The 113,245-nt window shown below is 67.5% G+C and carries 100 protein-coding genes, 1 tRNA gene and 1 pseudogene (1 of these 102 cut by a window edge); 60 read left to right on the top strand and 42 right to left on the bottom strand.

The features are described from left to right. The 7 genes from GWI72_RS00515 to GWI72_RS00485 all read left to right on the top strand — a co-directional run. Positions 1 to 191: the 3' end of a FecCD family ABC transporter permease gene (locus GWI72_RS00515; RefSeq protein WP_161707455.1), read on the top strand. It extends 817 nt beyond the left edge of the window; the window shows 191 of its 1,008 coding nt (coding positions 818-1,008); its start codon lies off the left edge, out of view; its stop codon occupies positions 189 to 191. Then, complete coding sequence (locus tag GWI72_RS00510; protein ID WP_161707453.1) at positions 188 to 988, top strand: ABC transporter ATP-binding protein; 801 nt, start codon at positions 188 to 190, stop codon at positions 986 to 988. The genes GWI72_RS00515 and GWI72_RS00510 overlap by 4 nt, the downstream gene beginning before the upstream one ends. Before the next feature lie 129 nt (positions 989 to 1,117). Continuing rightward, the gene (locus GWI72_RS00505; protein ID WP_161707451.1) at positions 1,118 to 2,047 is read left to right on the top strand and encodes a transketolase; all 930 of its coding nucleotides are present in this window, start codon (positions 1,118 to 1,120) and stop codon (positions 2,045 to 2,047) included. A gap of 1 nt (position 2,048) precedes the next feature. Next, positions 2,049 to 3,050 (top strand): transketolase family protein, encoded by a 1,002-nt coding sequence (locus tag GWI72_RS00500; protein WP_161707449.1) that lies wholly within the window; start codon positions 2,049 to 2,051, stop codon positions 3,048 to 3,050. Further along, a complete protein-coding gene (locus GWI72_RS00495; RefSeq protein ID WP_161707447.1) occupies positions 3,050 to 4,177 on the top strand; it encodes a RuBisCO large subunit C-terminal-like domain-containing protein in 1,128 nt (375 codons plus the stop codon). The genes GWI72_RS00500 and GWI72_RS00495 overlap by 1 nt, the downstream gene beginning before the upstream one ends. 42 nt (positions 4,178 to 4,219) lie before the next feature. Then, positions 4,220 to 4,540: a DUF4258 domain-containing protein gene (locus GWI72_RS20265; RefSeq protein ID WP_161707445.1), complete on the top strand. Its 321-nt coding sequence runs from the start codon at positions 4,220 to 4,222 to the stop codon at positions 4,538 to 4,540. A 29-nt stretch (positions 4,541 to 4,569) separates the two neighbouring features. Then, positions 4,570 to 5,022, top strand: a complete 453-nt coding sequence (locus GWI72_RS00485) for a helix-turn-helix domain-containing protein (protein ID WP_161674878.1) — start codon at positions 4,570 to 4,572, stop codon at positions 5,020 to 5,022. 373 nt (positions 5,023 to 5,395) lie between these two features. Here GWI72_RS00485 and GWI72_RS00480 read toward each other — a convergent pair whose 3' ends face one another. Genes GWI72_RS00480 through GWI72_RS00470 form a run of 3 tightly spaced genes read right to left on the bottom strand, consistent with a single transcriptional unit; the run spans position 5,396 to position 8,998 of the window. Beyond that, positions 5,396 to 6,433, bottom strand: a complete 1,038-nt coding sequence (locus GWI72_RS00480) for a substrate-binding domain-containing protein (protein WP_161674876.1) — start codon at positions 6,431 to 6,433, stop codon at positions 5,396 to 5,398. Between the two features lie 32 nt (positions 6,434 to 6,465). Continuing rightward, positions 6,466 to 7,485: an ABC transporter permease gene (locus GWI72_RS00475; RefSeq protein WP_161707443.1), complete on the bottom strand. Its 1,020-nt coding sequence runs from the start codon at positions 7,483 to 7,485 to the stop codon at positions 6,466 to 6,468. 1 nt (position 7,486) lies between these two features. Beyond that, the gene (locus GWI72_RS00470) at positions 7,487 to 8,998 is read right to left on the bottom strand and encodes an ATP-binding cassette domain-containing protein (protein WP_161707441.1); all 1,512 of its coding nucleotides are present in this window, start codon (positions 8,996 to 8,998) and stop codon (positions 7,487 to 7,489) included. Between the two features lie 162 nt (positions 8,999 to 9,160). Here GWI72_RS00470 and mtnK point away from each other — a divergent pair, with 162 nt between their 5' ends. Both mtnK and mtnA read left to right on the top strand, forming a co-directional pair. Continuing rightward, the gene (gene mtnK / locus GWI72_RS00465; RefSeq protein ID WP_161707440.1) at positions 9,161 to 10,426 is read left to right on the top strand and encodes an S-methyl-5-thioribose kinase; all 1,266 of its coding nucleotides are present in this window, start codon (positions 9,161 to 9,163) and stop codon (positions 10,424 to 10,426) included. Further along, positions 10,423 to 11,520: an S-methyl-5-thioribose-1-phosphate isomerase gene (mtnA, locus tag GWI72_RS00460; protein WP_161707438.1), complete on the top strand. Its 1,098-nt coding sequence runs from the start codon at positions 10,423 to 10,425 to the stop codon at positions 11,518 to 11,520. Before mtnK ends, mtnA begins: the two co-directional genes overlap by 4 nt. A 461-nt stretch (positions 11,521 to 11,981) precedes the next feature. Here mtnA and GWI72_RS00455 read toward each other — a convergent pair whose 3' ends face one another. Further along, positions 11,982 to 12,947 carry a sugar-binding transcriptional regulator gene (locus GWI72_RS00455; protein ID WP_161707436.1) on the bottom strand — a complete coding sequence of 322 codons (966 nt, stop codon included), beginning with the start codon at positions 12,945 to 12,947 and terminating at the stop codon, positions 11,982 to 11,984. Positions 12,948 to 13,080: 133 nt separating this feature from the next. Between GWI72_RS00455 and GWI72_RS00450 the strand changes: the two genes are divergently transcribed. Then, on the top strand, positions 13,081 to 15,120 hold the full coding sequence (locus GWI72_RS00450; protein ID WP_390806586.1) for a bifunctional aldolase/short-chain dehydrogenase: 2,040 nt from the start codon (positions 13,081 to 13,083) through the stop codon (positions 15,118 to 15,120). A 92-nt stretch (positions 15,121 to 15,212) separates the two neighbouring features. Here GWI72_RS00450 and GWI72_RS00445 read toward each other — a convergent pair whose 3' ends face one another. From GWI72_RS00445 to GWI72_RS00405, 9 genes are all read right to left on the bottom strand, one after another. After that, positions 15,213 to 16,601 (bottom strand): HD-GYP domain-containing protein, encoded by a 1,389-nt coding sequence (locus GWI72_RS00445; RefSeq protein ID WP_161707432.1) that lies wholly within the window; start codon positions 16,599 to 16,601, stop codon positions 15,213 to 15,215. Positions 16,602 to 16,863: 262 nt separating this feature from the next. After that, positions 16,864 to 18,876, bottom strand: coding sequence for a putative 2-aminoethylphosphonate ABC transporter permease subunit (locus GWI72_RS00440; RefSeq protein ID WP_390806584.1), 2,013 nt, complete (start codon positions 18,874 to 18,876; stop codon positions 16,864 to 16,866). After that, the gene (locus GWI72_RS00435) at positions 18,876 to 20,009 is read right to left on the bottom strand and encodes a putative 2-aminoethylphosphonate ABC transporter ATP-binding protein (protein ID WP_161707430.1); all 1,134 of its coding nucleotides are present in this window, start codon (positions 20,007 to 20,009) and stop codon (positions 18,876 to 18,878) included. Before GWI72_RS00435 ends, GWI72_RS00440 begins: the two co-directional genes overlap by 1 nt. Positions 20,010 to 20,076: 67 nt before the next feature. Further along, complete coding sequence (locus GWI72_RS00430; protein ID WP_161674857.1) at positions 20,077 to 21,093, bottom strand: putative 2-aminoethylphosphonate ABC transporter substrate-binding protein; 1,017 nt, start codon at positions 21,091 to 21,093, stop codon at positions 20,077 to 20,079. Positions 21,094 to 21,407: 314 nt separating this feature from the next. Next, positions 21,408 to 22,238, bottom strand: a complete 831-nt coding sequence (locus GWI72_RS00425) for an EamA family transporter (protein WP_161707428.1) — start codon at positions 22,236 to 22,238, stop codon at positions 21,408 to 21,410. Positions 22,239 to 22,344: 106 nt separating this feature from the next. Further along, positions 22,345 to 23,802 (bottom strand): phosphonoacetaldehyde dehydrogenase, encoded by a 1,458-nt coding sequence (phnY, locus tag GWI72_RS00420; RefSeq protein ID WP_161707426.1) that lies wholly within the window; start codon positions 23,800 to 23,802, stop codon positions 22,345 to 22,347. Continuing rightward, positions 23,796 to 25,052, bottom strand: a complete 1,257-nt coding sequence (phnA, locus tag GWI72_RS00415; protein ID WP_161707424.1) for a phosphonoacetate hydrolase — start codon at positions 25,050 to 25,052, stop codon at positions 23,796 to 23,798. Before phnA ends, phnY begins: the two co-directional genes overlap by 7 nt. A 29-nt stretch (positions 25,053 to 25,081) precedes the next feature. Further along, positions 25,082 to 26,269, bottom strand: coding sequence for a 2-aminoethylphosphonate--pyruvate transaminase (locus GWI72_RS00410; RefSeq protein ID WP_244314179.1), 1,188 nt, complete (start codon positions 26,267 to 26,269; stop codon positions 25,082 to 25,084). A gap of 103 nt (positions 26,270 to 26,372) precedes the next feature. Beyond that, positions 26,373 to 28,031, bottom strand: coding sequence for a Na/Pi cotransporter family protein (locus GWI72_RS00405; RefSeq protein WP_161707422.1), 1,659 nt, complete (start codon positions 28,029 to 28,031; stop codon positions 26,373 to 26,375). Positions 28,032 to 28,127: 96 nt separating this feature from the next. Here GWI72_RS00405 and GWI72_RS00400 point away from each other — a divergent pair, with 96 nt between their 5' ends. After that, positions 28,128 to 29,003 carry a LysR substrate-binding domain-containing protein gene (locus GWI72_RS00400; protein ID WP_161707420.1) on the top strand — a complete coding sequence of 292 codons (876 nt, stop codon included), beginning with the start codon at positions 28,128 to 28,130 and terminating at the stop codon, positions 29,001 to 29,003. A 20-nt stretch (positions 29,004 to 29,023) separates the two neighbouring features. Here the strand turns inward: GWI72_RS00400 and GWI72_RS00395 are convergent, their stop codons facing one another. Then, positions 29,024 to 30,694, bottom strand: coding sequence for an alkaline phosphatase family protein (locus GWI72_RS00395; RefSeq protein ID WP_244314178.1), 1,671 nt, complete (start codon positions 30,692 to 30,694; stop codon positions 29,024 to 29,026). Between the two features lie 47 nt (positions 30,695 to 30,741). Between GWI72_RS00395 and GWI72_RS00390 the strand changes: the two genes are divergently transcribed. After that, positions 30,742 to 31,758 carry a lysylphosphatidylglycerol synthase transmembrane domain-containing protein gene (locus GWI72_RS00390; protein ID WP_161707419.1) on the top strand — a complete coding sequence of 339 codons (1,017 nt, stop codon included), beginning with the start codon at positions 30,742 to 30,744 and terminating at the stop codon, positions 31,756 to 31,758. A gap of 23 nt (positions 31,759 to 31,781) precedes the next feature. On the opposite strand, the gene GWI72_RS00385 is transcribed toward GWI72_RS00390, so the two are convergent. After that, complete coding sequence (locus GWI72_RS00385; RefSeq protein WP_161707417.1) at positions 31,782 to 32,561, bottom strand: FkbM family methyltransferase; 780 nt, start codon at positions 32,559 to 32,561, stop codon at positions 31,782 to 31,784. Then, complete coding sequence (locus GWI72_RS00380) at positions 32,558 to 33,331, bottom strand: CDP-alcohol phosphatidyltransferase family protein (protein ID WP_161707415.1); 774 nt, start codon at positions 33,329 to 33,331, stop codon at positions 32,558 to 32,560. Before GWI72_RS00380 ends, GWI72_RS00385 begins: the two co-directional genes overlap by 4 nt. A gap of 350 nt (positions 33,332 to 33,681) precedes the next feature. Here GWI72_RS00380 and GWI72_RS00375 point away from each other — a divergent pair, with 350 nt between their 5' ends. The 4 genes from GWI72_RS00375 to GWI72_RS00360 all read left to right on the top strand — a co-directional run bounded on the left by GWI72_RS00375 (position 33,682) and on the right by GWI72_RS00360 (position 37,031). Next, positions 33,682 to 34,689 (top strand): MDR/zinc-dependent alcohol dehydrogenase-like family protein, encoded by a 1,008-nt coding sequence (locus tag GWI72_RS00375; RefSeq protein ID WP_161707413.1) that lies wholly within the window; start codon positions 33,682 to 33,684, stop codon positions 34,687 to 34,689. Between the two features lie 88 nt (positions 34,690 to 34,777). Further along, entirely contained in the window at positions 34,778 to 35,176 is a 399-nt protein-coding gene (locus GWI72_RS00370; RefSeq protein ID WP_161674838.1) for a 6-pyruvoyl trahydropterin synthase family protein, read from the top strand. After that, complete coding sequence (locus GWI72_RS00365) at positions 35,173 to 36,234, top strand: glycosyltransferase family 4 protein (RefSeq protein ID WP_161707411.1); 1,062 nt, start codon at positions 35,173 to 35,175, stop codon at positions 36,232 to 36,234. The genes GWI72_RS00370 and GWI72_RS00365 overlap by 4 nt, the downstream gene beginning before the upstream one ends. After that, on the top strand, positions 36,231 to 37,031 hold the full coding sequence (locus GWI72_RS00360; protein WP_161674834.1) for a class I SAM-dependent methyltransferase: 801 nt from the start codon (positions 36,231 to 36,233) through the stop codon (positions 37,029 to 37,031). Before GWI72_RS00365 ends, GWI72_RS00360 begins: the two co-directional genes overlap by 4 nt. On the opposite strand, the gene GWI72_RS00355 is transcribed toward GWI72_RS00360, so the two are convergent. The 3 genes from GWI72_RS00355 to GWI72_RS00345 form a co-directional block, all read right to left on the bottom strand. Beyond that, complete coding sequence (locus tag GWI72_RS00355; RefSeq protein WP_161674833.1) at positions 36,987 to 37,802, bottom strand: RibD family protein; 816 nt, start codon at positions 37,800 to 37,802, stop codon at positions 36,987 to 36,989. The two genes, GWI72_RS00360 and GWI72_RS00355, sit on opposite strands and share 45 nt — an antisense overlap. Positions 37,803 to 37,810: 8 nt before the next feature. Then, positions 37,811 to 38,386 carry a cytochrome b gene (locus GWI72_RS00350; protein ID WP_161674831.1) on the bottom strand — a complete coding sequence of 192 codons (576 nt, stop codon included), beginning with the start codon at positions 38,384 to 38,386 and terminating at the stop codon, positions 37,811 to 37,813. A 350-nt stretch (positions 38,387 to 38,736) separates the two neighbouring features. Continuing rightward, on the bottom strand, positions 38,737 to 39,654 hold the full coding sequence (locus tag GWI72_RS00345; RefSeq protein WP_161707409.1) for a MurR/RpiR family transcriptional regulator: 918 nt from the start codon (positions 39,652 to 39,654) through the stop codon (positions 38,737 to 38,739). Between the two features lie 66 nt (positions 39,655 to 39,720). Between GWI72_RS00345 and GWI72_RS00340 the strand changes: the two genes are divergently transcribed. The 11 genes from GWI72_RS00340 to GWI72_RS00290 all read left to right on the top strand — a co-directional run bounded on the left by GWI72_RS00340 (position 39,721) and on the right by GWI72_RS00290 (position 51,315). Beyond that, positions 39,721 to 40,500 (top strand): transporter substrate-binding domain-containing protein, encoded by a 780-nt coding sequence (locus tag GWI72_RS00340; RefSeq protein ID WP_161707407.1) that lies wholly within the window; start codon positions 39,721 to 39,723, stop codon positions 40,498 to 40,500. Positions 40,501 to 40,738: 238 nt separating this feature from the next. Then, positions 40,739 to 41,428: an ABC transporter permease gene (locus tag GWI72_RS00335; protein ID WP_161674825.1), complete on the top strand. Its 690-nt coding sequence runs from the start codon at positions 40,739 to 40,741 to the stop codon at positions 41,426 to 41,428. After that, positions 41,425 to 42,162 carry an ABC transporter permease gene (locus GWI72_RS00330; RefSeq protein ID WP_161707406.1) on the top strand — a complete coding sequence of 246 codons (738 nt, stop codon included), beginning with the start codon at positions 41,425 to 41,427 and terminating at the stop codon, positions 42,160 to 42,162. Before GWI72_RS00335 ends, GWI72_RS00330 begins: the two co-directional genes overlap by 4 nt. Continuing rightward, positions 42,155 to 43,267: a succinylglutamate desuccinylase/aspartoacylase family protein gene (locus tag GWI72_RS00325; protein WP_161707404.1), complete on the top strand. Its 1,113-nt coding sequence runs from the start codon at positions 42,155 to 42,157 to the stop codon at positions 43,265 to 43,267. The genes GWI72_RS00330 and GWI72_RS00325 overlap by 8 nt, the downstream gene beginning before the upstream one ends. 17 nt (positions 43,268 to 43,284) lie before the next feature. Continuing rightward, positions 43,285 to 44,043, top strand: coding sequence for an ABC transporter ATP-binding protein (locus GWI72_RS00320; RefSeq protein ID WP_161707402.1), 759 nt, complete (start codon positions 43,285 to 43,287; stop codon positions 44,041 to 44,043). A 187-nt stretch (positions 44,044 to 44,230) separates the two neighbouring features. Further along, positions 44,231 to 45,274, top strand: coding sequence for a magnesium chelatase ATPase subunit I (bchI, locus tag GWI72_RS00315; protein WP_161707399.1), 1,044 nt, complete (start codon positions 44,231 to 44,233; stop codon positions 45,272 to 45,274). Beyond that, positions 45,267 to 47,240 (top strand): VWA domain-containing protein, encoded by a 1,974-nt coding sequence (locus tag GWI72_RS00310; protein WP_161707397.1) that lies wholly within the window; start codon positions 45,267 to 45,269, stop codon positions 47,238 to 47,240. Before bchI ends, GWI72_RS00310 begins: the two co-directional genes overlap by 8 nt. Continuing rightward, entirely contained in the window at positions 47,237 to 48,163 is a 927-nt protein-coding gene (gene bchO, locus GWI72_RS00305; RefSeq protein ID WP_161707395.1) for an alpha/beta fold hydrolase BchO, read from the top strand. The genes GWI72_RS00310 and bchO overlap by 4 nt, the downstream gene beginning before the upstream one ends. After that, the gene (locus tag GWI72_RS00300) at positions 48,160 to 49,743 is read left to right on the top strand and encodes a phytoene desaturase (RefSeq protein WP_161707393.1); all 1,584 of its coding nucleotides are present in this window, start codon (positions 48,160 to 48,162) and stop codon (positions 49,741 to 49,743) included. The genes bchO and GWI72_RS00300 overlap by 4 nt, the downstream gene beginning before the upstream one ends. Continuing rightward, on the top strand, positions 49,740 to 51,044 hold the full coding sequence (locus GWI72_RS00295) for a phytoene/squalene synthase family protein (RefSeq protein ID WP_161707391.1): 1,305 nt from the start codon (positions 49,740 to 49,742) through the stop codon (positions 51,042 to 51,044). The genes GWI72_RS00300 and GWI72_RS00295 overlap by 4 nt, the downstream gene beginning before the upstream one ends. Beyond that, positions 51,037 to 51,315: a hypothetical protein gene (locus GWI72_RS00290; RefSeq protein ID WP_161707389.1), complete on the top strand. Its 279-nt coding sequence runs from the start codon at positions 51,037 to 51,039 to the stop codon at positions 51,313 to 51,315. The genes GWI72_RS00295 and GWI72_RS00290 overlap by 8 nt, the downstream gene beginning before the upstream one ends. Before the next feature lie 113 nt (positions 51,316 to 51,428). On the opposite strand, the gene GWI72_RS00285 is transcribed toward GWI72_RS00290, so the two are convergent. Continuing rightward, the gene (locus GWI72_RS00285; RefSeq protein ID WP_161707387.1) at positions 51,429 to 52,304 is read right to left on the bottom strand and encodes a carotenoid 1,2-hydratase; all 876 of its coding nucleotides are present in this window, start codon (positions 52,302 to 52,304) and stop codon (positions 51,429 to 51,431) included. Next, complete coding sequence (locus tag GWI72_RS00280) at positions 52,301 to 54,037, bottom strand: phytoene desaturase family protein (RefSeq protein ID WP_161707385.1); 1,737 nt, start codon at positions 54,035 to 54,037, stop codon at positions 52,301 to 52,303. Before GWI72_RS00280 ends, GWI72_RS00285 begins: the two co-directional genes overlap by 4 nt. A 50-nt stretch (positions 54,038 to 54,087) precedes the next feature. On the opposite strand from GWI72_RS00280, the gene GWI72_RS00275 reads away from it, so the two are divergent. The 12 genes from GWI72_RS00275 (at position 54,088) to pufC (ending at position 65,150) form a co-directional block, all read left to right on the top strand. Continuing rightward, positions 54,088 to 54,957 (top strand): polyprenyl synthetase family protein, encoded by an 870-nt coding sequence (locus GWI72_RS00275; RefSeq protein ID WP_161674800.1) that lies wholly within the window; start codon positions 54,088 to 54,090, stop codon positions 54,955 to 54,957. After that, complete coding sequence (locus GWI72_RS00270) at positions 54,954 to 56,129, top strand: methyltransferase (protein ID WP_161707383.1); 1,176 nt, start codon at positions 54,954 to 54,956, stop codon at positions 56,127 to 56,129. Before GWI72_RS00275 ends, GWI72_RS00270 begins: the two co-directional genes overlap by 4 nt. Before the next feature lie 106 nt (positions 56,130 to 56,235). Further along, positions 56,236 to 57,177 (top strand): chlorophyll synthesis pathway protein BchC, encoded by a 942-nt coding sequence (gene bchC / locus GWI72_RS00265; protein WP_161707381.1) that lies wholly within the window; start codon positions 56,236 to 56,238, stop codon positions 57,175 to 57,177. Then, positions 57,174 to 58,181: a chlorophyllide a reductase iron protein subunit X gene (locus GWI72_RS00260; RefSeq protein ID WP_179955995.1), complete on the top strand. Its 1,008-nt coding sequence runs from the start codon at positions 57,174 to 57,176 to the stop codon at positions 58,179 to 58,181. Before bchC ends, GWI72_RS00260 begins: the two co-directional genes overlap by 4 nt. Before the next feature lie 16 nt (positions 58,182 to 58,197). After that, positions 58,198 to 59,793, top strand: a complete 1,596-nt coding sequence (gene bchY, locus GWI72_RS00255; protein WP_161707379.1) for a chlorophyllide a reductase subunit Y — start codon at positions 58,198 to 58,200, stop codon at positions 59,791 to 59,793. Beyond that, positions 59,787 to 61,232, top strand: coding sequence for a chlorophyllide a reductase subunit Z (gene bchZ, locus GWI72_RS00250; protein ID WP_161707377.1), 1,446 nt, complete (start codon positions 59,787 to 59,789; stop codon positions 61,230 to 61,232). Before bchY ends, bchZ begins: the two co-directional genes overlap by 7 nt. 43 nt (positions 61,233 to 61,275) lie before the next feature. Further along, positions 61,276 to 61,509, top strand: a complete 234-nt coding sequence (locus GWI72_RS00245) for a hypothetical protein (RefSeq protein WP_161674790.1) — start codon at positions 61,276 to 61,278, stop codon at positions 61,507 to 61,509. 116 nt (positions 61,510 to 61,625) lie between these two features. Beyond that, positions 61,626 to 61,847 carry a light-harvesting antenna LH1, beta subunit gene (pufB, locus tag GWI72_RS00240; RefSeq protein ID WP_161674788.1) on the top strand — a complete coding sequence of 74 codons (222 nt, stop codon included), beginning with the start codon at positions 61,626 to 61,628 and terminating at the stop codon, positions 61,845 to 61,847. A 13-nt stretch (positions 61,848 to 61,860) separates the two neighbouring features. Continuing rightward, the gene (gene pufA, locus GWI72_RS00235; RefSeq protein ID WP_161674786.1) at positions 61,861 to 62,058 is read left to right on the top strand and encodes a light-harvesting antenna LH1, alpha subunit; all 198 of its coding nucleotides are present in this window, start codon (positions 61,861 to 61,863) and stop codon (positions 62,056 to 62,058) included. 100 nt (positions 62,059 to 62,158) lie between these two features. After that, positions 62,159 to 63,004 carry a photosynthetic reaction center subunit L gene (gene pufL / locus GWI72_RS00230; RefSeq protein ID WP_161674784.1) on the top strand — a complete coding sequence of 282 codons (846 nt, stop codon included), beginning with the start codon at positions 62,159 to 62,161 and terminating at the stop codon, positions 63,002 to 63,004. An 11-nt stretch (positions 63,005 to 63,015) separates the two neighbouring features. Continuing rightward, positions 63,016 to 63,981 carry a photosynthetic reaction center subunit M gene (gene pufM, locus GWI72_RS00225; RefSeq protein ID WP_161674782.1) on the top strand — a complete coding sequence of 322 codons (966 nt, stop codon included), beginning with the start codon at positions 63,016 to 63,018 and terminating at the stop codon, positions 63,979 to 63,981. A gap of 11 nt (positions 63,982 to 63,992) precedes the next feature. After that, positions 63,993 to 65,150 carry a photosynthetic reaction center cytochrome PufC gene (gene pufC / locus GWI72_RS00220; protein WP_161674780.1) on the top strand — a complete coding sequence of 386 codons (1,158 nt, stop codon included), beginning with the start codon at positions 63,993 to 63,995 and terminating at the stop codon, positions 65,148 to 65,150. Between the two features lie 963 nt (positions 65,151 to 66,113). On the opposite strand, the gene idi is transcribed toward pufC, so the two are convergent. Genes idi through bchF form a run of 15 tightly spaced genes read right to left on the bottom strand, consistent with a single transcriptional unit; the run spans position 66,114 to position 82,524 of the window. Then, positions 66,114 to 66,638: an isopentenyl-diphosphate Delta-isomerase gene (idi, locus tag GWI72_RS00215; protein WP_161674778.1), complete on the bottom strand. Its 525-nt coding sequence runs from the start codon at positions 66,636 to 66,638 to the stop codon at positions 66,114 to 66,116. Between the two features lie 25 nt (positions 66,639 to 66,663). Continuing rightward, a complete protein-coding gene (hemA, locus tag GWI72_RS00210; protein ID WP_161707375.1) occupies positions 66,664 to 67,881 on the bottom strand; it encodes a 5-aminolevulinate synthase in 1,218 nt (405 codons plus the stop codon). Positions 67,882 to 67,910: 29 nt separating this feature from the next. Continuing rightward, on the bottom strand, positions 67,911 to 68,753 hold the full coding sequence (locus tag GWI72_RS00205; RefSeq protein WP_161707373.1) for a DUF3623 family protein: 843 nt from the start codon (positions 68,751 to 68,753) through the stop codon (positions 67,911 to 67,913). Between the two features lie 10 nt (positions 68,754 to 68,763). Next, positions 68,764 to 69,870: a magnesium-protoporphyrin IX monomethyl ester (oxidative) cyclase gene (gene acsF / locus GWI72_RS00200; RefSeq protein WP_161707371.1), complete on the bottom strand. Its 1,107-nt coding sequence runs from the start codon at positions 69,868 to 69,870 to the stop codon at positions 68,764 to 68,766. Further along, positions 69,867 to 70,172 (bottom strand): hypothetical protein, encoded by a 306-nt coding sequence (locus tag GWI72_RS00195; protein ID WP_161674771.1) that lies wholly within the window; start codon positions 70,170 to 70,172, stop codon positions 69,867 to 69,869. Before GWI72_RS00195 ends, acsF begins: the two co-directional genes overlap by 4 nt. Continuing rightward, complete coding sequence (gene puhC, locus GWI72_RS00190) at positions 70,169 to 70,663, bottom strand: photosynthetic complex assembly protein PuhC (protein WP_161707369.1); 495 nt, start codon at positions 70,661 to 70,663, stop codon at positions 70,169 to 70,171. Before puhC ends, GWI72_RS00195 begins: the two co-directional genes overlap by 4 nt. 15 nt (positions 70,664 to 70,678) lie before the next feature. Further along, entirely contained in the window at positions 70,679 to 71,353 is a 675-nt protein-coding gene (gene puhB / locus GWI72_RS20260; RefSeq protein WP_161707367.1) for a photosynthetic complex putative assembly protein PuhB, read from the bottom strand. Further along, positions 71,350 to 72,129, bottom strand: a complete 780-nt coding sequence (gene puhA / locus GWI72_RS00180) for a photosynthetic reaction center subunit H (RefSeq protein WP_161707366.1) — start codon at positions 72,127 to 72,129, stop codon at positions 71,350 to 71,352. The genes puhB and puhA overlap by 4 nt, the downstream gene beginning before the upstream one ends. A gap of 32 nt (positions 72,130 to 72,161) precedes the next feature. Next, on the bottom strand, positions 72,162 to 73,601 hold the full coding sequence (locus GWI72_RS00175; RefSeq protein WP_161707364.1) for a BCD family MFS transporter: 1,440 nt from the start codon (positions 73,599 to 73,601) through the stop codon (positions 72,162 to 72,164). After that, positions 73,598 to 74,314 carry a magnesium protoporphyrin IX methyltransferase gene (bchM, locus tag GWI72_RS00170; protein ID WP_161674762.1) on the bottom strand — a complete coding sequence of 239 codons (717 nt, stop codon included), beginning with the start codon at positions 74,312 to 74,314 and terminating at the stop codon, positions 73,598 to 73,600. Before bchM ends, GWI72_RS00175 begins: the two co-directional genes overlap by 4 nt. Before the next feature lie 13 nt (positions 74,315 to 74,327). After that, positions 74,328 to 75,257: a ferredoxin:protochlorophyllide reductase (ATP-dependent) iron-sulfur ATP-binding protein gene (gene bchL / locus GWI72_RS00165; protein WP_161674760.1), complete on the bottom strand. Its 930-nt coding sequence runs from the start codon at positions 75,255 to 75,257 to the stop codon at positions 74,328 to 74,330. Next, entirely contained in the window at positions 75,254 to 79,024 is a 3,771-nt protein-coding gene (locus tag GWI72_RS00160; protein ID WP_161707362.1) for a magnesium chelatase subunit H, read from the bottom strand. Before GWI72_RS00160 ends, bchL begins: the two co-directional genes overlap by 4 nt. After that, positions 78,999 to 80,648, bottom strand: coding sequence for a ferredoxin:protochlorophyllide reductase (ATP-dependent) subunit B (gene bchB, locus GWI72_RS00155; protein ID WP_161707360.1), 1,650 nt, complete (start codon positions 80,646 to 80,648; stop codon positions 78,999 to 79,001). The genes GWI72_RS00160 and bchB overlap by 26 nt, the downstream gene beginning before the upstream one ends. Beyond that, positions 80,639 to 81,958: a ferredoxin:protochlorophyllide reductase (ATP-dependent) subunit N gene (locus GWI72_RS00150; RefSeq protein ID WP_161707358.1), complete on the bottom strand. Its 1,320-nt coding sequence runs from the start codon at positions 81,956 to 81,958 to the stop codon at positions 80,639 to 80,641. Before GWI72_RS00150 ends, bchB begins: the two co-directional genes overlap by 10 nt. Then, on the bottom strand, positions 81,955 to 82,524 hold the full coding sequence (gene bchF / locus GWI72_RS00145) for a 2-vinyl bacteriochlorophyllide hydratase (protein ID WP_161707356.1): 570 nt from the start codon (positions 82,522 to 82,524) through the stop codon (positions 81,955 to 81,957). Before bchF ends, GWI72_RS00150 begins: the two co-directional genes overlap by 4 nt. 861 nt (positions 82,525 to 83,385) lie before the next feature. Between bchF and ppsR the strand changes: the two genes are divergently transcribed. The 5 genes and pseudogenes from ppsR (at position 83,386) to GWI72_RS00115 (ending at position 89,497) form a co-directional block, all read left to right on the top strand. Beyond that, positions 83,386 to 84,810: a transcriptional regulator PpsR gene (gene ppsR, locus GWI72_RS00140; protein WP_161674750.1), complete on the top strand. Its 1,425-nt coding sequence runs from the start codon at positions 83,386 to 83,388 to the stop codon at positions 84,808 to 84,810. Between the two features lie 478 nt (positions 84,811 to 85,288). Beyond that, positions 85,289 to 86,128, top strand: a pseudogene (gene chlG, locus GWI72_RS00135) (chlorophyll synthase ChlG); the annotation flags it as partial. 271 nt (positions 86,129 to 86,399) lie between these two features. Continuing rightward, positions 86,400 to 87,827, top strand: coding sequence for a BCD family MFS transporter (locus GWI72_RS00130; RefSeq protein ID WP_161707354.1), 1,428 nt, complete (start codon positions 86,400 to 86,402; stop codon positions 87,825 to 87,827). A gap of 12 nt (positions 87,828 to 87,839) precedes the next feature. Beyond that, positions 87,840 to 89,165 (top strand): FAD-dependent monooxygenase, encoded by a 1,326-nt coding sequence (locus GWI72_RS20045; protein ID WP_244314177.1) that lies wholly within the window; start codon positions 87,840 to 87,842, stop codon positions 89,163 to 89,165. Next, positions 89,162 to 89,497: a hypothetical protein gene (locus GWI72_RS00115; RefSeq protein WP_161674742.1), complete on the top strand. Its 336-nt coding sequence runs from the start codon at positions 89,162 to 89,164 to the stop codon at positions 89,495 to 89,497. The genes GWI72_RS20045 and GWI72_RS00115 overlap by 4 nt, the downstream gene beginning before the upstream one ends. On the opposite strand, the gene GWI72_RS00110 is transcribed toward GWI72_RS00115, so the two are convergent. Then, the gene (locus GWI72_RS00110) at positions 89,428 to 89,874 is read right to left on the bottom strand and encodes a TspO/MBR family protein (protein WP_161707351.1); all 447 of its coding nucleotides are present in this window, start codon (positions 89,872 to 89,874) and stop codon (positions 89,428 to 89,430) included. The genes GWI72_RS00115 and GWI72_RS00110 overlap by 70 nt on opposite strands. Before the next feature lie 124 nt (positions 89,875 to 89,998). On the opposite strand from GWI72_RS00110, the gene GWI72_RS00105 reads away from it, so the two are divergent. From GWI72_RS00105 to GWI72_RS00090, 4 genes are all read left to right on the top strand, one after another. Then, a complete protein-coding gene (locus GWI72_RS00105) occupies positions 89,999 to 90,463 on the top strand; it encodes a c-type cytochrome (RefSeq protein ID WP_348272627.1) in 465 nt (154 codons plus the stop codon). A gap of 218 nt (positions 90,464 to 90,681) precedes the next feature. Beyond that, entirely contained in the window at positions 90,682 to 92,598 is a 1,917-nt protein-coding gene (locus GWI72_RS00100) for a 1-deoxy-D-xylulose-5-phosphate synthase (RefSeq protein WP_161707349.1), read from the top strand. 312 nt (positions 92,599 to 92,910) lie between these two features. Continuing rightward, positions 92,911 to 93,192, top strand: a complete 282-nt coding sequence (locus GWI72_RS00095) for a hypothetical protein (RefSeq protein ID WP_161707347.1) — start codon at positions 92,911 to 92,913, stop codon at positions 93,190 to 93,192. Positions 93,193 to 93,253: 61 nt separating this feature from the next. Then, on the top strand, positions 93,254 to 94,180 hold the full coding sequence (locus GWI72_RS00090) for a cobalamin B12-binding domain-containing protein (protein WP_161707346.1): 927 nt from the start codon (positions 93,254 to 93,256) through the stop codon (positions 94,178 to 94,180). Positions 94,181 to 95,273: 1,093 nt separating this feature from the next. On the opposite strand, the gene GWI72_RS00085 is transcribed toward GWI72_RS00090, so the two are convergent. Both GWI72_RS00085 and GWI72_RS00080 read right to left on the bottom strand, forming a co-directional pair. Next, on the bottom strand, positions 95,274 to 95,774 hold the full coding sequence (locus tag GWI72_RS00085) for a hypothetical protein (RefSeq protein ID WP_161707345.1): 501 nt from the start codon (positions 95,772 to 95,774) through the stop codon (positions 95,274 to 95,276). Between the two features lie 46 nt (positions 95,775 to 95,820). Further along, the gene (locus tag GWI72_RS00080; protein WP_161707343.1) at positions 95,821 to 96,924 is read right to left on the bottom strand and encodes a site-specific integrase; all 1,104 of its coding nucleotides are present in this window, start codon (positions 96,922 to 96,924) and stop codon (positions 95,821 to 95,823) included. 134 nt (positions 96,925 to 97,058) lie between these two features. Here GWI72_RS00080 and GWI72_RS00075 point away from each other — a divergent pair, with 134 nt between their 5' ends. From GWI72_RS00075 to GWI72_RS00045, 7 genes are all read left to right on the top strand, one after another. Then, positions 97,059 to 97,775, top strand: a complete 717-nt coding sequence (locus GWI72_RS00075; RefSeq protein WP_161707341.1) for a hypothetical protein — start codon at positions 97,059 to 97,061, stop codon at positions 97,773 to 97,775. Positions 97,776 to 97,790: 15 nt separating this feature from the next. Further along, a complete protein-coding gene (locus tag GWI72_RS00070) occupies positions 97,791 to 98,051 on the top strand; it encodes a hypothetical protein (RefSeq protein WP_161707339.1) in 261 nt (86 codons plus the stop codon). Positions 98,052 to 98,127: 76 nt separating this feature from the next. Further along, positions 98,128 to 100,572 carry a DUF7146 domain-containing protein gene (locus tag GWI72_RS00065; protein ID WP_161707337.1) on the top strand — a complete coding sequence of 815 codons (2,445 nt, stop codon included), beginning with the start codon at positions 98,128 to 98,130 and terminating at the stop codon, positions 100,570 to 100,572. Positions 100,573 to 100,911: 339 nt separating this feature from the next. Beyond that, entirely contained in the window at positions 100,912 to 101,424 is a 513-nt protein-coding gene (locus tag GWI72_RS00060) for a hypothetical protein (RefSeq protein ID WP_161707335.1), read from the top strand. Beyond that, positions 101,414 to 103,207 carry a phage terminase large subunit family protein gene (locus tag GWI72_RS00055; protein ID WP_161707333.1) on the top strand — a complete coding sequence of 598 codons (1,794 nt, stop codon included), beginning with the start codon at positions 101,414 to 101,416 and terminating at the stop codon, positions 103,205 to 103,207. Before GWI72_RS00060 ends, GWI72_RS00055 begins: the two co-directional genes overlap by 11 nt. A 172-nt stretch (positions 103,208 to 103,379) precedes the next feature. Beyond that, positions 103,380 to 105,566, top strand: coding sequence for a DUF1156 domain-containing protein (locus GWI72_RS00050; RefSeq protein ID WP_161707330.1), 2,187 nt, complete (start codon positions 103,380 to 103,382; stop codon positions 105,564 to 105,566). Beyond that, positions 105,550 to 106,575, top strand: coding sequence for a hypothetical protein (locus tag GWI72_RS00045; protein ID WP_161707328.1), 1,026 nt, complete (start codon positions 105,550 to 105,552; stop codon positions 106,573 to 106,575). The genes GWI72_RS00050 and GWI72_RS00045 overlap by 17 nt, the downstream gene beginning before the upstream one ends. On the opposite strand, the gene GWI72_RS00040 is transcribed toward GWI72_RS00045, so the two are convergent. After that, on the bottom strand, positions 106,572 to 108,278 hold the full coding sequence (locus tag GWI72_RS00040) for a DUF262 domain-containing protein (protein ID WP_161707326.1): 1,707 nt from the start codon (positions 108,276 to 108,278) through the stop codon (positions 106,572 to 106,574). The two genes, GWI72_RS00045 and GWI72_RS00040, sit on opposite strands and share 4 nt — an antisense overlap. Positions 108,279 to 108,581: 303 nt before the next feature. On the opposite strand from GWI72_RS00040, the gene GWI72_RS00035 reads away from it, so the two are divergent. Genes GWI72_RS00035 through GWI72_RS00015 form a run of 5 tightly spaced genes read left to right on the top strand, consistent with a single transcriptional unit; the run spans position 108,582 to position 112,655 of the window. Beyond that, entirely contained in the window at positions 108,582 to 109,991 is a 1,410-nt protein-coding gene (locus GWI72_RS00035) for a phage portal protein (RefSeq protein ID WP_161707324.1), read from the top strand. Continuing rightward, entirely contained in the window at positions 109,984 to 111,786 is a 1,803-nt protein-coding gene (locus tag GWI72_RS00030; RefSeq protein ID WP_161707322.1) for a prohead protease/major capsid protein fusion protein, read from the top strand. Before GWI72_RS00035 ends, GWI72_RS00030 begins: the two co-directional genes overlap by 8 nt. Position 111,787: 1 nt before the next feature. Next, positions 111,788 to 111,997: a phage head-tail joining protein gene (locus tag GWI72_RS00025; protein ID WP_161707320.1), complete on the top strand. Its 210-nt coding sequence runs from the start codon at positions 111,788 to 111,790 to the stop codon at positions 111,995 to 111,997. A gap of 2 nt (positions 111,998 to 111,999) precedes the next feature. Further along, entirely contained in the window at positions 112,000 to 112,344 is a 345-nt protein-coding gene (locus tag GWI72_RS00020) for a DUF2190 family protein (RefSeq protein ID WP_161707318.1), read from the top strand. Beyond that, the gene (locus GWI72_RS00015; RefSeq protein ID WP_161707316.1) at positions 112,341 to 112,655 is read left to right on the top strand and encodes a hypothetical protein; all 315 of its coding nucleotides are present in this window, start codon (positions 112,341 to 112,343) and stop codon (positions 112,653 to 112,655) included. Before GWI72_RS00020 ends, GWI72_RS00015 begins: the two co-directional genes overlap by 4 nt. A gap of 14 nt (positions 112,656 to 112,669) precedes the next feature. Here the strand turns inward: GWI72_RS00015 and GWI72_RS00010 are convergent, their stop codons facing one another. Both GWI72_RS00010 and GWI72_RS00005 read right to left on the bottom strand, forming a co-directional pair. Beyond that, the gene (locus GWI72_RS00010; protein ID WP_161707314.1) at positions 112,670 to 112,885 is read right to left on the bottom strand and encodes a hypothetical protein; all 216 of its coding nucleotides are present in this window, start codon (positions 112,883 to 112,885) and stop codon (positions 112,670 to 112,672) included. Positions 112,886 to 113,131: 246 nt separating this feature from the next. After that, a tRNA-Met gene (locus GWI72_RS00005) sits at positions 113,132 to 113,208 on the bottom strand. Positions 113,209 to 113,245 lie beyond the last annotated feature (37 nt).

Genomic DNA, 113,245 nt, shown 5'->3' with positions numbered 1-113,245 from the left:
TTGTCGATCACCGGCCGGGGGGGTTGCTGTGGGCAAGCGCCCTCGGCGGGGCGGCCTTCCTGCTGGCCGCAGACTGCGTGGCGCGGGTGATCCTGCCGGACAGGGACCTGAAGCTCGGCGTCATTACGGCAACGCTCGGAGCTCCCTTTTTCCTCTGGCTGCTGGTCCGCCTCAGAAAGGATACCGAATGAACAGCCATGCCTTCCCCGGGCTCCTGGTCCAGAACCTGACTTTGAAGCGCGGGGACAAGACAGTCGTCGAGAACGTCAGCTTTACCCTGCCCCGCGCGGAACTGGTCGGTCTCATCGGACCGAATGGTGCGGGCAAGTCGAGCCTTCTCAAGGCTATGGCCGGGCTTGGCCCGCGCGGCAGCGACATCCTGTGGCAAGGGCGGCCATTGGCACAGATGACCTCCGCCGAACGCGGGCGCACACTGGCCTTCCTGCCGCAAGAGCGCAGCGTTGTCTGGCCGCTGCGCTGCCGCGATGTTGTCGCGCTCGGCCGCATGCCGCATCAGGCCGGAGGGCTTGGCTTCATTCGTCCGGCACCGTCTTTTGAGGACCTCAGAAGTGTCGAAGACGCCATGCGCCGGATGGACGTTCAGGCCTTCGCCGACCGGCCCTTTGACCGCCTTTCGGGCGGCGAACAGGCGCGCGTCCTGATTGCACGGCTGCTTGCACAGGACCCGCGCCTGATCCTTGCCGACGAGCCTTGCAACGGTCTCGATCCGGAGCATCAGCTCGCCCTCATGCAGTGCTTCCGTGACCTGGTCGCCGACGGTGTCAGCGTCGTGGTCTCGCTGCATGACCTGACGCTGGCCAGCGCCTGGTGCGACCGTCTCCTGTTGCTCGACACGGGAAAACTCGTTGCTGATGGCAGCCCGGCGGCGGTGCTGACTGCGGACCGGATGGCCGCGACCTACAACATCCGCATCGGACATCTGCAGAGCGATCACCGCCAGCTGGTCGTGCCGATCGCGCGGCTCTGACAGCCAGAGTGTTGAGCCGCAAGCCAAGCCGACGATGTCACTTCATCAAAAGTCAAATGCATTTGACAATTGTGTCATTGACCCGGCATAACCTCGGGGAACCAACTTCCAGAGGGGACGGAGACGGCTGTGAAGAACGTCAAGACGACCGAGGAGATCGCGCTCGGCATCCGCAGGCGGGTGTTCGAGCATTGCATGCGCAACAATGGCGGCTACCTGAGCCAGGCTTGCTCGGCAGCTGAACAGCTCGCCTTTCTCTACAACGAGGCGCTGAAGCTCGGCGATCCGACCCTGCCGATGATCCCGCCCCCGTTCGGCGGCGTCCCTTCGGCCGAGAACACGACCTACGTGACGGGCGCGGGCTACAACGGCCCCTTCGAGCCGCAGTTTGACCGGCTGTTCATCGCCCCGGCGCATTACGCGCTGGTTGCCTATGCCACGCTGATCGAGGTCGGCCGCATGGCCCCCGAAGGCCTCGAGATGTTCAACAAGGACGGCTCCTCGGTCGAGATGATCGGCGCCGAGCACAGCCCCGGCATGGAGGTGCACAACGGCACGCTGGGCATCGGCCTGTCGACCGGCGCGGGCCTTGCCTGGGGCCGCAAGCGCCGCGGTGAAAGCGGCGAGGTCTGCGTCTTCATGTCGGACGGCGAAGTGCAGGAAGGCCAGACCTGGGAAGCCGTGCAGGCCGCCGCCCACCATGGCATCGACAATCTCTGGGCGATCATGGACGTGAACCGGCAGCAGTGCGACGGCGCCATGGACAGCGTCATGACCGTCGGCGACATCGCCACCAAGCTGCGCAACTTCGGCGCGGTCGTGGCCGAGATCGACGCCCATGACCTCGCCGCCATGCGCCAGGCCAGGGCGACCCCGCATGACGGTCAGCCGCTGATTATCCTGGCCAACTCCTCGCCCACCAAGGGCATGGAGTTCCTGATGCGCCGCTTCCCGCGCCTGCACTACGTCCGCTTCAAGTCGGACGCCGAGCGCGCGGAGATGAACATCGCGATTGCCGCCGAACTGGGCATCGAGCCGATCAAGCTGGGGGAACACTGAGATGGAAATGGTCAACCGCCCCTACGCGGCCGCCTTCGAGAGCTACGCGGTCAAGAACCCGGAGGTGCTGTGCCTCTCCGCCGACCTGACCTCGAGCTGCGAGATCGACGGCTTCCGTGACCGGCATCCCGAACAGTTCCTGTCCATGGGCATGGCCGAGCAGAACATGCTGTCCTTCGCCGGCGGCCTTGGCCTCGCCGGCTTCCGGCCGTTCATCCATACGTTCGGCGTGTTTCTCTACCGCCGTCCCTATGACCAGCTGATGGCCTCCATCGCCTATCCGCGCCGCAAGGTGCGCCTGATGGGCTTCCTGCCGGGCATCACCACGCCGGGCGGCATGACGCACCAGGCCATCGAGGACATCTCGGTGATGCGCACCATCCCGAACATGACGGTGCTTGAAACCGGCGATGCCACGGAAGTGGAAGGCATCGTCGAGGCCGCCGACAGCATCGACGGCCCGGTCTATGCCCGCGTGCTGCGCGGCTCGGTGCCGCGCCTGTTCAAGGATCCGATGAAGGTCGGCGAGCTGCGCGTCCTGTCCGAGGGCAGCGACGTGCTGGTGATCACCGCCGGCATCACCACGGAAGAGGCGATGCGCGCCGGTGGGGCGCTGGCCAAGGTCGGCGTCTCCGTCCGCCACCTGCATCTCAACACGCTGAAGCCGTTCGATGCCAGGGCGATCCTCGACCACGCCGCCAGCGTGCGCTACGGCGTGATCACGCTGGAAAACCACCTGATTGCCGGTGGCATCGGCTCGATGACGGCGGAAGCCATGGCAGACGCGGGCATGGGCCGCCGCCTGATCCGGCTGGGTCTCAAGGACACCTATGCCCATGGCGGCTCCAAGCCCTATCTGATGCGCTACTACGGTCTCGACGCCATGGCCCTGGTCAAGGCCATCGAGGACCTGACCGGCCAGCAGACAGGCATCGACGAGGACGCCCTCGACAGCGTGCGCGTCGACGCCGTGCATTCGGCCGTCAAGGCGGAGGCGCTGTGATGCGCTTTGCCGTCACCTACCGCATCTTCGCCGCGACCGAGGCCGAGGCGCGCCAGCGCGCGGCCGAGATCGCCCTGGAACAGACCGTCGAGGTGCCCCGCGATGTGGTGCCCGACGGCTACATTGCCGACGAGATCATCGGTCGCATCGAGGAGGTCGGACGCGAGAGCGAGGCGACGTTCCGGGCCGTCATCAGCTACAGCCCGGACAGCGCCGGTTTCGAGATCGCCCAGTTCTTCAACGTGATCTTCGGCAATTCCTCCATCCAGCGCGGGCTGAAGGTGATCGACATTGCCCTTGGCGCAACGATGCAGGCCCGCCATCCCGGGCCGCGCTTCGGCATCGAGGGCATCCGCCGGCTCGCCGGGCGACCGACGGGCGGCATGATCGCCCCCGTGCTGAAGCCGCAGGGCCTCGGGGCCGACGCGCTGGCCCGCATCGCCTATCTCTGCGCCAAGGGCGGGGCCGACATCGTCAAGGAAGACCACGGCATCATGAACCAGCCGATGGCGCCCTTCCGCGAACGTGTCGAGAAGACCGCTGCCGCCCTGGCGCGGGCAGAACGGGAGACCGGCCGCAGGGCGCTCTATTTCCCCTCGCTTCCCGGCGACCCGCAGGACATGGACGCCAATGTCCGCTTTGCCCGGGACGCCGGCGCCGACGGCATCCTGATCATGCCGGGCCTGCTCGGCTTCGGCATCGTTGCCCGGATTGCCGCCGACGAGCGGCTCGCCATGCCGGTCATGACCCATCCGAGCTTCCTCGGACCTTATGTCCTCTCGCCCGACACCGGCTTCACCCATGCCATGATGTTCGGCACGCTGCAGCGCATCGCCGGCTCGGACATTTCCGTGTTCCCCAATGTCGGCGGCCGTTTCGGCTTCACCGTGGCCGAATGCCAGTCGATCGCCGATGCCTGCCGCTCCACATCCGGCCCCGGCCGGGCGATGCTGCCGAGCCCCGGCGGCGGCATGAGCGTGGAGCGCGCCGGTGACATGGCCCGGATGTACGGCAGCGACGTGGTCTATCTCCTCGGCGGCAGCCTCCTGCGCCTCGGCGACGACATCGGCACCGGCATCACCGCCATGCGCCAGGCGCTGGACGAGGTCGAGCGGGAACAGGGTTGAACCCGGCCGCAGAATGACCTATATTTTTTATAGGTTATTCATGTGAAGGTTACGTTGACAGCCTCCGGCACAACCCTGCCGCGACGCCTGTCGCGGCAGCAGGCCAAGAACGAGACCAGACGGCTTGCCGAGGCAGGGCATGTTTCCTTTACGCGGCATGTTTTAGAGCGGGGCGTCGAGCGAAACATCTCGACATCCCAGATGCTCGCATGCCTGATCAAGGGAGATGTGGTGACTGATCCCTGGCTCTCGGACAAAGGTCATTTCAGGTTTGACATGGCCCGACACCGACGGGGTGAAGAGTTGACCCTGGCCGTCGCGCTCGATGTCGAGCGGGACGTCGTCGTGATCACCGCCTACTGAGTGCGACCCTGGACTGCGGAGCGCAGGCAATGAGCTATCATTACAAGGCCAGCGGGCTCGACAACATCGTTCTGGTGAACGGCTATCGGATCGAGCAAGATCCCGACTACGGCGAGCTGGTGCACATCGAGGACATTCACGGTCTGCATCGCGCGATCGCCCGGCGCCTGATCTCCATGCCCCGCCCGCTGACGGGCGCCGAGTTTCGGTTCCTTCGGACATGTCTCGACATGTCCCAGCCGGCCCTCGCCCTCTCGCTGGGTTCGACCGAGCAGAACATTCGCAACTGGGAAGTGAAGGGGCGGACAGTTCCGGTCGCCAACCAGCCGGCTGACAGGCTCCTGCGCGTCCTGGTCCTCGCCCGTCTGTTCGCTGACGAGAGCGTGGGGGAATTCCTGGACCAGCTTGCCGGAGGAAACACCGGCCCTGACGAGCCGCTGGAGCTACAGCATGCGCGTGACGTCTGGCTATCGGCCGCCTGATCGCACATGGCACAAACCGTCATGCGGGGCCGGGGTGGGTAACCATTCCGGCTTTCGTGTGTCTGTGGGGGCGCTGGCGCCGTCTCGCGACGTCATTCCGGACAAGGGGAGCGAAGCGCACCGCAGATCCGGAATCCAGCGCTTCTGTGCGAGCGGAAGCGAGCCCGGAAGCAGATCAACACCAGCCCCACGCACAAGGTGGTTTTGTCGCGCTGCGCGCGGCTGATGTCTGGATCCCGGATCCAGTCCGGGACAGGCCCCGGCTCGGCGCTTCGCTGACGCTCAGCTGGGCCAGGATGACGGCACAGCGAGCGCAGCAAAAAGCCGGAGCAGTTGCCCGCTCCGGCTTACTGTTTACCCGTCTCACGAACACTCAGCGCTTCGGCAGGGGCATCCAGGCCGGGACGGCGACGTCGGCATGGGCGAAGGCGGGCATTTTCTGGCCGAGTTCTTCCATGTTCTTGATGTCGAGCTCGTTCAGCATCTTCTGGGTGATGAGCGTCGGCGGCACGATGACGCTGCGGCCCGGATCTTCACCGGCCAGAAGCTGTGCGAGCGCGCGGACGGAAACTTCGCCCACGACGGCCGGGTTGGTGGCGGCCGTGGCCTTCCAGGCAGAGCCGGCTTCACGCATGGCGGCGATGTCCGAGGTGGACACGTCCGCCGAGTAGATCGACACCTGACCGGACATGCCGGCCTCATCGACGGCGATCTTCACGCCCTTGGCGAATTCGTCGTAAGGGGCGAAGACCACGGTGATGTTCGGGTTGGCCGACAGCACCGAACGGGCCTGATTGGCGACCGAGTTGGCAATCGGATTGTCGAGCGTGCCGAATTCGGCCACCTGCTTGATGCCCGGATTGGCAGCCTTGACGGCCTTCCAGGTCTCGTCGCGGCGGTCGAGCGGGGCGATGCCCGGGACATAGACGTAGCCGGCGGTCCAGGTCGTGCCGTTGTCGGCAATTGCCTGCTCCAGGGCGAGGCGGGCGAGGTCACGGTCGGACTGCTCGATCTGCGGGATCTTCGGGTTCTCGACATTCACATCGAAGGCGACAACCTTGATGCCGGCATCGACCGCGCGCTGTGCGGCGGCCTGCATGGATTCGGTGAGGCCGTGCTGGATGATGATGCCGTCAACGCCGAGGGCAATCGCCTGATCGACCATGTCGGCCTGCAGCGCGGCATCCTGGCGGCTGTCGAAGACGCGCAGGTCAACGCCAAGCGCGGCAGCCTGCTTCTCGACGCCGGACAGATAGGCCTGGAAGAAGTCGCCGGTGGAGAGATAGCGCACCAGCGCGATCTTGACCTCGGCCGGCTTGTCGAAGGGCTTCGGCATCTCGGCGGCAAAGGCGAGACCCGGGACCATCGCCGCCGTGGCGGCAAGGGCCGTGAAGAGACGTCTGGTAATCATGATTCCTCCCGTTGCTGTTTATGTGGTTCGCATCAGCCGCGTGCCCGTCCCCCTCGGCCGGACAGCGCGAAAGTGAAGACAAGGGCAATGACGAGCACGCCGCCCTTGATGAAGTCCTGGGTGTAATAGGGCGCATTCATCATCGTCAGGCCCTGCAAGAGGATGCCGACAAAGAGCGCGCCGATGGCGGTGCCGAAGGCATTCGGCTTGGAGGCGCCGAGCACGGCAAAGCCGATGAGGGCGGCCGCGACGGAATCGAGCAGCAGGTTGTTGCCCGAGGCCACGTCACCACGCCCGAGACGGGCCGCCAGCAGGACGCCGCCGAAGGAGGCGAGCGTGCCGGAGATCATGTAGGCCGCCACCTTGTAGCCGTTGACATTGGCCCCGGCGAGACCGGCAGCCTTGGCGTTGGAGCCGATGGCATACATGAGCCGGCCGTGACGGGTCAGTTCCAGGAACACCCAGACGCCGATGGCGATGAGCACGAGGAACACCACCGACAGCGGCACGAGATTGGGCAGGATGAAATCCAGCCGGTGCCGGCCGAGCATCAGGAAGCCTTCCGAGAAGACGCCGCTGGCTGTCGAGCCGTCCGGCAGGGTCATGCCGGTGGAGATGGAACGGCCTTCGGTCGGGATGCGCTGCAGGCCGACGAGCAGGAACATCATGCCGAGCGTCGCCAGCAGGTCCGGCACCTTCATCTTGACGATGAGAAGGCCGTTCACGAGACCGACGAGCAGGCCCATGGCGAGGCAGAGCGCCACGGCAGACACGGCATCCAGCTGCCAGACGACCATGGCATAGGACGACAGCATCAGGGCGGAGGTCGCGACCGCGCCGATCGACAGGTCGAAGCCGCCGACGACCAGCGTGGCGGTGACGCCGAGCGCCAGGATGCCCGTGATCGCCACCGACTGCAGGATGAAGACGGCGCTGTGCGGCGACAGGAAGCCTTCCGCCATGACGCCGAAGAAGACGATCAGCCCGGCCATCAGCACCAGGAAGCCATATTTGATGGCCAGATCGATCGCGTTCGGGGAACCACTCTGCATCTTACTGTCCTGCTGCGCTCGGAAGCGATGCATCGACCACCTGGGCCATGATCGCGGAGACGTCGATGTTTTCGTTGCGGTGCTCGCCAACGATGGAATGTTCGCTCATCACCAGCACCCGGTCGGCAATCTCCAGCGCCTCGTCCAGTTCAGCGACGAAAACGATGGTGGCGCGGGTGGCGGCGGTTTCGCGGATCTTGTGGCCGATGTCGCGCCTTGCCTGGATGTCGACGCCCTGGAACGGTTCATCGAGCAACAGGAGCCGCGAGGCCTCGGCCATCCAGCGGGCAACCATCACCTTCTGCTGGTTGCCGCCCGACAGGGTGCCGATGCCGTCGGTGGGCGACTGGCAGACGACGCCCATCTCGGAAATCATCCGCCGGGTCGTGGCGAGCTCCGACGCGCCGCGCACGAACTGCGCCGTGCTGTGGCGCTTCAGGAACGGCAGCGTCAGGTTGCGCAGGATGTCGAAGTCGGCAACGACGGCGTTGACCGGCCGGTCCTTGGGCGACAGGAACACGCCGGCATCAATGGCCGCGCGAGGACTGGCCGGGCGATGCGGCTTGCCATCAAGCCGGACCTCGCCGGAGACGGCCTCCCCGGTGCCGAACAGGACGGAGGCAAACTCCGACTTGCCGGCGCCGACCAGACCCGTGATCGCCACGACCTCATTGGCATGGCAGGTCAGGGAGAACGGCCGCGCCCCCGGCCGCAGCACCAGATCGCGCACCTCGAGCACGGGCAGACCGGGCTGAGGGATGGTGATGTCGACCTCGGTGATCTCGTGACCGAGCATTGCCCGCACGGCGCCGGAATAGTCGAGTTCCGGGCCTTCAAAGACACCGGAAATGCGGCCATCGCGCATCGACACGATCCGGTCGGCAAGACGGCGAATGTCGGACATGCGGTGCGAGATGTAGAGAATGGCGACACCCCGGGCGCGCAGGCTGTCGATGAGATCGAACAGCCGCGAGGCCTCGGCGGCGGACAGCGACGAGGTCGGCTCGTCCAGGATCAGAAGGCGCGGCTGATGTGCCATGGCGCGGGCGATGGAGACCAGCTGCCGGTCCGCCAGTGACAGGCCGGCGACCGGACGGCTGACGTCAATGGTGAGACCGACGGCTGCCGCGATCTCGCGCGCCCGGGCCCGCATCTTGCGGCCATTCAGGAAGACACCGCCACCGCTGGCCAGACCGTCCAGCAGCAGGTTGGAGGCCACATCCAGATCCGGCACGACGCCGTCATTGATGTTCTGGTGGACCGTGACGATGCCGGCCCTGAGCGCCTCGGACGGCGTCGCAGGCTTGAAGGGCTGGCCAGCCAGGGTCACGCTGCCGCTGTCGGCCGCATGCACCCCGCACAAGATCTTCACGAGCGTCGATTTTCCGGCCCCGTTCGCTCCCATCAGAACGGTCACCTGCCCGGCGGACAGGTCCAGATCAACGCCGCGCAACACCTGGTTCCGGCCAAATGCCTTGCATAGGCCAGCCAGGCGGACTGCCTGCTCACTCACGGTGTAATCTCCTCCACTGGAAACAGGCTACGTCCGGAAGCTTTCATATGTCAATACTGTTTGACAAATGCCTTGGAAGCCGATTTCCTGCATCGCATCAAACACTCACGCGGCCCCGAACGCCGCATCCTGAGACCGCACGTCGCACAAGGGAGGAGACCTGTGACCGACAGCCCCTACAAGGCCCTGGAGCCGGCGACCCTTGCCGACCGGCTGGGCAGCATTTCCGCCATTCGCGAGCGCACCGGCGATCCGGCACGGTGGTCCGTGCGGGAGGTCGGCGACGGCAACCTGAACCTTGTCTTCATCATCGACGGGCCCGACGGCAGCGTCATCGTCAAGCAGGCGCTGCCTTACGTGCGCCTCGTCGGGGAAAGCTGGCCGCTGCCGCTGAGGCGCGCCTTCTTCGAGTACAACGCCCTGATCCGGCAGGCGGAACGTGACCCGGGCAGCGTTCCGGAGGTCTATCATTTCGACGAGACGCAGGCGCTGATCGTGATGGAGTTCCTGACCCCGCACGTCATCCTGCGCAAGAGCCTGATGGAAGGGCGGATGCATCCCGATCTCGGCAAGGTGCTCGGCGAATTCTGCGCCCGCACCCTGTTCCGCGGCTCGGACCTGTCGATGCCGACCGCCCGGCGCAAGGCGGATCTGGCGCTGTTTGCCGGCAATGTCGAGCTGTGCGACATCACCGAGAACCTCGTCTTCTCCGATCCCTATTTCGCCGCCCCGCTCAACCGCCACACCCCGGCGCTGGATCCGGTGGTGGCCAAGCTCAGGGCCGACACGGACCTGAAGATCACCGCCCAGCATCTCAAGATGGCCTTTGCCAACAACGCCGAGACGCTGCTGCATGGTGACCTGCACACCGGCTCGGTGATGGTGTCGGACAGCCAGACCCGGGTGATCGATCCGGAGTTTGCCACCTATGGCCCGATGGGCTTCGACATCGGCATGCTGATCGCCAACTTCCTGATGGCCTATTTCGCCCAGGACGGCCACGCCGAGGCCCCCGGGGCCCGCGCGCAGTACAAGGAATGGATCCTGTCCGTCGTCGACGCGATCTGGAGCCATTTCAGCGCCGAGTTCACCCGGCTGTGGCGGACGGAGCGCAGCGGCATCCTCTATCAGGCGAGCCTGTTCGAGGATCAGGGCCACGGGCTTGCCGCCGAGAAGGCGCGTCTGGAGCGGCTGGCCGCCATCTGGCGCGACACGCTGGGCTTCTGCGGCATCGAGATGCACCGCCGCACGCTGGGGCTCGCCCACATCGCCGAATATGACCGCATCGAGGACGAGGCGCTGCGCGCCGCCTGCGAGGCCAGGGGCCTGATGCTTGGCCGCGTGCTGGCCGTCGGCCGGGCAGAGATCACCTCCATGGCCGAGGTGCTGGATCTGGCGCGCAAGATCAACGGAGAGGATTACCTATGAAAATCGACGGCACCCATTACCGCTCGATCTGGCGCGAGCCGTCGGGCGAGGTCCGCATCATCGACCAGCGCTGGCTGCCGCATGACCTCAGGATCGTGCCGCTGACCAACCGGGCGGAATTCGCCGTTGCCATCCGCGACATGTGGGTGCGCGGCGCCCCGCTGATCGGCGCAACGGCGGCCTATGGCGTGGCGGTACAGATGGCGGCGGATCCATCCGACGCGTCGCTTGCCGAGACCTATGACATTCTCAACGAGACCCGCCCCACCGCCATCAACCTGCGCTGGGCGCTGGACGAGATGATGAAGGTGCTGAAGCCGCTGAGCCCGGCGGACCGTGCTGCGGCCGCCTTTGCCCGCGCGGCCGCAATCAGCGACGAGGACGTGGAGATGAACCGGCAGATCGGCCTCAACGGGCTCGAGATCATCCGCGACATCTCGCGCCGGAAAGGCGGCAAGCGCGTCAACGTGCTCACCCACTGCAACGCCGGCTGGCCGGCGACCGTGGACTGGGGCACCGCCACCTCGCCGATCTATCACGCGGTCGAGGACGGCATCGACATCCATGTCTTCGTGGACGAGACGCGGCCGCGCAACCAGGGCGCCCAGCTGACCAGCTGGGAACTGAACAGCCATGGCGTGTCGCATGACCTCATCGTCGACAACGCCGGCGGCCATCTGATGCAGCATGGCGAGGTTGATCTCGTCATCGTCGGCACCGACCGCACCACGGCGCGCGGCGATGTCTGCAACAAGATCGGCACCTATCTGAAGGCGCTGGCCGCCAAGGCCAATGGCGTGCCCTTCTATGTCGCCCTGCCCTCCCCGACCATCGACTGGACTGTCGTCGACGGCGTGAAGGAGATCCCGATCGAGGAGCGCAGCGGCGTGGAAGTGACCCACGTGCAGGGCCGCAGCGAGGACGGGCGCATCCTGTCGGTGCAGATCTCGCCGACCGGCACACCGGCCCGCAACCCGGCCTTCGACGTGACGCCGGCCGAACTCGTCACCGGCCTCATCACCGAACGCGGCATCTGCCCGGCAACGACGGAAGGCCTCGCGGCCATGTTCCCGGACCGGGCGGGCCGGCGCTGACGCAGTTTGCGAAAAGGAAAGCCCCGGCCAGACGGCCGGGGTCCAGATAACCGAGACATATCCCGATTGGTGCTGGGGTCTCTCCGTGTCACCCCGGCCAAGCGCAGCGCGAGCCGGGGCCTACTCGCTTGCAGAGCTTTGGTCGGCTCGCAAAGCAGAAGAACAGTCGGACGAAGTTCGCCGAGCCGGGAGCGGCAACAAATCACCGCTCTGCGAACGAGTAGGCCCCGGATCTCCGCTTCGCTGCGTCCGGGGTGACAGCTGAGGGTACAGTGGCAACTTGAACCCCGCCCAGATGGTCGGGGCTCGGACCGCTGACATATCCCGACTGGTGCGAAGGACGCTCCGTGTCACCCCGGCCAAGCGCAGCGCGAGCCGGGCTGACATCTGAGGGCACGTTTTGTCAATCGCGCGTCAGCCTGGTCGAGCAGCATGACCGGACTGACGCAGGCAGGCTTCCCCTACTCCGCCAGCAACGCCTCGGCGACGCCGACGCTGGTGACGATGTGGGTGGCGTAGCCGCCGCGGATGGCGGCGCGGGTGGCGTCGACCTTGTCGAGGCCGGGGGTGACCAGGATGCCCATGTCCAGTCCCGCCAGCCGGTCGACGGGAATGCCGATCACGCGGGCGTCGAGCGGCCCCGGGATGGGCTTGCCGTCCGCATCGATAAAGCGGCCGCACAGGACCGCTGTCGCCCCTTGTGCGATGTACCAGTCCAGCTCGGTCAGTGTCGCAACGCCGGAGCCGACGATGTGGCTGGACGGCAGGCAGGTGCCAACCGAATAGAGGAACTTGTTGCAGGTGAGCAGGCGCGCGAGCTGGTCGCGGATGATCGGCTCGGCCCGCAGCTGCGCCGCGATGTCGCCATTGGTGAGGACGGCCGGCGCATGCAGGTTGAGGCAGAGCGCGCCAAGACGCTGGGCAAGGCGGGTGGAGCAGGCTTCCGCCGTGAAGCCATAGGGCGTGGCCATCGAGCCGACGAGCTGCAGCACCGTGAGATCCTCGATGCGGGTGTCGTCGCTGGCCTGCGCCAGTTCATAGATGGTGCGGCCCCAGGCAACGCCGAGGCGGTCGCCCTTTTCCAGCAGCTTCGGCAGCCATTCCGCCGCCCCGCGCACGACGCGCTGGAAGGTGGTCTCGTCATCGGCGCCCTCGTCCGGGATGACATAGGCCGCCGTCAGGCCGAAGCGGCTGCAGAGATCGACCGCCAGCCGGTGCCGCGTGAAGGCATCGGAATTGAGCGAGATGCGGATGATGCCGCGCTCGCGCGCGTCCTGCAGGTAGTTGACGACGGTGGCGCGCGAGATGCCCAGCCGGTCGGCGATCTCCTTCTGGTTCAGGCCCTCGTGGTAATACATCCAGGCCACCTCGATCACCACGTTCTCGCCGCTGATCTGGCCCGTCGTCCGCCGCTTCACACCCGCCATTCGCCCCACCATTTTATTTATGACAGCATGTTCTGACTTTTGTATAAAAGCTGCCGAAGATCAAGCTGATCCAGGCGCCGCATGCCAAGAGGCAGATGCTTGCGCGGGGATCATGTACGGGAGGATAGGAATGATCGCAAACCGGTGGCAAGACAGCGAAGCGGCGGCCTTTCAGGATGCGGCCGGTCAGGACCCGGCTGCGCGTGAACTGGCGCTGCGCGTTTACACCTCCCGTCTCATCGGCATGGACCCGGATCTGGTCATGCATGGCGGTGGCAACACCTCGGTCAAGCTGAAGGCGCGCGACATCTTCGGCGAGGAGCTGGACGTCATCCACATCAAGGGCTCGGGCTGGGATCTGGAGACAATCAAGGCTGCAGGCCTGCCGGCCGTGCGCATGGCCCCGCTGATGCGGCTGCGCGAACTGGCGGCCCTCTCCGACGAGGACATGGTCAACATCCAGCGCTCCAACCTGATGGATTCGACCGCACCCAATCCGTCCGTGGAAACGCTGCTGCACGCCTACATCCCGCACACCTATGTCGACCACACCCACGCCACCGCCTTCCTGACGCTCGCCAACCTGCCGGAAGTGGCGGAAGCGACCCGCGAGATCTTCGGCAGCAAGCTGGCGCTGGTGCCCTATGTCATGCCGGGCTTCGCGCTCGCCAAGCTTGCCGCCGAAACCTATGAGGCCCATCCGGGGATCGAGGGCCTCTTGCTCGTCAAACACGGCCATTTCGCCTGGGGGCCGACGGCCAAGGCCTCCTATGACAAGATCATCGAGCACACCAACCTGGTCGAGGAGTGGCTGGCCAGCCGCCGCCCGGGCAAGCTGGTGGCCGTGGCGCGGCCGCAGACCGCCAGCGTCGCCGAGACGCTTGCCACGCTGCGCGGGGCCATTGCCCGCCACCTGCCCGAAGGTGCGGCGATGCCGGTCTTCGACCTGCGCGACGGCGACGCGGTGTTGGACTTCCTGGAGCGCAAGGACCTGGCGTCACTGGCCACGCGCGGCGTTGCCACGCCGGATCACGTGATCCGCACCAAGGGCCATCCGCTGCATCTCACCCGCGCCGACGTCGCCCGGGGGCCGGAGGCGATCAGCGCGGTGGTGGACCGGTTCGTGGCCGACTACATCGCCTATTTCGAGCGCAATGCGCCGCGCTTCGGCGGGGCCAAGACCATGCTGTCGCCGGTGCCGAACCTCGCCTGGATCGAGGGGATCGGCCTTGTCGGCATGGGCGCGAACGCAACGGCGGCGCGCATTGCCGCCGACATCGGCGAACAGACGCTGCGCGTCATGGCAGATGGCGAGGCGCGCGGCGGGTTCTATCCGATCCGCGAGGCGGACCTGTTCGACATGGAATACTGGTCGCTGGAACAGGCCAAGCTTGGCAAGGGCGCCAAGCCCGCGCTGCAGGGGCAGGTCGTGCTGGTGACGGGCGGTGCCGGCGCCATCGGCCTGGCCACCGCCAAGGTCTTTGCGGCAGCCGGGGCGACGCTGTTCCTGGTTGACCGGGATCAGGCCGCCCTCGACACGGCCCTCGCCAGCCTCGGCCGCGACCACGCCGGCCACGCCTGCGACATCACGGCAAAGGGCGCGGCAGCCAGCGCGGTGGCGGCCTGTGTCGCCCGCTTCGGCGGCCTCGACATCCTCATCTCCAACGCCGGCGCGGCCATGACGGGGGACGTGGCAACGCTGGCCGATGAAACCCTGCGGGCGAGCTTCGAGCTGAACTTCTTTGCCCATCAGGCCTTTGCGCAGGCAGCCGTGGCCGTCTTCCGCCGCCAGGGCCGCGGGGGGCAGATCCTGTTCAACGTCTCCAAGCAGGCGGTCAATCCGGGCAAGGGCTTTGCTGCCTATGGCCTGCCCAAGGCAGCGACCTTCTTCCTCCTGCGCCAGCTCGCGCTGGAACTCGGCGGTGAAGGCATCCGCGTCAACGGCATCAATGCCGACCGCATCCGCTCGGGCCTGTTGACGCCGGAAATGATCGCGGCCCGCTCCTCCGCCCGCAACATCGACGAGGCGACCTACATGGGCGGCAACCTGCTGCGCAAGGAAGTCGAGGCGGTGCATGTCGGCGAGGCCTTCCTCGCGCTTGCCCGCTCGGAACGCACCACGGCGCATGTGATGACCGTCGACGGCGGCAACATCGAGGCCGCGCTGCGCTAGGGTGCGGTAAGGTAAGGTAAAATCTGGCAAGCCAAGGTCAGCAAGGCCGGGGCGGCGGGCCGCCCCGGTCCCGGATGCGGGGCCGGCGCGCGTCAGGCGGCGACGGCTGCGTCGAGGCGCTTGAGGCCGGACTTCAGCGCGGCGATGCAGGCAGGATCGAAGGCCGTGCCGGCATCCGCGTCGATGATGGCGAGGGCGCGGGCGATGGGCATCGCCCCCCGGTAGGGCCGTTCGGCGGTGAGCGCGTCGAACACGTCGGCGAGTGTCAGGATGCGCGCCTCCAGACAGACCTCTTCGCCGGACAGCCCGTGCGGATAGCCCTTGCCGTCGAGACGTTCGTGGTGGGCCCCGGCGACGGGGGCGATGTCGGCAAAGGCGGCAACGCGGGCCAGGATCTTCTCGCTGGCCAGCGGATGGCTGCGCACCTGCGCCCATTCCAGATCGTCCAGCTTGCCGGGCTTGTCCAGCACCTGGTTGCTGACCCCGAGCTTGCCGAGATCATGCAGCAGCGCGGCGCGGCGCAGCCACCGGCGGTGCGCGGGCGCCAGCCCCATTTCCTCCGCGATCAGGTCGGCGTAGAGCGTCACCCGGTTGGAATGGTCGGCGGTGTAGGGGCTCTTCGCGTCGACGATGTCGGAGAAGGCTTCGGCGATCTCGTCGAGGTAGTCCTCGTCGACCTCACGGTCGCGTCGGGCCGGTGCCATGGCAAAGACCAGGTCGGGCAGGTCGGGTCGCGCGAGATCCTCCCAGAAGCCAGGTCGACCGGCCGCCGTCTCGAAGGCCTGCACCAGCGCGGGCCGGAACCAGCTGCCCGAGCGCGCCCGGATTTCGGCCAGCGCGGCCGCCCGTCCGTGCCCGATCTGGAACACGTCGGCGACCTGCGCCAGCAAGGCGATGTTGGCGGCCAGCGGGACGGCCTCGCCCGCAAGGCCGAGCGGCTTGCCGGATCCGTCGACATGCTCGTCGAGGCAGCGGATGCCGTCCTGGACACCGGCGGAGAAGCGCATCTTGGCCGCGATGTCGGCACCGCGATGACACCGTGTCTCGATCAGGCCGCGCGAGATCTCGCCGCCATTCTGCAGGATGTGGACGATGGCGCGGATGCGCTCCGACAGGCCGGACTTCAGCCCGGTCTTGGCAAAGACGAAACGCAGCGCCGCGCTCAGCGAGCCGTCAATGGTCTTGAAGTCGCGCTTGAAGCTGATGTCATCCGCCAGATACAGCTCGCAGATGCGGGCCGCATTGCTGGAACAGCCCAGATCCTTGAGCAGGAGCGTGAAGTAGAGGTCGTCGACCGCCTCGCCGTCCAGCCCCAGCGCCCCGGCGACCGCCATGCCGATGTAGCAGCAGCGGATGCAATGGCCCTCGGGCTGCCCCTCTGTCATGTCGAGGGCAAAGCTCAGCGATCCGAGCAGTTCGGCCAGCCTGAAGGAGCGGGCCGGCGACGACCCGAGCGTGTCGAGATAGTGGCTTCTGACCATGCGTGGCTCCCCTGTTCGCACGGGTTGTCGCATGGATCGCTTAAGATCGCGTGTCGCAGTGCCCCGATGCGCCTTCCCGGTCCGCAGCAGCAATCCGGCGCGGCAGGCCGCGCCGGACTGGAAGACGGGGACTTCGGGCCCAAGGCCAGGGGTCCAAGGCAAGGGGGGCCAAGGCCAGGGGCGCCGGGAGCAGAGGCGGCGGGACCAGAGGCACCGGCGGAGACAGGTCACCCGGCGAGGCCGGCGCAGATCCGGGCCGCCGTCAGCGCTGTCGCCAGGCCTGGGTGCGGGCCAGGAGACCGCGCGAGGCCAGCATGTGCAGCAGGCGCGCGGCGACGTTGGTGTAGAAGATCATCATGCCCATGGCGGCAGCCGGGGCAATGTCGCCGGCGTCGTCCATGTTGAGCACGGCGATGGAGGCGAGCGCGGTGTGGGTCGAGTAGAGGAACACCACCGCCGACACGGTCGTCATCGCATTCACGAACATGTAGATCATGATGTCGAGGATCGCCGGCAGGCAGATCGGCACGGTGACCCGGGCAAACAGCCGGTAGAACGGCTGCCGCAGGGAAGCGGCGACCGGCTCGAACTCGGCGTCGATCTGCTTCAGCGCCGTCAGCGCGGTCAGGTGCCCGACCGTGTAGAAGTGCGTGACGGTCGAGACGACGAGGATCGTCATGGTGCCATAGAGACCGTGCAGGGGATTGTCCGGGTTGTTGAAGAAGAAGATGTAGGCAAGGCCCAGCACCATGCCCGGCACCGCCATCGGCAGCATGGCGAGGAAATGGAACAGACCCCGCACCGGCCTGACACCGGCAGTCTTTTCCACCATGTAGGCCCCGGCGAACACCACCGCCGTACCCACCACCGCCGTGACGGCCGCAAGCCGCACCGAGTTCCAGTAGGCCGACCAGCCGCCGCCATCCATCTTGTCGAAGGCGAAGTTGGTCAGGCCGAGGCTCATGTCATAGGGCCAGAACGTCACCAGCGCCGCCAGCTGGCAGACCCCGATGATGGTCAGGATGAACAGCGCCACAAGGCCGCACCAGCACAGGCAGAGGGCGTCGAACCAGGGATTGGCCTTGGGCTCGAAGGTCACCGACCGGGCCGACAGCAGCGACACCTGCTTCTTCTGCACCTGCCGGTCGATGAGGAAGGCAAGGACGGCCGGCACCAGCAGGACCACCGACACGACCGCACCCATCTCGAAGTTCTGCTGGCCGATGACCTGCTTGTAGATGTCGATGGCGAGCACGTTGTACTGGCCGCCGATCACCTTCGGCAGGCCGAAGTCGGTGACGACCAGCGTGAAGGTGACGAAGACCGCCGAAATCAGGCCATAGCGCGCGCCCGGCACGGTGACCGTCCAGAAGGTGCGCCAGCGCGAGGCCCGCAGGCTGTCGGCGGCCTCGTATTGCCGCTGGTCGGCAATGGCCAGCGCCGTCGAGATGATGATGAGGGCATGCGGGAAGGTGAAGAACACCGAGCCGATGATGATGCCGAGCGGACCGTAGATCGACTGGCCCATCAGCAGGCCCTTGAGCAGCCCCTGGTTGCCGAAGAGATAGATCAGCGCGATGCCGGGCAGCAGCGACGGCACGAGGATCGGCATCATCGCCACCAGCTTCATGGTCCCCTTGAACCGCATCCGGCTGCGGGTGAGCGCATAGGCGAAGCCGAAGGCGAGGCCGACCGTGAGCACCGTGCTGACCGCGGCGATGAACAGGGAGTTCTCGATGGAGCGGACCAGCGTGGGGCTGGAGACATAGGCGATGTAGTTCTCGATCCCGACCGAGGCGACCGGCCGGAGCGTGATCCGGCGCAAGGTGTTGCTGTCATACTCCACCCAGTCGGGCGAGCGGACCGTCTCGAGGCCGACCTGCCACGCCGCCCCGTCTGCGAGGGCGCGCAGGCGGTACTTCACGGGGCTGCGGAAGCTGAAATCGGGAAAGAGATCGGCCACCGGCAGCCGGGCATCGGCCGAGGCCCGCAGGTCCTCGGGTCCGAAGGCCCCCGCCGCGGCGTTGAGCGCCGCCGCCGTCACCGCCGGAGCAAAGACGCGCCCGGTGGGGTCGCTGACCTGCAGTTCGTAGGCGGACAGGTCGAAGCGATAGGTGACGAAGGACTTCGACAGCATCGCGTAGAGCGGAAGCGCCAGCGTCACGACGAGATAGAGCGCGATCGCCAGCATGAAGCCCAGCTTGATGGTCCCATCCCGGTCAAGCCCGAGACGGATCTCCTTTCCGGCAGGCAGGGTGTCGGCAGCGGCCATGATCATCTCCCTTTCGCAAACACGAGGACGCGATCGGCCGGCAGCTCGACGATGAGGTCCTGCCCGTCGCGCAGGTCGAAGCGCCGGACGGCATTCATCGAGAAATTGGCAACCAGCGGCGTGCCCCCCAGCTGCGCGCTGCGCAGATGCACGCGCCAGAACGAGCCGAGAAACTCCATCGCCGTGATCGTCACCGGCAGGTGATTGGCCCGCCCCGCCACGTCATGTCCCCGCGCATGGGGCAGGATGTCCTCCGGGCGGATGGCGACGGTGACCGCCGTGTCCTCGTCCAGTCCGCTGGCCTGCGCCTCCAGGACGGTGTCCCCTACGATGACCGCACCCCGGCGATAGCGGGTCTCGATGCGATTGGTCTCGCCGATGAAGTCGGCCACGAAGAGCGAGGCCGGATGACGGTAGACGTCGATGGGCGTCCCGATCTGCTCGATCACGCCGTGGTTCATGACGACGATCCTGTCCGCCATCGCCAGAGCTTCCTCCTGGTCATGGGTGACCATGATGGTGGTGACGCCGAGCTTGCGCTGCAGCTCCTTGATCTCGTGCCGCAGATGGATCCGCACCTTGGCATCCAGCGCCGAGAGGGGCTCGTCGAGCAGCAGGAGCCCGGGATTGATGGCGATGGCGCGGGCAAGGGCGATGCGCTGCTGCTGGCCGCCGGACAGCTGGGCGGGATAGTGCAGCGCCTTGTCCGGCAGGCCGACAAGCTGCAGCAGCTCCTCGACCCGGGCCTTGATCTCCGGCCAGGGCCGCCCGACGTTCTGCAGCCCGAAGGCGATGTTGCTTGCCACGTTCAGGTTGGGAAACAGCGCGTAGGACTGGAACACGATGCCGTAGTCGCGCCGGGACGGCGGCAGACCGGAGATGTCGCGGCCCGCCTGGCGGATGGTGCCGCGGCTCTGCGGATCAAGCCCGGCGATGGCCCGCAGGAGCGTGGTCTTGCCGCAGCCGGACGGCCCGAGGAAGCAGATGAATTCCCCCTGGCGGATGCGCAGCGAGATGTCGCGCAGGGCCAGAAAGGTGCCATAGGCCTTCCAGACATTCTCGATGTCCAGATAGACCGGATCCGCAGGTCGGGCCCCGGTCTCCGGCTGGATCTGGGTGTGGATGATTGCATTCATGTCGCTCACTCCGGGCGAAACGCGGCAGGTCGGGGGGAGACCTCGCCTCCCCCCGGAGAGAAACGGCTCAGGTTCGCGGCTCGCTCTTGGTGTCGTAGCGCTTGGACCATTCCTCCAGGATGCTCTTGCGGCTCGTGGCGGCCCACTCGAAGTCGTTGCGGATCATCTTCGCCTCGACATTCGCGGGGTAGTTCGGGATGGGCCGCGACAGGCCCGGAATGGCGAGGATCGCGTAGGCCTGGTTGTACTCTGCCATCGCCGCCGGCGTGATCGACCAGTCCAGCAGCGTCTTCGCCGCCTCAAGGTTCGGGGTGCCGGCAATGATGGCGGCTGCCTCCATGTCCCAGCCGATGCCCTCCTCCGGAATGATCACCTCGATCGGCGCGCCATCAGTCTTTGCCTTGGCGCCGCGGAAGTCGAAGGAGATGCCGGCGACGGTTTCGCCCGAGGCAGCCATCTTGCAGGGCTTGGAACCGGAGTGCGTGTAGCTGGCGATGTTGGCATGGAGCTTGTCCATGAAGTCCCAGGCATCGCCGCCCCACATCTGCAGCCAGGCCGACACATCGAGGAAGCCGGTGCCGGAGGAGGCGGGATTGGGCATCACCACATGCCCGGCGAACTCGGGCCGGGTCAGGTCTGCCCAGGTGCGCGGCGTCGGCAATCCGTGCCGCGCGGCCTCGACCGTGTTGAAGCAGATTGCGGCTGCCCAGGCATTGAGGCCGACCCAGGTCGGCGGCGTGTCGGTGTCGACGAAGCGGACATCCAGCGCCTCGACGCCCTTGGGCGCATAGGCCTCGAGCATGCCCTCGGACTTCAGCAGGTTGAGCGAGGAGGCCGCGAGGCTCCAGACCACGTCTGCCTTCGGATTGTTCTTCTCCGCCAGGAGCTTCGCCGTCACGACGCCGGTCGAGTCACGCACCCAGTTGATCTTGATGTCGGGATGCTCCTTGTTGAAGGCTGCCGCATAGCGCTCGAGAAACTCGGCCTCGAAGGCGGTGTAGACAGTCAGTTCGGTCTGCGCTGCGGTCGAGACGACCGACAGGGTAAGGAAGGCTGTCGAGATCAGGAAGGTCCTTGCGTTCATGTCTGGGTTCCCCGTGTGTCTGAACTGCGTTCGACTTCCGCCGGGCCTCAGGTCCCAAGCATCGCGCGGCGGACTGGAAGCGGGGCCGGCTTCTGTCGTGTCCCCTGGCGGGACGTGACCGGCTCTCCGTGGACCTGACTGTGGGAACGGCAAGATAATAAGTAAAATCTATTATTCTTATTCAATCATCATTTCAGTCAATACATACCGCAGCGCGCAGCCTCCCGTTCGACAGCTTTCAGCAGCAGCCTCACAACCCGCTGACATCGCAAGACATTCCGGCATCCGCCCGGCCTCTGCGGCACGGCGGACCCTCAGGACAGCGCCAGTGTGGCGACACCGACCGCGACGATGGCCGCCGCCAGGAGCCTCAGCGCGACCGGCCTTTCGCCAAGGACGAGAATGCCGATGAGGGCGGCAAGGATGACACTGGACTCGCGCACGGCCGAGACCGCCCCGAGCGGGGCTATCGTCTTGACGTACAGCACAAGTCCATAGGCCGTGACGGCGGCGACGCCGCCAAGGCTGCCCAGCAGGATGACCCCAAGCCTGAAATGCCCGCCCCGCAGGCGCCGGTTGAGCGCGATGACGAGCGGCACGGGAAACTCGAGCAGGAACAGCCAGCCCATGTATCCGAACACGGACTGCGACTGCCGCACCCCGAGACCATCGGCGACCGAATAGGCGGCGATGAGCAGACCCAGGGCAACGGCAAAGCCGATCGCCCCGGGCGAGGACGGGGTGCGCCGGACGGCCAGAAGGCCAATCCCGGCACAGACACAGGCAAGCCCGACCCAGCCGGCCGGCGGCAGCCGCTCGCCGACGAGGACCGCCGCAGCCAGCGCGACGGCAGCCGGCGCGAGCCCGCGCGAGATCGGATAGACCTGGCTGAGGTCGCCAAGCCGGTAAGCCCGGAACAGCAAGGCGTAATAGCCGTAGTGCAACAGGGCAGAGGTGGCGATTGCTGGCCAGCTCGCCGGAGCCGGACCGGGAGCCACCGACACCAGAAACAGGCCAAGAACCACGTGGGCCGCCGACACCGCGGCCAGCACCCCTGCCCTGTCATCGACAGCCTTGATCAGCGCATTCCAGCCCGCGTGCAGCAGGGCTGCCAGGAGGACAAGACCCAACGCGCCAAGGTCCATCGACCGAATTCCTTGATCTTGCGATCCGGGCGCAGCCAAGCGCCGGGAAAAAGAGAGGCGAGCTGCAGCAGCCCGCCTCCAGTTCAGCGATGGGTCAGGGGAGGCCTCATGCCCATGGCAGGGAGAAGGTCTTGACGTTGGTGAAGCTCTTCATGGCCTCGATCACGCCTTCCTTGTAGCCGTTGCCGCTGTCCTTGATGCCGCCGAACGGCGACATCTCGATCCGGTATCCGGGAACCTCCCAGACGTTGACCGTGCCAACCACAAGGCCACGGATGTAGGACTGCATGCGCCGGTAGTCGTTGGTGCAGACACCGGAGGAGAGACCGAAGGGCGTCGAGTTGGAGATCCGCATGGTCTCCACGTCGCTGTCCGGCACCCGGACGATGGGAACCACGGGGCCAAAGGTTTCCTCCATCACCAGTTCGCTTTCATGCGGGACATGGTCGACCACGATGGGCGGCAGCAGCGCGCCCTGGCGGCCGGGGTGATAGAGGATCTTCGCGCCCTGGGCCTCGGCCTTGAAGACACGCTCCTCGAAGACCTCGGCGGCGCGTTCATGCACGACGCAGCCCAGTTCCGTGGCCGGATCCATCGGATCGCCGAAGCGCAAGGCCCGGGCGCGCTCCAGAACCATCGGCACGAACCGGTCGGCCACACTGTCCTGGACCAGAATGCGCTTCACCGCCGTGCAGCGCTGGCCGGAGTTCTTGGTGGCGCCGGCAACGGCGAGGTCAGCCGCCCTGGCCAGATCCGCATCGCCGAGATCATTGCAGATGATCAGCGGATCATTGCCGCCAAGCTCCAGGACCTGGCGCTTGTAGGCCGCCTTCGCCGCGATCATCTTGCCCACCGGAACGCCGCCGGTGAAGGTGATCAGGTCGAAGTCCGGGTTGGTGATCATCTCGTCACCGATGTCCTTCGGCCAGCCGGTGACCACCGAGAGCATCTGCGGCGGGAGTCCGGCCTCGTAGAGCGCATCGGCCAGCCACAGCGCCGTCAGGGGCGTCAGCTCGGTCGGCTTCACCACGATGCAGTTGTTGGTGGCGATGGCCGGCGCGATCTTGTGGCTCACCATGTTCAGCGGATGGTTGAACGGGGTGATGGCCGAAATGGCGCGCAGCGGTTCCCGCGTGGTGAAGATCTTGCGCGCCTTGCCATGCGGGGTCAGGTCGCAGGAGAAGATCTCGCCGTCGTCATGGATGCACATCTGGCCGGCGAGCGTGTAGACGTCATAGGCCCTGCCGCATTCATACATCGCATCGGCCAGCGAGATGCCAAGCTCCGCCGTGATGATCGGCGCCAATTCGGCCTTGCGCTCGGAAATGATCCGGGCGGTGTTGAGCAGGATCGTCTGCCGCTCGTAGCGGGTAAGACGCGGCTCGTAGGCGGCGGCGATGGCAAAGGCCTCGCGGGCGTGTTCGGCGGTGCCGGCCGGCACCGTGCCGATGACCTCGTTGGTCCAGGGATAGTGGACCGGAACCCGGTCCACCGTATCCACCTTGCGGCCGGCGATCCGCATCGCCTCGTGCCGCATCGCGATCGGGGGCGCTTTCTTCAGCATGGCTGCACCGCCGCCGTGCAGGCATAGAAGAAGGCGTCGAAGTTGCGCAGCACAGGGGCGGCCGGCAGGTCGATCACGCGGTTGACGATGAAGGGCACTTCCTGCTCGGTCAGGCCGCCATGGCTGCGCAGCGGCTCGTTGAGGGCGGCAAGGTCATGGCGGTGGGCGCTGGTGCCCAGCGTCATGTTCTCGCCGGAGATCATGACGAGATCACCGATGCGGTCACCCGGCAGCTCGAAGCGGCGGATGGCCTCGTCCTTGTCCACCACCAGCAGCATGTCCGGCACGGCCTTGAGCCGGCTAATGATATCGGCGCGGTCGGCCCCGGCCGGCAGGTAGGCAGTTGCAAACGAGCCCAGCGCGCCATGGTGCACGACGTAAGGGTCGGTGATCGGCAGGATCACGCGGGCCGCATCCTTGCCGAGCCAGCCGTCGAGGAGATCCTGCACGTAGATCACGGCCGGGGAGCCATCGGCCAGATGCTTCGGCTTCATGCCATGGTCGGCCGTGACGACGATGGCGGCGCCCAGCGCGTCAAGCTCCGTGAGGTAGCGGTCGAACATCTTGTAGAAGCTCTGCGCGTCGGCATCTTCCGGGGCGTACTTGTGCTGCACGTAGTCGGTCGTGGTGAGATACATCACGTCCGGCTTCCACTCCTTCAGCAGGCGCACACCGGCAGCAAAGACGAACTCGGACAAGTCTGCGGAGTAGACCTCCGGCACCGGACGCCCGAGCCAGGCGCTGGCGTTGTTGATGCCGTTCTCGGCCATGGTCGTTGCATCGGACTTCTCGGAGGAGAAGCAGATGGCCCGGCCTTCATCAAACTTCAGACCGGCGCCCAGCAGCGCACGCAGCTTGTCCTTGGCCGTCACCACGGCGACGCGGGCACCGGCAGCATAGAACTGGCTGAAGATGGTCGGCGCGCGCAGAAAGCGCACATCGTTCATCATCACTTCCTTGCCGGTCTCCGGTTCGTAGAGGTAGTTGCCGCAGATGCCATGGACGATGGGCGGGCGGCCGGTGGCGATGGACAGGTTGTTCGGATTGGTGAAGGACGGGATCACCGAATGGGCGAGACGGTCGGTGCCGGTCTCGCGCATCCGCTTCAGCGTCGGCATCAACCCCTTGGCGATGGCAACATCCAGATAGGCCGGTTCGCAGCCGTCCAGGCAGATGGCGATGGCCGGCACCTTCGGCCAGGGATAGGTGCGGTCGTTGGCGACGATGGGCGTGCGGGCGTGAGCGTTCATGGCAGGTCTTTCGATTGGCAGGATCAGGATCAGGCGGCGAGCTTGGCGCGCTCGGCAATGGCGGCGGCGGGCGGAGCGGCGCTGTCGACGCCCATGTCGGCGAGCGCCTCGGCGGCAGCGGCAACGACACGGCGCATGACGTGTTCGTCCATCCGGCCGATGCAGCCGATGCGGAAGCTGTCGACCACGGTGAGCTTGCCCGGGTAGATGATGAAGCCCCTGGCCTTCATCAGCTCGTAGAACCGGTCGAAGACGAAGTTCGGATGGGCCGGATTGAAGAAGGTGACGATGATCGGCGACAGCCAGCGGTCGGCGAGCAGGGTCTCGAAGCCGAGCGCACGCATGCCGGCGACCATCACGTCGCGGTTGCGGGTGTAGCGCGCGCCACGGCCAGCGACGCCGCCTTCCAGACGATGCAGGCGCAGCGCCTCGAGGAACGCGGCGACCACATGGGTCGGCGGGGTGAAGCGCCACTGGCCGGTCTTGACCATCGCGCTCCACTGCGCCGCCACATCGAGGCTGAGCGAGTGGGCGTTGCCCTTGGCAGCTTCCAGCGCCGACTTGCGGGCGATGACGAACCCGAAGCCCGGCACGCCTTCAACGCACTTGTTGGCCGAGGACACCATCGCCTCGTAAGGGATCTGGCGGACATCGAGCTCGACCGCGCCAAAGGCGCTCATGGAGTCGATCAGCAGCTTGCGGCCCCGCGAGAGTACGGCAGCGGCGATTTCGGCAACCGGGTTGAGAATGCCGGACGAGGTCTCGCAGTGGATGGCGATGACATGCGTGATCGCCGGATCGGCGTCGAGCGCCCGCGCCACTTCCTCGCCGCGCGGCGGCAGGTAGTCGCCCTTGTTGATCAGGGTAAAGGCACGGCCCATGACGCGGAGCGTTTCGGCGGCACGCAGGCCATAGGCGCCGTTGGCAAGCACCAGCACCTTGCCGTCGCGCGGCACCAGCGTGCCCAGCATCGCCTCGACCGAGAAGGAGCCGGAGCCCTGCATGGGGACGCAGGCATAGTCGCCAGCCGTATCCCCGGCCATCTCGACCAGCTGGTCGCACAGCGACTTCGTCATGGCGCGGAAGTCGCCATCCCAGGAGCCCCAGTCGCGGAGCATGGCTTCCTTGACGCTGTAGGCGGTCGTCAGGGGGCCCGGCGTGAGCAGGAAAGGCTCCCCCATGCGGGGGGCGGGGAATGCGGGATCTGTCTGTGTCATGGCGCGTCTCCCAGCGGATCTGTCCGAGGTGAGACAACAGTCCCACGCGGACTTATATCTGTAAAATCGTTATTTAAGATCAGAAGAACGATTTTTCTGATGATCAGGCCACATCCACCAGCCGCGTCTCGCGCAGGAAGCCTTGCTCGGCGAGGATTGGATAGGCGACCTTGACGAGGAGCGAATTGATCTCCTTGAGCGCCCGCACCACTTCCAGATGGATGTCGCTGGTGGCGAGCGTCTCGGGCGCTCCCGCGCGCAGGCGCGCCAGATGACGGTCGTGGCTGTCGCGCTCCATCCGCCGCAGGATGGCCTTTTCGCCCGCAAGCTGCCGCGCGCTGTCGAGATCCGAGGACACCAGCACATTGAGCGCCAGCTGCATGTTGGCGAGGACGCGCGCGTGCAGACCCTCGATCTCGGCGCGCCCCTCGCGGGAGAAATGCAGGCGGCCAAGTGCCATCTCCTCTGCCTGGGCGAGGAGGGTCTTCGCGATGATGTCGCCGACGGCCTCGAAGTCCATGGCAAGGCTGGCAAGCTCGAGGCTCCGCCGGGCTTCGTCCGCCGTCAACGCCCGGCGGTTCACGTCGGCGATGAAGAGCTTGATGTCGGTGTGCCGGCGGTTGACCTCGCCGTCGCGGGCCCGAACCCGGTCGATCTGCTGCAGATCGCCGTCCTCGAGCAGGTCGATGACCGGCTGCAGCATGGCCTCCAGCGCTTCCCCCATCCGCAACAGCTCCCGCTGGGCGCTTGCCAGCGCCAGCGCAGGCGTTGCCACCGACGCCGGATCGAGCGCCGACCGGTGGGCATCGGCAGGCGCGGCCGTCTCGGGCATCACGGGCCAGAGGCGGCCCATCAGGCGCTCCATCGGCCCCGTCAGCGGCAGCGCGGCGACGACCAGCGCGAGGTTGAAGACGACGTGGAAGTTGACGAGCTGCACCGCCGGATCGCTGCCCAGCGCCGGCAGAAGACCGGGCACCAGATCCAGCAGCACGAGCCACACGCCCGCCGCCGCCGCCCGGAACACCAGGTTGCCGAGCGGGATATGGCGTGCCGGAAGACCCGCCCCCCGCGTGAGCCAGACCGCCACCAGCGCCCCGCCGATGTTGGCCCCGAGGACCATCGGCGCCGCCGCTTCGACAGGCAGCACCCCGTTGGCAGCAAAGGTGGCGAAGAGGATCAGCGTTGCCACCGAGGAATGCAGCACCCAGGCGAGGAGCGCCGCGACGGCCATCGCCGTCACCGGGTCGCCGGCAAGATAGGCGGCCACCTGCGGCAGCACCGCGCTGTGACGCAGCGGGGCCGTCGCCTCCCCGACCAGGCGCAGCGACAGCAGGATGAACGAGATGCCGAGCAGGATCCGGCCGATCTGCCGAAGGGTCCGGTTGTCCAGCTTGAGGAACAGCGTCGCACCGGCCAGCATGAGCAGCGGACCCAGTTCGGACAGGTCGAAGGACAGGAGCTTGACCACGAGCGCCGAGCCGAGATCGGCCCCGACCAGCGCAGCAAGGCCCGCTCCGACGCCGATCAGGCCGGTCTGGGCAAATCCCGCCGCCAGCACCCCGACGGCCGTCGCACTCTGCAGGACGATGGCAAGCAGCAGTCCGGCGAGCGCCATGCCGGCCGGGCCGCCGCGCGCCCGGCGCAGCGCGCCGCGCAGGGAGGGGCCATAGGCCCGCTCGATGCCCGTGCGCACCATGCGCACGGCCCACAGCAGCAGCATGACCGCCGCCGCCAGATGAAGAAGGACGAAAAAGGGATGCATCGCGGCGCTCCGGGTGATGATCCCTCAGGAAGCGCCGTTGCAATCCATAATTCAAATCGTTACTTTCGATGCTGTCATCAGTTTTGCAGGTGCGACATGCGCTACGTCCAGCTTCGGGCCTTTCATTACGTCGCCATCTGCGGCGGCTTCTCGCGGGCCGCCGAGGAACTGTTGCTGACCCAGCCGGCCATCTCCGACCAGGTGCGCAAGCTGGAGGAGGAGTATGACGTGCTGCTGTTCAACCGCATGCGCAAGCAGGTGACGCTGACGGCGGCGGGCGAACAGCTGCTGCAGGTGACCCGCCGCATGTTCGACTGCGAGCAGCAGGCGCTCGACTTCCTGTCCGAGAGCCGGGCGCTGCAATCCGGCAACCTGCGCATCGTTGCCGACAGCGCGCATCACCTGCTGCACATTCTCGCCGATTTCCGCCGCAGCTACCCGGGCGTGCACATCTCGGTCCGGGCGGGCAACACCGAAACGGTGGTGACGTCGCTGCACAACTACGAGGCCGACATCGGGGTTCTGGGCGAGATGCCGACCCTGAAGAACTTCGACTGCGAGCTGCTCAGCTCGTCGCCGATCATCAGCTTTGTCGCCAACAGCCATCCGCTGGCCGGCGCGCGCGAGCTGACATTCGCCGAACTCGCCCATCACCCGCTGGTGTTTCGCGAGAGGGGCTCGAAGACGCGGCTCAAGCTGGAGCTGGCCGCCCGGGAGGCGGGCGTCGAGCTGAAGCCGACAATCGAGGCGGAGGGCCGTGAGGCCGTGCGCGAGATCGTGGCCTCCGGCGCCGGCATCGGCTTCGTCTCCATTGCCGAGTTCGGCGAGGACAAGCGCCTGACGCCGATCCCGATCCGGCCTCAGGACGGACTGATGATGGACGAGGCGCTGATCTGCCTGCAGGAACGGCGCAATGCCAAGCTGGTCCAGGCCTTCTTCGAGATCGCCCGCAAGCGGCCTCGCGGGGTCTGAGGGCGACGGACCCTGCGCCGTCAGCGGCCGCTGAAGTGATGCAGGAGACGGCCGCGCAGGCGGTCCATCGGCAGCTCCGGCGCGTCAGCGGCAGGCACGAGGCCCGGACGGAAGCCATCGGCGGAGAAGCGGGCGACAAGCCCGGCATCGCGGCTGATCACATGCACCGGCACGGCGCGCGAGGCGTCCGGTCCGGTGACCAGCGCGGCCGGCTGGTGATCCCCCAGGATGACGAAGACCGCCTCGCCGCCGAAACGGGCGATGTAGTCGCCGAGGGTTTCCAGCGAATAGTCCACGGTGGCGATGTAGTGCTGTCGCACCCGCTCCGGATCGGCCCAGACCACGGCCGGCGGATCTCCCGCGGCGGCCTGGTCATTGAAGATCGTGCCGTCGCCGACCTGCGCCCAGTCGACAAGACGCGCGACCGGGGTCCAGGGCGCATGGCTGGAGATGAGCGCGATCTCGGCCATCACCGGCGTGCCGGCAGCCCGCATCGGCGCACGCACCCGGCGCTCGAACGCCGACAGCGTGTACTGGTCCGGCATGGTGACCCAGTTGAACGGCAGGCCGCGATAGTCCAGCGCCTTGGCGTCGAAGATGGCGTCGTAACCGTAATGAGCTGCCTCCGGCCAGTCCATCACGATGGCGGGCATGACGGCGGCGGCGTGCCAGCCGGCGTCGCTGAACAGCCGGTTGAGACTGGGACGCCGGCTGCTCATCAGCAGGTCATGCCGCGCCTGGCTGTCGACCCAGAGCCCGGACATGAGCGTGGCATGGGCGAGCCAGCTCAGTCCCGCCACCGTCGGCGAGCCGGCCCAGCCGCTCGCCATGGCAAAGCCTTCGGCCGCAAGCCGCTGCTCGATGGCGGCAAGGCGGGGGCCGGTGAGACGGCTGTAGCGGGGATCTTCCAGGGCGCTGCGGCCATAGGATTCGACGAAGATCACGATCACGTCGCGGCCGGCCACGGCCGACAGGAGGTCGGGTCCAGCCGCATAGGGCGCAGGCGTCTCGAGCCCGGCCTCGAAGGCCCGGATGTCGGCGACCGACCGGACCACAAGCGCCAGCCGCTCGGCAAGCACCGGCCCGGCCCGGAGCGATGCAAGTGGCGTCCCGTCCGGCCGCGTGACGGTGAAGGACAGCACCAGCCCGCCGGCAAAGGCGAGGCCCGCACCGGCAAGCACCGCCCGCCGCGCCCGGCCGCCGAGATGCACCAGCCGCAGGCAGGACCACAGGAAGGCCGCGACAAGCAGCCCCAGCACCGTTGCCGCGCCGAGGATGGCCGCCGCCGCACCGGCCCTGCCGACCGTACCGGAGAACAGGTTCCAGCCGTCGGCCAGCAGCTTGAGATCGAGATAGGGATTGAACCGGCGCTGGAAGGCCGAGAGCACGCCGATGTCGGCGAGTTTCAGGAAGATCAGGCAGGCGAGAACCAGCCCGGCCGCCAGCGACAGGGCGATCGCCGCCCGTCGCGGCAGCAGCAACAGGCCCGCCAGCAGCAGCGGCAATTCGAGCGGCAGCGACAGAAAGGCGAGGCTGCGCAGGGCATCGGGATGGTACTGGCCCGGATCATCCGGCATGATGACCGCAAGCCCGCCGATCATGGCAAAGAGCAGGATCGCTCCCCCGACCGCCCCCGCCGACTGATGTTTCCCGTCCCGTTCCGCCACCTGACCGGTCTCCCTGTCCGTCATGCGCCTATGGTCCCCGTCCTTGCCGCCGGCCCGCGGGAGAGCGCCGCATGACCCGTCTGAAGCTGGCCGCCCTGATCGCGAGCCTCGCGATCGTGGCGCTCCTGATCATGGCCGTCGACCCGGACAGCCTCCTTGCCGCGCTTGAGCGCGTGCCGGCCGGACATGCCCTGGCCGGACTGGCGCTGGTGCAGGTCCAGACCGTGCTTTCGGCCTTGCGCTGGCGGTACACCGCCCGCCGGCTCGGCCACCCGATGGGATTGGGCCGGGCGGTGGCGGACTACTACATGGGCAGCGGCCTCAACCAGCTCCTGCCCGGCGGCGTGGCGGGCGACGCGGCCCGCATCTACCGCAGCGGACAGGACCATCCTGGCGGCTGGAAGCGCGCCGCCACCACGGTGGTGCTGGAACGCCTGTCGGGCCAGCTTGCCTTCTTCCTGCTCACGGGTGTGGGCCTGCTGGCCTGGCCGCTGGTGCTGGCGCGCGAGATCCCGCTGCCGATGTCCCTGCCGCCGGGCCTGCCCGGCGGGGCATCGGTCGGCGCGGCACCGGCCGGTGACGGCGGGACGACGGCGGCCGGTCTGCTGACCGGCGGAACGGCAGCGGCCGGTCTGCTGACCGGCGGGGCGATCCTGGTCGCCGTGCTCCTGGCAGGCCTGGTGATCCTGTTCCGGCGACGTCTGGCAGCGCTCGGACCGGATCTGCGCGCTGCCTTCTGGAGCGACGGCGCCTGGCTGGTCCAGCTCGGACTGAGCGGCCTGATCGTCGCCACCTATGTGGCGATCTTCCTGATTGCCTCCGATGCGGTGGGAGCGCCCCTGCCTCCGGTTGCCGCCCTCACCGCGATCCCGCTGTGCCTGCTGACCATGCTGATCCCGGTCGGCATCGGCGGCTGGGGCACGCGTGAGGCGGCCGCCGCGGCCCTGTGGCCGCTGTTCGGCTTCACGGCCGCCGAGGGCGTCGCCGCGAGCCTCGTCTACGGGCTCCTGAGCCTCGCCGGAACGGCCCTGCCGGGCGGCCTGATCCTCGTGGCCGCGCTGCTTGCACGGCTGCGGGCCCCGCGCTGAGGCGCGCCAGTCCGGAGGCGACCTCACGCGGCAAGCCGGGCGTAGACATCACCGGAGGGCGCATCCGGCGGCAGCGCGTCGAGGCCCGCCAGCAGGGCCTCAGCATCGACCCAGCCGGACGAGACGAAGCGATGCGTTTCGCCGATGACGCGGTTGAAGCGGTAGGGGCCGAGCTGCATCAGCCGCGTCACGGCCTCGCGCGTGATCGCCGGCATGGCCGGAATGTACTCGAAGGCGATCAGCGCGACCGGCTGGGACAGGCCCCGCAGGATGTCCGCCTCCGCCCCTTCCACGTCGATCTTGCAGAAGGCGGGCAGGCCATGGCTGGCGATCAGCCGGTCGAGCGTCGTCATCGGCAAGGTGATCGCCTGGTCCCAGACGACCTCGCGGAACCCGTCGGTGTCGCGCACGCCGTCGATGAACCGGTCCGAGACGGTCGTCACGGTGGGATGGCGGCTTGAGATGCGCAACGTCACCTCGCCCTCCTCGGCCCCGACCGCGACGCGCTCCAGCGCCACCAGGCGCGACGCCAGGTGCCGGTCGAGGAGGGCGGCAAAGGCGGGCTGCGGTTCCACGGCCACCACCCGCGCCCCCAGCGACAGGAGTGTCTGGCTGCGGCTGCCCACATGGGCCCCGATGTCGAACACGAGATCACCCGGCGCGACCAGGTCGCGGTAGAACCGCTTCAGCGCCGCGCGGCGCCAGGGCTGGCCGTAGTAGATGACCAGCGACCGGGCGACGCCCAGCGCGGTCTTCAGCCGGGCGGCGGCACCGGCAGGCAGGGTCTCGGCAGTTGCGGTCATGGACGGGCCTCGGGTTGGCGCAGCAGGTAGAGGGTATCGACGGCGAAGGAATAGGCCAGGAGCGCCAGCGCGAGAGCCGCGAGCACCGTGGACAGGGGCGCGCCCAGGCCGGGCACCAGCACGAGACAGAGCACCCCGACCTGCACCACGCAGACGAGCTTGCGCCGGAAGGAGGGCGGCAGCGGCAGCGCCAGCTGCGGCAGCGCATATTGCGCCAGGACGAAACCGTAGCGCATCAGCCCGATCAGCAGCACCCAGGCCCCGGCCTTGTCGAGCAGGAAGGCCGCCGCCGAGAGCGCGAGGATCAGCAGCGCATCGACTTCCATGTCGAAGCGGGCACCAAGATCGGACTCCTGCCCGAGCCGGCGCGCCAGAAGGCCGTCGACGCCGTCGAGCGACAGGGCGATGACGACCAGCGCGACCATGATCCAGGCAGCCGGCCCCTCCTGCGGCAGGGCATCGAGGCAGACCGCCGCCGTGATCAGGCACACAAGCACGGCCCTGAGCGCGGTGACCGCATTGGCCGGCCCGAAGCGGTCGTGGCCATGCGCCGGCAGGCCACGCAGCACCAGGGCAAAGATGGCGAGCAGCAGCGCCGTGGCAACGATGGCAACCGGGCGGCCGAGATCCAGAAACTCCACCGCCCCCGCATAGGCCGGCACCGCCAGCGCGACCAGTCCACCGAGCACCAAGAGCGCGCTGCGCCGGAGATCCCGCAGCGTCGTGTCGCGCCGCTCGTCCTGTTGCAGGGAGGGATCGTGTACTGCCATGCCTGTCCTCACGCGTCCGGGCCCGCCACCCCGCCATGGGAACGCGGCCAGCACCCGGCAGATGCTTTGATGGCTCATACGCGTGCGCCCCGCCGCCGGAGCAGTCGCAACGCGACCTCGGCCCGATTTTTTCCGCCTGACCGGTGTCGGCGCATGTCCCGGGTTGCCGCCGGTGCCGGCAACCGCGATGCTCCGGAGACGGAGCGCCGGCGTGCCGGGAGGCTTCCCGCGGCCCGCCGGCGCCCTATCTGCCGCTGCCCCGGCCGTCGCCCTGCCTCCGGACAGGTCCCCCCCGACCCGGACCGGACTCCAGACCTCATTCCTGGCCGCAACCGACGAGGACCCCACGCATGACCCACCCGAGCGCCCCGACACAGGCTGATCCGGCACGCCTCGCCCGCGCGCTGTGGTTCCCGGCCGCCGGCCGCTGCACGCTGCAGACCGAGGCGCTGCCAGTCCCCGGACCGGACGAGGTCGAGTTGCGGATGCTCTTCAGCGGCATCAGCCGGGGCACGGAGCACCTGGTGTTCGAGGGCCGGGTCCCGCCGTCCGAACACGCGCGGATGCGCGGGCCGCACATGGGCGGCAGCTTTCCGTTTCCGGTGAAATACGGCTACTGCGCCGTGGGCGAGGTCGTCGACGGGGTCGCGGCGCTGGTCGGGCAGCGCGTGTTCTGCCTGCATCCGCATCAGGACCGCGCGACGGTCGCCGCTGCCGCCGTGCTGCCGCTGCCGGCCGCACTGCCGGCCGGACGGGCCGTGCTGGCCGCCAACATGGAAACCGCCCTCACCATCGTCTGGGACGCCGGCATCCAGCCGGGCGATGACGTGGCTGTCTTCGGGGCCGGGGTCGTGGGCGCGCTGGTCGCCTATCTCGCCAGCCGCATCGTCGGAACGCAGGTCGTGCTGGTCGATCCCAATCCGGACCGCGGCGTGCTCGCCAGCCGGCTCGGGCTGCGCCGCGTTGCACCGGGCACGCTCGAAGGCCCCTTCGACGTGCTGATCAACGCCTCGGCGGCCCCTGCCGCCCTTACGGAGGCGATCACGCTGGCCGGCCAGGAGGCCCGCATCGTCGAGGCGAGCTGGTACGGCGACCGGCAGGTCAGCCTGCCGCTGGGCGGCGCCTTCCACGCACGGCGCCTCTCTCTGGTCAGTTCGCAGGTCGGGGCGGTACCCGCATCCCGCAGCGTCCGCTGGAGCTACCGCCGTCGCCTCGCCAAGGCCCTCGACCTGCTCTGCGATCCGGCGCTGGACGCGCTGATCTCCGGCGAGACGCGGCTCGTCGATCTGCCGGACGCCTATCCTGCCATCCTCGCCGATCCGCACACCCTTTGCCACCGTATCAGCTACGACGCGTGAAACCGGCCCGCGACACGCCTGAACATGTCGTGCCATGTCGTGCCATGTCGTCATTGGGCCCGCCGGATGCTGATGGAGTGAGAAGCAGATGTTTGCCGTTGAAGTTCGTGACCACATCATGATTGCCCACAGCCTGCCGCGCCCGGTCTTCGGCCCGGCACAGGGCATGCACGGGGCGACCTATGTGGTCGATGCCGCCTTCTACACCCGCGAGCTGGACGAGGACGGGCTGGCCGTCGACATCGGCGCGGCGATGACCGTGCTGTCGGAGGTGCTGAAGCCGCTCAACTACCAGAACCTCGACGTCCTGCCGGTCTTTGCCGGCAAGGTGACGACCACCGAAGTCGTCGCAAAGCACATCTTCGACCAGCTCGCCGCCGCAGTGGCCGACAAGCGCCTGGGGGCCGGCAGCCACCGCATCTGCCGCATCAAGGTGAACCTGCATGAATCCCATGCCGCCCGCGCCTGGTACGAGGCAGATCTTTGATCCCACCCCTGACCTTCGCCCATCCCGGCGATCTGGCGATCAACACCGGCGGCTATGCCTATGACCGCCGGGTGATCGCGGAGCTGCGGGAGGCGGGGGTCGAGGTCACGCCGCTGCCGCTCGGACCGGGGTTTCCCGCGCCCGCCGCGACCACCCTGGCCCTGGCCGAAGCCCGCCTGTCGGCGCTGCCCGATGACAGTCTGGTGCTGGTCGACGGCCTCGCCTTCGGGGTCCTGGACGACTGGGCCGGCCGCCATGCCGCGCGCCTGCGGCTGGTGGCGCTGGTGCACCATCCGCTGGCGCTGGAGACGGGGCTGACGGAGGCAGACCGACTGCGGCTTGAGGCGAGCGAGCGGCGGGCCCTGGCCTGCGTGCAGGGGGTGATCGTCACTTCGCCGGCAACCGCCCGCACGCTGGTGGCCGCGTATGGCGTCGAGGCCGACCGGATCACGGTCGCCGTTCCGGGGACCGATCCGGGCCGACGCAGCCCCTGCGACGGCGATCCGGCGCGGATCCTGTCGATCGGAACCCTGACCCGGCGCAAGGGCCACGACGTGCTGATCTCCGCCCTGAAACGGATCGAGCATCTGCCGTGGCAGGCCACCCTCATCGGCAGCCGGACGCTGGATCCGGTCACGGCCGCCGGGCTCGCGACCCAGATCGAGGCGCTGGGGCTTGGCGCGCGCATCACCCTCGCCGGCGAGCGCGCGACGGTGCGCGACGACCTGGCGCGGGCCGACATCTTTGCGCTGGCCAGCCGTTACGAAGGCTACGGCATGGCCTTTGCCGAGGCACTGGCGCACGGGCTTCCCGTGGTTGCCTGCCGTGCCGGGGCGGTGCCGGAGGTGGTGCCGCCGGACGCCGGCCTGCTGGTGCCGCCGGAGGATCCGGACGCCCTCGCCGACGCCCTCGCCCGGCTGGTGAGCGACCGCACCTTGCGCCGGCACATGGCCGACGCGGCCGCGCAGGCCGGTGCGGCCCTGCCCGGCTGGCCGGAGACGGCCACGCGGATTGCCCGGCACCTTGCGACGGTTGCCCAACGGGGGAGAGAACAATGAGCGGATTTTCAAAGGACTGGCTGGCGCTGCGCGAACCGGCGGACCGGGCCGCCCGTGACCCGGACCTTGTGGCCGCGCTGGCGGCCCATCTGGCCGCGCGGTCAGAGCCCCGGCTCGTCGACATCGGCTGCGGCACCGGATCGACGTGGCGCGCGCTGAAGGACCTGCTGCCGCCCACGACCCGCTGGCTGCTGGTCGACCACGATCCGGCGCTGCTGGCCGAAGCGGCCCGGCAGGTGGAGGGCGACGCCCGGGTGCGCCTGCTCCAGCATGATCTCAATGATCTCGACGGCCTGCCACTGGACGACGTGGACGTCGTGACGGCCTCGGCCCTCTTCGATCTGGTGTCCGAACCGCTGGTGGTGCAGCTCGCCGACCGGCTGGCCGCGACCCGGACGGGCCTTTATGCCGCGCTGAACTACGACGGGGACATGCGGTGGCAGCCGGCCGACCCGCTGGATGCGGTCATGGTGGAGCTGTTCAACGCGCACCAGCGCACCGACAAGGGGCTCGGTGCGGCCCTGGGGCCGGATGCGACCGCCTGCCTGGAGCGTCACCTTGGCGCGCGCGGGTTCCGGGTGCTCACCGGTCCGAGCCCCTGGCGCATGGCGAAGGGGCAGATCCATCTTCAGGGCGAGCTGATCGAGGGCATGCGCCAGCCACTCACCGAGATGGCGGCGGGACGGGTGAGCGGGCAGGACATCGGCCGCTGGATCGACCGGCGCCTGGCCGACATCGCCCTGTCCGGCAGCTCAGCCCTGGTTGGCCACACGGACCTGCTGGCCCTGCCGGCCTGACGCCCGGAGCGCGCCAAAATCGCGCTCCAGCCGGCAATCGAACAGGATGTCGCTGCCGAGGTCATAGACCTCGGTGACCGGCCGGTGGGCGCAGGCGAGCTGGTCGATCGGCGACAGGCGGATGCCGGCCGGCCCCGACCCGATGATGATCGGCGAGATCGCCACGTGCAGCCGGTCGATCAGCCGCGCCTCCAGGAAGCGGGCGATGGTGCGCGCCCCGCCCTCGACCAGAACGCGGCCGAGGCCGCGATCCTGCAGCGCGGCGAGAATGTCGGCCGGCGCCAGCCCGCCGTCCTGCGGCTTCAGCGCGATCACCTCGGCCGCCGGCAGGGGGCGTCCGGCGATGCCGGCACTGCGGAAGACGAGGACCGGAGCACCACCGTCATGGAAGAGCCCCTCGCTGCCGTCGAGCAGGCCGCGACTGTCGATCACGACGCGCACCGGCTGGGGACCGCTGACCATGCGGACCGACAGGCGCGGATTGTCCGCCTTGACGGTGCCGATGCCCACCAGCACCGCATCCACCAGCGCCCGGCACCGGTGCAGGTGCACGAGGCCGTCGCGGCCGGAGACATCGCGGGCATCGCCGGAGGGCGTCGCAACCCGGCCGTCGAGCGACTGTCCGACCTGGGCCAGCACGAAGGGCTCGCGCGCGCCGGCAATCGGAGCGTAGAGCCGGTATCCCGCCTCGGCAGAGGCAATGGCACGGTCGCCCTGGCGCAGCGCCAGAAGCCGGTTCCATGTCGTGTCGCTGATCTGTATCCGCTGCATGGTTGACCCTAGAGTATCCGGTAAAGCGTGGTGTCACGACGAATGAGGTGGTGGAACAGCGCCGCCGCCAGGTGCAGCGCCAGCAGGCCGAGCAGGATCCAGGCGCTCCACGCATGGATCGCCGACAGCGTCCAGGCGATGTCGGGCGACTTGCCGATCGGGCTCCAGACCGGCACGAGACCGAAGAGCTTGAGCGGGAAGCCGTGCGCGTTGGTGGCAAGGAAGCCGCTGACCGGCATGATGATGAGCAGGAGGTAGAGCAGGCCATGCACGAGCGTGGCGGCGCGGCGTTCGAGCGCCGGGGCCGCGACGGCCGGGCTGCGGACGAAAAGCCGGTTGCCGACCCTGAGCAGCATCAGCCAGATCACGAGGAAGCCGAGGCTTTCATGCAGGATGTAGAAGTCGAGCTTCACGTCGGCATGGGTGTACTGGATCATCAGGCCCAGTGGCCAGGTGGCGAGCACGAGGACGGCGACAAGCCAGTGCAGCAGGCGCAGCGACGCGGCGTGGCGCTCCGTCCGGAGCACAAGCCCGGAGGGCTGAAACAAGCCGGTCTGCCCCTGCGATGCCTCGTCCCTGCTCATGCACTCTCCCACACAATGCCAGGAGGGCGGGTCTGCTGCCGGCCGGGCGCCGGCCCCGGCGGGTTACGACACTGCCGCCTGCCCTGTCGTGCCCCGGGAAAGCTTGCCCGGCTTGGCGAAGAAGCGAAGCAGTCGCCCGCACTTCCGGCCCTGTCCTGTCATATGGGTGTTTACGGGCCGAGGCACAGGCCGGATGACCGCCAGCGGCGACGGACGGACAGCGGCGACAGCGTCGCAAAGCCCGGATTTGCTGGGGTTCCGGCGGTTTTCCCGCCCTTGCGTCAGCCGGGTCACAAAGGGTTGATCCCCGCGCGGCCTCCCGTGATCGCCGCGCGGGTGGAGGGAGAGCGTCAGTCCTGCCCTGCCAGATAGGCCGCCATTGCAGCCGCGAGCCGCGCGGCGCGGTCCACATGCGCCGGGTCGGACATGAGGAACTCCGACACCAGCGCCTCGATCAGGGCCAGTCCGGGAAGGCTCGAGGACGACAGGATCGGGTGCTGGGCCGGCGCGAGCAGGACCTCGTCCGCCATGCGCGCCAGCGGGGCTGCGGGCGAATCGGTGAGCGCGACGATCCGCACGCCCTGCAGCTTCGCAGCCTGGGCGAGCGCCACCACCTCGGCGGAATAGCGCGGAAAGGTGATCGCGATCAGGACATCGCCGTCTGCCGCCGACATCAGCCGGCCGGCCGCCACTTCCGTGCCGCCGAACTGCACGACATTGATGACGTTGTCGCGGTAGGGCTGCAGGCCGAGCGCGAGCATCGCGGCCAGATGCGCCGACAGGCCGAACCCCATCACCCAGACGGTCCGGGCCGCCTTCACCTCGGCCGAGACCTTGCGGATCCGCGCGGCCGTGTCGGCATCGGCGAGACCCTGCAGCATCAGCGCCGCCGCACGCAGCGCCGTGTCGGCGACCGTCTCGCCGTCATCGGGCTGCGCCAGCCGGTCGCCGAGCTTGGTCACCGGCGCGATCAGGGCATGCACGGTCTCGCCGACGCCGGCCCGGAACTCGGCAAAGCTCTCGAGCCCGAGATCCCGGACGTAACGGCTTATGGTGCTTGGCGAAATCCCCGACCACCGGGCGAGCTCCTCGATGCCGTGCGTGGCCACGAAGATCGGGTCGCGCAGGATGAACTCCGACAGCGCCTGCTGCGATCGGGACCCCGTCTCCAGCAGCTGGCTGACCTTCCGTCCCAGCTCCGACTGGGTGAAGCGATGGTCGGATTGCGCCGTCCACGACGCTTTTGGGCTTGACGATTTATTTTTCATACATCTAACTTATGAAAATCCATTTTCGTAAGCAAGTCAGGTCAACTGACCAGAGAGGGAAACAGCATGTACAGAAAAGTCTCCGCATTCCTAGCCGCCACGCTTCTGTCCGTCGGCCTGGCCGCGGCCCAGGACACGCTTCGGGTCGGTGTCGAGGGCAACTACCCGCCCTTCAGCAAGGTCTCGGCCGACGGCACCCTGTCGGGCTTCGACATCGACATCGCCAAGGCGATCTGCGCCCAGATGCAGGTGACCTGCGAGCTGGTGCAGCAGGAATGGGACGGGATGATCCCGGCCCTGAATGCCCGGAAGTTCGACATGATCGTGGCCTCGATGACCATCACCGACAAGCGCAAGGAAGTGGTCGACTTCTCGGATCCCTATTACGACGTGCCGTCCCGCTTCATCGCCAGGGAAGGCGCCTTCACGGGCCACGCGCCGGAGGACATTGCCGGCAAGACCATCATCGTCCTGCGCAACAGCCCGCGCGCCGACTACCTGAAGCTCAAGTATCCGGACAATCCGGTGCTGGCGGTCGACAAGGAAACCGCCGTCTACCTGGAGCTGGCAGCCGGCCGCGGCGACATCGCCTTCGGGTCTTCCGTGGTCTCGGGCGAGGCCTTCCTGAAGCAGCCGGAGGGCAAGGGCTTCGCCCAGGTCGGGGACACCCTGTTCCTCACCGACAGCGTCGATGGCGGCGTCGGCATTGCCGTCCGCAAGGGCGAGGAGGCGCTGAAGCAGAAGATCAACGCCGCACTGGCCACGATCATGAAGGACGGCAGCTACGGCGAGATGGCCGGCCAGTACTTCGACTTCAACATCATGCCGCGCTCGGCACGGCCGTAACCGCCGCTGCTGCTGCCCCGCGGCAGCCGGCCGGATCGCGGGCGGCGCCCCTCCATGCCCCGGGGCAGCGCCCGCGATCCGATGGACCCGTGACAGCGCGCGGCGGGCAGGCCCGCGGCCACCCGACGGGGCCTGCCTGGCCGAGGGCGTCTCCCGGCAGGAGCGGCCGGGCTCATGCCCCGGACGGACGGCCGGTTGCCCCGCCCCATTCCCCTTCTGCTTGCGAAAGGTCCCGGAGATGTTCGACGGTTACCTGCCCATGATCCTGGACGGATTGCGGGTCACCCTGTCCGTTGCCAGCGTGTCGCTGGCCATTGCCTGCGGCTTCGGTCTGGCAGGCGCCAGCGCCAGGCTGTCCGGCAGCCCCGCCCTCAGGGCCATCGCCATGGGCTACACGACGGTGGTCCGCTCGCTGCCCGACCTGCTGCTGATGCTGATGGTGTTCTACGGCGGGCAGGTGCTGCTCAACCGTCTGACCGAGGCCCAGGGCTGGGCCTACATCGACATCAACGCCTTCGTGGCCGGCACGCTGACCCTCGGCTTCATCTTCGGTGCCTATCTCACCGAGACGTTCCGGGGCGCGATCCTGGCCATCCCGCGCGGCCAGATCGAGGCTGGACAGGCCTGCGGGCTCAGCCGCCTGCAGGTGCTGGGCCACATCATCCTGCCGCAGATGATCCGCCACGCCCTGCCCGGCTTCACCAACAACTGGCTGGTGATGCTCAAGGCGACGGCGCTGGTCTCCATCATCGGGCTGGACGACATGGTGCACCGGGCCTCCCTCGCCTCGGCCGCCACCCGCGAACCCTTCACCTTCTATGCGCTGATCGGGCTCATCTATCTGGTCGTGACGACGGTTTCCATCGTGGTCCTGACCGGGGTCGAGCGCCGGGTCTCGCGCGGTGTCCGACAGGATGTCCTGCCATGATCGACTGGGAAATCGTCCGCGAGACCCTGCCCGCCTTCTGGGACGGACTGCAGATCACGCTTCTCCTGCTCCTCGTCTCGACCGTGAGCGGGCTGGTTCTCTCCGTACCGCTGGCGGTGGCCCGGGCCTCGCACCGGCGCTGGCTGAGCCTGCCCGTGTTCCTCTATACCTATGTGTTCCGCGGCACGCCGCTGCTGGTGCAGCTTTTCGTCATCTACTACGGCCTGCCGCAATTCGAGGCGGTGCGCGCCAGCAGCCTGTGGCCGTTCTTGCGTGATCCGTGGTTCTGCGCCTGGCTCGCCTTCACGCTGAACACCACCGCCTACACCACGGAAATTTTCGCCGGCGCGATCCGGACCGCGCCGCGCGGCGAGATCGAGGCCGCGCGCGCCCTGGGCCTGAGCCCCTGGCAGGTGTTCCGCGACGTGTTCTGGCCCGGCGCCTGGCGTCGTGCGCTGCCGCAATACGGCAACGAGGTTGTCCAGATGATGCACGCAACCGCCCTCGCCAGCACGGTGACCATCGTCGAGATTTTGCGCATCGCCCGGGATGTCTATACCAACTACCTGGTCATTCCGGAGAGTTTCGGCATAGCCGCCGTGTTCTATCTCGGTCTCACCATCGCCCTCACCCTGAGCTTCCGCGCTCTGGAACGGCACTACCTGAAGCATCTCGACCCGGCCGCCAGCACCAGGCGTGAACCGGCCGGCACCCAGAGGCCCATCCATGCATGAAATGACCTTCGCGATCCCGGGGTATGGCGCAAGCACGCAGCACAGCCTCACCCTGCTGTCCTTCGGCAACCCGGACGCGCGGCCCCACATCCACATCCAGGGCGGCCTGCATGCCGACGAGGCGCCCGGGATGCTGGTGGCCCGGCTTGTCGCCGACCGGCTCGCCCGGCTGGAACGCAGCGGCGCGCTCAAGGGTCGCGTCACGGTGCTGCCCGCCGCCAACCCGATCGGCCTCGCCCAGTTCGTCCACGGCGACCAGACCGGCCGCTTCGACCTCTATGACGGCCGCAACTTCAACCGCGACTATCCCGACCTCGCCCCTGCCGCAGCCGAACGCCTCGCCGGCCGGCTCGGCGCGGATCCGGCCGTCAACATGATCCTCGTGCGCACCGCGCTGCTGCAGGCGCTGGCCGACAGGACCCCGATCGCCCCGGCCGACGTGCTGCGGGCCACGCTGCTGCGCCTCGCGCTGCCGGCCGACGTGGTGCTCGACCTGCATTGCGATGGCGAGGCGACCGTCCATCTCTACACGCAGGCGGCATCGCTGGAGCGGATCCTGCCGCTGGCCGCCCTGACCGGCTGCCGGGCAGTCCTGCTTGCCGATGTGTCCGGCGGCGAGCCGTTCGACGAGGCGCTCGTGCGGCCCTGGCTCGACCTTGCGGCGCGCTTTCCCGGTCATCCGATCCCCTGCGGCTGCGCCAGCACCACGCTGGAACTGCGCGGCCGGGTCGACGTGGACCGCCGCCAGGCCGGCGCAGATGCCGATGCCCTGATTGCCTATCTGGTCCATGCCGGCGCCGTCGCGGGCACGACGACCCTGCCGCCTCCGGCCTGCGCACCGACCCCGCTGGCCGGATCCGAGGCGCTGATCGCCCCGGTCGCCGGCCTGCTGTCCTACGTTGCCAGTCTCGGCGACGAGATTGCCGCCGGCCAGACGCTCGCCGAGATCACCGACCTCGGCACCGGCGCGGTGACCCCGGTCCGCGCCACGACCGCCGGCGTGTTCTTCGCCAGACCCGCCACCCGCATCGCAGAGCCGGGCAAGCGCATCGGCAAGATCGCCGGTTCGACGCCCTTCCGTGAAGGCGCCCTGCTCAGCCCCTAACCGCAAAGGACAGAGCCATGCTGAAAGCAACCAACATCCGCAAGCGCTTCGGCACGCATGACGTGCTCAAGGGCATCAGCCTGGAAGCCAACAAGGGCGACGTGATCTCGATGATTGGGTCGTCCGGTTCGGGCAAGAGCACCTTCCTGCGCTGCCTCAATTTCCTCGAGCGGCCGACCGAAGGCACGATCGCGCTGGCGGGAGAGGAACTGGCCTGCCGGCGCGACCGGGCCGGCGACCAGATCGTGGCCGATGCGGCGCGCCTGCGGGCCTACCGGGCCCGCGTGACGATGGTCTTCCAGCAGTTCAACCTGTGGTCCCACATGACCGCGCGCGAGAATGTCATGCTGGGCCCGATGCGCGTGCTTGGCCTGACGAAGGCGGAGGCCGCGGACCGGGCGGAGCACTATCTCGCCCGGGTCGGCGTCAGCCACCGGATGCAGGCCTACCCGGCCTTCCTGTCGGGCGGCGAGCAGCAGCGCGTCGCCATCGCCCGCGCCCTCGCGATGGAGCCGGACCTGATGCTGTTCGACGAGCCCACCAGCGCCCTCGATCCCGAGCTGGTGGGCGAGGTGCTCCGGGTCATGCGCAGCCTGGCGGAGGAAGGCCGCACCATGATCGTGGTGACGCACGAAATGAACTTCGCCCGCGACGTGGCCAACCGGGTGATCTTCCTGAACCAGGGCGTGATCGCCGAGGAAGGCGACCCGCGCGAGGTGCTGCGCGCGCCGCGCACCGAGCGTCTCCAGGCCTTCCTGTCGGCCCAGGCGGCCTGAGAAGGGCGTGAGAGGGGCCTTGGAGAAGCCTGAGAGGCACCCGGCAGGACGCCGGGAGGAAAGGGGCAGGAGCCCTGTGAACGGCCTGGTCGACCCGGCGGATCCGCATTTTACCGCCTGCGGATTTCGCTTCTAAATGGACAGAAAATCTGTCAATTTGAATTGACACTCACAGATGGCGGTCCCCATGTCCAAGCCCTTCCCCTTTACGGCCATCGTTGCCCAGCAGGACATGAAGAAGGCCTTGCTCATGGCGGCCGTCGAGCCCCTGCTCGGCGGCGTTCTCATCTTCGGCGACCGGGGCACCGGCAAGTCCACGGCCGTGCGCGCGCTCGCGGAACTGCTGCCCAAGATCGACGTCCGCCCGGGCTGCCGCTTCAACTGCGAGCCGGCCAAGCCGCAAGCCGCCTGTCCGGTCTGCACCCCGCCGGCCGGCACGGCACTGCCGAAGGCCGTCAAGCTGCGCACCCCGATGGTCGACCTGCCCCTGGGGGCCACCGAGGACCGCATCTGCGGCGCCCTCGATCTGGAAAAGGCGCTGGTTGCCGGCGAAAAGCAGTTCGAGCCCGGCCTGCTGGCGGCCGCGAACCGCGGCTTCCTCTACATCGACGAGGTCAACCTGCTGGAGGATCATCTGGTCGACCTGCTGCTGGATGCGGCCGCCTCGGGAGTGAACGTGGTCGAGCGCGAGGGATTGAGCGTGCGTCATGCCGCCCGTTTCACGCTGGTCGGCAGCGGCAACCCTGAAGAGGGCGACCTCAGGCCGCAGCTTCTCGACCGGTTCGGGCTCGCCGTCGAGATCCGCACGCTCACCGACCTCGACCAGCGCATCGACGTGATCCGCCGGCGCGATGCCTACGAGGCGGATCCGGAGGCCTTCTGCAAGCGCTGGTCGGCCAAGGACGCTGCCGTCCGCAGCCAGGTGGTGCACGCCCGCAAGATCCTGCGACAGGTCGCGATCCCCGACAGCGTGCTGACGCGCATGTCGCAGCTCTGCATGAGCCTCGGCATCGACGGCATGCGCGGCGAGCTGACGCTGATGCGGGCCTGCCGCGCGGCCGCTGCACTGGAGGACCGGCTGGCCGTCACCTGGGAGGACGTGTCCGACATCTCGCCGATGGTGCTCTGCCACCGCCTGCGCCGCGATCCGCTCGACGATACGGGCACGGCGCCGCGCATCGAACGTGCCGTTGCGGCCGTGGGCGCCGCCGCCGGGGCAGGTCATGGATGATGTCCGCCACAGCTTCCGTGCCGAGGCCACCGAAGCCGATCCGGCCGCCGGTGCCTGGCAGGACGCGCTTGTGGCCGCCCGCGTGCTCCGGCTCGCAGGCCCCCTGATCGGCGGCCTGCGGCTGAAGGCCCGCGCCGGCGGCGTTCGCGACAGCTATCTTGCCCATCTCTTCGGCCTGCTGCCTGCCGGCACCCCGCAGGTCCGCCTGCCGCCGCCGGTCTCGACCGCAAGCCTGTCGGCGGCCCTCGACCTGCAGGCCACCGTGCTCGCCGGCCGTTTCATGGCCCTGCCCTCCCCGCTCGCCCGGGCCGACGGCGGCCTGCTCCTCCTGCCCATGGCGGAGCGGCTCGACACCGCCGCCGCCGCGCTGATCGGCGACACGCTGGACCGGGGCAGCTGTCCGGCGGACCCGCGGCTGGGCGCCGGCGCGACCCGGGCGACCAGCCGGTTCACGCTGGTGGCCCTCGATGAAGGCGCAGAGCCGGAGGAATGCCCGCCCGCTGCGCTGACGGACCGGCTCGGGCTGACCGTCGACCTCGGTGCGATCCCCTGGCGCACGGCCCTGGTTCCCGCACCTGCGCCCGAACGGCTGCCGGCCGCGACCGGAGCTGCCGCCTTGCAGGAGGTCGTGCTGGAGACGGATCTGCTCCGGCTCCTCTCGGCCGTCACGGTGGCCGCCGGCGTGCCCTCGCTGCGCCGGCTGCATCAGCTCACCGTCATCTGCCGCAGCCTTGCGCTTCTCGACGGGCGCCGCACGGCCACCGAGGCCGATGCCCTGACCGCCCTGCGGCTCTGCCTGGGGCTCGCCCCGGCACCCCGCGAGGCGGCCGGGGACGACAGCCTTCCGGAAGAGGCCATGCGCCCGAACGAGGTACCTGACGAGAGCGCGGACGACGCCCCCGCACCGGACCAGCCGACCCGCGCCGACACGCCCCCCGGACCGGAGGACACACGCCAGCCCCCCGACGACCCGAGCGCCCTGACCGGGCAGCTGGCCGACCTGGTCACCGCCATCGAGGCCGGACAGATCGACCTGCCGCCGGACTTCGGCCGCCAGTCGGGCCGGGCCGCCGCATCCCGCCAGGCGGGAACCGCAGGGGTGGCGCGCAAGGACGCAAGGCGGGGCCGCCCTGTCGCCCTGCGGCGCAGCCCGCCCTACCCCTCCGCCCGGCCGAGCCTGATCGACACGCTCCGGGCCGCCGCCCCCTGGCAACCGATCCGTGCGCGCAACCGGCAGGCGCTGCTCGCCCGCGCCGCAGCCGTCGCGCCGGCCGCCGGGAACGGAACGAGGAACGTCACCGGTGTCCGGGCGCCGTCGCGTGCCCCGGCCGCGCTGATCACCCGCGACGATTTCCGCTACCGCAGCCTGCGGCACGAGACCCCCTCCACCGCGATCTTCCTGGTCGATGCCTCCGGCTCGACGGCGCTGGCGCGTCTCGGGGAGACCAAGGGCGCGATCGAGCAGCTGCTGGCCCGCTGTTACGTGCGCCGGGACGAAGTGGCGATGATAGCCTTCCGGGGCACGACCGCCGAAACGGTGCTGGCCCCGACCCGGTCGCTCGTGATGGCGAAACGCAAGCTCGCCGGCCTGCCGGGCGGCGGCGCGACGCCGCTCGTCTGCGGGCTGGAGAAGGGGCTTGAACTGGCCCTGTCCGTGCGTCGGCAGGGCAGCACGCCGCTGGTGGTGCTGCTGACCGACGGGCGTGGCAACATTGCCCGAGACGGCAGCCCTGACCGGGCCCTCGCCGGCGACCAGCTCGTGGCGATCGCGACGCGCTACCGCAGCCAGAACCTCCACAGCCTGTGCATCGACATCGGCAGCCGGCCGCGCGAGGCCGTTGCCACGCTGGCCGAGACCATGGGGGCGGACCTGCATTTCCTGCGCCACGCCGACACGCGCATCGTCTCCGATCTGGTGAATGCGCACCTGGTCAGGTCCCATCAGCACGGGGAGGCGCGATCATGACCTCCGACCGGACCTGGCTCGACTGGGAAAGCGACGGCGCGCGCTGGCCGCTGCGCGAGACAAGCCGGTTCGTCCGGGCGGGCGGCTATCGCTGGCATCTGCAGCAGAGCGGCCCGGACCACGCGCCGCAGATCCTGCTGCTGCACGGAACGGGCGCGGCCTCCTTTTCCTGGCGGACCCTGGTGCCGCAGTTGCGCGACCGCTTCCGGCTGATCGTGCCCGACCTGCCCTGCCACGGCTTCACCTGGCCCGAGGGCAGCATGGACCTGTCGCCCGAGGGCATGACCACGGCGCTGAATGCCCTGCTCGGCCACCTCGGCCTGCGTCCCGACCTGATCGTCGGCCACTCGGCAGGCGCGGTGATCGGACTGGCGCTGATCCCCGACCGGCGGCACGCCGAGGCCAGTCCGGCGGGCGGCTGCCAGCGCGTCTTTTCTGTCAATGGCGCGCTGACGCCGATCCGGGGCAACCGGGTCCTGTCGCCGATTGCCAAGGCGCTGTTTGCCAATCCTCTGTCGGCCTCGATGTTCTCGCTGCTCGCCTCGACCACGCCGCTGGGGCGCAATCTGGTGGCCGCCACCGGGTCACCGATCGACGCGGAGGGCGAGGCCCTCTACCGCCTGCTGCTCGGCTGCCGGGGCCACGTGCGCGGCGCGCTTGGCATGATGGCCTCCTGGGACCTGAGCCGGCTGCCGTCGCTGTTGCGGCGGCTGCCTGTGCCGCTCGACCTGCTGGCCGCCCGGGACGATCCGATGGTCCCGGCCAGCAGCTCGCAGACCGCAGCCGGGCTTGTCCGGCAGGGCAGTCTCACGCTCACCGAGACAGGCGGACACCTGCTGCATGAATGCGCCCCCGAAACCGTTGCCGCCTGGATCGGCGACACGGTGGCGGAGCGGCAGACGACGGGAGTGGATGCCGCATGACCATCGCCCAGATCTTCCCCGCTGCCGGTGTCAGCCCGCTCACGGAGGACCGCAGGCCGCATGCCGTGGTGATCGGCGCGGGTGTCGGCGGACTGACGGCCGGCGCCCTGCTTGGCGCACGCGGCTACCGCGTCACCGTCTTCGACCCGCTGGATGCGCCGGGCGGCCGGGCCTATGCGCACAGGCAGGACGGGTTCACCTTTGATGCCGGCCCGACGATCATCACCGCGCCCTGGCTGTTCGAGCAGGTCTGGGCCGAGTGCGGCTTCAGCCTGGCCGACGATGTCGACATCCGCCCCAATGACCCGTTCTACAAGGTGCGCTTCGATGACGGCACCTGGTTCAGCTACAGCGGCGACGCGGCGGCCATGGAGGCCGAGATTGCCAGGATCTCCCCCGAGGACGTGGCCGGCTACCGCAGCTTCATGGAGGAGAGCCGGCGCATCTACGAGGTCGCCTTCCTGCAGTTCGCTGAAACGCCCTTCCACAGCCTGCGCGTCACCGCCGAGGCGCTGGCCAAGCTGGTCCGGCTCGGCGGCTACCGCTCGGTGCACGACGTGGTGGCGAAACATTTCCGGCACCCCAAGCTCCGGACGCTGTTCTCGTTCCATCCGCTGCTGATCGGCGGCAATCCCTTCACGGCCACCTCGTTCTACTGCCTGATCGCGCATCTGGAGAGCAAGCACGGCGTCCATTTCGTCATGGGCGGAACCAACGCGCTGGTGCAGGGCCTCGCCCGGCTGGTGGAGCGCGGCGGCGGCCGGGTCCGGCTCGGCGAGACGGTGGAGACCATTCTCACCTCGGGCCGGCAGGCAACGGGCGTCCGGCTTCTGGGCGGGGAGACGGTTGCTGCCGATCTGGTCGTGTCCAACTGCGACCCGGCCACGACCTATGGCAAGCTGCTGCGGCACCATCCGCGCCGGCGCTGGACCGACGCCAAGATCGGTCGCGCCGACTATTCCATGGGCCTGTTCCTCTGGTACTTCGGCACCGACCGTCGCTACGACGACGTCGGGCACCACACCATGCTGTTCGGGCCGCGCTACCGCAGCCTGCTTGACGACATCTTCCGTCGCAAGACGCTGGCGGAGGATTTCAGCCTCTACCTGCATCGGCCCTCCGCCAGCGACCCCTCGGTGGCCCCTCCCGGCTGCGATGCCTTCTATGTCCTGAGCCCGGTGCCGAACCTCGCCGGCGGACAGGACTGGACCGACCTGGCGGAAAGCTACCGCGCGCGGATCGCCGCCCATCTGGAGGAAACGCTGCTGCCGGATCTCGGCCGGCACGTGGTGACCTCGCGGATTGCCACCCCCGTGGACTTCCGCGACCGGCTCCTGTCCTGGCAAGGGGCCGGCTTCTCCTTCGAGCCGAAGCTGTTCCAGAGCGCCTGGTTCCGTGCGCACAACAAGAGCGAGGAACTGGACAATCTCTACCTGTGCGGAGCCGGCACCCATCCAGGCGCCGGCCTGCCGGGCGTGGTGTGTTCGGCGCGGATCGTGGCAAACCTCGTGCCGGCCGCGGCAGACCTTGCGGGCGCGCCGGCGAGCGCCCGCTCCCCTGGCCCGGGAGGCGCGCGATGAGCCTGTCGACATCGGTACCTTCCGGGGCAGCTTCCGGGGCACCTTCTGGGGCCCCTTCCGGGGCAGCTTCTGGCCGCGGCAGGCCGCTGCCGCGCGGCCGCGACGCCCTGCCGCGCCCCGTCTGCCACGGTCCGGCCTACGGCTTCAGCGGACACCTCACCGATCTCAGGGCCTGCGCCGGCGCGATCCGCAAGGGCTCCAGGTCGTTCCATCTGGCCTCCGCCCTGCTGCCGGCCGACATCCGCAGCGCCGCGCAGGCCCTCTACGCCTTCTGCCGCCATGCCGACGACCTGATCGACGATCCGCGCGCCAACCGGCACGCCCTCGACCAGCTCCGGCTCAGGCTGGAGCTGATCTACGACGGCCGCCCGGCGGACCATGCCTGCGACCGGGCCTTTGCCCGCACGGTCGCACAGCATGCCATTCCGAAGGAGCTGCCGGCCGCCCTGCTCGACGGGTTCGACATGGACATCAGCCGGCGTCACTATGGCAGCATTGCCGAGGTGAAGGCCTATGCCACCTGCGTGGCCTCGAGCGTCGGCCTGATGATGGCGCTGGTGATGGGGACGGGCGAGGCCGCCGCGCTGGCGCGGGCCGCCGATCTCGGTATTGCCATGCAGCTGACCAACATTGCCCGCGACGTGGGCGAGGACGCCCGCAACGGGCGGCTGTACCTGCCGGCCGACTGGCTGGACGAGGCCGGGGTCGATGCGGCCGACCTGCTCAGGGCGCCAAGGTTTTCCCCGGCCCTCGGCCGGGTCGTGCAACGGCTGCTGGCCGAGGCGGGCGCGCATTACCGTCTCGGTCATGCCGGGATCGCGGCCCTGCCGGCGCCCTGCCGACCCGCGATCCGCAGCGCTGCTCTGGTCTATGAGGCCATCGGCGATGCCGTTGCGGCGCAGGGCCATGACAGCGTCTCCAGCCGCGCGCACACCAGCCTTGCCGGCAAGCTTTCCCTGATCCTGCGCGCCTGTCTGCCCGTCTCGCGCAGCGGCGACGGTCTGCCGGGCGCGGTTGCCGGCGCGCCGCAGACGGCAGGGCTGCGGGCTCCCGCCGACCCTGCTGCCGCCGCCCTGGTCAGCGCCGCCGCAGCGGCAGCCCTGCGCCCGGGCAGCCGGCCAGCCGGACGCGCGACCGGGACGTCCGGGCAGACGCCCGCGACCGCAGAGCCCGGATCCGCAGGACTGGCGGGATCCGGCGCTCGGGTGCTGGAGATCCTGATGCGCCTGCAGGCACACCAGATCGACGCCCGGCGCGGGCAACGGCCCCCCCTGCCCGCAGGACGCAGCCGCCATGCTTGAGACCTATTTCGGCCTGATCGAGGCAACCTTCGTGTTCGGCCTGGCCGTGGCCTTCTACATCTGGCAGCGCAACGACCTGAAGAAGGAGAAGGCGAAGGATCTGGCCAAGGCCGAGGCCGCCGCCCGGCACCGCGCCGCCGAGGCTGCGGCCGCCGGCAGCGCCGGCCCGGACCCCGCCGCCGGCGCTCCGTCATCCGCAGGCCCGGACCCGACCGGGAGCAGGCACGACCAGCCCGGCCGCAACCAGGACACCCGGGACCGACAGGGCTGAGACAGGCGGGCCCGGCAAAGGCAGGCCCGGCAAAGGCAGGCCCGGCAAAGGCAGGCCCGGGACGCACCTGCGCGGGACGACGGCATCTGTCCGGTCAGGCAGTACCTGCCCGGTCAGGCGGCATGACCGGGCGCGCGGGGCATGCGGAAGGGCAGCATCAACCGCACCACGGGAGAGGAAAGGCGGCGGCAGTCGAGCGTCTCGTGCACCATGCTGACGTCCGTGCCCTGCAGCTGCGTCCGCACGAGGCTGCGGGTGTAGAAGGGCGTATCCTCCAGCTTGCGCAGGCGTTCGGGCGCGCCCGGCCCGTCACAGGGAATGCCGCCGCGCACACCCCAGCCGCCGCGCGGCAAGGGCTGGCGGTCCGGCAGGTCAAAGGCCTCGAGGGTCCCGGCCGGACCGGCCACCAGCCCGAGGCGTCGGGTCCCTCCGTCGCGCAGCACGGCGTCATAGACGATGCGCGTGACGCCGGCGTCGTCCACGCCACGCGCCCAGTCCCAGCCGAGAAAGTCCGTTTCCAGCGGCCGGTCCCCGGCGTTGAAGTCGTGGTAGGCCTCACCCTGCCAGCCCCCCTCCGGAAAGCTGTCGCTTTCGACCGTGATGCGCGCCCGGGGGAACACGGGCATCCAGATGTGATGGCCGGCGGGGTCCAGATCGAAGGAACGGGCGTTGCCGCGCCCCGATGCCAGCGCCGGGACAAGCGTGAGGCGCCCCCGGATCCGGGCCGGCCACAGCCGCTGTCCCGGCCAGGGCAGGGCGATCTCGTCGAAGTCCAGCGTCAGGCCGGTCTCCGAGGTTGCCAGACTGCTGCGCCCGATGACCAGCCGGTCGGCCTTGCGCGCCAGGGCCTGCCGCGACCGCTCGGTCATCGCCCAGGCCTGCCGGCGACCGCCGTAGAGCGCCACGTTGACCGCGACGTGATTCTCGGGCGCGCGACGGCCGGACCAGTGGTAATAGGGCGAGAACACCGAGCCGATGAAGACGATCACGGTGAGGGCAAAACGTCCGCAGTCGCTGGTGGCGTCGATGTACCACCAGGCATAGCCGCCCGGCGGAACCGGCCGGTCGAGGACAGGTCGGCAATCAGCGACTGGGCGGCCAGCTTGCCCGACAGGATCGCCATCGGCACCCCGGGTCCCGGATGCACGCTGCCTCCCGCCAGATAGAGCCCCTGCAGCGGCCCCCGGGCCGCCGGGCGCGTGAACGACGCCATCCAGCCGTGCGAGGCCTGACCGTAGATCGCTCCGCCCGTATGCGGGGCCAGCCGCGCGAAACTGTCCGGCCCCGACAGCACCAGCGCCTCCGGCCGGCGGTCCAGCGTCAGGCCATTCGCCGCCAGCCGGTGGTCCATTGCGGTCAGACATTCGCCCAGCTCCCGATCCGTGTAGCGGTGCCGGTCGGCATCGGCCGGCATGTTCATGAGGCAATAGATGCGCTCCGGCCGGGGCAACGCGCGGGCATCGCCCCCCGCCCCGGGCACGCTGGTGCCGGACAAGAGGTCGGTCGCGCCAGCCGGACCCGCGCCCTCCCCCGCCTCGTCAGCCCGGGCGCGCGCGCCGCCGGCGGCGCTGCGATCCAGGGCACAGACATAGACGGTGGGATCTGCCGGCGGACGCCGCTTGCGGAAGATCGCCTCGAACTCCGCCGCATAGTCGGCCGAAAAGAAGACGGTGTGGTGGGCGAGCGGAACGCCGACCGCGCGGGCCGGCCCGCAGGCCACGAGCGCCGACAGCGACCGACGGCGCTCCGACCGGGCGGAGGCCGGCTGACGCGGCCGCCCGAGCAGCGCGCCCAAGGCTGCCACGTCGCCGGTGTAGACAACCGCCGAGGCGGAAATGACCTCGCCGGTGTCCAGCTGCACGCCCCGCACCTTCGCTCCGGCCGCATCGGCGAGGATGCGGGCAACGGGTGACGCGGGGCGCAGGACGACGCCCGCGTCGCGCGCCAGATCTGCAAGCGCCCGCGCGAGGGCATGCATGCCGCCGGCCGGGACGAACACGCCCTGCTGTTCGACATGGGCCACCAGCATCAGGGTTGCCGGCGCGCGGAACGGCGAGGAGCCGCAATAGGTGGCATAGCGTCCGAACAGTTGGCGCAGGCGGGGGTCGGCAAAGTACTGGCCGAGCGCCGACCACAGGCTGGAAAAGGGACGCAGGGCCAGCAGGTCCGCAGGACGCGACCAGCCGATGCGATGGGACAGGCTGACCGGATTGGGGCGCGACGCCTCGATGAAGCTCGGGCGCAGCAGCTCGAAGACCTTGCGGCTGTCGGCGGCAAACCGCCGGAAGCCCTCCGCCTCGCGTCGGCTGGCGAAGGACGCGACCGCACGCCCGGTCTCCTCGGCATCGGCATGGAGATCGAGGTGGCTGCCGTCCGGCCAGTAATGGCGGGCAAGGACATCGGCCTGCTCGAGCGGCACGAGATCCTCCAGCCGGCGGCCAAAGGCGGCAAGAAGATCGTCGAACACCCATTTCATCGTCAGCACGGTCGGCCCGGCATCATGCGGCTGCCCGCCGGCCAGGACCTGCCGCAGCTTGCCGCCGGGCGTGGCCGCGGCCTCCAGCACCAGCACGCGCCGGCCGGCGGCGACCAGGCGCAGCGCCGCCGACAGCCCGCCCATGCCGGCTCCGATGATCACAACCCGGTCGTCGGCTGTCTCCTGCACGTCGGCCCCGCCCTGCTCGTTGACATTCGGATGCAATGTGTCAATCTTGATTGACATGTTAACGTCAATCAGGATGGACATCCACCTGAATCACGGGGAGAGGTCACATGGATCTGTCAGATCGCATCGAAACCGGGATGCAGACCGCAATCCGCTATGCCACGGCCAATGGCTGCCCGCCGAAACTGGCTCAGGCCCTGCGCTATGCGGTGTTCCCCGGCGGCGCGCGCATCCGGCCCCGCATCTGCCTCGCCGTGGCGCTGGCCTGCGGCGACCGCAATCCGCGGGCCGCCAACGCGGCCGCGACGGCGATCGAGCTGCTGCACTGCGCATCGCTGGTGCATGACGACCTGCCCTGTTTCGACAATGCCGCGACGCGGCGCGGCAAGGCCTCCGTCCACTCCGAGTTCGGCGAGGCAATCGCCCTGCTGGTGGGCGACGGGCTGATCGTCTCCGCCTTCGAGACGGTTGCCCGGGAGACGGCCCAGGCCCCGGAGCTGACGGCCCGCATCATTTCGACCGTCGCGAACGCGGTCGGCGCCCCCTATGGCCTGGTGGCCGGGCAGGCCTGGGAAAGCGAGCCGAAGATCAACATCGCCGCCTATCACCGGGCCAAGACCGCCTCGCTGTTCACCGGCGCGGTGTCAAGCGGCGCCATTGCCTCCAACGGCAATCCGCTCGACTGGTACGGGCTGGCCGACGCCCTCGGGGCCGCCTACCAGGTGGCGGACGATCTCTATGACGCCCTTGGCGAAACCGGGAGCATGGGCAAGCCGGCCGGCCAGGACGCCCTGTTCGGACGCCCCAATCTCGTGGCCGAGCTTGGCGTCGAGGGCGCCCTCAAGGAACTGCGCAGTCTGGTCAAGCAGGCCGCCGACCAGGTGCCGGACTGCAACGGTGCGGACATGCTGCGAGCGATCATCCACACGGAGGCCCAGCGGCTGATGCCCGCCAAGCTTGCGGCCAGCGCGGCATGAGCGCCGACCCGCAGGCGCAGCGCGTCGCCGCGCCGCCCTGGCCGCCGGCGGACGCGGCGCCGCAGCCGCTGTCCGTACGCCTGCGCCTCTGGCGCAACCGCATGATCGGATCGCCCGGCTTCCGGCGCTGGATGCTGCGCCTGCCGTTCACCCGCAAGATCGCGCAGCGCCGGGCCAATGACCTGTTCCGGCTCACCGCCGGCTTCGTCTTTTCCCAGGTGCTGGGCGCCTGCCTGTCGCTCGGCGTGTTCGCACGCCTGAAGGATACAACGGCCGGCAGCGAGGCCCTCGCCCGGGACTGCGGCCTGCCGGTCGCACGGATGCGCCTGCTGCTGGACCAGGCCGCGCGCCTCGGCCTCGTGCGCCGGGCCGGCCCGGACGACTGGGTCCTCGACGACGCGGGGGCTGTGGTCGCCGCCGATCCGGGGATCGCGGCAATGATCGAGCACCACAGCCTGTTCTACCGCGACCTCACCGACCCTGCCGCCCTCTTCCGCGACCCGCAGCCGGCCACCGCCCTGAATACCTACTGGGCCTATGGCCGCGGCCATGACGTGGCGGCGCTCGACCCGGAGGCGGCCGCCGCCTATTCGCGCCTGATGCGCGCCAGCCAGGCGATGCTGTCCGACTGCATTCTCGATGCCCATGACTTCGGCCGCTACGAGGGCCTGCTCGATGTCGGCGGCGGCGAAGGCGCCTTCCTGGCGGCCGCGGCCGCGCGGCACCCGCGTCTGCGGCTGCAGCTCTTCGACCTGCCCCCCGTGGCGGAGCTCGCCCGGCGGCACCTCGGCGGGCTTGGCCTGCTCCACCGGGCCGATCTCGCCGGCGGCGACTTCGTGGCGACGCCGATTCCCACCACGAGCGACTGCGTCAGCCTTGTCCGGGTCCTGTGCGACCACGACGACGACCGCGTGCGGCAGATCCTGTCGAACCTGCACCGCTCCATGCGCCCCGGCGCGACGCTGGTCGTGGCGGAGGCGATGGCCGGCGCCAGCGAGGGCGCCCAGCTCGCCGCCGTCTATTTCGGCCTCTACTTCCTCGCCATGGGGTCGGGGCGCTGCAGAAGCGAGAGCGAAATCAGGCGCCTGGTCACCGAAGCCGGCTTCCGCAACGCCCGCACGCGGCAGACCAGCGCCCCGCTGCTGGCAACGCTGGTGCTCGCCACGCGTTAGGCGGGCGCGACATCCACGTACAAGTGTAAATTCTAATTGACACCATCAACTGTCAATTTAAGATGACATTCAATGAGGCGTCGAACCCCTGTGCGGGAGGCACGCAATGAACACCACGGCAATCGTATTCGAGAAGCCTGGCTCGGTAGGGGTCAGACGACTCCCGCTGACCAGCCCGGCACCGGCCGATGTGGTGGTCGAGACCCTGCTGAGCGGCATCTCCACCGGCACCGAAAAGCTGCTGTTCGAGGGGACGATGCCGTCCTTCCCGGGCATGGGCTATCCGCTTGTGCCGGGCTACGAGGCGGTGGCACGCATCATCGAGGCCGGACCCCGCTCCGGCCACCGGACCGGCGACCTGGTCTTCGTGCCCGGCGCCAGCTGCTTCGAGGGGGTTGCCGGCCTGTTCGGCGCCTCCGCCGACCGTCTGGTGCTGCCGGGCCTGCGGGCCGTTCCGGTTCCCGGGCTCGACGCCGAGGACGGGGTGCTGCTCGCCCTGGCCGCCACGGCCCACCATGCCCTGATGCGGGCCGCCTGCCCGGTCGACATCGTGATCGGTCACGGCGTCCTGGGGCGGCTGATCGCCCGCATTGCCCTCGCGCTCGGCCAGGAGGCCCCGCAGGTGCTCGAGACCCGGGCCACCCGCCTGAGCGGCGCCAACGGCTACGACGTCCTGTCTCCGGACGCGGACGGCGTCCGGCGCGGCTGCGGCTGCATCATCGACGCGAGCGGGGACCAGGCCGCGCTCGACCCCGCCATCGCGCGCCTCGGCCGCAACGGCCGGCTTGTTCTGGCCGGGTTCTATGGCAGCCATGTCGGCTTCGCCTTTCCGGCCGCCTTCATGCGCGAGATCACGGTCATCCTGGCGGCAGAGTTCCGGCCGGAGGACACACGCGCGGTTCTGGACCTTGCCGCTTCCGGGCGGCTGTCGCTCAAGGGGCTGGTCACCCACCGGGCAGCCCCGGCCGAGGCCGACCGCGCTTATCGCACGGCCTTTGCCGATCCGGACTGCCTGAAAATGGTCATCGACTGGAGGAAGCCCTCATGATCCTGGAAAACGCCATCGATCCGAGCAACAGGATGCATGAGGCCCTGCGCCGGGAAGCTGCCCTCGAGCCGCCGCTGCCTGCAACGGCCCCGGCGACCAAGCAGACCCAAATCATCGCGATCTACGGCAAGGGCGGCATCGGCAAGAGCTTCACCCTTGCCAACCTCTCCTACATGCTGGCCCAGCTCGGCAAGAAGGTGCTGCTGATCGGTTGCGACCCGAAGAGCGACACGACCTCGCTGCTGTTCGGCGGGCGGGCCTGCCCGACAATCATCCAGACCGCCTCGGCCGCCAAGGCCGCCGGCAGCGACGTGAAGATCTCCGACGTCTGCTTCAAGCGTGACGGTGTCTTCGCCATGGAACTGGGCGGGCCGGAAGTCGGACGCGGCTGCGGCGGTCGCGGCATCATCCACGGCTTCGAGACGCTCGAGAAGCTCGGCTTCCACGACTGGGACTTCGATTTCGTCCTGCTCGACTTCCTGGGCGACGTGGTCTGCGGCGGCTTCGGCCTGCCGATCGCCCGCGACATGTGCCAGAAGGTCGTGGTGGTCGGCTCCAACGACCTGCAGTCACTCTATGTGGCCAACAACGTCTGTTCGGCCGTGCAGTATTTCCGCAAGCTCGGCGGCAACGTCGGCGTGGCCGGCCTCGTCATCAACAAGGACGACGGCACCGGCGAGGCCCAGGCCTTCGCCGAGAAGGTCGGCATCCCGGTGCTTGCCTCGATCCCGCAGGATGAGGACATCCGCCGCAAGAGCGCGAACTACCACATCATCGGCCTGCCCGGTGGCGTCTGGGGTCCGCTGTTCGAGGCCCTTGCCATCAACCTGACCGAAGCCCCGCCGGTCCTGCCGAAACCCCTCGACCAGGAAGGCCTCCTTGGCCTCTTCGACGCCAGCCAGACCGGGGCCGACTACCAGCTCACGCCCGCGACGCCGGAGGACATGTGTGCCGCCGGGGCCACCGCCAAGCCCTCGCTCGAGGTCATTTACGACACCGTCTAACGGATCGGACAGGACAATGGACCATCTCAGCCAGGATATCGCGCAGGACGCCGGCCTCCCCGGCGCAGCCGACCGCCCTGCGGAGCGGACCGGAGCGGTTCTGCCCGCCGTCGGGCTGGACCGGCCGGCGACAGAGGCCGGCTGTCATGGCGGCACCGAGCTGTCGAAGGCAAGCGCCCGGGCAGCCGGCAATGCCGAGCTGATGGACCGCTACGAGACCGATTATCCCAAGGGCCCGCATGACCAGCCGCAATCCATGTGCCCGGCCTTCGGCTCGCTGCGCGTCGGACTGCGCATGCGGCGGGTCGGCACGATCCTCTCCGGATCGGCCTGCTGCGTCTACGGCCTGACCTTCACCTCGCATTTCTATGGTGCCAAGCGCTCGGTCGGCTATGTGCCCTTCAATTCGGAAACGCTGGTCACGGGCAAGCTCTACGAGGACATCGTCGAGGCCGTGCACCAGATGGCGGATCCCGACAAGTTCGATGCCGTCATCGTGACCAATCTGTGTGTCCCCACCGCATCGGGCGTGCCGCTCAAGATGCTGCCACGGGCCATCGACGGCGTGCGCATCGTCGGCATCGACGTGCCGGGCTTCGGCGTGCCCACCCATGCGGAAGCCAAGGACGTGCTGTCGGCGGCGATGCTGGCCTATGCCCGGCAGGAAGCGATGGAAGGGCCGGTCCTGCCCCCGCGCGATGGCCGGATCGACAAGCCGACCGTGACGCTGCTGGGCGAACTGTTCCCGGCTGACCCGGTCGTGATCGGCGCCATGCTGGAGCCGATGGGCCTCGCGGCGGGACCGAGCGTTCCCGTCCGCGAATGGCGCTCGCTCTACGCGGCCCTCGACTGCGCCGCCGTGGCGGCCCTGCACCCCTTCTACACGGCCAGCATCCGCGAGTTCCAGGCAGCGGGACGGCCGGTGATCGGCTCCGCGCCGGTCGGGCTCGAGGGCACCGATGCCTGGCTCAAGGCGATCGGCGACGCCTGCAACGTGCCGACGGCGCAGGTGGATGCCGCACGCAATGCGATGCGGGGTGCCATTTCGGCCGCGCTCGGACGCAACCGGATCTCCGGCCGCATCACGCTCTCGGGCTACGAAGGCTCGGAGCTGCTGGTTGGCCGCCTGCTTGTCGAACTCGGCGCCGATCTGCGCTATGTCGGCACCGCCTGCCCGAGAACGCCCTACAACGCCGACGATGCCGAGTGGCTGATGGCCAGGGGCGTCGAGGTGCGGTTCCGCGCCTCGCTGGAAGACGATCTGGGCGCCTTCGCGGCCTTCGCGCCGGATCTGGCCATCGGCACGACGCCGGTGGTGCAGAAGGCGAAGGAGCGGGCAACGCCGGCCCTCTACTTCACCAACCTGATCTCCGCACGGCCGTTGATGGGACCGGCTGGTCCGGCCTCGCTGCCGGGCGTGATCGCCAGCGCCATCGCCAACAAGGAGCGGTTCCTGAAGATGCAGGACTTCTTCGGCGACGTCGGACATGGCGATGCGGCCGGCATCTGGGAGGACACGCCCCAGGACCGCAGCGGCTTCCGCGCAGCCTATGCCAAATCCCTGCGCAAGTCGCAGAATGCGGTCGACAACGGGGAGAGCGTCGGATGCTGATCCTCGACCATGACCGGGCCGGCGGCTACTGGGGCAGCGTCTATGCCTTCACCGCCATCAAGGGACTGCAGGTGGTGATCGACGGCCCGGTGGGCTGCGAGAACCTGCCCGTCACCTCGGTCCTGCACTACACCGACGCCCTGCCCCCGCACGAGCTGCCGATCGTGGTCAGCGGCCTGTCGGAGGACGAACTCGGCCAGCACGGCACCGAGGGCGCGATGAAGCGGGCGCGCCAGGCGCTCGATCCCGATCTGCCGGCAGTCGTGGTCACCGGCTCGATTGCCGAGATGATCGGCGGCGGCGTCACGCCGGAGGGCTCCAACCTGAAGCGCTTCCTGCCCCGGACGATCGACGAGGACCAGTGGCAGAGTGCCGACCGGGCCCTGAACTGGCTGTGGAGCGAGTTCGGCCCCAAGCGCGTGCCGAAGCTGCGCAAGGCCAGCGGTGGCGCGAAGCCCAAGGTCAACATCATCGGGCCGATCTACGGCACCTACAACATGCCCTCCGACCTGCACGAGATCCGTCGTCTGGTCGAGGGGATTGGCGCCGAGGTGAACATGGTGTTCCCGCTCGGCAGCCATCTGGAGGACCTGCGCAAGCTCGGCGATGCGGAGGCCAACATCTGCCTGTACCGCGAGTTCGGGCGGATGCTGTGCGAAACGCTGGAGCGGCCCTACCTGCAGGCGCCGATCGGCGTGCACTCGACCACCGCCTTCCTGCGCTCGCTCGGGGAGATCCTCGGGCTCGACCCGGAGCCTTTCATCGCCCGCGAGAAGCACACGACGCTGAAGCCGCTGTGGGATCTCTGGCGGTCCGTCACCCAGGATTTCTTCGCCACGGCAAACTTCGCGATTGTTGCCAGCGAGACCTATGTGCGCGGCGTCCGGACGTTCCTCGAGGACGAGATGGGCCTGCCATGCGCCTTCGCGGTCGCCCGCAAGGCCGGCAGCAAGACCGACAATCACGAGATCGCGGAGCTGACGGCCTCACGTCCGCCCATGGTGATGTTCGGATCGTTCAACGAACGCATGTACATGGCCGAGGCGGGCGCGCGCGGCACCTTCATCCAGCTCTCCTATCCGGGAGCGATCGTCCGCCGCCACACCGGGACACCGGTGATGGGTTACTCGGGCGCCTGCTGGATGATCCAGGAAGTCTGCAATGCGCTGTTCGATCTCCTGTTCGAGATCCTGCCGCGCGCCGGCCAGCTGGATGCCATCGAGCCGACGACCGCCCGCCCGCGCACCAGCCTGCCCTGGCGCAGCGACGCGCAGGCGGCCCTGGATGCCCTCATCGAGCGCGAACCCGTGCTCGTCCGCATCTCCGCCGCCAAGCGCCTGCGCGAGGCGGCCGAGCAGGAAGCAAGACGAACCAACAGCGATCATGTCGACCTTCGCCATGTCGAGGATGCAACACGGATGACCCGCGCGATGGCGTGATCCCGCGTGCCCCGGGCGAAAGAGATCTGAGGGAGGAAGACGAATGCTTTCGACGACCGATCAGGAGCGGATGACGAGCCGCCACAAGGAGCGCCAGCTCGAGCGGCAGACGATGAAGCGGCTGTTTCTCGTGGTCTTCCCCCTGTGCTTCGTGGCCGTGGCGCTGACCCGGCTCATCACGGTTTTCGGCCCGCGCGACGCTGTCGCCGAGGGCTCTGTCTTTGCCGAGGCCAAGGCCTCGGCCTATGCGGCCTTGGGTTACGCCTTCAACGCGTAACCCTTCGGAATTGCCGGTGTTCTCGACGTCGGCAATAGCCCGGCCGGTCCGCTCTGCGGCCTGCCGGAACCCTGCTGCGGGGGCTCCGCAGCGTTCGAGACAAGGAGGTGCATTTGATGGCTGACTCATCGAATGTCTCACTTTCGGGTCTGACCGAAAGCGAAGCGAAGGAGGTCCACGGCTTCTTCATCCAAGGCTTCATGATTTTCACGGCGATTGCGATCGTCGCGCATATCCTGGTCTGGATGTGGCGTCCCTGGATCCCTGGTCCGGATGGTTATGCCTCCCTCGATGGGGTGAACCAGACGGTCCAGGCGCTGCTGCCGATGCTGGCATAGGGGAGGTCGCGACATGTGGAGAATCTGGCTCATGTTCGACCCGCGCAGGGCGCTCGTCGCTCTGTCCGTGTTCCTGTTTACCCTGGCCATCCTGATCCATTTCATCCTGCTGAGCACGGACCGGTTCAACTGGCTCGAGGGCAAGCCCCTCAAGACCAGCGCAATCGAACTGTCCGTTCCGGCAGGCCAGGATCTGCAGCTGATCGGCTGAAACAAGGCGGCGGCCAGACCCGCGTTGCCGGCTCCGGCCGCCGCCCAATCCCTTGAAAGCCCCACCGGCATCCGGCCGGTGATCCGTGGGAGGAGCAGAAATGGCGCTGCTGAGTTTTGAACGCAAATACCGCGTACGCGGCGGGACACTGATCGGCGGCGACCTGTTCGACTTTTGGGTCGGCCCCTTTTACGTGGGCTTCTTCGGCGTGACGACGGCCTTCTTTGCTATTCTGGGCACGGCCCTGATCATCTACGGGGCCGCCATCGGCCCGACCTGGAACATCTGGCAGATCTCGATCGCGCCACCTGACCTGTCCTACGGCCTGGCGCTCGCGCCGCTGAAGGAAGGCGGTCTCTGGCAGATCATCACGGTCTGCGCGCTCGGAGCCTTCTGCTCCTGGGCGCTGCGCGAAGTGGAGATCTGCCGCAAGCTCGGCATGGGCTACCATGTGCCCTTTGCCTTTTCCTTCGCGATCTTCGCCTATGCGACGCTGGTCGTGTTCCGCCCGATCCTGCTGGGTGCCTGGGGACACGGATTTCCCTATGGCATCTTCAGTCACCTCGACTGGGTGTCGAACGTCGGCTACCAGTACCTTCACTTCCACTACAACCCGGCGCACATGATCGCGGTGTCGTTCTTCTTCACGACCTGCCTGGCGCTGGCGCTGCACGGCGGCCTGATCCTGTCTGCCGCCAATCCGGGTGCCTCTCACGAGGGCGGCGGCAAGCAGGCGGAGGTCAAGACGCCGGAGTATGAGGACACCTTCTTCCGGGACATCATCGGCTACTCCATCGGCACGCTCGGCATTCACCGGCTGGGTCTGATCCTTGCGCTCAACGCAGGCTTCTGGAGCGCCGTCTGCATCGTCATCAGCGGCCCCTTCTGGAACCAGGGCTGGCCCCAGTGGTGGAACTGGTGGCTCGACCTGCCGATCTGGAACTGAGGAGAAGCGTCATGACCCAGTATCAGAACATTCTCACCATCGTGCAGGTCAGCGGACCTGCGGAAGAGGGCATGCCGCTGCCGAAAGGCGACAGCGAACGTCTCGGCACGCCCATCATGTCCCGGCTCCTCGGCTGGATCGGCAATGCGCAGCTCGGGCCGATCTATCTCGGCTATCTCGGCACGCTGTCGCTGGTCTTCGGCTTCATCGCCTTCGAGATCATCGGTCTCAACATGCTGGCCTCCGTCGGCTGGGACCCGATCCAGTTCGTCCGCCAGCTGTTCTGGCTCGGCCTGGAACCGCCGCCGGCGCATTACGGGCTGAAGGTGCTGCCGCCGCTGAATGATGGCGGATGGTGGCTCATCGCCGGCTTCTTCCTGACGGCGTCCGTGCTGCTGTGGTGGGTGCGGGTGTATCGCCGGGCGCGCCAGCTGGAAATGGGCACGCATGTGGCCTGGGCCTTCGCGTCGGCAATCTGGCTGTTCCTCGTGCTGGGCTTCATCCGCCCGCTACTGATGGGCAACTTCTCGGAGGCCGTGCCCTTCGGGATCTTCCCGCACCTCGACTGGACCGCAGCCTTCTCGATCCGCTACGGCAACCTCTACTACAATCCGTTCCACTGCCTTTCGATCGTCTTCCTCTACGGCTCGGTGCTGCTGTTTGCCATGCACGGCGCCACCATCCTGGCGGTGGGCAAGTACGGCGGCGAGCGTGAGCTGGAACAGATCACCGATCGCGGCACCGCATCCGAGCGCGCCGCCCTGTTCTGGCGCTGGACGATGGGCTTCAACGCCACGATGGAATCCGTCCACCGCTGGGCCTGGTGGTTCGCAATCCTGACCCCGCTCACCGGCGGCATCGGGATCCTGTTGACCGGCACCGTCGTCGACAACTGGTACCTCTGGGGCATCGAGCACGGCATCGTCTCTCCCCTGCCCGACATCTATCCGGGTGTTGTCGACCCAGCCGCGCAGTGAGGAGAGGGAAAATGCAAATCTGGATACCTTTTGCTGCGTCGGCCGGAGCCCTGCTTGCGATCGCCAGCTTCGTCGGCGCCGGCTGGGACGCCCCGCCGGTCGTCTCCACCCAGATCGGCTACCGGGGCACCGGGATGGTGCTGGAGCAGGACCTGGAGAAGCTGGAAGCCCTCAAGGCTGCCAATGTGGTGCCGGAGGCTCCCTGGGAAGCCAGTCCGGAAGGCGACAAGGCCGGGCAGCTCTACGAGAACGTCCAGGTCCTTGGCGATCTCTCGGATGACCAGTTCAACCAGTTCATGGCCTCGATCACCGCCTGGGTCGCACCGCCCGAACAGGGCTGCAACTACTGCCACAATCCCGAGAACATGGCCTCCGACGAGGTCTACCAGAAGGTCGTGGCGCGCCGGATGATCCAGATGAACCAGACGATCAACGTCGCCTGGGAACCGCATGTGGGCCAGGTGGGTGTCACCTGCTACACCTGCCATCGGGGTCAGGCCGTTCCCGCCAACTACTGGGTGGACGACCAGGAGCCCAAGCCGGCGAGCAACATGAGCCGTGCCGGGCAGAATGTCGCCGGCCAGTATGTCGGCAACACCTCCCTGCCGCAGAATGCCCTGATGGACTACCTGCTCAAGGACAAGCCCATCCGCGTCCACTCGAACACCGCGTTGCCGACCGGCACCAATCCGGCTGGCGTCAAGGAGACCGAGGGAACCTGGGGGCTGATGATGTACATGTCGGAGTCTCTCGGCGTGAACTGCGTCGCCTGCCACAACTCCCGCGCCTTCAACGACTGGGACCAGAGCCCGCCGCAGCGCGTGACCGCCTGGCATGGCATCCGCATGACCCGGGCCATCAACAACGACTACATGGTTGGCCTGACGCCCGTGTTCCCGGCCCATCGAAAGGGACCGGAAGGCGACGTGTTCAAGGTCGGCTGCTCGACCTGCCACAACGGCGTGCAGAAGCCGCTCTATGGCGTGTCGATGCTGCAGTCCTACGTCGACGCACTCGACAAGCAGGGCCCCACCGACGTTCCGGACTTCTCCACCTATGTGCCCGGTGAAACCAAGGTGATGGGCGCTCCCGGACGCTCGTCGTCACTCGCCCCGACGACAGCCCCGGCCGTGCCGCTGGAGACGACGCTAGCTAAGGCCAGCAACTGATCCTTGCAACACCGGCGCATCTGGCGCGGCGGACCGACAAGGCCCGCCGCGCCGTTCCCTTGACAAGGCGCCATCAGGCAGGCCGACACAGGCTCCGGCACCGCGATGCTGCTCCCCCGGACCAAAGCGCGCAGCGGCCGATCCACCCGTTCGCTCCGGCCGGCATATAGCCCCCGAGGCTCCGCGGCCATCTTGCCCGCCGCACCGCCCGTCACGGTCCTTCCACGTTGCGCGCACCCGCGCGGTTCCCCCTGAATCTCCGGCGCCCCGGCACGCATCTGCAGCCTGGAGTGAGACAAGGCCCGGGGGTCGAACCGGGGCCGATCCGGGGGCAGGTTTGGGGGCCGGTCCTGGTGCAGGTCCGGTGACCGATCCGGGGGCAGGTCCGGTGGCCATCCAGGGCGTTCCGGAACCGGGCGACCGCGGTCCGGGCACCTTGACCCTTCGGAGAGGACATGAGGGGAAAGACGTCGGCCACAGGGCATCGGCGAGCAGGCGTGACAGGCTCGCGTCAGGGCCTGCGCGCCGGCAAGAGGGCTCGGGTCCAGTTCTCGGGAAAGCAGGGCAGGTGCGCGGGCGCTGCAGGACCCGGACGGGCCCGGATCATGCGCCCGGCGACGGCTCCCGGCGCAAAAGACACCCGGATCAGGACGTCAGGCCCCGGACCCCCGTCGTGGCATGGATCGCCATGGCGGACCGCTGCGCGGGCAGGCTCGGCCAAGCCGGCATGGTGGACTGCCCCGAACGAAGCACCACGGCGACACGGCATGACTGTCGGCGCAGGCACACGACCGCTGCGCCCCGTTGCAAACCTGGACCCGGTTCCGACATCCCCTGCAAGGACCTGCGGCGCGCAGTCCGTCGGACCGGCCGGACCTTCGGGCCCCGAATAGTCAAGCCCCCCTTGAACAATCAAGCCCGATGCCCAATCAGGCCCGATGCACGATCAAGCCCGGTAAACCTTCAGGAAAAGCGCAGCGCCGGAAAGCGTTCCAGATAGATCCGGAACCAGGGCGTGAAACGCTCGGGCGTCTGCCGGACTTCCACATGGAGATCCTCCAGCCGGATCCAGCGCACGGCGTCGACCTCGTCGGGATTGGGCACGACCGCCTGCCGGGTCCGGTCGACCTCGGCGCTGAACAGCGTGACCCTTTCATGCTCGCTCAGGCCCGCCCCGACATCCGCCTGGTACTCGACCGTGGCGTGACGCTGCAGGGGGACGGAAAAGCCGAGCTCTTCCTCGAGACGCCGATGGGCACAGGCCTCGACGCTCTCGTCCCAGTGCGGATGGCTGCAGCAGGTGTTGGCCCAGAGCCCGCCGCAATGATACTTGCCCGCCGCCCTGCGCTGAACCAGCAGGTAATCCGCATCGAAGACAAAGACCGAGACGGCAAGATGCAAAAGCCCGCGCACATGGGCGTCGAGCTTCTCCACCGGATAGAGCGTGCCGTCGCCGGCAACGGCCGGAATGAGGATCTGCCGGTTCATGCGAAGGTCCTTCGGCTCGACGCTGTCAGGCCACCGCCCGCGCCAGCGCGCATTGCGACCAGAGCGCCGACAGGGCCTCAACCAGATGGCGGATGTCGGCGTCGCTGTGCAAGGGGGTCGGCGTGATGCGCAGCCGCTCGGTGCCGACCGGAACGGTCGGATAGTTGATCGGCTGGACATAGATGCCGAAATCATTCAGCAGCACGTCGGAGATCCACTTGCACTTGGACGCATTGCCCACGATCACCGGCACGATGTGGCTGGGATTGTGCTTGTGCGGAATGCCGCGCGCATCAAGCGCGGACCGGACCTTGGCAACCGCCGCCTGGTGCGCCTGGCGCTCGCTCTGGCTTTCCTTCAGATGCCGGATCGAGGCCGCCGCCGCCGCCGCAAGCGCGGGCGGCAGCGCGGTCGTGAAGATGAAGCCGGAGGCAAAGGACCGGACGAAGTCGACCAGCACCGCCGGCCCGGTGATGTAGCCGCCCATCACGCCGAAGGCCTTGCCGAGCGTTCCCTCGATGACGGTGATGCGGTCCATCAGCCCCTCGCGTTCGGCCACCCCGCCGCCCCTGGGACCATACATGCCGACCGCGTGCACCTCGTCGAGATAGGTGATGGCGCCGAAGGCATCCGCGACATCACAGATCTCGCGGATCGGCGCAATGTCTCCATCCATCGAATAGACGCTCTCGAAGGCGACCATCTTGGGGGCAGCCGGGTCATCGGCGGCCATGAGGGCGCGCAGATGTGCAGGATCATTGTGCCGGAACAGCCGCTTCTCGCAGCGCGCATGGCGGATGCCCTCGATCATCGAGGCGTGGTTCAGCGCATCGGAGTAGACGATGATCCCGGGAATGCGCGCCAGCAGCGTGCCGAGCGCAGCCCAGTTCGAGACGTAGCCCGACGTGAAGATCAGCGCCGCTTCCTTGGCATGCAGGTCGGCCAGCTCGCGTTCCAGCAGCACATGGTGATGGTTGGTGCCGGAGATGTTGCGCGTTCCGCCGGCACCGGCGCCGCACTGGCCGATGACCTCGACCATCCGGCCGGTGACCACCGGGTTCTGGCCCATGCCGAGGTAGTCGTTGGAGCACCAGACGGTGACATCCCGCGTGGCGCCGCCGTCCTCGTAGAACGTTGCCCGCGGGAAGGCGCTGTTGCGCCGTTCGAGCTCGGCAAAGACGCGGTAGTTGCCGGCGGATTTCAGCCCCGAGAGAGCGGCTTCCATGTGTTCAAAGATGTCCATTTTGCGTTCCTTCTTCTCTCTCTGGTTCCTTAAGGTGTTTCCGGCTGCCGGCGGACAGGCCGCAGCGCCGAAGCCGGCACGCTGCCCGCGTCATGCGCCGGACGCGATCCGGGGACGGCCCAGCGCCACAGCGCGGTGTCCGAGACGGGCAGCACGAGAATGAGATGTTCGATGATGGCCAGCGCCATGAAGGTCGCCAGCAGGAGGTGGCCAACCTCCGAATAGGGCTGGTGTGCCCGCAGCACGCCGACGACCAGCACGGCGAAGATCCCGATGGCGCCAGCCAGGAACAGCGGAAACAGCGGGGTCGTCCGGCCGGTGTTGAAATAGGAGCGCAGATGCAGGATCGCCGGCGGCATCAGACCGCTGATCGCGTGCCGCGCACCGAGAAAGATCAGCAACTTGGAGGAAATCCGCATGCCCCACAGCAGCCCGAACGTGGCAAGGCCGAAGAGGTTGGCGGCATGGCGCAGGGCGAGCCACAGGACCACGGCCGTCACCAGCAGGGCGATCTCATGATCACAGACCGCCGCCCAGGCCGCACGGAACCGGGCCAGACCGGTGAGGCCCGGCGGGCATTCGCCCTTGTGCCGGCCGGTGACCATCCCGGTGAGAAAGGTGGTCTCATGCCAGGCCCAGACCAGCAGCGCCCCGAAGAAGCCCGTGTAGGAGCCGACCGGCGTCTGCGCCGCGCTGCCTTCCAGCATCAGGACGAAGCCGAGAACGCCGATCCCGGTCACCCACGGCAGCAACTGCCAGGGCCGGAGGGACTTCTTGCCCGACCAGTGCACCATGGCAAGGACAAGCCCGGTCGACAGCCACCAGATCCCGATGGCGAGCAGCACAGCCGTGACCGGACTTGCAAGGTTCATCCTGTCCCCCTCACCAGACGGGCTGCAGACGCGAGGTCGCCGGCAGGTCGTTCTTCTTCGCCGGGATCATGTACATGCGCAGGAAGTTGGCGCCGGCCGCCAGGCCCCACCAGGCGCGGCCGAGCCGGCCGGAGAGCCCCCCGCGCTCCGTGGCCGCCTGCATCCTGCGATTGATCCGCTCCATGCGCCGGAAGCCCTCGATGAGCGCCGGATGCTCGAGATCCAGCACCAGCGGGAAACACTGGCGCGAGATCTCGGAAGTGAGGCGGAAGACGCGAAGGTCATAGTCCTCGATGTTGACGCCCAGCGCCTTGTGGAAGGCAGGCCGCATGTGATCGCGCACATACATGGTCGCAAACACCGCCAGCAGGAAGAACTTGATCCAGAGCTTGTTGCGCCCGCGCAGCAGACGGGGATCCGAGCGGATGATCAGCGAGAACGCCTCGCCATGCGAGAACTCGTCATTGCACCACTGGCGGAACCACTTGAAGATCGGATGGAAGCGGTGCTCGGGATGCTGCTCGAGATGTCGGAAGATGGTGATGTAACGGGCATAGCCGATCTTCTCGGACAGATAGGTCGCATAGTAGATGAACTTGGGCTTGAAGTAGGTATACTTCTTGGCCTTGGCCAGAAAGCCCATGTTGACGCCAATTCCGAAGTCCTTGAGCGCGTCGTTGATGAAGCCTGCATGGCGGCTCTCGTCCCGGCTCATGTAGCCGAACAGCTCGCAGATCTCCTTGTTCTTGCCGCGCCGCTTCATTTCCTTGTACAGCACGCAGCCCGAAAACTCTGAGGTCAGCGAGGACACGAGGAAATCGATCAGCTCCTCGCGCAGGTCCGCCGGCAGGGCGTCCAGGTCGACATCGTCCCATTCCTCGTTGCGCTTGAAGTGGCCCTGGTTCGGGTCGCTGCGCATCTGGGCAATCAGCGCGTCCCATTCGACACGGACCGGTTCGACATTGATCCGGTCCATCTCCTCAAAGTCGGTGGTGTAGAAGCGCGGCGTCAGCATGGTGGACACCAGCGCGCTGCGGGTGGTGTCGTTGACGGCCGACTTGCGATCGTCAAGCGTCCTGTGGTCCGCCAGATCGGTGTTGGAAACCGGCTTGTTCATGACAGTGCCCTTTCGGTGAAGCTGAATTCGCACAGTTCCATCATGTCGAGATCGCCCGTCGCCCGGATCCAGGCGCGTTCCAGGAAGCCCGCACGCTGGATCGTCGCCTCGCGGCGGAAGCTCTCGCAGCGACCGTAGGGGATCGACACGGGCGCGCCATGGACGAAGACCTCATCGCCGGGATGCACCACGACACCGTTGTCGAAGCGCACATGCGCGCCCAGCTGATCGAACGTGTTGTTGATCTCCACGGTGCAGTCGACGGTTTCCCTGCGCCGCATCAAGGCAAAAAGCGAGTTCATTTGCGGGTACCTCCCTGATCTCCCAACAGCGCGCCGAAGGCAGCGGCATTGTCCTTGCCGAACGCCTCCAGATAGATCCGCTCGCCGGTGACGGTGTCGGAGAGGCTGACCGTGCCGGCCTCCCACCTGATGAGGCGATAGGGCGCCGTTTCGGGCACGTTTGCGACCATACGCATGCGCACGAAGGCCCGCAGAGAGCCGCGGACAAAACCGCCCTCGTCGGGTCTGTAGCTGACGATTTCCTGTCCGCTGACCGCATCGCGGACGATCACGCGGTCATCCGCCATCCGCGCGAGCGTGATGTCGCGCATGGCGGCAGGGGCTCCGGTCCGGTGCTTGATCACGCCGATGCCGGTGGTCTGGCCAAAGAGCACGGCGCCGGCGCTGAAGGCGAGAAGCAGTGCCGCGCCGGCGAGGATCCGCGTCGGGAACGGGTTGCTGCGGCGTCCCGTGCGGTCCGCCAGATAGCCGAGGTGCGAGGCCGGTGCCATGATCGTTTCTCCTCCTTATTCCGCGGCCGCCATGGCGCCCGGAACTGCTGCAGGCGTCGCGGTCTCCGGGGTGACCCGGGCATGTCCGGACGTCGCTGCCGCATGCTGCGTGATCGCAAGGGCAAGCACGCCGGCCACCTGACGGGCGTCCGGCAGGCAGATCAGGCTCGGCTCGGGCTCCGCAAGGCGAAAGCCGCGGACATGCGGCCACTGGATCAGCCAGGACAGGCGATGCCCGGGCTTCAGCGCGAGGGCCACGTGCCCGGCCCGCCCGCCGAGCCCGCCCAGCGCGACCGCGTTGACCTGGGCATAGGGCAGGTTCAGCGACATCGAGAAGGCGACACCGAAGCGGATCACGACCCGGCGGGAGGTGATCGTGTAGAGCGTCGTCCGTTCGACGGCGAAGGCATAGATCTCGATCAGCCCGAGAACGAGGGCGGCCAGGGTCGACAGGACGGCGACCGAGAACAGGATGCCGGCGACCGGCCGCCCGTCATAGAGGCCCGATGCGACACCCCAGGCGATGAGCACCGCGAAATAGGCGGCGATCCAGCGGTTCTTCAGCACGTGACGGGCAAAGAGCCGGGCCGATGGCCGCCCCTGCCAGAGCTGCACTTCGCCCGCCGGAAGATAGCCGGGAAGGCCGGGCACGGGCTCGATCTCATGCTCGCGAGCAACGAACTGTTTCACAGCAGTGGCTCCTGGCGATCGCTCAGGGCATAGAGAAGGCCGCTGCCGTAATAGGCGGCGATCTTGTCTTCCTCGAGCCGGGTGACGGTGTCGGCGGCCGCAAGCGCCGGCACATCGGCGAACTGTGCGGCCGTGATGGCATGGACATACAGGCAGGGCTTGTCGCCGCGACCGCGCTTGATCACGACGAAATTGTTCGGCAGCAGCACCGTCCGCCCGCCGGCTGCAAGCTCGACCTCATAGTACCGCAACAGCTGTTCCGAGCGGTCCACCCACACGTCCCGCACGATGCCACCGCTCTTGAGATCGCAACCGAACACCGGCAGGCCGCGCGGATCGAGTTCCCCTTCGGCGATGGCAAAGCCTTCGGCCTGGCTCAGCGGCACGATGCGCAGATCGCCGTGGGCGGTGAGGTCCGCAATGTTCTCGCGCTCGGCCCAGGAACCCGGACCGACGCCTGCCAGCATCGGATTGCCGGTCGGGACGTAGGGATAGCCCGGCGCGCGCGACAGGCGCTCGGCGTTCAGCGGACGCGTGTCGCGCTTGAGATCCGGCACCTGGCGCGTGCCCTGGCCGAAGGGCAGGACGAAGGTCTTCCTGTCCGGAACGAAGAGCCAGGGGCGCTTGTCGTAGGCGCCGGTGACATCGTCCTCGAGCGGATAGCCTTCGCGACGATCCTCGCCGCGCAGGTACCAGATCAGTCCGGCAAAGAAGATCCAGAACGCATAGAGCACCAGCTGAGCGACATCTATGCTGCCGACAACAGAACCAGTCATGGTTACGCCTCCTTCTTCGGCCGCCCGTGGCATCAGCCAGGCATGTCGGCCAGTCCAAATCGCATGGGTGTGGTGGGGCCCTGGTTGTAGCTGCGCCCGGTCAGAGGCCCCAGCACGGCCAGGCAGAGGAACAGGAGTCCGATCTCGAGGTGGTAGACCGCGAGGTAGCCGGTGGCAGGCGTGTCCAGCGCCACGCCCAGCCCGCCATGCACGGCCATGGCATTCACCGCGTTCTTGATCAGCCCGCCGAGAAGCAGGCTGAGGCCGATTGCGGTTGCCTGCACGGCGCCCCAGGCGCCGACGACGATGCCGCTGTCCGACCGGACCGAGATGCCCATGGCCGCAAGCATGGTGCCGACGGCAAACAGCCCGCCGCCGAGCCCGACCGCAGCCGCTCCGGCATAGAACAGGCCCTGCAGGCCGAGCGGTGACGCGAGGATGACGGCGGAGAAGGCCCCCAGCCCGATCAGCACGCCGCGGGCCGCGACCCGGTACATCTGCGCCCCGTGATTGAGGCTGCGAGCCGCCCAGGCAAAGCCCGCCAGCGTTCCGGCTGCCCACAGCCCGGTCAGAAGCGTCGTCTCGCCCACGCTCATGCCGAGGATCTCCCCGCCATAGGGCTCGAGCAGGATGTCCTGCATCGAAAAGGCGGCCGAACCGATCGCCACGGCGACGAGCAGGCGCAGCGCGCCCGGATTGCGCCGGTAGGTCGCCAGCGCCGCGCCGAGGCGCTGGGTATCGTGGGCATGGGCGGTGCGGGCCGGATCGCGTGCTTCCTGCTTCCACATGGCGATCACATTGAGGACGATGGTGAGCACCGCCGTTCCCTGGATCACCTGGATGAGGCGCACCGGCGCAAAGTCGGTGAGCAGGAGGCTGTAGAACAGCGAGGCCGCCATCATGCCGACCAGCAGCATGACATAGAGCAGCGCCACGACCCGTGGCCGCTTCTCCTCCGGCACGATGTCGGTGGCCAGCGCCAGTCCGGCAGTCTGGGCCATGTGCATCCCGAAGCCGGTGAGCAGGAACGCAAGGCCTGCGCCCGCCGCTCCGGCCCAGGACGGCCCGAGGGTCTGTGACTGCAGCAGGAGCAGGGCGAAGGGCATGATCGCCAGACCGCCGAACTGCAGCAGGCTGCCCAGCCAGATGTAGGGAACCCGTCGCCAGCCGAGAACGGACCGGTAGGTGTCTGACCGGTGCCCGAAGACGAGCCGCAGCGGCGCAGCCAGAACCGGGATCGCGATCACCATCGAGACCAGCGCCACCGAGACGCCCAGTTCGACGATGAGCACCCGGTTGAGTGTCCCGTTCAGCAGCACCATCACCCAGCCGGCCGAGACCTGGAACAGGGCAAGGCGAAGCAGTCGCGGCAGCGGCACTTCGGCGCTCGCCGCATCGGCAAACGGCATGAAGCGCAGTCCGGCCTTCTGCCAGAACGCCACCATCCTGCGATTTGCAGACTGCAACATCATGGGCGCATGACCTCCACGGCCTGGGATGTGTAGAACCCGATCGAGATCCGGTGGCTGCGGCCGGCAACCCAGCCGTCCATGGCGGGCTGGCGGACCAGATCGGCCACCAGGCGCGCGGGATCGGTCGGATAGATCGCCGGTGCCCGGTCGGCCCGCGGGAAGACCTTGCCGATCATCAGCATCGCCTTCAGCAGGGACGAGCTCGGCGCAAGCGTGACCATGAGCCGGCGCCGGGTGCGCGCCGCCATCTGTTCCAGCACCCGGCGGGCATCCGCCGGCGCGTAGTGGATCAGCACGTCCATCGCCACGATGGCATCGAAGGTGCCAAGCTCCGGGGCCAGCATGTCGCCGGCGCGAAACTCGACCTGTCCGCCGAGATCCCCGCTGCGGGCCTGCTGTTCGGCCGCCCGTTGCCAGGCAAAGGCGACCATCTGTGCCGACAGGTCGACGCCGACCACGTCGGCACCGCGGGCGGCAAGCTCGAGCGACAGCACGCCGGAGCCACAGCCGGCATCGAGGATGCGCCAGCCGGTGAGGTCCTGCGGCAGCCATCCCGAGAGGGTGTTGCGCATGTCCTCGCGGCCCTTGCGCACGGTGGCGCGAATGCCGCTCACCGGCTGGTCGCTGGTCAGCCGCTTCCAGGCGTCAAGGGCGGTCCGGTCGAAGTAGTGTTCGATCTCGCTGGTCCGGCGCAGGTAACTGGTCTGGGACATCGTCGGCCGCCTCTCACTCGAACCCGAGAAATTCAAAGATCTCGCGATCCTTCATCGGCTCCGCCTGCAGCGCCGGCGTGCCGGCCCACAGCCGCTCGGCCAGCTGCAGGTATTCGTTCTGGATGGCGCGGATCTCCGGCGCATCGCCCATCTCGAACAGGGTGCACTTGCGCAGGCGGCTCAGGCGGACATGGTCGGAATCCGGCACATGCGCCAGGCGCTCAAGGCCGACAGCGGCATTGTAGCGGTCGATCTGGTCGGTCTCGCGCGACCGGTTGGCAATGACACCGCCGAGGCGGACCTCGTAGTTCTTCGACTTCGCCTTGATGGCCGCGACGATCCGGTTCATCGCGAACACGCTGTCGAAATCATTGGCAGCGACGACGACCGCGCGCTCCGCATGCTGCAGCGGCGAGGCAAAGCCGCCGCAGACCACATCGCCCAGCACGTCGAAGATGACGACGTCGGTGTCATCGAGCAGGTGATGCTCTTTCAGGAGCTTCACCGTCTGGCCGACCACATAGCCGCCGCACCCGGTGCCGGCCGGCGGTCCACCGGCCTCGATGCACTGCACCCCGTTGAAGCCGGCCACCATGTAGTCCTCCGGCCGCAGTTCCTCGGTGTGGAAGTCGACCTTCTCCAGGATGTCGATGACGGTCGGGATCAGGCTCTTGGTCAGGGTGAAGGTGCTGTCATGCTTGGGATCGCAGCCGATCTGCAGCACGCGCTTGCCGATCTTGGAAAAGGCCACCGACAGGTTCGACGAGGTCGTCGACTTGCCGATGCCGCCCTTGCCGTAGACGGCAAAGACCTTGGCACCGTCGATCTCCATCGTCGGGTCGAGATGGACCTGGACGCTGCCCTCCCCGTCGGCGCGCTCCTGCAGTCGCTGGGCGATGCGCGCATCGCGCTCGGACGTCTTGGGATGCGTGTAGAGGTTCATTCGGCTGCCTCCGTCACCAGGCCTTCCAGCCGGTCTTCGAGTTCTTCCCCTGCCTTGCGCAGGGCTGCGAGCGTTTCGGCATCGGGCTGCCAGAAGTTGCGGTCCTGGGCCTCGAGCAGCCGGGCCGCAACCCGGGCGGCGGCGGCGGGATTGAGGTCGGACAGCCGCCGGCGCATCGCGGCATCCAGCACGTAGGTTTCGGTAATCTGCTGATAGATCCAGGGCTCCACACCACCGGTGGTGGCCGACCAGCCCAGCGTGTTGGTGACGCTGGCCTCGATGTTGCGCACGCCCTCGTAGCCGTGCTTCAGCATGCCCTCGTACCACTTCGGATTGAGGGTCCGGGTCCGCGTTTCGAGAGCCACCTGTTCGGCCAGCGTGCGCACCCGCGCCTCGCCCTGGGTCTGGTCGGAAATGTAGACCGGAAGCTCCGCGCCGCCCTTGGCCCGCGACACGGCCTTGCTGAGCCCGCCCAGCGTGTCGAAGTAATGCTCGATCGTGGTAACGCCGATCTCGACGGACTCGAGGTTCTGGTAGGCCATGTCCACATCGGCCAGCACCGCATCGAGCAGGGCCGTCTGGCGGCTGGTCTTGCCCTTGCGGCTGATGGCGAAGCTCTTGCGGCTGGTGTAGGTGTCGGCGATCTCGTCGTCGTCGGACCAGGCCGAGGACGTGATGAGCATGTTGACGTTGGCGCCGTAGGTGCCGTCGGCGTTGGAAAAGACCCGGTAGGCCGCCGTTTCGAGATCGCAGCCCTTGGCGGCGCAATAGGCCAGGGCATGCTTGCGGATGAAGTTGAGCGTCTCGGGCTCGTCTGCCGTCGCCGCCAGATAGCTCGCCTCGGCCAGCATGCTGGCCTGGATCGGCAGCAGATCACGGAAAATGCCCGAAAGGGTCATGACCGCATCGATGCGCGGGCGCTTCAGCTCCTCCAGCGGGATCAGTTCCGCGCCGCAGACCCGGTTGTAGGCGTCCAGCCGAGGCCGCGCGCCCATCAGCGCCAGCGCCTGCGCCAGCGGGGCGCCGCCGGTCTTGAGGTTGTCGGTGCCCCACAGCACCATGGCGACCGTTTCCGGCAGCCGCCCGTCGGCCTGCATGTGCCGCTCCAGCACCAGCGCCGCCTGGCGCATGCCGTCGTCCTGGGCGAACTTGCTCGGGATGCCGAAGGGGTCGAAGCCGTGGATGTTGCGCCCGGTGGGCAGCAGATCCGGCGTGCGCAGCAGGTCGCCGGAGGGCGACGGCGGCACGAAACGGGCATCGAGCGCCCGCACCAGCCCGTCAAGCTCGCGGTTGTCCGACAGGTTGCGGTCGATCTCGACCAGCTTGCCGACCAGCTGCCGGGCCTCCGGATCGAGGGTGGCCAGCGCCTCGGTGACGGCCGCGCTGTCGCCGGCGGCAATGCTCGCCAGCAGCGCCGGATCCGGCAGGGCGACGGTCCCGGCCGACAGGCCGGTGGCCATGTGCTGCAGCATCTCGGCGCGCTCGCGCGGGCCCATTCCGCGCCCGATCACGTGCAGACCGTCGGGAATGAGCGCGTATTCCATCTCCGTGACCATCGCCACGAGGCGCAGCACGAAGGCCTCGGTCGTCAGGTCCTGCGTGCCGGAGGTGAGACCCAGCTGCTCCGCCTGGCTGCGGATGACGAGAAGGAGCCGCTCCCGCTCGGCATCGACGCCGGGCGCAAGGCCGCGGTAATGGTCGAGACTGGCCTTCAGGCCCTGCAGTCCCTTGTAGAGACCGGCTTCGGTGACCGACGGCGTCAGGTAGGAAATCAGCGTGGCGGCCGAGCGGCGCTTGGCGATGGACCCTTCGGACGGATTGTTCGCAGCATAGAGATAGTAGTTCGGCAGGGGCCCGAGCAACCGGTCCGGCCAGCAGGTGCCGGAGAGGCCCGTGTGTTTGCCCGGCATGAACTCCAGCGCGCCGTGGGTGCCGAAATGCAGCACCGCATGCGCCCCGTAGGTCTTCCGCAGATAGGTGTAGTAGGCGGCGAAGGCATGGTTGGGCGCAAAGCCGCCCTCGAAGAGCAGCCGCATCGGATCGCCTTCGTAGCCGAAAGGCGGCTGGATGCCGACCAGAAGCTTGCCGAACTGCCGGCCCAGAACATGCAGGCCACGGCCATTCGACAGCACGCGTCCGGGTGCAGGACCCCACTGGGCCTCGATGTCGGCGAGATGCGGCTCCTGGCGCAGATGGTCGTCGGCCGCGACGGTCACATGCACGTTGGCCTCGGTGCCGTGACGGGCCGCATTGCCGTTGAGGAGCATGTCCTGCAAGGTCGCCGCATCGGCGGGAACCTCGACGTCATAGCCCTCGGCCCGGAGCCGGCGCATGGTCTCGAACAGGCTCTCGAACACGGACAGGAACGCGGCCGTGCCGATGTTGCCGCCATTCGGCGGGAAGTTGAACAGGGTAACGGCCAGCCGGCGGTCGGCGCGCGGCGTACGGCGCAGGCGCACCAGCGCCGCAAGACGGTCGGCCAGCAGTCCGACCCGCTCGTCATCCGGACGCATGCAGGCGCGTCCCGAGGGGCAAGCCCCCTGCTGGCGCGCACAGATGCAGGCCTGCGCGGTGTCACCCGCACTCGACCGGCCGCCGATGACCATCGAGCCGGTTGCCCCGTCAAGCTCCGGGATCGCCACCATCAGCGTGGTCTCGATCGGCGTCAGCCCCCGTGTCGAGGCCTGCCAGCCCTCCCGCGTCTGGAATTCGGTGACGCAGGCGGCCATGTAGGGCACGTCCAGCGCCTCCAGCGTGCGGGCGGCGGCCACAGGATCGCTGTAGGCGGGACCGCCGACCAGCGAGAAGCCGGTCAGCGAGCACAGCGCATCCACCGTCGGCCGGCCGTCGGCGCCGGTCATGAAGGCCTCGATGGCCGCGCGCATGTCGAGGCCCGAGCAGAACACGGGAACGACCGAAAGCCCCCGAGCCTCCAGCGCGGCGATGACCGCATCATAGTGACCGGTGTCGCCCGACAGGATGTAGGTGCGCAGCAGCAGAAGGCCGATGCTGCCCTCGGGACGGGCCGGGCGCGGGAGGTCCCGGGTCCGGGACAGGATGCGCGGCGTCATGCGCGGGTGATAGAGGCCGATTTCCGGATAGTCTTCAGGCGCGGCAGCCGTGATCCGGCCCCGCAGGGCCTTGCGCTCGCCGGCAGCATAGCGACCGACCAGGAGCCGGACCATGTTGGCGATGTTGCGGTCGGACGCGGCGATCCGGTACTGCAGCGTCAGGAAATAGGTCCGCACATCCTGGGCCGTGCCGGGAATGAACTTGAGCAGCTTGGGCAGGCGGCGAAGCATCGCCATCTGGCGCTCGCCGGCGGTGCGGCCGCTGTCGCGGCCGTTGGCCGAGCTGCCGCCGCGCAGCTTCTTCAGCAGTGCCAGCGGGCCGGTCTGCGGGCCATCCATCCGGAAGCGGCCCATGGACGTGTACTTCATGATCGTGCCGGCCGACATGCAGCAGACCATGGCATCGCAATCGCGGTGCCGAGCCTCGAGGGCATCGGCAATCGCCCGCACGTGCTCCTCGACGAAGATCATCGACACGATGATGATGTCGCCCGTCCGGATCGCCTCCCGGCAGGCCTCCAGCCGGTCCGGGTGGTCGGCCCAGTCGGTGGCGGCGTGGACGCTGAGGACGAGCCCGGGCAGATCCTCCCGCAGCAGCAGCCGGGCGTCATCCACCGCAGCCGCAATGTGATTGTCGAGCGTGATCAGGACCACCCGCACGGCGGGACGGCTATCGGGCGAAATGGGCTTTCGCATCGTACAACGTCTCCACGGTGATGGGGTGAATGCCGTTGGCAGCGGCGAAATGCTCCGTGTTGCGGCGGGCCTTGCCGCGCACGAAGAAGGGAACCTTCTTCAGCTCGCGCTCGGCATCGGCGGTCCAGAGCGCCAGGACCGGATCCTGAGCCACCGCAATGGGGCTGCCAGCCGCGGGGGCGGCAAGGGGCGCGGTCCCGGTCGCGTCTCCCGCTGCCTGTCCGGTCGCGACCTTCATCCGGTCATCGACATGCGGCAGAGCGGCGGAGCCAGCCGGCAGCGTGGTCTCGGGGCCGGCGGCCTTGGCCGAGCCGAGATGCGAGGGCGCCGCCTGGTCGTTGAACTCGAAATCATCCCGGAACATGCCGAGGAGATGTTCCTCCAGGCCCATCATCAGCGGATGGACCCAGCTGTCGAAGAGGACATTGGCCCCCTCGAAGCCCATCTGCGGCGAGTAGCGGGCCGGGAAATCCTGCACATGCACGGGGGCGGAAATGACGGCACAGGGCACGCGCAGCCGCTTGGCGATATGCCGTTCCATCTGGGTGCCGAGCACGAGTTCGGGCCGGGCCTCGAGGATGGCCGCCTCGACCTCGAGGTGGTCATCCGAGATCAGTGCCTCGATGCCGTGGCCGGCTGCGGCTTCACGGACGTCGCGGGCAAACTCGCGCATGTAGGTGCCAAGCCCGCAGACCTGGAAGCCCAGCTCGCGGCTGGCGACGCGTGCGGCGGCGATGGCATGGGTGGCATCGCCGAAGATGAACACGCGCTTGCCGGTGAGATAGGTGCTGTCGATCGAGCGGGAGTACCAGCTCAGGCGGTCCGGTCCGGAGGCGACCGCATCCGCATCGAGGCCCGCCATCGCTCGGACCTCGCGAAGGAAGTCGCGGGTCCCGCCCACGCCGATGGGCGAGGTCGACACGAACGGCATGCCGTGGGTCCGCTGCAGCCAGCGGGCGGCCGTATCGGCGATTTCCGGGTAGAGCACGATGTTGAAGGCCGCCTCGGGCAGGCGCGCCAGATCCTGCGGCCGGGCGCCGAGCGGGGCGATGACGCGGACATCGAGACCGTTGGCTGCCAGCAGCGCCGCGATTTCGCGGACGTCGTCCCGATTGCGGAACCCGAGCGCGGTCGGGCCGAGCAGGTTGCAACTGGCCCGGGGCGGCGTCCCCTGGCGCGGGGCCGAACCGGCGCAGGCCCGCACCAGACGGTAGAAGGTCTCGGCCGCGCCCCAGGTTTCCTTCTTCTGGTACGACGGCAGGTCGAGCGGCACGACGGGAATGTCGAGCTCCAGCGTTCTGGCGAGGCCGCCCGGATCGTCCTGCAGCAGCTCCGCCGTGCACGAGGCGCCGACCAGCAGCAGGTCCGGCCGGAACCGTTCGACCGCGTTGCGGCAGGCGGTCTTGAAGCCGTCCGCCGTCGAGCCGCCGAGGTCGCGCGCCTGGAAGGTCGTGTAGGTGACCGGGGGCCGGCTGTCGCGCCGTTCGATCATGGTGAACAGGAGGTCGGCATAGGTGTCGCCCTGCGGCGCATGCAGGACGAAATGCACGCCCTGCATGGAGGCGGCGATGCGCATCGCCCCGACATGTGGCGGCCCCTCGTAGGTCCACAGGCTCAGCTGCATGAGCGTCCCTCCCCCGGTTCGGCAAGATCGGTGAGAAGGCCCTGACGGCGCAGGGGCCGGGCAAACAGCTCTGCCAGGTCGCCGGCCTGCTCATAGCCCTGGATGGGGGCGAAGGCGAATTCGATCGACCACTTGGTCAGCCGGCCCTCCGCCTCGAAGGGATTGGCAAGGCCCATGCCGCAGACGATGAGATCCGGGTTGGCGCGCCGGCAGCGCTCGATCTGCAGGTCGACGTCCTGCCCCTCGGAGACGGACACGCCCGGCGGCAGCAGCGCCAGCTCGCCGGCGGAATGATCGCGGTGCAGGTACGGGCTGCCGACCTCCAGGATCTCAGCCCCGGCCTCCCGCGCGAGAAACCGGGCCAGCGATGGCTCAAGCTGGGAATCGGGGAAGAAGAAGACCCGCTTGCCGGCAAGCAGCGGCCGGTGGTGGGCAAGCGCTGCATGGGCGCGGCGCCGCGGCGCCCCGGTGACCGCCTCGACGCGGTCGGCGGGAACGTCGAAGGCGGTGGCGATTGCCTGCAGCCAGTCGGTGGTGCCTTCCTCGCCAAGCGGGAACAGGGCGTTGATGCGCCGCGCGCCCCGGGCCTCGAGGGCGGCGGCCGTGGCACCGAGATAGGGCTGGGCCAGGATGTAGCGCGTCTGCGGACCGATCACCGGGGTGGCCCGGCTGTGGCGCGCCGGCAGGAAATGCACGTCCGCAAGGCCGAAGCCGGCGAGGTAGCGGGCAAACTGGTCTTCCACGATGTCCGACAGGCAGCCGGCCACCACCAGCGCGGCGGGCCGGGCGCCCTCGGCAGCGGCGGCACCGGCGCCCGGAGCTTCGGCGACGAGTGCAGCCAGGAAATTGTCCTCGCCCTGCGTGAAGGTCGTCTCGATGCCGCTGCCGGAGTAGGACACCACACGCCGCTCGGGCGCATGCTGCCGGTTGAGCCGTTCCGCCGCCTTCGCCAGATCGAACTTGATCACCTCGGAGGGGCAGGAGCCGACCAGAACCAGCATGCGGATGTCCGGCCGACGGGCGAGGAGCCGGGCAACCACCCGGTCGAGCTCGTCATGCATGTCGGCCATGCCCGCCAGATCACGCTCGTCCATGATGGCGGTGGCAAAGCGGGGCTCGGCAAAGATCATCACGCCTGCGGCCGATTGCAGCAGATGCGCGCAGGTGCGGGAACCGACGACCAGGAAAAAGGTGTCCTGCATCTTGCGGTGCAGCCAGATGATCGAGGTCAGGCCGCAGAAGACCTCGTGCTGGCCGCGCTGGCGGATGGTGGGGGCCGGGGCGCAGGAGGAAGGGGCGATCTGGTTCATCGGGCCGCTCCTGCCGGCTTCAGGGCTGGCTGCAGGGCCGGCCGCAGCGCGGGCCCGTCCGGGGACAATGCCTGCGCCTGCCGGGCCGCATGGTCGAGACGGGCAAGGCGCAGCTTCCAGAGGAACTGTCCGGCATTGACGAGGTAGGTGGCATAGGCGGCCAGCGCCAGCAGCATCAGCCCGGCCGGCGACAGCAGCGCCAGGAACAGCGCGGCCAGATAGGCCGTGTGCAGCGCCAGCACCAGAATGGAAAACACGTCTTCCCAGAAGAACGGCCGCGCGAACAGGTAGCAGCCGAAGACTTCCTTCTCCCAGATCGCGCCCGTGACCATGATCGCATAGAGCGTCAGCGTCTTGACGACCACCGAGACCTCTGCGGGCATCTGGCCGCGTCCTGTGACGAGGAAATGCAGGATGAGACCGAGACTGACCAGAAAGACGACGAACTGGACGGGCGCCAGGATGCCCTGGACCAGCGTCCAGACGGTCCGGTCGCGCCGCTGCCGCTCTTCTTCGGTGTAGAGCAGCCCCACCGGTGCTGGTGTGCCGTATCCCGCGTCAGTCATCCGAGCCTCCCATCCGCCGCCCGATGTCGGGATCGGCAGATGAGGGAGCGTAACGCCGTCACGGCGAAAGTGTCAACTTTGATTGACGTTTATTTTTGTTTACAGGGGGTGAGGCAAGGCTCATGGTGGGAACACACTCAGTACAACCCCGGATCAACGGCGCTTGCCGACGCTTGACCCCTATCCGCAAGGCCAGGGAGGCCGACCGCACGTGAGGATCAGCGGCAACCATGACCGACAGGACGACACGGCACTCCGCGGCCGGGGAGCCGGCGTGCGGTCGTCCGGGTACATGGCCGCCGCGCCCGCCAGCAGACTGGCCGCGCCTGCCCGCAGAGTGGCTGCCGCACCTGGCTGGATCTTCGCCCGACAGAACATTGGCGCCGTCGCCTCCTCCTGCCGGGTCCCTGGCCCCGTCGCCGCCCCCCTCTCTGCGGCCTTCGCTGGCCCTGCCTCGAACGGTCTCTTGCGCTCTGCCTCGCGCTGTCGATCGCATCCGGTGCCACGGCCAGGACCTTGCGCCGCGCCGTCGGCGATCAGCTCAAGGCGCGCCGACCGCGCCAGACGGCAGGCCGCAAGCGCATATCAATCTGCGACGCCGACGCCGGTAGCCAGAGGGAGCGGCCCGTCAGCGCAGCGGCGCAATCAGGCACAAATTCAATCCCTGATTGCATTTACTTCATGTGATATTGAAGATGTTGATATACCTGTGGAAATCGGAATAAACTGGCTTTGTGACACGCCTCCAATGGCGATTAAGATTTTCGGACATATCTATTGTCCAACGCAGCTTGGGTGGCCCGAGGCGCCGGATGCCGGCAAGGCCGAAAGGGGAATTTGTTGGATCGATCGGCTCCCCCAATGACCCCGTCCTCGCTCAACTCCGACCCGCAGGACCCAGGCATCGAGAGTGATCTGCTGACGACGATCGGCACGCGGGCGCTGACTTCCCTCATCGCGATCGGTGCGGACATCGTCGGGCTGGTCGACCAGAATGGTGTCCTGCAGCGCCTTCATTACCGTAACCGCGAGCTGGACGTGTATGGGCTCGACCGCCACGTCGGCAAGCGGCTGCGCGACTGCGTCACCTCCGAGTCGGTGCCCAAGATCGATGCGATGCTCGATCCCTCGTCGCTGCAGCGGCCGCGTCGAGGCTATCAGGTCAACCATGGCGCCTCCGGCCAGCCGGACCTGCCGGTCGCCTACACGCCGCATGTCGTCGCCGGCTTCCCCTTCACGATCATCGTCGGCCGCGAGATGCGCCAGCAGATGGTCGAGCAGCAGCGGTTGGTCGATGCCCAGATCGCCATGGAGGCGGATTACCGGGAACTGCGGCAGGCGGAGGCCCGCTACCGCACCGTCTTCCGGCTGTCGGAGACCGCACATGTGGTCCTCGACGGCGAGCGCCGCACCGTTCTGGAGGCCAATGCCGCCGCCGGCCAGCTCCTGTCCGTGAGCGTCGCCGCGCTGACCGGCAAGCCGGTGCGCGATCTCTTCCGCAAGCAGGACCGCGACCGGCTGGCCGATGCCATCGGCGAGGCCCGGCACAGCGGCGAGCCGGTGATGCTGGCCGGCCTTGAGGCCACGAAGGGCTGCGCCATCGACGCCCGCCTGCAGGCCTACCGGGAATATGGCACGACCAACCTGATCATGAGCCTCTCGGCGACGCGCGATCCGGCAACTGCCGGCGCACAGAGCGCGGGGCCCGTGGAGTTCAATCTCGACCTGCTGCCCGAGGCCGCGCTGGCCACCGACCGCAGCGGCGCGATCCTGGCGGCCAACGCGCTGTTCCTGGATCTCATCCATGCGCCCACGCACAATCAGGTCCTCGGGCGCAACGCCTCGACCTGGATCGGCAAGACCGCGCTGGAGCTGAACGTGCTGCTTGCCCGCGTCGCCGATGAACGGAAGATCAGCGGTTTTGCCTCCGCCCTCACCGACAGCCATGGCGAGGAACAGTCGGTCTCCGTGTCCGCACGCTTCCACCCGGCGAGCGAGACGGTCCAGTTCCTGCTGATCCCGGTTGCAGGCAGCGACAAGCCGGCGCTGCAGCCGCAGGCAACGCAGGAACAGGCCGAGGGCTTTGCGAGCCTCGTCGGCAAGGTGCCGTTGAAGGAACTGATCCGCGAGTCGCTCGACGTGGTGGAGAAGATCTGCATCGAGGCCGCGCTTGACCAGACCAACAACAACCGCGCCAGCGCTGCCGAAATGCTCGGCCTGTCGCGGCAGAGCCTCTACATCAAGCTGAGGCGCTATGGGCTGGAGAACTATCGGCCCGGCTCCTGACGACCGCAGCCGCCTCCGCGATGGCCTGCAACGCCACCGGACGCGGACGTTGCGGAACGCGGGCTTGACGAGGCGGGCCTGACCATGGCTCACGGCCGCATCGACGCCTCCCGCGCGCCAGCCCCTGCTGCCTCTCCCGGGTCACATCCTTCGGACACGCGTCTGTTCCTGCCCGCCTGCCCCTGCTGCCCGTCCCTGCTGCCTGCCCCTGCCGCCTGTCCCTGCTGCCTGCCCCTGCCCCCGTCCCTTCTCCCGGGCGCCGGTCGCCCCGCCGCGTTGGCCGCCTTACCTCCCGCCCGCGCGGCCAGCCGCGCCGCGGGAGCGCCCGGCTGCAGCATCCAGCCCCCTCCTGCGGGGAGGGCGTCGGCCAGGGCCCGGCCGAAGCCGCTGCGGCAAGCGTCAACCTGACTGGACAGGTCAGCGCCTGATGACGCATGAGTGTCAGTTTAAATTGACACCTCCTTGACCCCGGCCTAGCATGGTCGGCATGGAACTCACCCGCTCCCCCTCGCAGCCGGGGTGGCCTTCTCCGGGGGCCGTCCTTGCGCTGCTCAAGCCGATCACCTGGTTTCCGCCGATGTGGGCCTACGCCTGCGGCGCGGTGGCGACGGGGCATGGCCTTGGTGAGCGCGTCGGCTTCGTGCTGCTCGGCGTGATCCTGGCCGGTCCGCTGCTGTGCGGCATGAGCCAGGCGGTCAATGACTGGTTCGACCGGCATGTCGATGCCATCAACGAGCCCGACCGGGTCATTCCCTCCGGCCGCATGCCGGGCGCCTGGGGCCTCTACATTGCGGTGGCGATGTCGCTCCTGTCCCTGCTCGCCGCGTGGGCGCTGGGCCCGCTGATCTTCGGGGCGTCGGTCGTCGGGCTGGCCTTTGCCTGGGCCTACAGCGCCCCGCCCTTCCGCTTCAAGCAGAACGGGTGGATCGGCAACGGGGTCGTCGGCTTCAGCTACGAGACGCTGCCCTGGCTGACGGCGGCAACCGCCATGACCGGAACACTGCCGGACCGGACGATGATCGTGGTCGCCCTGCTGTACGGCCTCGGCGCGCTCGGCATCCTGACGCTCAATGATTTCAAGGCGATCACCGGAGACAAGGCAATGGGCATCCGCACGCTGCCGGTCCTGCACGGGGCCCGGCCTGCGGCGGTGATTGCCTGCGTGATCATGGCCGGGGCGCAGGCCGGCGTCGTCGGCGTGCTTGCGGCCAGTGCCTTGCCACTGACCGCCCTGACGGTCGGCGGGCTGCTGGTCTTGCAGGTTGGCTGCATGGTGCACTTTGTCCGCGATCCGGTGGCCCGGGCCGTCTGGTACTCCGCCGTCGGCGTCGGTCTCTTCGTCAGTGGAATGATGGTGACTGCCCTCGGCCTTGCCACGCTGGCCGGGGCTGCGGGCTGAGTGCAGGCAGCGGCGCAGCAAGAAGGGGTCCGGCACGTCGGACCGTCCCGCGACGCCCGGACGATCAGGCGGCACGCGGACCGACGGGGCTGCGGCTGGCAGACCGAACGCGGCAGGGACCGGACCTGGGCAAGGACTGGAACTTGGGCAGGGACTGGAACAGGCGGGATCGACCCGGGAGGAGCCGGCAATGGAACAGCATCCGAACGATCTCCAGGCCGAGACCGGCACGGCATCCCGGGAGCCGCAGGACGGCCCGGCGAGCCTTGCGGCCGCCGCCCCCGGCCTCAGCTGGCTGTCGATCCTGCGGCTCGGGCTGGTGCAGGCCTCGCTCGGGGCCATCGTCGTCCTGACCAACTCCACGCTGAACCGTGTCATGATCGTCGAGCTGGCGCTGGCCGCGCTGGTGCCGGGCTGTCTGGTCGGGCTGCATTATGGCGTGCAGCTGTCACGGCCGCTGTGGGGCCACCGGTCCGATGTCGGCGCGTCGCGCACGCGCTGGATCCTCGGCGGCCTGGCGCTCCTGGCGACCAGCGGCACGGCAGCTGCCGCGACAACGCTGCTGTTCGAGATCAGCTTTGCAGCCGGGCTGGCGGCGGCAACCCTGGCCTACGCCCTCATCGGCATCGGCATCGGCGCCAGCGGAACCTCGCTTCTGGCGCTCATGGCACGCCAGACGGCCCCGGAGCGCCGGGCCTCGGCCGCGACGCTCACCTGGATGCTGATGATTGCGGGCATCGTGGTCACCTCGATCGCCACCAGCGCCCACCTTGAACCCTATTCGCACCAGCGGCTGGTCGCGGTCACCGCCGTGACCGGGCTGGTGGCGCTGGCCCTCTCGGCGCTGGCGCTCGTGGGCCTGGAAAAGCGCGGCGACCCGCAGATGCCGCAGGACCGGCGCCCGACTGCCTCCTTTGCCCGGAGCGCAGCAGAGGTCTGGCAGGACCGGGAAGCGCGCTGGCTCACGCTGTTCGTCTTCCTGTCGATGCTGGCCTATGCCACGCAGGATCTCATTCTCGAGCCCTTTGCCGGACTGCTGTTCGGCATGACCCCTGCGGAGACGACCCGCCTGTCCGGCCTGCAGCACGGCGGCGTCCTGCTCGGCATGGCCTGCGTCGGCGTCGCCGGCGGGCTGTTCTCGCGCAAGCGGCCGGGACTGCTCAAGATGTTCATCGTCACCGGGTGCCTCGGGTCGGGACTGGCGCTGGCCGGACTGGCCTGCGCCGCCCTGCTGGCCCCGGCCTGGCCGCTGGAGGCAACGGTCTTTCTGCTCGGCCTCATGAACGGCACGTTCTCGGTGGCCGCCATCGGCACGATGATGGTGCTGGCAGGGGCCGGAAAGACCGCCAACGAGGGCATGCGCATGGGCGTCTGGGGGGCAGCCCAGGCTCTCTCCTTCGGACTGGGCGGCCTTGCAGGGACCGTCGTGCTGACGCTTGGCCGCTGGACCCTGTCGGGTGATGGCCCTGCCTTCGCACTGGTCTTCGTCTTTGAGGCCGCGCTGTTCCTGGGTTCGGCGGCCATCGCGCTCGGCATTGGCGGACTGTCCGCCACCCCGGCGGGCGGACGCGCCGCAGACAGGCCCGCCCGCTTCGGCGCGGCCCTGCCGGCAGAATGAGGGAGGGAACCGATGCAGACCGTCTATGATGTGGCCGTGGTTGGGGGCGGCCCGTGCGGCGCGACGGCGGCCGAGCAGTTGGCCCGGGCCGGCCATCGGGTCGCGCTGATTGATCCCGGCAACCGGATCAAGCCCTGCGGCGGCGCCATTCCCTCCCGCGCCCTGGCGGATTTCCGCATCCCCGAGGAGCTGCTGGTGGCCCGGGCACGCGGCGCAAGGGTCATCGCGCCGTCCGGCGCGGCGGTGGAGATGCGGATCGGCGAGATCGGCTTCGTCGGCATGGTGGACCGGGCAACCTTCGATCCGTTCCTGCGCCAGCGGGCCGAACAGGCGGGCGCGGACTGTCTGCTGGCCCGGCTGGTCGACATGTCGGAAACCCCGGACGGCCTCCTGTCCCTGTCGATACAGCCCGTGAACGGCGAGACATCCCAGGAGACGCGCGCGCTCAGGGCCAGACTGGTCATCGGCGCTGACGGGGCCAACTCCGCCGTCCGGCGGCTGATGTTTCCGGCCAGCCAGAAACCACCCTATGTGTTTGCCTATCACGAGATCGTCGAGACCCCCGCCCATCTGGCCTCGGGTCAGGCCGGGACCGGCGCCTTGGCAGACCAGGGTGCAGGCCAGGGAGCCGGCCAGTGTGCCAGCGAGGGTACAGGCCAGGGTAAGGGCCAGGGCAAGGGCCAGATCGCAGATGCCGGACAAGACTTCCGGGCCGACCGCTGCGACGTCATCTATGATGGCCGGATCTCGCCCGATTTCTATGGCTGGGTGTTTCCCCATGGCAGCCAGATTTCGGTCGGCTGCGGCTCCGCGGTGAAGGGCCATGACCTGCGCCGCGCCACCGCCGACCTGCGCGAGCGGGCCGGCCTCGCCGGCGAACGGACGCTGCGCCGCGAAGGGGCGCCCCTGCCGCTGAAGCCGATGCGCCGCTGGGACAATGGCCGCAACGTGCTGCTGGCCGGCGACGCCGCCGGCACCGTTGCCCCGTCTTCGGGCGAAGGCATCTATTACGCCATGCTCTGCGGCCAGCTCAGCGCCGATGCGGTGGCCGCCTGCCTCCTCTCCCGCGACGGCCGGGCGCTGCGGGAGGCCAGACGACGGTTCATGAAGGACCACGGTCGGGTGTTCCTGATCCTCGGCCTCATGCAGGCCATCTGGTACCGAAGCGACAGCCTGCGCGAGAAGTTCGTATCGCTGTGCGCCGACCCGGATGTCCAGCGCCTGACCTGGGAATCCTATCTCAACAAGCGGCTGGTCCGGCGCGATCCGCTGGCCCATGTCCGTGTCTTCTTCAAGGATCTGGCGCGGCTGTTCGGCCGGCCGGCGCGGCAGCCATGACGCTTCTGGCCGACTGGCTTGCACGCGGCTGGATCTGTGCTGCCGCCCTTGCCGTGCTCTGGGCGGAGCTGGTCCTGTTGTGTGCGCTCGCCCCGCATCCGCGGCAGCGGCTGGGTCAGCTCCTCCCCAATGTCCTGGCCGGCTCCTGCCTGCTGGTCGCACTGGGGCTCGCGCTCACCGGCGCCAGCGCGCTGGCGATCCTCGTCGTGCTGGCGCTGTCGCTGGTGGCACACGTGGCCGACGTGGCCAGCCGCCTCGGGCCTCAGGCCAGCCGGTTGAGCCGCAACACAGAGACATTGAGCAGTCCGGCGACCGACACCCACAGGAGATAGGGAAGGAACAGCAGGGCCGCCACCGGATCGAGCGGCAGCGCGGTCACGATGAAGCCGACGATGGCGAGCCACAGGAGGACGAGGTCCGCAAGGGCCAGGTCCATGCGGCGCAGCCCGAAGAACAGCCAGGACCACAGCGCGTTCGCCACCAGCTGCAGGCCCCAGAAGAAAAGCGCCAGCGACCAGCCCGTGCCGGTCCACAGACGCCAGCCGGCATAGCCGATGAGGACGTAAAGGACAGACCAGACGACAGGAAAGGCCCAGTCGGGGGGCGTCCAGCCCGGCTTGCGGAGACTGGCGTACCAGGTCCCCGGCTTGAACACGGCCCCGCTCGCCGCGGCGAACAGGACCAGACACGCAAAGATCGCTGCAGCCATGCCCGCGCTCCACTCGAGGGGTAAAGGACCATGATGCGACGACCATCATGCAGGAACCGCGACCATAGACGAGGCAGACCGGCCTGAACAGCTGCGACCGGCGCCGGGCGGAAGGAGAACGACCATGCAAGACCGGATGTCCAGAAAACCCCAGGCAAGCACCCTGCCGCAGGAGGACCATGTCAGCGCGTGGCCGGGGCGTTGGGCGAGCCTCGCCCTGCTGACGGCCGCCTGCGCACTGGCGGTGGTCTTGCCGGATCCCGCAAGGGCCGGCGATGCCGAGGCCGGTGCAAAGGTGTTCAAGACCTGCGCGGCCTGCCACAACGTCGACACGGACAAGAAGAAGGTCGGTCCCAGCCTGAAAGGGGTGATCGGCCGGCAGCCGGGCAGCGCGCCGGATTTCGCCTATTCCAAGGCAATGGTAGAGTTTGGCGCGGGCAAGACCTGGGACGTGGCCCTGCTCACGCAATACCTTGCAAGCCCGCGCGATGTCGTGAAGGGAACCAAGATGGCCTTCGCGGGGCTCAAGAAGCCCGAAGACATCGACAATGTCATCGCCTATCTGCAGGGCTTCAGCGCACCGCAATAGACATTCCGTTGCAGCGCAACGCTGCGGCACGCCGCCGGCAAGACCCGGTGTTTTCATGGATGTAAAAAAAAGTTTACACCAGACCTCAAATCTCCGAGTATGGACGCCAGATGCTACCGTCCGTTGGTGACGTGATATCTTCGGCTTGGCCGGGCGCAAGCCAGACCTACCGGCGAATTGCCAGCTGAATGACGGGCTCATGTGCGGGAGGGAACGCTATGAGCTTGAAGTCCGATACGTCAGTCACAGCTCCGTTGCTTGACACGATCGGCAGCCCGCGGGATCTCCGGCGGCTGACCGAACCGGAGCTTGTGCAGGTTGCAGAGGAACTGCGCCGCGAGGTCATTGCGGTCGTGTCCGAGACGGGTGGCCACCTTGGCTCCGGTCTGGGCGTGGTCGAACTGACGGTGGCGCTGCACACCGTCTTCGACACGCCGCAGGACACGCTGCTGTGGGACGTCGGTCACCAGTGCTATCCGCACAAGGTGCTGACGGGCCGGCGGGAACGCATGCGCAGCCTGCGCAAGAAGGACGGGCTGTCCGGCTTCACCCGGCGGGACGAGAGCCCCTACGATCCGTTCGGCGCGGCCCATTCCTCGACGTCCGTGTCGGCCGGTCTCGGTTTTGCAGCCGCGCGGCGGCTCAGCGGCGACGACGGCTTCACCATCTGCGTCATCGGTGACGGCGCGCTGACGGCCGGCATGGCCTTCGAGGGCCTGAACAACGCGGGCCTGTCGGGTCACCGGCTCCTCATTGTCGTCAATGACAACAACATGTCGATCGCGCCGCCGACCGGGGCCCTGTCGGCACATCTGAACGCGCTCGTCGCGTCTGCCGGCAACAGCCGGGATGGCGATCCGGGCATCCGTCCGGCCAGCCTGTTTGAAACGCTCGGGTTCGCCTATGAGGGACCGGTTGACGGGCACGATCTGCCCGCGCTGCTCGCGCTCTTTCGCCGGCTCAGGACTGCCGATCCCGGCCCCGTCGTGGTTCATGTCCGCACGCGCAAGGGCGCGGGCTATGCGCCGGCAGAGGCCTCGCGCGACCGCTATCATGGCGTCAATCCCTTCGACGTGGCGACGGGCCAGCAGCGCAAGCCGGTCGCGCGCGCGCCCAGCTACACCGAGGTCTTCGGCAAGACGCTCGCACGCCTGGCGGTGACGGATCCGCGTCTGGTTGCCATCACCGCCGCCATGCCCGACGGCACCGGGATCGACCATTTCCAGCGCCAGTTCCCGGAGCGCAGCTTCGACGTCGGAATTGCCGAGCAGCACGCTGTCGCCTTTGCGGCCGGGCTTGCGGCCAGCGGATACCGGCCCTTCTGCGCGATCTATTCCACCTTCCTGCAGCGTGGCTATGACCAGGTCGTGCATGACGTCGCCTTGCAGAACCTGCCGGTTCGCTTCGCGATCGACAGGGCAGGTCTCGTGGGAGCGGACGGGCCGACCCATGCGGGTGCCTTCGACATCGGGTTTCTTGCCAACCTGCCGAATTTCACGGTGATGGCAGCCGCCGACGAGGCGGAACTCGCCCACATGGTGCGGACCGCGGCGGACCACGACGGCGGTCCGATCGCCTTGCGCTATCCGCGCGGGGAAGGCACCGGCGCGCCCCTGCCCGAGCCGCCCCTCGTCCTGCCGCTCGGCAAGGGACGCATCGTGGACATCGGCCACACGGCAGCGCTCCTGTCCTTTGGCGCCAGGCTCGGCGAATGTCTCGAGGCCCGGGCCCTGCTCGCGGCGCTCGGCATCTCGGTCACTGTCGCCGACGCCCGGTTTGCCAAGCCGCTCGACACCGGCCTGATCGAGGACCTGATGGCCACGCATCGGCTGCTCGTCACGATCGAGGAAGGGGCCACGGGCGGGTTCGGGGCGCTCGTCCTGCACCATCTGGCCGGCCGCGGACTTCTGGACGGTCGCTGCGACATCCGCACGCTGACGCTGCCGGACCGGTTCATAGCTCAGGCCTCGCCCCGGGACATGTATGACGACGCCGGCCTGAACGCCCGCCAGATCGCCAGCCTCGTCCGCGACGCGCTCGGGCAGGCCGATCAACACGGCACGGCCCGGATCGGCGGCTATCCGACCTGGACCGAGGACAGGCCGGTCTGGACCCATCACGCGGAACACAGGTGAAGGAAGGCAGGGCCAAGGCCGTCCGCCGCAAGAGGATGCGGGACAGGACGTGCGATCTGTGATCGAATGCAGGACGGGGCAAGCCCCCGATCAAATAGGTCACGTCAACGGGAGGGGGCAATGACCTATCGAGAACGACAGACGGGCAGACGCCCACGGCATCCGCGACGGCCTGCAGCGGCGGACGCGCAGGCGGCCGAGGCGCCAGGAGGGGAGGCAGGCCCCGCGCGTGCGGAGGGGCTGACGGGCGCGGCAGCAAGCCGGGCCACGAGAACATGCGGGCGCCTGGCGGCTGGGGTCGATGAAGGCCGCATGGCACAGGCGAATGGCGCGTCCGCGGGCGCCGACAACGTGGCCGCCGCCGGAGGGCCGGGAGCTTCGGGAGCTTCGGGCGCTTCGGGCGATCCGGCCGAGCACGGCAGGCGCGCGCTGTCGCGACGGCCGGGCAAGTTTGCCCAGCTGTCGGTGCAGGACATGGGAATACTGGAACGCACGATCCGCAGCCAGGTGTCCGATCTTGTCGGTGCCCTGCATGGCTTGCGCTCCGAGGGAATGGTGAAGGAGGCACTTCGGCGCGAGCCAAGGGGGCAATGAAGGAGACCGCTGGCGGAGGGGAGGAGCCTGACCGTCCAGACCTGATCATCAGGAGGGGGCAATGCTGGACAAGGACAGGATCAACGGCCAGTTCGATGGCCCGGGCGCGCAGCCCTTGGCGCAACGGAGCGGCCGTGTCGACCCGAGAGGCCCGCAGCAGGACCATCTCTCCGGTCAGGAACTGACAGTGCTGGAGCGGCTGGTCCGTCGTCAGGTCTCCGGCCTGGTCGGGTCACAGCATCCCGATCCTGTCCGGCGCTACGGCCGGGTGTGGACCGGACCGACGCTCGCCGACCGGCGCCGACCGGAGCAGGTCCGCCGTCCGCTCTCGGTCCCCGGTGCGGCCGCCGCCGTCGCTTTCCGCGAGCGCTTTCTGGCCGCTCTCCTCGACCCGGACATCCGTCACCACCGCGATCTCGTCGACGAGCTCGTGCGCTCGCGCGTGCCGCTGCCGGCGCTGGCCATCTTCCTGATCTCGCCGCTGGCGGCCGAACTGGGCGTGCAATGGTGTGAGGATGATGCGGACTTCATGCAGGTTGCCGTCGCCTCGACCCGGCTCGCGACAGTGGTCACCCATCTCGCCCACGCCGCGGCCCAGGTGACGCCAAGACCGGCGGCCCGCCGCGTGCTGCTCGCGCGATCTGCTGGAACCCGCCACACGCTCGGCATCACGCTGGTCAGGGTCTGCCTGCTGGACATGGGCTGGAACGTGGACGGCGATGCCGACGTCGAGATGGGGGACGACCTGTTCATGCGCCTCGCCATGCGACCCTATGACGTGATCGGCCTGTCCATTGGTGCGTTGGACGAAGTCGCCGACTGCCGGTCGACCCTGACCCGTTGCCGGTCCCTTGTGCCGCGCACGCTGACGGCCATTGGCGGCGCCGCCGTGGTCAGTGCGGCCGACCAGTTCGAGACTGTCGGCGCCGATCTCGTTGCCCGGTGTCCGGAGGACCTGCTGCAGGTCTTTTCCCCCTCTCTGGCCTGACCAGGCCGGATGACGGAACCAGGCGGGCACTTGCGCCCTGCGGAAGGGACGTGGACACGCGGGCTTGCAATGCCTCGGCGGAACGCTGGACTACGAGCAGCCCCCCGGGCCAGAGCAGGATGCCCCAGTCGGCCGATCCGCTGAGGATCCAGCTGCCCTTCAGGCTTCGGCGTGCCGCCGGCGCAAGGTCGGGATCCTCTGCAAGCAAGAGAAGCGCCCGGACAAGCTCCGGGAGCACTGCGGTGTCGCAGCGCGACAGCCCGTCCGCCGCGCTTTGGGCCGCCGGAGCGAGCAGCTGGACCAGGCAGCCGGACCAAGCAGCCGGATCATGATTTCGGCCGGACCGGCATGCGCATGCATGTCGATCCGCCGGCCGAGAGCCTCTCGCGCAGTCACGTCAAGCGGCGAAGCAAAGGGCAGTCCGTGGAAGGGCCAGGAGCCAGCGGACGGATCGAACGCCCGGGCTGCCCCCCATGCTGCAGGCGGATGTTCGGGGTCTGACGTCAGGGTGGCGTCGGGTGCGGACTGGACATGAGGAGACGCAGCGGCAGTGGTTATCCGCGCGCGGTCATGTGCGCGGGGGCGTTCGGCATTGGCCTTGAGACGATGTGTCAGGGTCTGCAAAGCGGTCTCGTCCAGGGGGTTTCTGCCGGCTGTGTGTCTTTGTTTGCCGTTTTGGTGCGGGTGCCGGCCCTGGCGCTTCCGCGCGGACTGGGAGGCAGGTGTCTGGCGCAACCGGACCAGAACGGTCAGGCTTTCAGGGCGCCTTTCGCGAGCTGCCTGTTTGGTGATCTTTGTTTCCGCGCTGGCCCCTGTCTCCCTTCGCCCCTTTTATGTTCACTTTTTGTTCTCTTTCACAGATTATCGATCTCGCGCGTTTTTGCGTTTGAGTTTTGTGTGTGTGTTTTTTTGTTGATTTTGGTTGCGGGGGCAGGATTTGAACCTGCGACCTTCAGGTTATGAGGGCTACCCACGCATCCGGAATAACGACGCTATTTCAAATTGTTAGCCGGTTTTCGAGGTCGCGACGTCGGCGTCGTGTCGCACGGAACTACCGCAAACCGTTGGTACGAACCGGGAATCGTGATGCTCGTCAGGATGCATCCTTATCGAAAGCCCATAATGCCTTGTCGAGGGTGCGCATCGAGACGGCGTGGCGCCTGGCGGTCGCCCGACACAGTTCGCAATACTCCAGCCATTTCTCGAAGTTGTAGAGGGTCGACCCACCGACAGTATTCATCGCCCTCACGTCCAGAATCGGATAGCGGTCTGGGAACGCAAAGTGCAGGATCACGCTTGCCATGGGCCATTGCACGCCACGCAGCGCGAGCAGGGCGCCTATGCGAAGCCGCTCGGACCCGGCTGCGAACGAAACACCTGTAATCTCCCGAACCTCGGCTTCGGTGTGCTGACTGCAAAGCTGGCGCGTGCGGCCACCGCGCCACTTCCACCGCGCGACCTCGATCAGGTCTTCCCGCGTCATGTGGCCCCTTTGTGCAGCAGCCTCCATCTGCGCGCCGAGCACGTCATCCGCGTCATAGACGTAGCGCCCTGCATATTCGAGGATCTGTTCGCGTGTGAAATTGATCTGCATGTCAGCAAGTTAGCCAGAGCATACCATTCCCGCCACCCGAAACTGCTCACCCCAAAAGCTTCGCCTCGACCATCGCCATGGCTTTCTGGTGGTCGGGCGAGGGGAACAGGTGGCCGTAGCGTTCCATGGTCATCTGGATCGAGGAATGGCCCGCGAAGGTCATGACCTCCTTGATCGAGAAGCCCTGCTCGATCCACAGCGACACGGCGAAGTGGCGCAAGTCGTGCCAGCGCATCGTGACCTCGACCTTTTCCAAGAGCTTGCGGAACCGGGCTTGGGTCTTGGTGTGCTGCAGGATCCCGCCCTGCGGCGCGGGGAAGACCAGATCGTGGGCGTTCTTCGGACAGCGCAGTTTCCATCGGCGTAAGGCGTTCAAGACCATCGGCCCGGCCGGGATGTCGCGGAACCCGGCGCGGGATTTCGGCTCGCCCATCTGGTTGTAGGCATCGGCGCGCTGGCGGATGTGGAGGAAGCCCTTGTCGAAATCGACGTCTTGCCAGCGCAGGCCCCGCAACTCTGACGCGCGCAATCCGCCCAAGGCCGAAACGATCAGGTGCGGCTTGAAATCCTCGTCGGCCGCCTCGATCAGGGCGCGGATCGCCTCCTTGGTCGGCACTGGCGCCTTGTGCTCGATCCGGCTGGACTTGATCACCCGCACCCCTTGGGCGGCATTGGTGAACAGCTGGCCGTTGTCGATGGCATGGTCCAGCGCCAGCTTCAGGACCGACAGCGCGCGGCGGGTCAGGTGTTCGGACCGGCCGTTCATCAGCATCCGGTCGCGGAACTCGTTGACATGGCGGCGGGTCAGTTGGGCGATCAGCTTCTCCCCGATGCCGATCTCTGGCGCGGTGATGTGCAGGCGCACATAGTCGCTGTAGCCCCGCAGAGTGGACCGCTCCATCCGCCGCCCGGTCTTGCAGCGCACCTCGCAATGGTCGAGCCACGCCTTCGCGGCCTCGGCCACGGTCGTGCTGTCGCTGTCGGCCAGATAGGTGTGGTTGGCGACCAGCGAGCGGACCTTGACCAGATAGACGTCGGCATCCTTCCGGCGCGGGAACAGCTTGGACCGGCGTTTGCCCGCCTGGTCGGTGAAGTCCACCTGCCACCGGACCAGGCCCGAGGGCAGCGTGCGTTTGCGGATCGTGGCCATCATTTCCCTCCGTGAGCGTAAGAAACGGGACCAGTTGTCAAAGCCCGTTAATTGGTGATATGAACCGTCTCAGATGCACTTGCAACGGATTGTTGCGCGTGTAAAGCCCTAGTTCATGATCGGAGCCCATGACAATGACAGCCAGCGAACGGAACGGTGCGGAAGCGCCCGAACCGCTCTTCCATGGCGACGCGGAAGCGGTGGCGGCATCGGGGATGCCCCTGCCCAGCCTGCGTGTCCTGCAAGCTGCCGGTGCCATTCAGGCGCAGAAAACCCCCAAGGAGCATGGCGGCTTCAAGCGGATGTGGCGCGAGGAGGATGTGCTGATCGCCTCGATCGGTACCGCGATCAGCGAACACTTCGCCTGGAACATCCGCATCGTGGCCGAGGCCATGGCCAAGACACGCCCCGGCACATGGGCCGCTCTGACGGGCTCGATTGCGGGGACCATCTCACCCGACGCGGGCGCGCTGATCCGATCAACAGAGGACGACTGGCATCTCGACCTGATCGACCGGAAGTTCCTGTTCCTGCGGGTACCGCCGCTTTTCGCGACCATCTTCCCCGATACGCCCCCCGGCAAGAGCGACCTGATCATCGGCTACGCGACATCGAAGGACACCTTCCAGATGCTGCCGTGGCTGCTTGGCAGTCCAGAGGGGCGCAGCAAGCTCTCGGCCATGACCTCCCCGGCGCAGATCACGACCGCGGAACGCATCTACAAGCTGGCCATCGCGACCCGCGCCAACGCGCTGAGCACCGCCAGCATCAACATCAGCATGCAGGTTCGCGCCGCTTGGCGCCGCCTCCACGGACTTGACGCCCACTTCCTGCAGGACGCCCCGCGCTAGAAAGGAGACCCAGCCATGACCAAACACCCCGGCCCCGTCGCGAACCTTCAGCAGACCGCATCCGAGGTGACGCTCGGCGATGACCTCCTTCGCGGCGCAGACGAGATCGCCAGGTTCATGTTCGGCGACGTGAAGCACCGCCGCAAGGTCTACTACCTGACCGGCGAGGCCCCGAGGGGCATGCCGCACTTCAAGATGGGTTCGGTGATCTGCGCCCGCAAAAGCACGCTGCTGAACTGGATCGCACAGCAGGAGCGTTTCACCCCGGGCGAGTGACGGCAGCCGCAAATGTCCTGAGGTCCGCGATCCGGTCGCGGACTCCACTTCCATCAGATACATAGCGACCCCGCCCATGACCCTTCAGGACAATCCGCTCGACTTCAACGACGTGCCGCCCACGCGCAAAGGTCGCACGTCCCGGCACATGTCTTTGGCCCGGCTGGCGGAACTGCTGAACGACCGGATCGCCGATCTTGCCGTGGAACTGCTCGGGCCCCCGAACGGCGCGCTGTCCAGCGCGCAGCAGTTGCGCTTCGGGACAAAGGGCAGCATCGCGGTGGAAATCGCGGGCAAGGACGCCGGGCGCTGGTATGACCATGAGGCCGGAACGGGCGGCGCCGGGCCGGAACTGGTCCGTCATCACTTCAGGATGGACGAAAAGGCTGCGTGGGACTGGGCGCGCAACTGGCTGGGCGATGCGGAAATGCCTGCCTCCTGGACCGCCAAACCGGCAGCCGCCCCTGCCTCGGGCACAGCCAAGCCTGTCGAATTGACCGATGCGGAACGCGCCACCAAGGTCGCCGAAATCGTGCGCCAGACCGAGGTTCCAAATGGCACACCGGTCCATGCCTATCTGGTAGGGCGTGGGATCGCCGTTCAGCCCCCCGACTGCATCCGCTTTCGCCGGAACGCCTATGGCAGCTATGGCGCGATGGTCGCGCTGGCGACCGATGCGGCGGGCGAGGTGCTGGCGATCCAGCAGGTCTATCTGACGGGCGAGGGCAAGAAGGCCCCGGTCAATCCGGTCAAGCGCACCAACAAGGCCGTCGAAGGCTGGGGCGAACGGTCCGCCGTGCGCCTGCCGGGGCGGGAACCGCTGGTGCTCTGCGAGGGTGTCGAAACCGCGCTGTCGGTCTGGCAGGCCACCGGTCAGGAGGTCTGGGCCTGCCTCGGCATCTCGAACATCGGCCGCGCGCCCGTCCCCGAGAAGGCCACGGTGATCATCGCCCGCGATGGCGACGCGCCGGGCAGCAAGGCCGAAGGGATGATCACCCGCGCTGCCACCGCCCTCGCCCTGCGCGGGCTGACGGTGATGATCGCCACCCCGCCCGAGGATCAGGACTTCAACGACGTGCTGTTGCGCGAGGGCGAGGAGGCCGTTCGCAACCGGATCGCCGGGGCTGACCTGTTCCGCCCGGACCAGGCCGACACAGGCCGCAAGCGCCTCTATATCGGGTCGGACGTGGAAATCGCGAAGCGCGTGCGCGAGGATCTGACCGAACGCCACGGCCGCATCGTTCATGCCGAAGGCGAGTTCTGGCGTTACATCGGCACCCATTGGGAGGCAATCCCGGCCCACGAATTGCGCTTGCCTGTCCACACCTATGACGGCGCGAGCTTCGAGACCCCCGCAGGCGAGCCTTCGAACGTCAAGCTGACCCAGACCCGCGTCAATTCCGTCCTGAACGAATGTGCCGCCCTCTGCGCCGAGCCCGGCTTCTTCGACACGCCGCCCGCTGGCATCAACTGCGCTTCGGGCTTCCTGCGCTTCGATGCGACCGGCACGCCGCATCTGGAACCGCATCACCGCAATCACCGCTGCCGCCACACCCTGCCCGGCTGTTGGACCCCCGGCACCTCCGGCATCCCGCCCGAAGGCTCGATGCTGCGCCGCCTGCTGACCGGCAGCTTCAAGGGCGATCCAGACGCTCAGGCGAAATGCGACCTGCTGGCCGAGGTCTGCGGATCGGCCGCGCTGGGCTATGCCACGCGCCTCGTGCAACCCCGCGCCGTCGTGCTGCACGGCAAGACCGCCGAGAATGGCAAGAGCCAGATCCTCGATCTCGCGCGCGGCCTCTTGCCCGCCAGCGCCATCTGCTGCATCCCTGCCGCCAAGATGGGCGACGAGCGGCATGTCACCGGCCTCGTCGGCAAACTCCTGAACGCCTCCGACGAATTGTCGCCGGAAGCCATCGCCTCCAACATCTTCAAATCCGTCGTCACCGGCGAGCCGATCGAGGGGCGCGACGTTTACAAGAGCAGGGTCGAGTTCCGCTCGGTGGCGCAGAACCTGTTCGCCGCGAACCAGTTGCCCAGCTTCAAAGGCGGCGTGGACCGGGGCGTGCAGCGCCGCCTGCTCTTGATCCCCTTCACTCGCACCATCCCCCTCGAAGAACGGATCGAGGATATCGGCAAGCGCATCGCCTCCGAGGAAGCCGACCTCCTGCTGGCATGGGCGGTCGAAGGTGCGTCGCGGCTGATCCGTCAGCGCAACTTCGCCATCCCTGAAAGCTGCCGCGAGGCGCTGATCGAGTGGGTGCTGGGCGAAGACCCGGTGCTGGCCTGGATCGACGCCTGCGTGAAGGTCGTGCCCATCGTGAACGGCGGCCCGATGCTCGCCACCCGCGATGCGAACCTCAGGTTCCAGAACTGGGCGCAGGCCGAGGGGTTCAAGCCCGAGAAGATCCCCGCGATCAACGGCTTCGTGCAGCGCGTCCAGGCGCAGGTGGCCGGGATCCAGCACAAGCGCACCAGCTCAGGCCGGTTCTTCCTCGGCATCACAGTGACGCAGTGGTGACGCAAGAATGACGGACTTTGGCGCGCAACCCATTGATAGTGTTGAGATGACGCACTTGGCTTCAACCTTTTTGATAGAGGGGGAAAACAACCCAACGCTGGGGATACAGATTACCCCCTATATAAAATGTTCCCCGGGCAGGTGCGTCATCTCAACACTATCAAAGACTTACGCCCCGAAACCCGTCATTCCTGCGTCATTCTTGCGTCATGCGCCGCGCCCCGCTGGCTGGTCTGAGGGGCATCCATCGGGAAGGATCGGGAAAGCGGCGGTTCCTCCCGGGCCAATTCCTATGCGGGGGAGCGCAGCGCATTGGCCCGCCAGCGTCAGGGGGCGGATATGACTAAACTCGACAGCCATGAGACCAAGACTGCCTTCGCCGCCCGCGTCGGGCTGACCAAGGGCCGCATCTCGCAACTGGTGGCCGAGGGCCTGCCGGTGCGCGCGGACGGGCAGATCGACGTGGCGGTGGGCCTTGCCTGGATCGAGGACAACCTTGACCCTGCCCGCCGCAACAAGGGTGGTGCCTTCGCCGCCCCTGCCCGCGTCTCGACCACGCTGGCCGAAGCCAAGCGGCTGCATGAGATCGTGAAGGTCCAGCGTGCCAAGCTGGCCTTCGAGAAGGAACAGGGCCTGCTGGTCGAAACCGCCGCCGCCACCCGCACCGTCTTCGCCCGCGCGCGTGCCGAACGCGACGCGCATATGGCGTGGGTCCAGCGCACCGCCCCGCTGCTGGCCGCCGAGGTAGGAGCTGATCCCCGTGCCACCTTTGCCGCGCTGGACCGGATGATGCGCGAGCATCTGGAACACCTGGCCGACCTGCCCTTGGGGAGTTTTGGCGATGGTGCCTGACATCGACCTTGCCTGGCGACGCGGCATCCGCCCCGAACCGCCGATCCCCGTCTCGGACTGGGCCGACCGGCATCGCATCCTGCCGCCGACCTCCGCCGAACCAGGCCGCTGGCGAACCGACCGCACGCCTTATCTGCGGGCGGTGATGGACGCCCTGTCCACCTCCAGTCCCTATGAACGGGTCGTGCTGATGAAGGGCGCGCAGACCGGCGGGTCCGAGGCCGGGCTGAATTGGCTCGGCTACATCATCCAGAACGCGCCCGGCATCGCCATGCTGGTCATGCCCTCGCTTGACATGGTGCGGCGCAACACCACCGTGCGGATCGACCCGCTGTTCGAGGCCACCCCTGCCCTGCGCGATCTGGTCTCGGCCCCGAGGTCGCGGGATGCCGGGAACAGCCTGTTCCGCAAATCCTTCCCCGGCGGCCAGCTGGTGATGACGGGCGCGAACAGCGCGGTAGGGCTGAGGTCAACCCCGGTGCGGTATCTGTTCCTCGACGAGGTGGACGGCTATCCCGGCGATGCCGACGGCGAGGGCGATCCCGTCGATCTGGCCATCCAGCGCACCACCACCTTCCGGGGGCGGCGCAAGATCTACATGGTCTCGACGCCCACTCTGAAAGGCCATTCCCGCATCGAGGCGGCCTTCCTCGACAGCGACCAGCGGTATTTCCATGTCCCCTGCCAGCACTGCGGTGACATGGCCCCGATCACCTGGGCGCGCATCCGGTGGCCCGAGGGGAAGCGCGACGCCGCCTATCTGGTCTGCGATGCCTGCGGCGGCGTTCACCACGAACACGACAAGCCCCGCCTTTTGGCCGCTGGCGAATGGCGTCCGACTGCGCCGGGCGACGGCCGCACCGCAGGGTTCCACCTGTCGTCGCTCTATTCGCCATGGGAGACATGGGCGGAGATCGCGCAGGAGCACGCCCGCGTGGTCAAGGATCCCGCCCGCCTGCAGGTGTGGGTCAACACCAAGCTGGGCGAGTCCTGGGAGGACCAGGCGGGCGACACCGTTCCGGTCGATCCCCTCATGGCCCGGCGCGAGGATTGGGGCAGCGACCTCGCCCCCGGCGTAGCCGTGCTGACGGCGGGCGTAGATGTGCAGGGCGACCGGATCGAGGTGCAGATCGTCGGCTGGGGCCGCGACGAGGAGGCATGGGTCACCGACTATCGCGTGCTCTGGGGCGACCCGTCCGGGCCGCGCCTGTGGTCCGATCTCGATGGCGTGCTGAACGGCACCTGGGGCGAACTGCCGGTGCGCGCCGTGGCAGTGGATACCGGCGGCCACCACACCAAGATGGCCTATGAGTTCTGTCGCACCCGCCTCGCCCGCCGCGTCTGGGCGATCAAGGGCCGCGGTGGCCCGGGCATCCCGGTCTGGCCGCGCCGCCCGACCCGCACCAACAAGGGCAAGATCCCGCTCTTCATCGTCGGCGTCGACGCGGTGAAGGACGCCGTCTACGCGCGCCTGAAACTGACCGAACCCGGCCCCGGCGCCATCCACTTCCCCCGCCGCCTCGACGCCGACTACTTCCGCCAACTAACCGCCGAACGCGTCGTCACCCGCTTCGAGAAGGGCCGCCCCATCCGCTCATGGCAACCCAAGCGCGACGGCGAACGCAACGAGGCACTGGACACCTTCGTCTACGCCCACGCCGCCCTGCACGGGCTGATCAGCATGGGGATGCGGTTGAACGAGGAGGCTGAGGCGCTGACGGGGAAGGCAACGGTGCGATCGAACGAGACAAGGAGAGTGGTACGTTCGGTCTGGATGACGTAGACCTTCGGGAAACGCCCCGACACTTGCAGACTGGGATCCGGCAAGCAGCAAAAAGATCCTGCCTCCTGTGCGGCTCGGCGACGGTCTGTTCTATAGTGGAACGGGGAGTATGTTCTTTGTTTGTTTCTCTAAATGTAGTAGTCTGACCTTCCCAAACCAGATAGACAGCATCATGACCATTGAAAGCCGTTATGACATCCCGCTGATCGCGTCCCTCGCCCTGAAGGAAAAGCAGATCCAGCAAAACTACCGACCGATCATCGCGGTTCATAAGTGGTTTGCGCGCCGTCCAGGAACGCTCTTTCGTGGTCTTCTCCTATCCGAGTTCTGCGACAAAAGGCTCGACGAGAGTTATTTTGACGGCCATGATTTTGCTGGCAAGTCGGTCGCAGATCCATTCATGGGAGGCGGAACTCCACTTCTGGAAGCGAACAGATTAGGTTGCGACGTTCAAGGGTTTGACATCAACCCGATGTCGGCATGGATCGTTCGGGAAGAAATAGAGCATCTCGACCTCGATGCCTACCGAGCGGCCGCGAATGGCTTGGTTGAGCGATTAGCGGCCGATCTCGGCGATCTCTACCGAACAGATTGCCCGATCTATGGGGATAGAGACGTCCCCGTAAAGTACTTCCTTTGGGTGAAGACAACATCCTGCGAATCCTGCGGGCATGAAGTGGACCTGTTTCCTGGCTACCGAATTTCCGAAGACGCGCGTCACCCCAAGAACGTGCTGGTGTGCGGGTGTTGCGGCGAACTGAATGAAGTCGAGAACACGGAGGACTTGGGATATTGCCTGGCCTGCAGGTCCGAGCTGACCCTCGCAGGACCAGCAAAACGTGGCTCGTGCGCCTGCCCCAAATGCGGATCGAAGGCCAAGTTTCCAAAGAACAATCAAGGGCCGCTTGGGCACCGTCTTTTCGCGATTGAGTACTTCAATCCGTCACGCAAGAAGGACCACAAGGGCCGGTTTTTCAAAAAGCCAGACGCGAAGGACTTGGAGAGAGCCGCGCGCGCCAAGACGATGCTTGATAACGTTAAAGGCGGATTTATCCCGACGGATGAGATCCCGGCGGGCGACGAGACGGATCGCCTGCATCGGTGGGGTTACACGCAATACCGCGAACTCTTCAATGCGCGCCAGCTGCTGGGCCTGGAGCTCAGCTGTCAATTGATCGCAAGCCAAAACGACTTGCGGATCAAGCACGCACTGGCGACGAACCTTTCCGATCTCCTGCGCTATCAGAACATGCTTTGCCGGTATGACACGATGGCACTGAAGTCACTCGATGTGTTCTCGGTCCACGGCTTCCCAGTGGGGCTCGTAGTCTGTGAGTCGAATCTCTTGGGCGTGGTGAACGATTCCGGTGGCACCGTTGGTTCCGGTGGATGGATAAACATCATCGACAAGTACGCAAAGGCCAAGGCGTACTGCGATGAGCCTTTTGAAGTGCAGCACAGGAAAGGCAAGAAAATCCGCGTTCCCATCACCGGAGAATGGATCGGCGAAAGCCGACCAGGGTCACGTGGGCGAGCCATCAGCATCCGTTGTGCCAGCGCCACAGAAGTAGAGCTTCCGCCGGAAAGTCTGGATGCAGTATTCACCGACCCGCCATACTTCGGAAATGTTCAGTATGCGGAACTGATGGATTTCTGCTACGTCTGGCTGCGGCGTCTAGTCGGCACGGACGTAGAAGGGTTTGCGCGCGCGAGCACTCGGGCAAGTGAAGAACTGACAGTGAACCTGACGGAGGGCCGTGGGCTCACGCACTTCACGGAAGGCATGGCCAAGGTCTACTCTGCAATGGCGAGAGCCTTGAAACCTGGCGCACCACTCGCCTTCACCTACCACCACAACAAACTTGAAGCCTATCTGTCGATCGCCGTCGCCATTCTCGACGCGGGATTGGTGTGCACTGCAAGCCTTCCATGCCCCGCCGAGATGGGTGGGTCGATTCACATTCAGGGAACAGGCTCCTCAATCGTCGATACGGTGTTCGTGTGCAGGCGTCGCGATACGCCTGTTGACCGTCAGCTCTTCCAGAGCCAACTCGAGCTCAACCGGATCGTGCGCGATGACCTAGCGCAACTCAAGATTGCGGGCCTGAAGCCGACAGCCGGAGACATCCGGTGTATCGTATTTGGTCATCAGGTCAGGATGGCTATCTGGAATCTCCACTCAGCATGGGATACCCAAACCCCGACGGATATGAAGCTGGACCGGGTTCGGGCAGCATTGAACTCCCTTGGATCACATGAAGAGGTTATCGCCGCGGAAGGCATGCTTTCACGCTCCGCAAGCCCCGGCGATACTATGTTCCCAGATGAGAAAGACGACCGTGATGCTGTTGCGTTTTAATGCGGATTTTGCAGATCCGGATCTGAACTTTGATCCGTTGATCGATGAGGTCTTCGGAGAACTTAAGTCAGGTTTTCTGGAGCTACCCAAGGGAGCAGGTTTCATCGAGTACCCGATTTTCGAAACTGGCTACCAAGCACTGAAAAAGGCGACGTTGGGCTTCACGGTAATTGATCCAGTTGCCGTGATAGCAACAGTCTATGCGATGCCGATCACATTTATCGTGCTGAGAAGTATTTTGGGGTTTACGCCGTCAGAATGGGCGGATGTCACGACGGAGCGCAAAAAGCTCCAAGTCGACCAAGGAGCTGCGCGAACCATCGACCGAAATTGTCGGCTGTCTCCGACAACGGCACTGCGTGACCGAGGCTCCGTCGCCGACGCTCGAATTAAAGCAATGGTGACGGCGGCCTGTGAACTCCTCAAGGAGGGCCCGAGCAATGTTGATCGCAAGGAGATCCTGCACCGGCTCGACAAGGTCGACACCGCAACAGGTCTCGCTAGCTTGCGCCCGGTCGCTGACTTGGGCGTGCCTTATGCCATGCTACTTTATGAGCGCTTCTTGGGGCGCCCGTTCGCCGGCCACCGCGATTCGGTCAGTGAACTAGTGGGCGACGTCGTTGAGAGTGCTGTTGAGGATGTGCTCGCCAAAGCAGGTGTTGGCTACCGGAAGACCAAGCGTGCCGAACGGATACCGGGATTTGACCAGGCACCGGATTTCATCATCCCCGATGAACACAATCCGTCAGTCATCATCGAGGCTAAGCTGACCGAGGACGATGGGACGGCGCGCGACAAGGTTACGCGCGTGCAACAACTCCGCAACCTCCGGGAGCGCGACGGGCGGGGCTACGAAGTGGTTGCGTGTATCGCGGGACGAGGCTTCAAGGTCAGACGGGCTGACATGAAGCGCCTCCTCGTGGCGACTGACGGCAAGGTCTTCACATTGGCCAGCGTTCAGCATCTGCTCACGGATACGCGGATACGCGACTTTGTCACGCGTCCCTAGCGGGGCTTCGGAGACCAGATTTTCACAGCCAGTTTCGCAAAGGCAGCTTGGCGTGCATCAATGTCCGTCGGGGTCCAGGTCTTGTGCCCGCAAAGCTCGGTGGACATCTTGATCTCCGATTTAGCGTACTCCTTCTGTTTCTCCGAGAATGGATTGTTAGCGACTTTCGAGTTCAGCTTCTTCCCGAGCAGTGTCAGATTACCGATTCGCCGGAGGTAGGCCTTGTGCTGGGCCTCCGTGAAATCCTTCAACCATTCGCCGGTGATGGTCTCTGGCAAAATATGCTCGATGTTAACCTTCTCCTTGTCGGGATTGACGATCAGCTCCTCAGTTCCCGCCGTCAAATGCTGGTTCAGCACCCGGAGGTAATACTTCGCTATACTGACTTTGGAGACTGTTGCCTTCGCGAACGCCTGTTCAAAGCTGATGTCATCGGGAACCACCTTCTCCATTTGCGCCCATAGGCCCTTCGCATCGGTGATCTTTCTTTGCGAAACAGCCTTGGCGCATTCGGCATAACCCGTTTCCAGAATGCCGCTGCCGCCTGCGCCGGTCACAAGGAAGCGAACCGTCCAGGCAACCATCATTGGGAACGAACGATTTACCTCGGCGGGTTCGAAGTTTTTCAGAATAGCAAGCAAGAGCGGGCGGATCTGGGTGACCCCGGCGAGATCGAAGACTTCAAGCGACTGCGAAACCTCTTCTGCAAACTTGTTCCACATCCCGTGAGAGGGCGTGGCCAAGGCTGCGTAGATTGCCGCCGTCTTTGCCAATTCAGTGGCAAAGTCGACCGCCTTGGATTTTGTAGTGACCTCTTTCTTGATCGCTGCGTAGAGATCCTTTTCGCGGGTGAGACCGTTTTTTGCCACCCAAGCGTGACGCACGAAGGTCTTTATCTGCCCCTCATCGCCAATATCGGCAATCGCATTCACCATTGTTGCCCAAGACGACTGGACTTCAGGGAGTTTTTCGGCGGCGAAACTGAAGACGTAGTTCTTCAAGAGATCGATTAGCGATAGGTCAAGTCCACGGTCGTTGAGAACTTCGAATATCAGATAGGCGTTTGCTTCACTGTCGACCTCGACAGAAATGACCTTCGACTTGTCATGGATGAATTCGAGATAGTCAAGGATCGCGTCGTCCTTTTGCTGCGTCAGATCTACCTTCTTCTTGATGAATGAAGCCGCCAGTGAAGCCGCTTGCACCAGCCGCTTCTGGGCCGTGTTGCCCGGTTCAACAGTCCGTTTTGGTTCTTTTGGATTTGCGATGATGCGGTTGAGAAAGAACTCGCGGTCCTCTGGGATCAGGTGAATGTGCGCTTCCACCTCCTGGCTCCGTATGTTTCGGCGGAACAAGTACTTTTGCTCAATATCTTTGGCACGGTCTTCCTGTCCTACCGACACGAAGTAGTCTCGCATGGCGGCGATAAGAATCGCGCAAGTAACCAAGCGTTGTTGGCCATCAATGACGAGCTTCCTGCCTTGATCACCCTCGGTGAGGACAACTGTACCAAGAAAGTACTCACCCTGCTTGGCGTTCAATGCGTCATTGATATCGCGAAATAGATCTTCGACCTGCTGATCTTCCCATGCGTACGGACGCTGGTGTGAGGGCACAGAAAGCTTCTTGCTTTCAAGAAGTTCCCCGATTCCTAAGAGGTCGGAGTCAATCCGCTCGAGTTTTTCAACAGTCTTGCCGCTCAATCCAATCTCCAAAGGTTCAGGTCTCTGTCGGTTCGCCGATGAGGTGGGTTGACGCAAGGCCCCCTGCTATCAGGGCGCTTGTCACTCGATCTTCCCAATCAACCAGAGGACAAATTGTCGAATATCAGCCATCCACGGAGTCGCCAAGTCCATTGAGAACACTTCGACCTTGGCCGTAGCTCTTGCCCTTGCTGCCTTCCAACCTGCACCTCAACGTTTGTGGCGATCGGTCCCGACTGGTTTCCCGATCCTTCCCAACCGCTCTGATACCCCTGCGTCGCGCTGCATGAGACACTCCGCGCCATGCGGATGCTCCTCCATCGCCTTTTCGGCCTCACGCGCACGCGCGGCTTTGACGCTGCGGGTGGCGGCCGTCGTTGGGAGGGCGCGCGGACGGTCGACGGGCTGAACACGGCGATCCTGGCGGGCGCGACCACGGCGGCGCGACGTGCGGGATGGTATGCGCGGAACAACCCGTGGGTCGCGGCGGCGGTGGACAGCCTGGTGGGCAATGTCGTCGGCGCGGGGATCAAGCCGCAATCGACCCACCCCGACCGGGCGGTGCGCGAACGTCTTCAGATGCTGTGGCTGCGCTGGACCGATCATGCCGATCCGGGCGGGCTGGCGGATTTCTATGGGCTGCAGGCCATGGCCGTACGGGCGATGGTTGAGGGCGGCGAGAGTTTCGCTCGACTGCGTGCTGTGCCCGAGGCACCAGCCGTTCCCCTGCAAATCGACCTGCTGGACCGGGACCAGGTTCCGCTAGACCTGCATCGCGACATTGGTGGCGGCGCACGCATCCGGGCGGGGATCGAGTTCAACGGCGCCGGGCAGCGCACCGCCTACTGGGTGATGCGCGACCGGCCTGGCGATCCGCTGACCTCGCTGCGGCTGGAACCGCTTCGCCTCCCCGCCACAGATTGCCTGCATTTGTTCAAGCCGCTCGCCGCTGGCCAGTTGCGTGGCATCACCTGGCTCGCCCCGGTGCTGCTGCGGCTTCACGAGTTGGACCAGTTTGAGGATGCGGCCCTAGTCAAGGCCAAGGTGGCGGCGCTGTTCACCGGTTTCATCACCGACCCTGACGGCACGGCAGGCGGGCTTTCCGGCACCAACACCAACGGCGCGCTGACCGTCGGCATGGAACCCGGGAGCCTGATCCCCCTGCCCCCTGGCACCGATATTCGCTTCTCTAACCCGACCGAGCACGATGCCTATGCGCCCTTCGTCAAGAACCACCTGCGCGCCGTCGCGGCGGGGATGGGCCTTCCCTACGAATTGGTCTCGGGCGATCTGGAGGGCGTCACGTATTCCTCGATCCGCGCCGGGTTGATCGAGTTTCGCCGCCGCGTCGAGCAGTTGCAGCACAACGTCGTCGTCCACCTGTTCTGCCGTCCCGTGTGGGAACGCTTCGTGCGGCTGGCCGTGCTGACTGGCGATCTGCCTGCGCGGGACTTCGACCGCGACCCGGCCGCCTTCCTTGCCTGCGAATGGCTCCCGCCCAAGTTCGACTACGTCGATCCCAAGAAAGACGTCGAGGCCGAGATCCTCGCCATCAATGCCGGGCTCAAGAGCAGGACGCAGGCGATTTCCGAACGGGGCTACGACGCCGAACAGGTCGATGCCGAGATTGCCGCCGACAAGGCGCGGTCGGACGCGCTGGGCCTGGGTTTCGGTGCTCCGCCTGTGCAGAAGGAGGACATCCCCGATGAATGACACCGTCACCCTGCTGACCCGCCGCGCCGACCTGACCCCGGCCAGCGCCAACCGCGACGCCCGCACCGTTGAGGTGATCTGGTCCACCGGCGCGCCCGTGCGCCGCCGCGACATGGCTGGCCAGTACATCGAACGCCTCAGCCTTGCGCCCGAGGCGGTGGACCTGTCGCGCCTGCAGGGGGCCAGCGTGCTGGATGCCCACCGGCAATCTGCCGTCCGGGATGTGCTGGGCAGCGTGCAATCCGCCAGCGTCGATGGCCAGCGCGGCACGGCGCTGATCCGGTTTTCGTCCCGGCCGGAAGTGGAACCACTCTGGCAGGACGTGCTGTTGGGGATCCTGCGCCATGTCTCAGTCGGCTATTCGGTCGAGGAATGGGCCGAGACCACCGAGAACGGCGCGCGCGTGCTGACCGCCGTCCGCTGGACGCCCCACGAGATTTCCCTTGTTCCCACCCCGGCTGATCCGGGTGCCCGCATTCGCATGGAGACCAACATGACCGATACCACCATCACCCCGGCCCCGCCCGAGGCGCAGACCCGCGCCGCGATCAACACCGAGATCCGTTCCATCGCCCGCATCGCCGGGCTGGACCAGTCCTGGATCGACGGCCAGATCGACGCCGCCGCAGATGCCGACACCGCCCGCCGTGCCGCCTTCGAGGCGCTGGCGACCCGCAGCGCGCCCACGATCCGCACAGAACAGGTGCGCGTCGAGATGGGCGACAGCCAGGACGACCCGAGCCTCCGCGCCCGTCAGATGGGCGAGGCCCTCTATGCGCGCATCAACCCGCGCCATGACCTCTCCGAACCGGCCCGCCGCTATGCCTATGCCACGCCGGTCGATATGGCCAAGGAACTGCTGACCCTTCGCGGCGAGTCCACAATGGCACTGTCGCCTGCCAGCCTAGTGTCCCGCGCCCTGCATACGACGTCCGACTTCCCGATCATCCTCGGCAACACCGTGGGCCGCGTGCTGCGTGATGCCTATCAGGCCGCACCCTCGGGCATCCGCCGCCTCGGCCGCCAGACCTCGGCGCGGGATTTCCGGGCGTTGAACAAGATCATGCTGGGCGAGGCGCCACTCCTGGAGAAGCTAAACGAGGCGGGCGAGATCAAGTCTGGGACGATGGCCGAAGCGCGCGAGGCCTACAAGATCGAGACCTGGGCCAAGAAGATCGGCATCACCCGGCAGGTGCTGGTCAACGACGACCTCGGTGCCTTCGCAGACCTCGCGCGGCGCATGGGTCAGGGGGCCGCCGAGACCGAGGCACGGATCCTCGTCACCCTGCTGGAGGCGAACAGCGGCAACGGCCCGACGCTCTCGGACAACAAGGCGCTGTTCCATGTCGATCACGGCAACCGCGCGACAACAGGGGCTGTGATCTCGGACACCACCCTCTCGGCCGCCCGGCTGGCGCTGCGGACGCAGAAGGGCATCGAGGGCCGCGTGATCCGCGTGACGCCGAAGAACCTGCTGGTGCCGCCCGCACTGGAGACCGTGGCCGAGAAGTGGCTTGCCACCATCGCGCCCGCCACCGCTGCGGATGTGAACCCGTTCTCGGGCGCCATGTCGCTGGTGGTCGAACCCCGCCTGTCCAGCGCCACCCGCTGGTATGTGACGGCCGACCCCGGCGAGATCGACGGCCTCGAGTTCGCCTACCTCTCGGGCAACGAAGGGCCCCAAGTGGAAAGCCGTTCAGGTTGGGACGTGGACGGCGTGGAAATCCGGGTGATCCTCGATTTCGGCGCAGGCTTCATCGACCACCGCGGCTGGTTCCAGAACCCCGGGGCATAAGGTGGCCGACCTCGCCCAACTCACCGCCTGGCGCGATGCCCTGATGGCCGCCCGCTATCAGGGCATCCGCACCGTCGAATACGACGGCAAGCGGGTCACCTATGCGACCGACGCAGAAATGGCTGCGGCGCTGGTTGACCTCAACCGGCAGATCACCGGGACCACGTCACGCATCGCCGTGGTCCGCATCCAATCCTCGAAAGGGCTTTGACCATGAAGAACCACATCCAGAAAGGCGACATCATCACCGTGCCCGCTCCCGCAGGCGGCATCGCCTCTGGCGAGGGAGCGATCATCGGCAACATCTTCGGCATCGCCGCCTATGCGGCTGCCGTGGGTGAACCGATCGAACTGGCAACCACCGGCGTCTATCAGCTGCCGAAAGCAACCGCTGCGGTTCTGACGGTCGGTGCCCGTGTGGCGTGGGACAACACGGCCAAGAACATCAACGTGCCGGGCACCGGACGTTTCCCGGTGGGCATCGCGACAGAGGCCGCCGGGAACGGCATCACCAGCGTCGCGGTGCGCCTCGATGGCGTGGCAACGGTGGCGGCATGATAGAGCGGGACATTCGCGCCGTGTTGGATGGCCTTGGCCTCCTAGTCGCAGACAGCAAGGAAGCAGGCAAACTTCAGGCCATGCGCAACTATGCGGCTGTCATGGCCCTGTGCGCCGACCTCCGGAGGTCGGCCGAGGAGTATAAGGGCACCCGGAACATCACCATGGTTATCAGCGAGTTGGAAAACCACATGGCGGCCGTCGCCGGACTCTTCCCGACTTGGGACTTGCCGAAGGACCAACACCTGGTGGGCGCGCGTTCCGCTATCAGCAAGCTGGCCATGGGCACATGCTTTGGCCAGTCAACCTAGTCGGGAAGGGATGTTCAGGCGGCGTGCTTGCCTTCGCCGAACGCCATGTCGGTGATCTCGCGGAGGCGGGCACGGTAATGTTCCATCGTGCCGACATGGCCCCAGAGCACCTCCTCGGGATTGTAGCCGAAGTGGTCGGCGCTGTGGGCGACCAACCGGGCCAGCATGGCGTCGATCTCGATCTTCGCGGCGATGAAGGCATCCAGCGCGGCGTCATTGGTCTTGGGCATGGCGGTCCCCGAGTTGGCTTCGGGGACATGACGGCTCTGGTTTGCCTGTGGGTCAAGTTCAATCGGACGCGGAACGTCCCGCGAACATCTCGCATTTCCATGTCGCATGGGTGTTGCACGGAAGAAATCGGAACGGCTGTAAGCCTTTGGAATCGCGCGGAAAGATGTTGTTCTGTGTTGCAACGCAAAAAGCGCCCCGTGGGGCGCTCTGCTTCGGCGTAAGCCTTTGATATCGTTGCGGGATTTTGGTTGCGGGGGCAGGATTTGAACCTGCGACCTTCAGGTTATGAGCCTGACGAGCTACCGGGCTGCTCCACCCCGCGTAGGGTGTATGGGGAGGATTTTTGTCCTCGGAGCTTT

The sequence above is a fragment of the Pannonibacter sp. XCT-53 genome (assembly GCF_009915765.1).
In the GTDB taxonomy this organism is placed as follows: domain Bacteria; phylum Pseudomonadota; class Alphaproteobacteria; order Rhizobiales; family Stappiaceae; genus Pannonibacter; species Pannonibacter tanglangensis.
Note: the sequence above shows the minus strand (reverse complement) of the source record. Positions and strands in the feature narration are given on the sequence as shown.

What these genes read in the sequence shown, in the direction of transcription:
- GWI72_RS00510 (WP_161707453.1), top strand. Translation starts at nt 188, where the DNA reads ATGAACAGCCATGCCTTCCCCGGGCTCCTGGTCCAGAACCTGACTTTG.
- GWI72_RS00500 (WP_161707449.1), top strand. Translation starts at nt 2,049, where the DNA reads ATGGAAATGGTCAACCGCCCCTACGCGGCCGCCTTCGAGAGCTACGCG.
- GWI72_RS00495 (WP_161707447.1), top strand. Translation starts at nt 3,050, where the DNA reads ATGCGCTTTGCCGTCACCTACCGCATCTTCGCCGCGACCGAGGCCGAG.
- GWI72_RS00485 (WP_161674878.1), top strand. Translation starts at nt 4,570, where the DNA reads ATGAGCTATCATTACAAGGCCAGCGGGCTCGACAACATCGTTCTGGTG.
- GWI72_RS00480 (WP_161674876.1), bottom strand. Translation starts at nt 6,433, where the DNA reads ATGATTACCAGACGTCTCTTCACGGCCCTTGCCGCCACGGCGGCGATG.
- GWI72_RS00475 (WP_161707443.1), bottom strand. Translation starts at nt 7,485, where the DNA reads ATGCAGAGTGGTTCCCCGAACGCGATCGATCTGGCCATCAAATATGGC.
- mtnA (WP_161707438.1), top strand. Translation starts at nt 10,423, where the DNA reads ATGAAAATCGACGGCACCCATTACCGCTCGATCTGGCGCGAGCCGTCG.
- GWI72_RS00455 (WP_161707436.1), bottom strand. Translation starts at nt 12,947, where the DNA reads ATGGCGGGTGTGAAGCGGCGGACGACGGGCCAGATCAGCGGCGAGAAC.
- GWI72_RS00445 (WP_161707432.1), bottom strand. Translation starts at nt 16,601, where the DNA reads ATGGTCAGAAGCCACTATCTCGACACGCTCGGGTCGTCGCCGGCCCGC.
- GWI72_RS00435 (WP_161707430.1), bottom strand. Translation starts at nt 20,009, where the DNA reads ATGAATGCAATCATCCACACCCAGATCCAGCCGGAGACCGGGGCCCGA.
- GWI72_RS00430 (WP_161674857.1), bottom strand. Translation starts at nt 21,093, where the DNA reads ATGAACGCAAGGACCTTCCTGATCTCGACAGCCTTCCTTACCCTGTCG.
- GWI72_RS00425 (WP_161707428.1), bottom strand. Translation starts at nt 22,238, where the DNA reads ATGGACCTTGGCGCGTTGGGTCTTGTCCTCCTGGCAGCCCTGCTGCAC.
- phnY (WP_161707426.1), bottom strand. Translation starts at nt 23,802, where the DNA reads ATGCTGAAGAAAGCGCCCCCGATCGCGATGCGGCACGAGGCGATGCGG.
- phnA (WP_161707424.1), bottom strand. Translation starts at nt 25,052, where the DNA reads ATGAACGCTCACGCCCGCACGCCCATCGTCGCCAACGACCGCACCTAT.
- GWI72_RS00410 (WP_244314179.1), bottom strand. Translation starts at nt 26,269, where the DNA reads ATGACACAGACAGATCCCGCATTCCCCGCCCCCCGCATGGGGGAGCCT.
- GWI72_RS00405 (WP_161707422.1), bottom strand. Translation starts at nt 28,031, where the DNA reads ATGCATCCCTTTTTCGTCCTTCTTCATCTGGCGGCGGCGGTCATGCTG.
- GWI72_RS00400 (WP_161707420.1), top strand. Translation starts at nt 28,128, where the DNA reads ATGCGCTACGTCCAGCTTCGGGCCTTTCATTACGTCGCCATCTGCGGC.
- GWI72_RS00395 (WP_244314178.1), bottom strand. Translation starts at nt 30,694, where the DNA reads ATGACGGACAGGGAGACCGGTCAGGTGGCGGAACGGGACGGGAAACAT.
- GWI72_RS00390 (WP_161707419.1), top strand. Translation starts at nt 30,742, where the DNA reads ATGACCCGTCTGAAGCTGGCCGCCCTGATCGCGAGCCTCGCGATCGTG.
- GWI72_RS00385 (WP_161707417.1), bottom strand. Translation starts at nt 32,561, where the DNA reads ATGACCGCAACTGCCGAGACCCTGCCTGCCGGTGCCGCCGCCCGGCTG.
- GWI72_RS00380 (WP_161707415.1), bottom strand. Translation starts at nt 33,331, where the DNA reads ATGGCAGTACACGATCCCTCCCTGCAACAGGACGAGCGGCGCGACACG.
- GWI72_RS00375 (WP_161707413.1), top strand. Translation starts at nt 33,682, where the DNA reads ATGACCCACCCGAGCGCCCCGACACAGGCTGATCCGGCACGCCTCGCC.
- GWI72_RS00370 (WP_161674838.1), top strand. Translation starts at nt 34,778, where the DNA reads ATGTTTGCCGTTGAAGTTCGTGACCACATCATGATTGCCCACAGCCTG.
- GWI72_RS00360 (WP_161674834.1), top strand. Translation starts at nt 36,231, where the DNA reads ATGAGCGGATTTTCAAAGGACTGGCTGGCGCTGCGCGAACCGGCGGAC.
- GWI72_RS00355 (WP_161674833.1), bottom strand. Translation starts at nt 37,802, where the DNA reads ATGCAGCGGATACAGATCAGCGACACGACATGGAACCGGCTTCTGGCG.
- GWI72_RS00350 (WP_161674831.1), bottom strand. Translation starts at nt 38,386, where the DNA reads ATGAGCAGGGACGAGGCATCGCAGGGGCAGACCGGCTTGTTTCAGCCC.
- GWI72_RS00345 (WP_161707409.1), bottom strand. Translation starts at nt 39,654, where the DNA reads ATGAAAAATAAATCGTCAAGCCCAAAAGCGTCGTGGACGGCGCAATCC.
- GWI72_RS00340 (WP_161707407.1), top strand. Translation starts at nt 39,721, where the DNA reads ATGTACAGAAAAGTCTCCGCATTCCTAGCCGCCACGCTTCTGTCCGTC.
- GWI72_RS00335 (WP_161674825.1), top strand. Translation starts at nt 40,739, where the DNA reads ATGTTCGACGGTTACCTGCCCATGATCCTGGACGGATTGCGGGTCACC.
- GWI72_RS00330 (WP_161707406.1), top strand. Translation starts at nt 41,425, where the DNA reads ATGATCGACTGGGAAATCGTCCGCGAGACCCTGCCCGCCTTCTGGGAC.
- GWI72_RS00325 (WP_161707404.1), top strand. Translation starts at nt 42,155, where the DNA reads ATGCATGAAATGACCTTCGCGATCCCGGGGTATGGCGCAAGCACGCAG.
- GWI72_RS00320 (WP_161707402.1), top strand. Translation starts at nt 43,285, where the DNA reads ATGCTGAAAGCAACCAACATCCGCAAGCGCTTCGGCACGCATGACGTG.
- bchI (WP_161707399.1), top strand. Translation starts at nt 44,231, where the DNA reads ATGTCCAAGCCCTTCCCCTTTACGGCCATCGTTGCCCAGCAGGACATG.
- GWI72_RS00310 (WP_161707397.1), top strand. Translation starts at nt 45,267, where the DNA reads ATGGATGATGTCCGCCACAGCTTCCGTGCCGAGGCCACCGAAGCCGAT.
- bchO (WP_161707395.1), top strand. Translation starts at nt 47,237, where the DNA reads ATGACCTCCGACCGGACCTGGCTCGACTGGGAAAGCGACGGCGCGCGC.
- GWI72_RS00300 (WP_161707393.1), top strand. Translation starts at nt 48,160, where the DNA reads ATGACCATCGCCCAGATCTTCCCCGCTGCCGGTGTCAGCCCGCTCACG.
- GWI72_RS00295 (WP_161707391.1), top strand. Translation starts at nt 49,740, where the DNA reads ATGAGCCTGTCGACATCGGTACCTTCCGGGGCAGCTTCCGGGGCACCT.
- GWI72_RS00290 (WP_161707389.1), top strand. Translation starts at nt 51,037, where the DNA reads ATGCTTGAGACCTATTTCGGCCTGATCGAGGCAACCTTCGTGTTCGGC.
- GWI72_RS00280 (WP_161707385.1), bottom strand. Translation starts at nt 54,037, where the DNA reads ATGTCAATCAAGATTGACACATTGCATCCGAATGTCAACGAGCAGGGC.
- GWI72_RS00275 (WP_161674800.1), top strand. Translation starts at nt 54,088, where the DNA reads ATGGATCTGTCAGATCGCATCGAAACCGGGATGCAGACCGCAATCCGC.
- GWI72_RS00270 (WP_161707383.1), top strand. Translation starts at nt 54,954, where the DNA reads ATGAGCGCCGACCCGCAGGCGCAGCGCGTCGCCGCGCCGCCCTGGCCG.
- bchC (WP_161707381.1), top strand. Translation starts at nt 56,236, where the DNA reads ATGAACACCACGGCAATCGTATTCGAGAAGCCTGGCTCGGTAGGGGTC.
- GWI72_RS00260 (WP_179955995.1), top strand. Translation starts at nt 57,174, where the DNA reads ATGATCCTGGAAAACGCCATCGATCCGAGCAACAGGATGCATGAGGCC.
- bchY (WP_161707379.1), top strand. Translation starts at nt 58,198, where the DNA reads ATGGACCATCTCAGCCAGGATATCGCGCAGGACGCCGGCCTCCCCGGC.
- bchZ (WP_161707377.1), top strand. Translation starts at nt 59,787, where the DNA reads ATGCTGATCCTCGACCATGACCGGGCCGGCGGCTACTGGGGCAGCGTC.
- GWI72_RS00245 (WP_161674790.1), top strand. Translation starts at nt 61,276, where the DNA reads ATGCTTTCGACGACCGATCAGGAGCGGATGACGAGCCGCCACAAGGAG.
- pufB (WP_161674788.1), top strand. Translation starts at nt 61,626, where the DNA reads ATGGCTGACTCATCGAATGTCTCACTTTCGGGTCTGACCGAAAGCGAA.
- pufA (WP_161674786.1), top strand. Translation starts at nt 61,861, where the DNA reads ATGTGGAGAATCTGGCTCATGTTCGACCCGCGCAGGGCGCTCGTCGCT.
- pufL (WP_161674784.1), top strand. Translation starts at nt 62,159, where the DNA reads ATGGCGCTGCTGAGTTTTGAACGCAAATACCGCGTACGCGGCGGGACA.
- pufM (WP_161674782.1), top strand. Translation starts at nt 63,016, where the DNA reads ATGACCCAGTATCAGAACATTCTCACCATCGTGCAGGTCAGCGGACCT.
- pufC (WP_161674780.1), top strand. Translation starts at nt 63,993, where the DNA reads ATGCAAATCTGGATACCTTTTGCTGCGTCGGCCGGAGCCCTGCTTGCG.
- idi (WP_161674778.1), bottom strand. Translation starts at nt 66,638, where the DNA reads ATGAACCGGCAGATCCTCATTCCGGCCGTTGCCGGCGACGGCACGCTC.
- hemA (WP_161707375.1), bottom strand. Translation starts at nt 67,881, where the DNA reads ATGGACATCTTTGAACACATGGAAGCCGCTCTCTCGGGGCTGAAATCC.
- GWI72_RS00205 (WP_161707373.1), bottom strand. Translation starts at nt 68,753, where the DNA reads ATGAACCTTGCAAGTCCGGTCACGGCTGTGCTGCTCGCCATCGGGATC.
- acsF (WP_161707371.1), bottom strand. Translation starts at nt 69,870, where the DNA reads ATGAACAAGCCGGTTTCCAACACCGATCTGGCGGACCACAGGACGCTT.
- GWI72_RS00195 (WP_161674771.1), bottom strand. Translation starts at nt 70,172, where the DNA reads ATGAACTCGCTTTTTGCCTTGATGCGGCGCAGGGAAACCGTCGACTGC.
- puhC (WP_161707369.1), bottom strand. Translation starts at nt 70,663, where the DNA reads ATGGCACCGGCCTCGCACCTCGGCTATCTGGCGGACCGCACGGGACGC.
- puhA (WP_161707366.1), bottom strand. Translation starts at nt 72,129, where the DNA reads ATGACTGGTTCTGTTGTCGGCAGCATAGATGTCGCTCAGCTGGTGCTC.
- GWI72_RS00175 (WP_161707364.1), bottom strand. Translation starts at nt 73,601, where the DNA reads ATGATGTTGCAGTCTGCAAATCGCAGGATGGTGGCGTTCTGGCAGAAG.
- bchM (WP_161674762.1), bottom strand. Translation starts at nt 74,314, where the DNA reads ATGTCCCAGACCAGTTACCTGCGCCGGACCAGCGAGATCGAACACTAC.
- bchL (WP_161674760.1), bottom strand. Translation starts at nt 75,257, where the DNA reads ATGAACCTCTACACGCATCCCAAGACGTCCGAGCGCGATGCGCGCATC.
- GWI72_RS00160 (WP_161707362.1), bottom strand. Translation starts at nt 79,024, where the DNA reads ATGCGAAAGCCCATTTCGCCCGATAGCCGTCCCGCCGTGCGGGTGGTC.
- bchB (WP_161707360.1), bottom strand. Translation starts at nt 80,648, where the DNA reads ATGCAGCTGAGCCTGTGGACCTACGAGGGGCCGCCACATGTCGGGGCG.
- GWI72_RS00150 (WP_161707358.1), bottom strand. Translation starts at nt 81,958, where the DNA reads ATGAACCAGATCGCCCCTTCCTCCTGCGCCCCGGCCCCCACCATCCGC.
- bchF (WP_161707356.1), bottom strand. Translation starts at nt 82,524, where the DNA reads ATGACTGACGCGGGATACGGCACACCAGCACCGGTGGGGCTGCTCTAC.
- ppsR (WP_161674750.1), top strand. Translation starts at nt 83,386, where the DNA reads ATGACCCCGTCCTCGCTCAACTCCGACCCGCAGGACCCAGGCATCGAG.
- GWI72_RS00130 (WP_161707354.1), top strand. Translation starts at nt 86,400, where the DNA reads ATGGAACAGCATCCGAACGATCTCCAGGCCGAGACCGGCACGGCATCC.
- GWI72_RS20045 (WP_244314177.1), top strand. Translation starts at nt 87,840, where the DNA reads ATGCAGACCGTCTATGATGTGGCCGTGGTTGGGGGCGGCCCGTGCGGC.
- GWI72_RS00115 (WP_161674742.1), top strand. Translation starts at nt 89,162, where the DNA reads ATGACGCTTCTGGCCGACTGGCTTGCACGCGGCTGGATCTGTGCTGCC.
- GWI72_RS00110 (WP_161707351.1), bottom strand. Translation starts at nt 89,874, where the DNA reads ATGGCTGCAGCGATCTTTGCGTGTCTGGTCCTGTTCGCCGCGGCGAGC.
- GWI72_RS00105 (WP_348272627.1), top strand. Translation starts at nt 89,999, where the DNA reads ATGCAAGACCGGATGTCCAGAAAACCCCAGGCAAGCACCCTGCCGCAG.
- GWI72_RS00100 (WP_161707349.1), top strand. Translation starts at nt 90,682, where the DNA reads ATGAGCTTGAAGTCCGATACGTCAGTCACAGCTCCGTTGCTTGACACG.
- GWI72_RS00095 (WP_161707347.1), top strand. Translation starts at nt 92,911, where the DNA reads ATGGCACAGGCGAATGGCGCGTCCGCGGGCGCCGACAACGTGGCCGCC.
- GWI72_RS00090 (WP_161707346.1), top strand. Translation starts at nt 93,254, where the DNA reads ATGCTGGACAAGGACAGGATCAACGGCCAGTTCGATGGCCCGGGCGCG.
- GWI72_RS00085 (WP_161707345.1), bottom strand. Translation starts at nt 95,774, where the DNA reads ATGCAGATCAATTTCACACGCGAACAGATCCTCGAATATGCAGGGCGC.
- GWI72_RS00080 (WP_161707343.1), bottom strand. Translation starts at nt 96,924, where the DNA reads ATGGCCACGATCCGCAAACGCACGCTGCCCTCGGGCCTGGTCCGGTGG.
- GWI72_RS00075 (WP_161707341.1), top strand. Translation starts at nt 97,059, where the DNA reads ATGACAGCCAGCGAACGGAACGGTGCGGAAGCGCCCGAACCGCTCTTC.
- GWI72_RS00070 (WP_161707339.1), top strand. Translation starts at nt 97,791, where the DNA reads ATGACCAAACACCCCGGCCCCGTCGCGAACCTTCAGCAGACCGCATCC.
- GWI72_RS00065 (WP_161707337.1), top strand. Translation starts at nt 98,128, where the DNA reads ATGACCCTTCAGGACAATCCGCTCGACTTCAACGACGTGCCGCCCACG.
- GWI72_RS00060 (WP_161707335.1), top strand. Translation starts at nt 100,912, where the DNA reads ATGACTAAACTCGACAGCCATGAGACCAAGACTGCCTTCGCCGCCCGC.
- GWI72_RS00055 (WP_161707333.1), top strand. Translation starts at nt 101,414, where the DNA reads ATGGTGCCTGACATCGACCTTGCCTGGCGACGCGGCATCCGCCCCGAA.
- GWI72_RS00050 (WP_161707330.1), top strand. Translation starts at nt 103,380, where the DNA reads ATGACCATTGAAAGCCGTTATGACATCCCGCTGATCGCGTCCCTCGCC.
- GWI72_RS00045 (WP_161707328.1), top strand. Translation starts at nt 105,550, where the DNA reads ATGCTGTTGCGTTTTAATGCGGATTTTGCAGATCCGGATCTGAACTTT.
- GWI72_RS00035 (WP_161707324.1), top strand. Translation starts at nt 108,582, where the DNA reads ATGCGGATGCTCCTCCATCGCCTTTTCGGCCTCACGCGCACGCGCGGC.
- GWI72_RS00030 (WP_161707322.1), top strand. Translation starts at nt 109,984, where the DNA reads ATGAATGACACCGTCACCCTGCTGACCCGCCGCGCCGACCTGACCCCG.
- GWI72_RS00020 (WP_161707318.1), top strand. Translation starts at nt 112,000, where the DNA reads ATGAAGAACCACATCCAGAAAGGCGACATCATCACCGTGCCCGCTCCC.
- GWI72_RS00015 (WP_161707316.1), top strand. Translation starts at nt 112,341, where the DNA reads ATGATAGAGCGGGACATTCGCGCCGTGTTGGATGGCCTTGGCCTCCTA.
- GWI72_RS00010 (WP_161707314.1), bottom strand. Translation starts at nt 112,885, where the DNA reads ATGCCCAAGACCAATGACGCCGCGCTGGATGCCTTCATCGCCGCGAAG.